Here is a 112,098-nt window from a genome sequence, read left to right as displayed (position 1 = left end):
CGCGATTTCGTCGATGACGCTGATGATGTTGCTGATCTCGCGCGACGAATTGGCGATCTGATCCATGGCGCCGATCGCCTTGCGGACGATGCTGCCGGAATGTCCGGCGCCAAGCTTCGTCTTTGCCACCAGGTCGCCAGCCTCACTGGCGCGCTTGGCGCTGTCGGCCACTGTCTGGGTGATCTGTTCAAGGGCGGCGGCTGTCTCTTCAACGGTTGCTGCCTGTCGCTCCGTCCGTCTGGATAATTCGCCGGCAGCGGTCGTCATTTCGCGGGAGCCGTGCGCGATGGCATCGGTGTTTTCAGCAACGGTGCGCATGGCGCCGCTCAGACGTTCGACGGCGCTGTTGAAATCGACGCGGACCTTGTCGAGAGCTGGAAGGAATGGTGTCTCAATGGCGCCGGTCAGGTCGCCGGCGGCAAGGCGCGTCAGTCCTTCGCCGAGCTCATCGACGGCCTGGACGCGGCTGGTGATATCGGTCGCAAACTTGACGACCTTGAAGACGCGACCGTTCATGTCGAAGATCGGGTTGTAGGACGCCTGGATCCAGACGACTTTACCGCCCTTGCCGACTCGCTTGAACTCTTCGGCAACGAACTGGCCGGCGGCAAGCTTGGTCCAGAATTCGCGGTAGGCAGGCGAGGCCGTATAGGCCGTTTCGCAGAACATGCTGTGATGCTTTCCGCGGATTTCCTCCAGGCTGTAGCCGAGGACGGAAAGGAAGTTGCCGTTTGCGGTCAAGATCTCGCCGGACGGGGTAAACTCGATGACGGCCTGTGCCCGGGAGATCGCTTCGATCTTACCGATGGCATTTGCCGAATCGAGCTTGGCCGCGGTCACGTCAGTTGCGAACTTGACGATCTTGTAAGGCTTGCCGTTGGAGAGCAGGGGATTGTAGGTCGCCTGAATCCAGACGTCCCGGCCGCCCTTGCCGATGCGGCGGTATTCGCCGGAATCGAACTGGCCCTTGCCGAGCTTGGCCCAGAAATCCTTATAGGCCGCGGACGCGACATAGTCAGGATCGCAGAATATGCGGTGGTGTTTGCCGGCGATCTCCGAAAGCTCGTAGCCGAGCGTCCGGCAAAAGTTTTCGTTGGCCGTCAGAATATTGCCCTGCAGGTCGAATTCGATCACGGCCTGCGATTTGTTGAGCGCCGAGAACATGGCCTTGGCGTCGGAACCTGAAATAACTGAAAATAGCGGCATCGTCGTCCCTCTAAGGACTGCAGCACTCCAAAGCGGTGCGGGGCGAGGGCGATTGCCAAAAACAGGCACACAGATCGCCGCGCCTGCGGCGCATTCGATGCGGCAGGTCAGATCTCAAATAAAGCTGAAAACCCGGACGCTGCCCCCACAATACGCCCGGGTGTTTCTGCTGAAATAATATGATTAGTTAGATTAAAAATGAGTAACTGACTGAATATACTGATGTATATTAGCGTTTAATGCGTGAGTTCACGCAAACATACTTCGTGTTGGTTGCGGCCTCCGAAGAGGCCGCTCACCTCAGGTAATTGTCTTCTCGATTTCGGAGACGGCCCATTCCACCTGGTCCTTGGTGATGACCAGCGGCGGAGCGAGGCGGATTGTGTGCTCGTGCGTATCCTTGGCGAGCAGACCGCGCTCCTTGAGACCGTAGCAATACTGGCGCGCGCCACCTGCTTCGGGCTCGAGCTCGATCGCCAGCATTAGACCGCGGCCACGTACGTCCTTGACGATGTTCGAGCGGATGGAACGCAGACCTTCGAGGAAATAGTTACCCATCTTCTCGGCATTCTCGATCATGCCTTCCTCAGTGAGCACCTTGAGCGCGGTGCGGGCAACGGCGCAGGCGAGCGGATTGCCGCCGAAGGTGGAGCCGTGCTGACCGGGCTTGAGGACGCCAAGAACCTCGGTGTTCGAAAGAACGGCAGACACCGGATAGAAACCGCCGGAGAGCGCCTTGCCGATCAGCGTCACGTCGGCTTCGATGCCTTCGTGCTCTTCCGCAAGCAGCTTTCCGGTGCGGCCGAGACCGGTCTGGATCTCGTCGAGGATCAGCGTGACGTTGTGCGTGGTGCAGAGCTCGCGGACGCGCTTGAAATAACCGGCCGGAGGAATGATGACGCCGGCCTCGCCTTGGATCGGCTCGATCAGCGCGCCGACGGTGTTTTCGTTGATCGCCGCAGCAAAGGCATCGGCATCGCCGAAGGCGATGGTGCGGAAGCCCGGCGTATAGGGTCCGAAGCCGGTGCGTGCATCCGGGTCGGTGGAGAAGCTGATGATGCTGAGCGTCCGGCCGTGGAAATTGTCGGAGCAGACGATGATCTCTGCCTTGCCCTCCGGTACGCCCTTCACCTCGTAGCCCCATTTGCGCACGGCCTTGATCGCCGTCTCGACGGCTTCAGCACCGGAATTCATCGGCAGGATCTTGTGCGATCCGGTCAGTGCCGCGAGCTCTTCATAGAGATGGGCCAGCTGGTCGTTGCGGAAGGCGCGGGAGGTGAGTGTCAGCTTGCCGGCCTGTTCGACCATTGCGGCCAGGATCTTCGGATGGCAATGGCCCTGGTTCACGGCGGAGTAGGCCGAGAGGCAATCGAGGTAACGGTTGCCGTCGGTATCCCAGACGTAGACGCCTTCGCCGCGGGTCAGCACGACATCGAGCGGCTTGTAGTTGTGGGCGCCAAGCCGCTGTTCGGTGGCGATCAGGTTTTCAGATGCGTTCATGGCTGGTTCCCTCGGATTAGGCGGCGCGGGTCGGACGATCGAAGATACGGCGGCCGAAAAGGCTGGCGGTCAGTTCGACAAGAACGCGGGCGCTCTTGCCGCGATCGTCCAGAAACGGATTGAGTTCGACGAGATCGAGCGACGATACGAGGCCGCTGTCGCAGAGCATCTCCATGACGAGGTGCGCTTCGCGGAATGTCGCTCCGCCCGGCACAGTCGTTCCGACGCCCGGGGCAATATCGGGATCGAGGAAATCGACGTCAAGGCTGACATGCAGGAGGCCGTTGGCTTCTTCCACCGCAGCAAGGATCTGTCGCATGATCGGCGCGATACCCTGTTCGTCGATCGAGCGCATGTCGAAGACGTTGACGCCGTGCTTCTTGATCAGCTCGCGTTCGGGCGCATCGACCGAGCGGATGCCGACCTGAAAGACGTTGCGCGGATCGACCAGCGGCCGGGCCTTCGGAAGAACTTCGGCGAGGTCAGCCTGACCGGTGAAGAACGCGACCGGCATGCCGTGAATATTGCCGGAGGGCGAGGTTTCCGGCGAGTTGAAATCCGAGTGGGCGTCAAGCCAGATGACAAACAGCGGGCGGCCCTGTTCGGCGGCATAGCGTGCCATGCCGGAGACGCTACCCATCGACAGGGCGTGATCGCCGCCAAGGATCAGCGGAAGGCGGCCGGCAGCGGCCGCTTCATAGGTGCTCGCTTCCAGCGCCCGGGTGAACGCGCCGATGATCCGCAGATTGTGGGCCTTCGGATGATTGGGCAGGTCTCGAGCCGGCACGATCTGCAGGTCGCCGTCGTCCTTGACGTCATGACCAAGCTCGATGAGCGTCTGGTCGATCCCTGCGATGCGAAGTGCTGCCGGGCCCATAGCGGCGCCCCTGCGGCCGGAGCCTTCTTCCAACGGAACGCCAATGAGGGTGACTGCGCGCGATTGAACGTCCATTCCAAGCTCCGGATTTCGAGTTTCGAGCTGCATATTCGGCTATCGCCGCGGCGACAAAAAGATGGAAAATTGCCAAAATAAAATCCACATTGTACAAATTGCTCACACCATTCGAGCAAAGTGAAAATCATGGACGACCTCGATCAGGAACTGCTCAGTGCTCTCAGACACAATGCAAGAACGCCGGTATCGTCACTGGCGGCGATGACGGGCGCCTCGCGGGCGACTGTCGCCGCGCGGATTGACCGGCTTGTTGCCAATGGCACGATCGCAGCCTTCACCATCCGGACGGGGCATGAAGTGCGCTCGGCGGGCGTCCGGGCCATCATTCTCATCGAGGTTCTCGGCAAACTGGCCGACAAGGTGGCCGACCAGCTGCGCGGGTTGCCTCAGGTGCGTGCCTTGCACAGCACCAATGGCAAATGGGATTTCATCGCCGAACTCGAAGACCGGGATCTCGTGTCCTTCGACGAGACGCTCCGGCGCATCCGTCTGGTCGACGGCATCAACGTGACGGAAACCAACATCCTGCTGAAAACCAGCAAGACCATCTTCTAGGGCGCGAGCGTCAATACTCGTGCTCGTAAACGACGCCCGCTTCACCCGAGCCATTTCCGCCCGCAGCACCGCGAAGCTTCACACCGCGGCCGACATCGAGATTGATGATCGCCTTGGCACCGGCCGCACCGCCTTGCTGCAGTTCGAAATAGGTGCGCTCGTTGAGATAGCGGCCGACGCTGACGCTGGTCTGGCCTTTTTCGTCGGTGCTGATGTCGAGATCATCGACGCCAAGCTGGTTGCGCAGGCCCTCGAAGAGCGAGGTCGACCGGCCACCGGCGAGCTGGCTGACTGCATCGGCAAGCTGAGCGATCTGCACCGGCGAAAGCTTTGACATCGACTGTCCGAAGATCAACTGCGCCAGGACTTCATCCTGCGGCAGAGCCGGTGACGACGAGAAGGTGATGGCCGGGTCGGTCGCCAGGCCACCGACATCGACCGTCAGCGTCGTCGTGCCCGAGGTCGAGCTTGCCTCCATATCCAGAGCAGGGGTCAGGTTGCCTGCGAACGTGATGCGGCTCTTGTCGGTGAAGTTCATGCGGCGGTTCAGAATCGTCAGGCGGCCACGCCGCATGGTGAAGCCGCCGGAGACGATCGGAGCTGCTGCCGTCCCCTTGATGGTCAGACTGCCGCCAAGCTCGGAATCGATACCGCGGCCACGAACGAAGATCTGCGACGGCGCATTGAGCTGAAGATCGAGCGTGATCGTCGAAGACTTTTCGCCGGGCTTCGCCGGGCTTTCGTCGCGCAGTTGCTTGAGCACCGCGGCGGGCGCGTGGATGTGCCTGATGTCGATTTCGCGCAGCGAGGTCGGCAGCTTTTCCGGCACCGTGACGGAGGCTTTTTCCAGATCGAGGCGTCCGCTCAAGGTCGGGTTGGACAGCAGCGGACCACGCAGGCCGACGGTGCCATCGACTGTCGCGACGACGAGTGTGCCGTCGACATAGACGGCCTTGTCCAGCTTGACGTCGATATTCACTGGATAGCCGCCATTCGGCTGGATGCCGATCGTTCCGGTAGCCGAGATCGCTCCGCCGCTCGCCAGATTGGCGCTGAAGCGCGAGATCGTCGCCTGCTGGCCGTTCATGGTGATGCTGGCCGTCAGGTTATTGAGAGCCAGGTTGCGGCGAACGTCGATCAGCTTGGCGCCGCTGGTGTTGACGCTGCCGTTGATAACTGGACCGCCGGCATTTCCGGTAATGCGAAGATCGATATCCGCCGCGCCTTCGGCAACGAAGCCTTGCTGGGCGAGCTGCGCGCCGAGAATGGCGAAGGGCAGGTTTCCGCGGAACTGCAGGTTCAGCGCTTTCTGCCCGGTGATACCGACACTGCCGCCGCCCTTCATCGACAGGCCGCCGTCGCCGGAAAGGCCGGTATCGATGGTCAGCGTGTTGCTGGCGAGCTTTCCATTGGCGGTGATGCCGAGTGGCGCAAGGCCAGCGCTCTTTGTCTGACTGGTCTGCGCATTCTTCCAGTTGAGCTTGAAATCGACATCGGGGATCGGAAGCTTGCCCGCGGCATTGGCGCTGCCCGAAATTGCCCCTTCGGCATCAAGATTGGGAACGAAGGCGTTGGCGATGCCGGCCGGCAGATTGTTGATGTCAGCGTCGGCGCGCAGCGAATTCGCCTGAGGGCCGGCAACCTCGAAGCTGCCCTTCGCCTTGACCGACAGGGAACCGCTGCCGTTGGCGTTGACGTTGAAATTCAGCGTATTACCAGAAAGTCGGCCATCGGCCGTGACGCCGAGACCGGTAACATTGGCCGCCTTTGTGTGACTGGTCGCGGCGTTCTTCCAAGCAAATTTGAAATCGGCCGCCGGATTGGGGAGCTTTCCGTAAGCTCTGGCGGTTCCGGAAATCAGTCCTTCGGCGCCAAGGCCCGGCACGAAGGGGTTTGCAAGGCCGGCTGGCACGTTGGTGATGTCGGCATCGACCGAAAGCGCGTTGGCATCGGGGCCGGAAACGGCGAAGTTGCCGGTTGCCTTCAGCGACAGGCTGTTCTTGCCGCTTGCCGCCGCGTCGAAATTGATGCGGTCGTCAGCGAACTTGCCCTTGGCGGTGACGTCGAAGCTGGCGAGCTTGGCTTTCTTCGTCTGATCCGTCGCGGCATCCGTCCATGTAAGGTCGAAGTCGGCATTCGGTCTCGGCAACTTGCCGGAGGCCTTGGCCGTTCCGGATATCAGACCCTCGGCGCCAAGGCCGGGAACGAAGGGATTTGCCAGCCCGGCCGGTACATTGCCGATCGTGGCATCCACGGAGAGGCTGTTTGCATCGGGACCGGCAACGGTGAAGCTGCCCGCTGCCTTCAGCGATAGACTGTTCTTACCGCTCGCTGCGGTATCGAAATCGAGCTTGCTGTCGGCAAACTTGCCCTTGGCGGAAACGTCGAAACTCGCAAGCCCCGCCTTCCTGGTTTGGCCCGTTGCGGCATCGGTCCAGGTCAGGTCGAATTCGGCGCTAGGGCGTGGCAGCCTGCCGGAAGCCTTGCCTGTCCCTGAAATCAGTCCTTCGGCGCCAAGGCCCGGAACGAAGGCATTTGCCAGCGAAGCCGGGGCGTTGCTCATATCGGCATCGACTGTCAACGTATTCGCTTCGAGCCCTGAAACGACGAAGTTGCCCTTGGCTTTCAGCGCCAGGTTCTTTGCGCCGGTGGCGTCGACGTCGAAGGCGAGCTTGTTGTCGGCAAAGGTGCCGGTTGCGCCGATAGCCAGTTTGGCAAGGCCGGCCTTCACAGTCTGGCTGGTTGCGGCGTCTTTCCATGACAGATCGAATTGCGCAGCGGGGTTGGGGAGCGTGCCGGAGGCTTTGGCGGTGCCGGATATGACGCCGGCGGCACCGAGATCGGGAACGAAGGCGTTGGCGAGCCCTGCTGGCACGTTGGCGATTTCGGCATCGACCGACAGGGCCTGGGCATTGGCACCGGCGACCATGTAGTTGCCGGAAGCCCCGAGGGACAGCCCTTTGTCGCCATCTGCGGTGGTTTCGAAATCCAGTCTGTTGTCAGCGAGCTTGCCGCCTGCGGCGATCGCGAAACCGGAGAGGCCGGCGGCCTTGGTCTGGCTTGTCGAAGCGTCCTTCCAGTCGAGCTTGAAGTTCGCGATGGGGGCCGCCGGGGTGCCGGTTACCGTGACCGTGCCGGAAATGCTGCCTGCTGCCTCCAGCTTCGGGACGAAGGTGTTGGCGAGGCTGGCAGGCAGGTCTTTGATCGTCGCATCGATATCGAGTGTTTCTCCGGCCGAGCCCGAAACGCTGACCGAACCCTCACCGGTGCGGATCGTCAGGCCATCCAGCTTTGCTGCTCCACCTGCGATCGTTACGGCGGTCGGCGCAGAAAGCTCGACGGCAATGTTGCGCGGCTTTGCCGACAGCCGGTCGAGCTCGACCTTCATGCTGCCGTCGTTGGTCTCGACGGCACCGGCGGCGACCAGCGGATTGGCGTCGTAGACGGAGGTCAGATCGAAATTGGTGCGGTTCTGCTGCTGCGTGAAATTGACCGCCAGGCCGCTGATGGTGTTAGCGCCCGAAGAAATCTCGTCGGCTTTGATGATCCCGTTCGCCGCGAAGGCCTTCAGATCGCTGACGGTGATATCGATGTCCGGCTTCACCAGCGACAGGCCGTCGCGCCTGACGCCGCTGCCGCTGGCCTTCGCCTTGATGGAGATTTTGCCACCGTCATTGGCGATGTCGAAGGCCCCCTTCAGATCGCCCTCGGCACGTTGTCCTGCCAAGGCTGCCAGCAGGCCGACATCCGGAAAATCGAAATTCAGCTTGCCGCTCGGCAGGAAGGATGGCGTCAGCTCGATATTGCCGGTTAGCTTGTTGCTGCCGGCATCGATGGAGATCGACGGGATGCGGGTCGTGCCGTCTTTCGACTGGACGTTGGCATTGATCGCCAGCGGCTGGCCGTCGATCGCACCTTTGGCGCTGACCGTCGCCTGCGGCGCATCGGGATCGGCGGTTCCGGAGAGAGCGACGTCTAGACCCGAGAGCGTACGGCCCGCGGTCTGAAGCGCCGCAGATTTCAGGTTCGCCTTGATGGCGAGCGCGGTGAGCGGGCCACTGATATTGGCCGTGTAGGCCAGTTCGCCGCCGGTATCCTGAACGAGCTTGCCGATATCGGGAAGCCGCCCGCTGAGATCGGCCGCTAGCGTGTCGCCGTCGAGTGTGACGTTGCCAGCGGTTTCCAGGCTGCCCGATTTCACCACGAGGTTCGACAGATTGATCTTCGAAGGGATCGTGCCTGCAACCTGTGTCTCGATCGAAATCGGCGTGTCGAAACGCGGTGCGATCGCCACCGGGAGGGCCGCCGGTTCGATCGTCAGCTTGGCATTGCCTGTGAGCGCCTGGCTCTCGAGTCTGTAGGTGCCGTTAACGCTGCCGCTGGCATTGGCGCTTTCGAATGTCGTGCCGTTGAAGCCAATGCTATCGGGCGCGATCTGAAGCGGGGCTGCCAGCGTGACCGGTCCCTGAACCGCCCGGTTGATGTCGGGATTGATGAAAGCCGTATCGCCGGCCACAAGACGGATCTGCACGCCGCCGCTTTTCTTGGCGATGTTGAAGGCATCGCTCTTGGCCGTCAGCTTGACGTTGCTTGCCGTGGCCTGAGGAACGGTGATCGCGTCCAGCGATGCGCTGGCGTTCAGCCGGGCAGCCTTGGCGTCGCCGGTCAGAGCGACATTGAGACCGCTGACGAGCAGGCGCGCTTCACCCTTTTCAAGCGGCCAGCGGAAATCGACCGGGCCGGATGTGCCGAGAACATTGGCATTCAGGCTGTTGTTGCCTGCCGGATCGAGCGTTCCGGAGGCGGCTATGACAACGCTTCCGGTGGCGATGTTGCCGGTCTGGATGTCGATCTTGCCCTTGTTGTCGAAGGTGGCCGCGAGGTCGATATTCGTCTGCCCTGCAAAGAGCGGGCGGAAGGGTGGGGGCAGGAGCGAGCTCAGATCGCCGCCGCCTTTCAGGTTGATCTGGTGAAGACCCTCCGGCGTCAGCACATGCTGGCCTTCGATCGAAGCGCGGGGCTGTCCATCGAGGGCCGCCAGCAGCTTGGCCTTCCAGTTCGAAATCGGCCCGTCGCCGTCGATCGACAGATTGACGGATGGATCGCCCGGCAGCGACAGCAACGTCGCCATCACGCCGCCCTTCGGTTCGGCAAGCTGAGCCTTGAGGCGAAGGTGGTTTTCCTCGGGCATGAAGGCAACGTCGGCGTTCAGCTTGGCGTCCGGCACCGACTGGCGATTGACGTTGAGAACCGCGTGGCCGCCGCTCTGATCGGCCTGCAGATTGCCGCCCGCGACCAGCGTGAAGGCGCGGCCCACAAGCTGCTCACTGAGATTGATCTGCGGCAGCGCGATGTTGTCGATATCGATCTTGATGGGCAGCTTGAAGCCGGCTTCTTCGCCGGTATCCGGCGGCGACGGCAATGTGCGCACCGGCTTGCGGACGACGGTGATCGACTGGATGCCGATCTGCTTGGCGTGGAACGTGCCGGTCAGCAGCGCCAAGGGATTCCAGTTGATAGAGATTCCTCTCGCTTCGGCGAAAACACCACGGGTGTCCGATATCGTGATCTGTGCAGCATCGAGGCCGCCTGTCAGCAGGCTGCCAGGCTCGCGGATCGAGACGTTCATGTCCCGGTTGGAGATGATCTCCGCGACTTTTTCGGTCACGATGCGTGAGCCGAAGGAGGTGAAGCCGAAAATGACGATCGCAATCGCGGCAACGACAAGCACGAGGCCAAGGCCATAGCCCAGCAGCCTTACAATCCAGTTCATGAGTTTCGTCAGTGCTTGCATGAAGGCGGACACTATCCCGTTCGCATGGCGGTGCAACGGGTTCATCCGCTGCGTTTTCCGCCGTTAGAATGATTGGCCTATGCCGGCGTAGATTCCATAGGCCGTGCCATTTTCGTACTTGTTCAGCGGTACGGCAAAATCAAGCCGCAGTGGACCGAAAGGCGTGGCGTAGCGAATACCGACGCCAGCGCCGGCGCGGAAATCGCCGAAATCGGGGAAGGTGTCTGCCGAGACCGTGCCGACGTCGATGAAGGGGACGATGCCGATCGTATCGGTGATCCTGACGCGTGCCTCCAGCGATGCGGTTACATAAGACTTGCCGCCGGTCGCCTCGTTGTCTGCGTCGTAGGGCGAGATTTCCTGATAGCCATAGCCACGCACCGAGCCACCGCCGCCGGCAAAGAAGCGGCGGGTGGCGGGAATGTCCTGCAGCTCGCCGCCGACCAGGAAACCTGCAGCCACCTTGCCGGCAAATACCACGTTGTCCTCCTGGCCGATCGCCTGATAGCCCGAGATCGAGCCCTCGAAGGAGGAGAAGATGGTGCCGTTGAAGGCTTCGTAGCTCGGCGTTGCCGCGAGTGTCGCGCGGTAGCCTTCCGTCGGATTGAACTTGTTGTCGCGGGCGTCGCGCTCGTAGGTGAGTGGCAGAGCGAAGGTCAGATACTCGTTGTTGCCAAAGGCGTCGTCGTCTTTTTCGTAGCTGATCTCGGCTGCGGCCGAGACGGTATCCTGATCGCTTAGTTCGTAGGAGTAACCGAGTGAGCCGGTGATCAGAGAGGCATTGTAGGCATCCGGATTTTCCGTCTTGGCAAGGATTGATGCCTTGAGCGTTCCTGCCGGGAAGAAGGCGCCAGGCTTGGTGAAGGAAATGCCGGTCGAATAGTCGAGATTGCTGATGTCGTTCTCGCCGAGCCGGCCGACTGTTCCTTCGATACGAAGCGATTCCGCCTCACCGAAAAGATTGCGATGGCCCCAGTAGCCCTGCAGGCCGAAGCCGTCGATCGTCGAATAGTTGGCGCCGAAGCCGAAGTAGCGCTGCTTGCCTTCCGACACCTCGATGGTCATTGGTAGTGTACCATCCGCAGCAAGCTCATTGGCTTCGTGAATGGTGACGCTCGAGAAGACGCCGAGTGCACGCAGACGGTCTCCGGCCTTCTTCAAAGCCTCTGGCGAATAGGCTTCGCCGCGGTTGAGCCGCGAATAGCGCTGGATGAAATCGGGTTTGACGGTCTTTTCACCGGTGACGCCAACGGTACCGACAGGGGCAACGGGGCCGCCATCCGTGGTGATGACGATATCGACGGTGCTTGTGCGATGATCGGCAACGACCTCGCGCTTCGTCAGCTTGGCAAGCGGCCGTCCTTCGCTCTTCAGCTGCTCGACGATCTTGTCGCCGGCCTTGATGATGACGAGGGAGCTCGCCTCTTCGCCGGGCGCCAGATCGTAATCTGCGGGATTGCGCATCGCTGCATCGCCGCCGAACTGGACGTCGCGTACGTGGAACACCGGCCCCGGATCGACATTGACGTTGACGGCGACCGGCTTCGATCGGTCGAAGACCGGATTGGGCGGCAGGCTGTCGATGTTCTTGCCATCGACGGTGATGGTCACCACGCCGCCATAACGGGCCTTTTCATACAGGGTGGCGATCAGCCGTTCGCGGTCGTCGCGCGCCTTGACGACCACGCCGAGATCGCCGGAGACGGGCTTGTCCTTGTCGCCGACCAGCCGCGAGCTGTTTTGCAGGGCCTCCGTGAGATCAGGATCGGCCGTGCCCGACGTCAGATCGACGTCGTAGCGCACCGGATCAGGAACCTGTTCCGCTTCGCTGTCGTCCTTGCCGAATATCGTTATGCCAAACAGCTTAAAGGCGTATGCCTCATCGACCAATGCAGGCGAAAACGCGGCCGTTGCCGCGATCACCATCATGGTGCCTGTCCGCCGATACGCGAAACCCGCTTTCGGTGTCGTCCCTCTGATCTGCATCCGCCGCTTTTAGTTACATGGAAAATGAAGCTTCGCGTTGCCCAGCCGCGGGCACCTTAGCGGCAAAAATGCGAAACGTGTACCAATTTAAGTTGTTGGCGGGCTAATTTAGTACAGAAAATGAAAAATCCCGGCGCTGGCCGGGATTTTTTAGTCGGTGAATTTAACGCTTAGTAGCCGCCGCGCGGGCAGTCGTCGATGTAGCGATTGCCGTTTCGATCACGATAATAGCACTGCCCGGGCTGCTCTGCGACACGGCCGATCAGTGCGCCGGCAACGCCGCCGATCGCTGCGCCAACTGCGGCACCGCGGACATTGCCTGTAGCAACACCACCGATCACAGCGCCGGAAGCGGCGCCGATGCCGGCACCCTGCTGTGTCGGCGTGCAACTCGCGATCGAGAGGCCGACGAGTACGAATGCGATAATCTTCTTCATTTCCATCTCCAAAAGGTTCGCTGCCCCCTGGCAGCAGCCGTCCCTCACGTGTTTTTGTTTTTGTCACGTAGGCTGCAAACTATGTCGTAAACAAAGCGTGTCCAGCAATCTCCGCAAAGTTTGCGGTCACGCTTCGTTTCATAACGTTTCAGGAGAGCCCTGTTCTATCGGACTTCGGCAGTGAAGCAAAATTGATACAACTCCCTAAAGTAGCGGTTGATCCTAAAGGGAAAAGGTCAAATGATGCCGCTTGTGCCTGGAGGAGGCACGAGGAGGACATCATGGCGAAAGTCAAACTGACGGTGAATGGCCGCGCGGTGAGCGGCGACTGTGAAGAAAGAACGCTTCTCGTCCATTTCATTCGCGAAAAGCTGGGGCTGACAGGCACCCATGTCGGCTGCGATACAACGCAATGCGGTGCCTGCGTCGTCCACATGGACGGCAAGTCGGTGAAGAGCTGCACGATCCTGGCCGTCCAGGCCTCCGGCTCTTCGGTGACGACCATCGAGGGGCTTGCCGCAAATGGCGAGCTGCATCCCGTTCAGGCGGCTTTCAAGGAACATCACGGCCTTCAATGCGGCTTCTGTACGCCCGGCATGGTGATGGCCTCGGTCGATATGATCAACCGCCACGGCGGCCATCTCGACGAGGAAACCGTCCGCCACGAGCTAGAAGGCAATATCTGTCGTTGCACCGGCTATCACAACATCGTCAAGGCCGTGCTCTCCGCCAATGCCGAAATGCATGGCGGCGCCAAGCAGGCTGCCGAATAGCATCCCCTGAATTCGTCTGGCAGCTGCCGAACACAATTCTCTTTGGCGGAATGCCAGGCCCGAAACCCCGTTGGAGGACATCATGGGTGTTGAAGGAATTGGTGCACGCGTCGCACGCAAGGAAGACAAGCGGTTTCTGACAGGTAAGGGCCGCTACACGGACGACATGGTCGTTCCGGGCATGAAATATGGCTACTTCATCCGCAGCCCGCATGCTCATGCAAAGATCGCCAATATCGACGTCTCGGCCGCGAAGGCGATGCCCGGCGTCATCGACGTGCTCGATGGTAAGCAGCTGCTGGCCGATGGCATCGGCAATCTGATCTGCGGCTGGATGATCCATTCGCGCGACGGCTCGCCGATGAAGATGGGTGCGTGGCGGCCGCTGGCGGTCGATACCGTCCGCTATGTCGGTGATGCCGTAGCGATCGTGGTTGCCGATTCGCTCGGCGAAGCGCGGGATGCGGCCGAAGCCGTCAGCATCGACTACGAGGAGCTTCCTGTCGTCACTGAAGCCGTCGACGCCTTGAAGCCGGGCGCGCCGCAAATCCATCCCGAATCCTCGGACAACCTGATCTTCGATTGGGTGATCGGCGATGAAGGCGCAACCGATCAGGCAATTGCGGCGGCAGCGCATGTCACCGAGATCGAATTGACCAACAACCGTCTGTCGCCCAATCCGATGGAGCCGCGGGCAGCGCTCGGCATCTATGATTCTGCCGAAGACCACTACACCTGCTACACGACGAGCCAGAACCCGCATGTCGCCCGTCTGGTGATGAGCGCCTTCTATAATGTGGCGCCGGAGAACAAGCTCAGGGTTATCGCGCCCGATGTCGGCGGTGGTTTCGGATCGAAAATCTATATCTATCCGGAAGAGATCGTCTGTCTCTGGGCCTCGAAGAAAACCGGCGTTCCGGTGAAGTGGAACTCGGACCGCACCGAGGCCTTCTTGACCGACGCTCATGGCCGCGACCACGTCTCCAAGGTGAAGATGGCCTTCGATAAGGATCATCGCATTATCGGTCTGAAGGTCGATACGATCGCCAATCTCGGCGCCTACATGTCGCTCTTCTCTTCGGCGGTGCCGACCTATCTCTATGCGACGCTGCTGTCAGGGCAGTATGCGATCCCCGCGATCCACGCCAATGTCCGCACCGTCTATACCAATACGGCGCCCGTCGATGCCTATCGCGGGGCCGGGCGGCCGGAGGCGACCTATCTGCTGGAGCGGACGATGGAAACCGCGGCACGCGAACTCGGTATTTCGCCGACCGAGCTTAGGCGGAAGAACTTCATCCGCTCCTTCCCGCATCAGACGCCTGTGATCATGATGTATGATGCGGGCGATTACGATGCCTCCCTAGACGCGGCGATGCAGGCTGCCGACTGGAGTGGCTTCGAAGGCCGTCGTGCGGAGGCCGCAAACCGCGGCATGAAGCGCGGGATCGGCATGAGTTGCTATATCGAAGCCTGCGGGATTGCGCCGTCTCAGGCGGTCGGTTCTCTCGGCGCTGGTGTTGGGCTGTGGGAATCGGCAGAGGTGCGCGTCAACGCCGTTGGCACGATCGAAGTGCTGACCGGCTCGCACAGCCATGGCCAGGGACACGAGACGACCTTTGCTCAGCTGGTGGCGGACCGTCTCGGTGTTCCTATCGACAGCGTATCCATCGTTCATGGCGATACCGACAAGGTGCAGATGGGTATGGGTACCTACGGCTCGCGCTCGGGTGCCGTCGGCATGTCGGCTGTCGTCAAGGCGCTCGACAAGGTCGAGGCCAAGGCGAAGAAGATTGCCGCACATCTGATGGAGGCCGACGAGAGCGACATCGTCATCGAAAACGGCGAGCTGAAGGTGGCCGGTACCGACAAGGTGCTGCCATGGTTCCAGGTGGCGCTCGCTTCCTACACCGCCCACAATCTGCCGGCGGGCATGGAGCCGGGGCTGAAGGAGACGGCTTTCTACGATCCGTCCAACTTCACCTTCCCGGCCGGATGCTACATCTGCGAAGTCGAGGTCGATCCGGAAACTGGTCACACCAAGATCGTGCAGTTCGTCGCTGCCGATGACTTCGGCAATATCATCAACCCGATGATCGTCGAGGGACAGGTGCATGGCGGCATTGCGCAGGGTATCGGCCAGGCGCTGCTGGAAGGCGTCTATTATGACGAGAACGGGCAGCTGCTGACGGCGAGTTACATGGATTATGCAATGCCGCGCGCCGATGACCTGCCGTCCTTCAAGTTGTCGCATCAGAACACGCCCTGCCCGAGCAACCCGCTCGGCATCAAGGGTTGCGGCGAGGCGGGGGCGATCGGGTCTCCGCCGGCACTGATGAATGCGATCACCGATGCCATCGGCAACAACATGCTGACCATGCCTGCCACACCGCAGAAGGTGTGGATGGCGGCACGTGCGACCAATTGAGGAGGAACGGCCATGTACGAATTGAACTATCACCGCGCCTCTTCGGTCGATGAGGCGGTCAAGCTGATCTCCGGCAAGCCGGAGGGCAAGTTCGTTTCCGGCGGTATGACGCTGATTGCCACCATGAAGCAGCGGCTGGCCGCGCCGAGCGACCTTGTCGATCTCCGGCATATCGATTCGATGAAGGGCATCAAGGTCGACGGCCGAAAGATCACCATCGGCGGCGCGACGACTCATGCGGAAGTTGCTTCATCTGCGGCGATTCGCAGTGTGCTTCCTGCCTTCTGCGAACTGGCGGGGCTGATCGGCGATCCGCATGTCCGGCATATGGGCACGATCGGCGGCTCGATCGCCAACAACGACCCGGCTGCCGACTATCCGGCGGCAATGCTGGCGCTCAACGCGACGATCGTGACAAGCAGGCGCCAGCTACCAGCGGATCAGTTCTTTACCGGGCTGTTCGAAACGGCGCTTGAGGACGGCGAGATCGTCACCGGTGTCAGCTTCGATGCCCCCGAGAAGGCCGGCTATGCCAAGTTCCGCAATCCGGCCTCGCGTTATGCGATCACGAGCGTGCTGGTGACCAGGTCAGGCGGCACTGTCCGGGTAGGCATCGCCGGGGCGGGCAGCAACGGTGCGTTCCGGCATGGCGGCTTGGAAGCGGCTCTCAGCGCCAACTGGTCGCCCGATGCCGCGATGGGCGTTCAGGTCGATGCCAACGGCCTGCTGTCCGATCTGCATGCCAGCGCCGAATATCGCGCCAATTTGATAAAAGTCATGACGAAGCGGGCCGTTGCTGCTGTAGGCTAGTCGCAACGAGCGGCCTTCCGGAAATGTCAACCCAGCCGCTTTATCGGCTGGGTTGAAGCTTTTTCGTCTGGAATGATTCAAAAATATGCGCCTTTTGCCGCAGTTGATGGTAAAGGAGGCGCCATGGGTTGACGCGCGGCGGTGTGCTTAGCAAAACGGTCGCGTGATACTGGAGCATATGCATGGATTTCGAAGCGTTTTTCAAAAGCGAGCTTGATGGTCTTCATTCTGAAGGCCGCTATCGCGTTTTTGCCGACCTTGAGCGCCACAGCGGACAGTTTCCGCGTGCGACGCGTCACACGGCCGACGGCCCGAAAGACGTAACGGTCTGGTGCTCCAACGACTATCTCGGCATGGGCCAGAATCCCAAGGTGATCGAGGCGATGAAAGCCGCCATCGACCACTGTGGCGCGGGTGCGGGAGGCACCCGGAATATCTCTGGCACCAACCACCACCACGTTCTGCTCGAGCGCGAACTTGCCGATCTGCACGGCAAGGAAGCAGCGCTGACCTTTACGTCGGGCTATGTCTCTAACTGGGCGGCGCTTGGCACGCTCGGCGGCAAGATCCCCGGCATGATCATTTTCTCCGATGCGCTGAATCACGCCTCGATGATCGAAGGCATTCGCTATGCCAAGTGCGAGAAGGTGATCTGGAAGCATAACGACATCCATGATCTCGAAGCCAAGCTGGCGGCCGCCGATCCCAAGGCGCCGAAGCTGATCGCTTTCGAGAGCGTCTATTCGATGGATGGCGACATCGCGCCGATCAAGGAAATCTGCGACCTCGCCGACAAGTACGGCGCCATGACCTATCTGGACGAAGTTCATGCCGTCGGCATGTACGGCCCGCGCGGCGGCGGCATTGCCGAGCGCGAAGGCCTGATGGACCGGATCACCGTGATCGAGGGCACGCTTGCCAAGGCCTTCGGCGTCATGGGCGGCTACATCGCGGCCTCGACGGCGCTTTGCGACTTCATCCGCTCCTTCGCCTCGGGCTTCATCTTCACGACCTCGCTGCCGCCGGCGCTCGCCGCCGGTGCGGTCGCTTCGATCCAGCATCTGAAGGCCAGCCCCTTCGAGCGTGCCCGCCATCAGGACCGGGTGCGCAAGCTGCGCCAGCTGCTCGACCAGCAGGGCATTCCGCATATGCCGAACCCGAGCCATATCGTGCCGGTGATGGTCGGGGATGCCGCGAAGTGCAAGTGGATCTCGGATCTGCTGCTCGACAATTTCGGCGTTTATGTTCAGCCGATCAATTATCCAACGGTGCCGAAGAAGACCGAGCGCCTGCGCATCACGCCGACGCCGCAGCATTCCGATGCCGATATCGAGCATCTGGTCGGCGCGCTGCATTCGCTCTGGTCGCGCTGTGCGCTTGCAAGGCACGTCGCCTAAGGAAAACAGAAATAACGTAATAAAAATGGCCGCTTAAGCGGCCATTTCCTTTTGAGCGATGATTTCGCCGGCGCGGTGCCGTGCCTCGTTATCGGCGGCGAAGACGTCTTCCATCGTCGTGGCGGCCTCGTGGCCGGTCATCATATCCATCACGCGCTCGGCAATATCGGCCATCTCAAGGAAGCCAATCCGGCCATCGCAGAAGGCGTGGAAGGCGATCTCTTCCGCAGCATTCATGACGGCGCCCTGCAGGCCGCCGCGTTCCAGCGCTGTGCGTGCCAGCCGTAGTGCCGGGAAGCGCACTTCATCCGGCGCCTCGAAATCCAGACGCGCCAGCTTGGCAAAGTCCAGCCGCTCGACATCGAGCTTCGAGCGGTTCGGATAGGTCAGCGCATAGCCGATCGCGGTGCGCATATCCGGGCAGCCGAGCTGCGCCAGCACCGATCCATCGACATAGCCGACCATCGAATGGATGACCGACTGCGGGTGGACGATCACCTCAACCTGATCAGGACGAACGTTGAAGAGGTGCTTAGCCTCGATCATCTCCAGCGCCTTGTTGAACATCGAAGCGCTGCCGATCGAAATCTTCAGACCCATCGACCAGTTCGGATGGGCGCGGGCGATATCGGCGGTGACGCCTGCCATCTGCTCGCGCGTCCAGGTGCGGAACGGACCGCCCGAAGCGGTCAGAACGATGCGCTCGACGGCATGATGCTGGTCATCTTCCAGCGACTGGAAGATGGCGCTGTGTTCGCTATCGACGGGGATCAGCCGTCCGCCGCCTTCGGAAACGGCCTTGACGAAAAGCTCGCCTGCTGAGACCAGGCATTCCTTGTTGGCAAGCGCGATGTCGGCGCCACGCTTTGCGGCCTCCAGCGTCGGCGCCAATCCCGCGGTACCGACGATTGCCGCCATCACCAGGCCGGCATTGCGCGTGCCCGCTTCGATCAGCGCATCACGGCCCGCGGCGACTTCGATACCGCTGCCTGCAAGCGCTTCCTTGAGGGCGCCGTAGCTTGTTTCGTCGGCAGTGACGGCGAGTTCGGCGCCGCAGGCAATCGCCTGCTCGGCGAGCAGCGCTACATTGGCATTGCCGGTGATTGCGACCACCTCGAAAGCATCACGGCCACCAAGCTGCTTGACCACATCGAGCGTGTTGACGCCGATCGAGCCTGTCGAACCAAAGATGCTGAGGCGCCGCGGCGCGGTGAGGCCGGTCTTCATGCGCGTGTCTTATCCAGAGCCGTCATTTGCCTTCGGCTCTACAGGGCTTTGGGTGGTGCGGCAAGTGTGCAACGCAGCAGTTTTCTCTCGCAACGGGGTTTACAGAGCGGCGTTGGGATGTGACTCTTGTAACACCTGTGGAGGATAACGGATGCGGCGGCCTGAACGGCCAGAGCCGCATTCGGGCGCTTGGGCGCACCCGGCAAATGGCACTGCGGTGCCCTGCCACTTCAAAAATTGGGAGGAATGAACGGACGCGTTTCGCGATGCTTCCGCATGTTCCTGCGTCTCGGCGCTCGAAAAGGCCGACTTTGATGACGATGCTGAAACTGACAATTCTATGCGCCGCCTGGCTTGCCCAAACATTGCCGGCGCGGGCCGACAATCTGTTGATCTGGAATCCGGTGCAGGTATCCGATCAGGCCTACAAGGCAACGATGGGATTTCGTCTGCCGTTCGAATGGGAAACCAGCGCCGGTGCCGATCTCGGCTTGTCGGCAACCGATGGCGATGCGATCCTCAAGGGATCGGGGCAGGCGACACTCTGGGGCAAGATCAGCAAGGTGAGGGCAACCCCGGCCGGACCGACGCAGCAATCTGCCGGTGTTCGCGTCGATACGCTGCGTGGAAGCGGCGCGCTGATGCTCAGCCGCTCGAAAAGCTTCATTCTCTCTGACTCGCTTGACCTCCAGACCAGCCGCTTCGTCAATGTCGGCTTTGATCCGGTGGCCGCGCGCCAGACTTCGGTCACCGCCAGCCAGGCGATGAAGCTGATCTATCCCTGGACGGGAACAGCGCTGACCGCCAACGGCAGCGTTACCGGCCTCGGTCAGGATTTTTCGAGCTTCGTCGGCGTCAGCCAGAATATCCTGCCGAATCTCAATCTGAACGCTGCCGTCAACGATCCACTGTCCTCAAGCCGCTCGGCAAATGTGAACATCAACTACCGGGCCACCTGGTAGGATCTGAACCAACCGCTGCCTCCGGCGTTTCTCTGCCATTGCAAAAGGAGGAAGGGTCATGGTTTTCAAGGAAGCCACTTTTCACGGCAAACAGCCGGAGATCGAAGCCGAGTTTGTCAATCACGCGACGCTGGAGATTGCGGCAGCCGAGGCGTTGGCCGTGGCCGGGAGCATCGATGCGTCCGATGTTCAGGTAACGGTCGAGAATGAAGAGATCGTATTGACGGGCACTGTCGGCACAGTCGAAGAGATCGAGCGGGCGACTGCGGTGGTCAGCTCGGTCAAAGGTGTCCACGGTGTCCGCAACCAGATTCTGCTCGGTTGACGCCCTGCGTTAACCATTAACAAAAGATTAACGTTCTGTAATTGGACGCTCCACGGGCAGCGGCATAGGTTAAAGCCAAATTTCCTGGTTTTACCGGAGGTGCCTATGCATCGCATGGAAGAGATCAACCGCAGAACATGGAGCAACCCCCTCGCCCGGCGTGATTACCGGTCGAGCACGGGCTTCATCAATGAGGGTGAACGTGTGGTTTTCGAGATCGCCCGCAATCGCGGCGCGGGCGCGCGAATCCTCGACATCGGTATAGGCGGCGGCCGCACCACTGGATTGTTTCAGCCGGTGGCCGCTGATTATGTCGGTATCGACTATACGCCCGAGATGGTGGCGCTAGCGCAGCGCAACTACCCTTCAGCCCAGCTGGAGCACATGGACGCCCGCGATCTTTCACGCTTTGCGAAGAGCAGCTTCGACATCGTGGTCTTCAGCTATAACGGCATCGATTCCGTCGATGCGGATGGGCGCAAGGCAATTCTTGGCGAAGTCTCCCGGGTGCTGAAGGCTGGCGGCACCTTCGTGTTCTCGACCTTCAACCGCAATTGGCATGGCTTCGGTGAAAAGCGGGCGCGCTCCTCGATCGTCTGGTCGAACGATCCGCTCAAGCTCGGCTTTCGTCTTGTGAAGCATGCCGTCGGGCTGGTGCGCGAGCGCCGGTTTGCGCCGCTGGAACAGCGCGATGGCGAACATGCCATTCTGCTGCACCGCGCCCACGATTTCGGTATCATGGTCTATGCAACGACGCCGGAGCAGCTTCGGTCGCAACTCGGCGAGAGCGGCTTTGACAGCGATCCGATGCTGTTTTCAGTCGATGGGCAGTTGCTGCGCGGCGAGACGTTGCCGGACGAGGAATATTTCCACGTCGTCGCCTACAAGCCGGCGCTCAGCTGATCAGCCGGCGAAGCGCTCCACCAGGAAATGCGAGCTGCTGGTCGCCCCGGCCAAGCGGTCGGTCTTCTGCGTTGTCGTGGTTCCGTGCGGCTGGTAGGCCAGGGCAACGATGACGGCGCTGATGGCGATATAGCCGATCGCAAGTAGCGTGAGTTTTTGACGCATGACGGGAACTCCTGTTCTGCCAGCTTAACGCCGCCCCAGCGGCAAAGTTCCAGCCCGGCAGAGCGCAAAGAAAAACCGGCCTCTGACGGCCGGTTCTCCAATCTTGAGAAATAAGTCTTAGCGGCAGACGCGGGTCTTCTTGACGACCCAGTGGCCGTGTTCGTGGAAGCGGGCCGTCTTCACGTAGCAATGCGTCGCCACGTGGTGCATCGGCTTGTGCCAGCGGTGTGCCGGTGCGCGCTCGGTGGTGGTAACGGTTACGTTTGCCGCCTGTGACGGTGCGGTGGTCGAAACAATGGCGGCTGCTGCAAGCATGGATGCAAGAATAAGAGATTTCATGGTTTTGGCCTTTCGATTAACCGGACGATCAACTCGCCAATCGCACGCCTGGTTCCAACCTTACGAAATATTTAGGTTTTTCGCCCTGGAGCGGCTATTCGCCGGCCTTACTCAATTTCTGCGTGGGGTGTGCGGAAAAGCAATTCCGGCATCGAGTGCGGCCAATAAGCAACGGTCCTGCCTTCGAATTGTCCCCTTTGCGATCAGAACGTTAAGAACGTTCTTCATTGCGCATGGAAACAATGAAGGCCGCTTGGATCGTTCTGCGATCCCATACGTTATTTGTGGCTGGGTTTGCTTGCCGGTGCGGTTTCGATCAGAAGCTGCCGGTGCCATTTGAGAAGGAGACCATGATGAAAAAGACCATTGCGATGGTAATTGCAGCAGCTTCGCTTACGCAGGCTTGCGTCACGGCGGCGAGCGCTGCCGATATGGTCCGGACCTACGAGGAACCGGATACGCGCGGCGGCGTCAAGATCGGCATGCTGACCTGCGATATCGGCGGCGGCCTCGGCTATGTTCTCGGCTCCGCGAAGGAAGCCGATTGCGTGTTCAGCTCGACGATCGGCAATGAAGTGACCGATCACTATACCGGCGATATCCGCAAGCTCGGCATCGACCTCGGCTTCACCACCCGCAGCCGCCTCGTCTGGGCCGTCTTCGCCCCGACCGCTGGCTATCACCGTGGCTCGCTCGGCGGCCTCTATGTCGGCGCCTCTGCCGAAGCCACAGTCGGCGCCGGCGTCGGCGCCAACGTGCTGATCGGCGGCACGTCGGGATCGATCCACCTGCAGGCGCTCAGCGTGACCGGCCAGCTCGGCCTGAACGTTGCTGCCGGTAGCGCGTCGATGACGCTGACCCCGGGCTGATCAAAGGCCATTTTCGCCCCTTCCGCGTGAGTGGGAGGGGCGTGGCATTTACTTACGTCAAGAGGCCGCGGGCATCTGTAGAATTGCCGCATAGCGACGCGAGGTGGAGGTGGTTGCTGGCTTGCCGCGGCACTTAGCCTAGTCCAACCCTATCATTGTGATCTTTAGGGCGCTTGCCGACGATATCGCCAACACATGCGCTATCTTGATTTGCGCTGCGCAGCGGTTTGATGCATCCTGTTTTAGGATGGGTCGTTGTGAGCGACCCATCCCGCAGCGGCTGTCGTCATGGACGCCAACCCGTACCAAGGCCGAGGCTGGACGTCTAAAGTGTTTGTGAGACACTGTCCGTGCCTCGGCCTTTTATGAATCAGCCCTGAAATTCGTTTGAGATCAACCAGCTTTTTTTTCGGATTGGCGCGGCTAATTCATTGACGCCAAAGGCCATTTCAGGGCGTCTGGTCAACGTCAAAAAAGAATCGCAGAAGAATCAATGAGATTCGAGAAGTGGGTAATTTCAACCCACCCCTAGAAAAAATTAAATAAAATGCGAACTGACACCAAAAGATTCGCGAATTTGTGCCCGCACAAGGCGCGATCATCTTAGTTTTATTGTTTCTATATGCGAATCGACCCCCTGGAGTCGGGAGCTGTTGAAGTTTTTTAAGTGGCCTAGTGGTGTAACTTGCGACCGGTCTAAAGGTGCGCACTTTAACCAAAGCTTACTGGACGCACCAATGTAGTTGGTGATTCCGACGCGATTCGAACGCGTGACCCTCAGATTAGGAATCTGATGCTCTATCCTGCTGAGCTACGGAACCACTTGGGGCTCATGCATACAAAAGGCTTGGCGCGAAGCCAAGCCTTTTTCAGTCCGGTTTCCAGTATAGATCAGGCGCCGAGGCGCTGTTCGGCAAGACGCACCCAGTAGGAGATGCCGTGGGTGATGACTTCGTCGTTGAAATCGTAGGCCGGGTTGTGGAGGCCTGCGGTGTCGCCGTTGCCGATGAAGATGAAGGCGCCCGGGCGGGCGTTCAGCATGTAGGAGAAATCCTCGCCTCCCATCATCGGGTCGATTTCCGGGTTGACGTTGGCCGCACCGGCGATGTCGGTTGCCGTTGCGATCGCGTGGCCGGTCTCGGCCGCATGGTTGACAGTCACCGGATAGTTGCGATGGAAGGCGATGTCGGCTTCGGCGCCGTGCGCTGCGGCAAGGCCGTTGATGACCTGCTTGAAGCGGCTTTCGGCGATGTCGCGCACTTCAGGGTCGAGCGTGCGGATCGTGCCGGCGATCTGGGCGTCGTTGGGAATGACGTTATGGGCGAAGCCGGCGTTGAATTTGGTGACGGAGACGACGACCGAGCGCAGCGGATCGACGGTGCGCGCGGCGATCATCTGCAGGTTGGCAACGATCTGGGCGCCGATGGCGATCGGGTCGATCGTGCGGTTCGGCTGGGCCGCATGGCCGCCGCGGCCCTTGATGGTGACGGTGAACTCGTCGGTGGCTGCCATGATCGGCCCCTTGCGGATGGCGAACTGGCCGACGGGCAAGCCCGGCAGATTGTGCATGCCATAGACTTCCTCGATGGAGAACCGCTCCATCATCCCGTCCTTGACCATCAGGTTGCCGCCGCCGCCGCCTTCTTCGGCGGGCTGGAAGATGACCGCGACGTTGCCGTTGAAATTGCGCGTCTCGGCCAGATACTTTGCGGCGCCGAGCAGCATGGCCGTGTGGCCGTCATGACCGCAGGCGTGCATCTTGCCCGGCGTGGTCGAGGCCCAGGGCTTGCCTGAAATTTCGGTCAGCGGCAGGGCGTCCATGTCGGCGCGCAGGCCGATGGTGCGGCTGCCTCCGCCATTTCCCTTGATCAGGCCGACGACGCCGGTGCGGCCGATGCCGGTGACGATTTCGTCAACGCCGAACTCTTTCAGCTTTTCGGCGACAAAGGCTGCCGTGTTCTCCACCGCGAAAAGAAGCTCCGGACGGGCGTGGATGTGACGGCGCCATTCGGTCACTTCGTCCTGCAATTCAGCGGCTCTGTTCAAAATCGGCATGCTCAAATTCCTGTACCGGTAACGGGCTATTCCGCGGCAGAGATAGCGGCTGCCGCGAAAAGAACTTATTCAATGGCCTTTGCCATGTCATGGCCATATACGTTAAATAGTGAAGGTTTCGAGATTTTCCGGACATCTTAAGGACTAGACGTGTCGACGCGCCAGAATCGTTTGTTTGCCGCCCTGCGGCCGGTCTCTTTCGCCGTCAGTGCCACTGCCGCACTGCTTTCTTCGGTTCCGCTTGCGCAAGCCAATCCGCATATTCTCGTCGATGTCCAGACCGGCCGCGTGCTGGAGCACGAAGAAGCCTTCCGCAAATGGTATCCGGCCTCGCTTACCAAGCTGATGACCGTCTATACAACATTCGATGCCATCCGCTCCGGCCAGATCAGCCTCGATACGCCGATCGTGATGAGCAAGCAGGCCGCAGCGCAGCCTGCCGCCAAGATGTATTACAAGCCGGGCCAGAAGCTGACGCTCGACAGCGCGCTGAAGATCCTGATGGTCAAGTCGGCCAATGATATCGCCGTTGCCGTCGCAGAAGCGGTGGCCGGAACGCAGGATGCCTTCGTGCTGCGCATGAATGCGGAAGCCCTGAAGCTCGGCATGACGGATTCGCATTTCGTCAATCCGAACGGACTTCCGGGCAAGGGCCAGTACACGACGGCGCGCGATCTCGCGGTTCTGACCGTCGCGCTGCGCCGCGATTTTCCGCAATATTCGGGCTATTTCGCGCTTGAAGGCTTTACCAACGGCAAGACCAATACGCCGAGCATCAATCTGCTGATCGGCCGTTTTGCCGGTGCCGACGGCATGAAGACCGGGTTCATCTGCGCTTCGGGTTTCAACCAGATCGGCTCTGCCACCCGCAACGGACGCACCGTGGTTTCGGTCGTGCTCGGTACGGACAGCCTTGCGGCGCGCGCTGATGCGACGGCCAACCTGCTGGAGAAGGGCTTTGCAACGCCCGCCGGATCAAGCGCAACGCTTGCCTCGCTGAAACCCTACGGCCCGGGGCAGGATGCCGTCAGCGATATCAGCGCCGAAATCTGCAGCGCGAAGGGCGCCAAGGTGCGCAGCGAAACGCGCGACGAGGTCGGCCGCATGAAGGTGCAGTCGCCTTACATCCACGAGATGGACCACGAGCCGAATTTCGTCTTCGCCGGCCTGATTCCCGGGCAGGATACCCAGCCTGACAAGGGTACCAAGGCAGATGCGATGGGTGATGCCGCCAATATCCCGGTCCCGCTGCCGCGTCCTACGTCGTTCTAAAGGCAAGACCCCATGAGCCTGCATGCAGACCGGATCCCGGTCACTATCCTCACCGGCTTTCTCGGTGCGGGAAAATCGACGCTCCTGAACCGGATCCTCAAGGATCCGGCGATGAAGGATGCGGCCGTCATCATCAACGAATTCGGCGATGTCGGCATCGACCACCTGCTGGTCGAGAGCTCCGGCGATGCGATCATCGAGCTTTCGGACGGCTGCCTGTGCTGCACGGTGCGCGGCGAGCTGGTCGATACGCTCGCCAATCTGATGGATGCGATCCAGACCGGCAAGGTGAAGGCAGTGAAGCGCATCGTCATCGAGACGACAGGGCTGGCCGATCCGGCGCCGGTCATGCAGGCGATCATGGGCAACCCAGTCATCGCCACGAATTTCCAGCTCGACGGCGTCGTGACCGTCGTCGATGCCGTCAACGGATTGCAGACGCTCGACAATCACGAGGAAGCCCGCAAGCAGGTGGCCGTTGCCGACCGGCTGATCGTCTCGAAGCGGGCGATGGCTGGTGGCGAAGGTCTTGGCGCGCTTGAAGCGCGGCTGCGCGATCTCAGTCCGCGGGCGGCTCTGATCGATGCCGATGACGAAGAGACCGGCACCGCCGGCGTGCTCGTCAATGGCCTCTACGATCCGGAGACGAAGATTGCCGATGTCGGCCGGTGGCTGCGCGATGAAAACGCGCATGATCACCATCACCACGATCATCATCACCATCATGGTCACGGCCATCACCACCATCATGACCATCACCACGATGGCCAGGATCCGCATGATGTGAATCGTCACGACGCCTCGATCCGGTCTTTCTCGATCATCGAAGACAAGCCAATCGATCCGATGGCGCTCGAAATGTTCATCGATCTCCTGCGCTCGGCGCATGGCGAGAAGCTGCTCAGGATGAAGGCGATCGTTGCGGTTTCTGACCGGCCGGACAAGCCGCTGGTGCTGCATGGCGTGCAGAACATCTTCCATCCGCCGGTACGCCTGTCCGCCTGGCCTGATGAAAACGACCGGCGCACGCGCATGGTGCTGATCACCAAGGATCTGCCCGAGGACTTCGTCAAGACGCTGTTCGATGCCTTCCTCGGCAAGCCGCGCATCGACACGCCCGACCGTGCAGCGTTGGAATCCAACCCGCTTGCCATTCCCGGCATGAAGATCTGAGACCTATTTCCGGCGGATCAGGAAGCGGTGGCCGCTCTCGGTCTTCACTGTTTCCAGCAGCTCATGGCCGTCTTCATTGCAGAAATGCGGGATATCGATGCCGGCCAGCGGGTCCGTCGTTTCGACCCGGATGAGCGCGCCGCTGGCCATGGAGGACATCTTGCGGCGCGTTTTCAGCACGGGCAGGGGACACTTCAGACCGCGAAGGTCATAGGCGACGGCGTCGGAACCGCTCAATTCTTGGACCAGAATTTCCAGAAAGGCTTCTTGGAAGCGTCGGCGGTTTCCTGTGGCGGCTCGGGCGCAAAGGCCAGCGGGTTCTGCTGCGGAACCGGAACGTTTGCAGGTGATGCCTCGGCAACAGCCGTGGCGGTCGGCTGAGCGGGTGCCGCGGCGGCCGGTGCTGCTGCAGCAGGCGCCGGAGTGGCTGCTGCGATCGCAGTTGCCGGAACCGTGGCAGGCACTGCCGGCTTCGACATCATGCCTTCGAGCTCGGCAACCTTGACCATGCGGCCGGCTTCGAGCGAGGTTCCGGTCGGCGCGTAAGCGAGATCGCGGCCCTTGCGGGTCTTGGCGACGACGGCCTTGCGTTCGGCTTCGGTCGGGTCATACCAGGCGAGGCCGTCGAACTTCTTCTCGGCCTTGGCATAATCCATGGCATAGGTCTTGTCGTAGGACGACAGCGCCGATGCGAGCGCCGGGGGCGTCGACATGGCCGGGCACTTGCCTGCCGGATTGAAGCCGCCGCCATCAGCCGTCTGCTGGTTGAAGACGTATTTCTTCTCGCAGACATTGACCTCCGGCGGACGCTTGGTGACTTCGAAATTGTCGTAGCCGACCTTCAGCATCTTCCAGAAGTCGTAGCTCGGGTCGAGCCGGTGCTTGTACATGTTTTCCGCGCTCATGCGGAACGGGAAGGCCTGCAGCTGAACCGAGGTCTGGCCGCCCTTGAAGGCGTCGCGCGCGAAGGCGTAGATCTCGAGAACCTGCTCGTCGGTCATCGAGTAGCAGCCCGAGGACGAGCAGGCGCCATGGATCATCAGGTCCGAACCGCTGCGGCCATTGACGGCGTCATATTTGTTCGGAAAGCCGGTATTGATCGCGAGATAATATTTCGAATTCGGGTTCAGATTGGCGCGGGTCAGGTTGTAGAAACCTTCCGGAGCCTGCCGGTCGCCGGTCTTCACCTTCGGGCCGAGACGGCCGGACCAGGCGCAGATCTTGTAGTCGGCGATCTTGTCGAAACGGTTGTCGGTCTTCGCCTTCCAGATCTCGAGCGCGCCTTCTTCCTTGAAGATGCGGATCAGGATCGGCGAATTGCGATCCATGCTCTTGGCGCTCATCTGTGCCAAGATGCGCGGCGGCAGCGGTTGCTCCACCTTGTTCTTGACGGTGGAGAGGTCGATCTTGCTTGCCGATTCCAGTGTGTCGTTGCAGCCCGCCAAGGCGAGTGCCATCAAGGAAACGTAGGCGAAATGACGAATGCGCATTCAGTTAGCCCAACTACCAGATTCAGCCCGCTCCACACCGCAGAATCCGGGCAATACCGAGAATCATAGGCGGCTTATACTTTACAAATCCTTACGAGGATATGACCGGCCCGCGGCGCCCCCGCAAGCGCGAAAACTGGTAGATAACATTATTGTGGCCAAGATTTGGCCCTAATCGGGCCAATTTTTCTGTGGCTGCCTTAGAGGTTACGGCCCATCGACAGGAACTTCTGACGCCGGTCGTTACGCAGCTGCTCGCCGGAACGCGGCGAAAGCTCGGCAAGCGAATTGGCAATCACGTCGCCTGCGGCGGCAATGACATGGTCCGGATCGCGATGGGCGCCGCCTAGCGGTTCCGGGATGATGCCGTCGATGATGCCGAGCGACTTCAGGTCTTCGGCGGTGATCTTCATGTTGGTCGCCGCTTCCTTGGCGCGGGTGGAATCGCGCCAGAGGATCGAGGCCGCACCTTCCGGCGAGATCACGCTGTAGATCGAATGTTCGAGCATGAAGACCTTGTTGCCGGTGGCAATCGCGATCGCGCCGCCCGAACCGCCTTCGCCGATAACAACGGAAACGATCGGAACCTTGACGCCAAGGCACATTTCCGTCGAACGGGCGATGGCTTCGGCCTGGCCGCGTTCTTCGGCGCCGACGCCCGGATAGGCACCTGCCGTATCGACCAGCGTGATCACAGGCAGGCCGAAACGGTCGGCCATTTCAAGCACGCGGATCGCCTTGCGGTAACCTTCGGGGCGGGCGCTGCCGAAATTATGCTTCAGGCGGCTCTTGGTATCGTTGCCCTTTTCCTGGCCGATGACGGCGACAGGCTGGCCGCGGAAGCGGGCGAGGCCCGCCTGGATGGCGGCATCCTCGGAAAACTTGCGGTCACCAGCGAGCGGCGTGAATTCCTGGAACAGAACCTTGGCATAATCGACGAAATGCGGACGCTGCGGATGGCGCGCGACCTGCGTCTTCTGCCAGGCATTGAGCTTGGAATAGATATCGACCATCGCTTCGCGAACGCGAACTTCGAGCCTGCCGACTTCATCCGACGTGTCGATGCTCTCGTCCTCGGACGCGAGCTTCTTCAGTTCGATGATCTTAGCTTCGAGGTCGGAGATCGGCTTTTCGAAGTCGAGATAATTGTGCATGAGGTGCGTTTCCGTTCCTTGTGCCCGGGGCAATTGCTGGCGTTGCCCCTTGTCGCCGGTCCTATTCGTGCTTTTTCGCCTGTTTTGCAAGAGGGTGATGCGTTTGCACCAGTTGTTGCAGGCGTTCTTCCAGGACGTGGGTGTAGATCTGCGTCGTCGAAATGTCCGAATGTCCGAGAAGTTCCTGGACAACACGCAGGTCCGCGCCGTTGGCCAGCAGGTGGCTGGCGAAGGCGTGGCGCATGACATGCGGCGAAATCATAGATGGGGTCAGCCCGGCGCGGATCGCAAGGTTCTTGAGGTCGCGGGCGAAGACCTGCCGTGGCAAATGCCCTTCTTTCGAGGCTGCCGGGAATAGCCAGGGGCTCTCGGTGGGCTCCTTGGCGCTGGCGTTTTCCACAGCCATCGCGCTACCGTAAGCCTTCAGCGCCGCGATCGCCGATTGCGAAAGCGGGACGAGACGTTCCTTGTTTCCCTTGCCGCGGATGATCAGGAAGCGGCCCTCCTGATCCAGGACCCGGGCTGGCAGCGATACAAGCTCGCTGACGCGCATGCCGGTGGCATACAATAATTCGAGAAGCGCCAGCATGCGCCGGCGGTTCAATTGACCGGCGGCGGGATCGCCGGCCTCGTGCTCGGCCTGTGTCAGCAGCCGGGTCACGTCTTCGACGCCCATGGTTTTCGGCAGCGGCCGGCCCTTCTTCGGGGAGTCGAGCACACCCGTCGGGTCGTCCGTCCGGAGACCTTCTGCATAGAGAAACTTGTAGAATTGCCGCATCGAGGCCAGCCGTCGGGCCTGCGACGAGGGCTTGAAGCCCTGGCCCGCAAGCGACGAGAGATAGGCGGTCAGGTCGGCGGAGGCCGCTTCCGTCAGGCGGACGCTGCGTCCGTTCAGAAAGGAGTGGAGGTCGTCGAGATCGCGCTCGTAGGATTGCAGCGTGTTCTCGGCCGCACCGCGTTCGGCGCTCATCATTTCCAGGAAGGATTCCACGTGAACGCGGCCGAGATCCCGCATCGGCCTACTTCTTCGCCGGGGCGATGGTGCCGGTCGCCGGCGGATTGATGCGCTCCGACGGAATGCGGATCGTCACGTCGCGGGGCTGCGGCTCGACGAAGGTCACCAGGGCCACCATGCCTCCGTAGATCGCCCCGGCGATAACCGCCAAGACAGCGAGGAAACGGAAGAGGGTCGGCATTTCTTGAACTCCATGAGCTTGGCCTCTTTTTAGGAAGAAGCGCGATTGCGTGCAAGAAGCCGCATTTGGAACATGTTTCCCTTGCCCGCGACTTGACGCTACACCTTCATTTGTCGATACCGTTTGCAAACAAAGTGTGAATGGACCGATGAGTGACCCAGTTCTGACAGTTGCAGACAGTCTGAAAGACAGAGCGCGCGCCGCGCTCGGGTCCCGCAATCTTATCCTCGTCGGCCTCATGGGGGCAGGAAAATCCTCCGTCGGGCGGCTTGTTGCCCAGCAGCTTGGAATTCCGTTCATCGATAGCGACGTCGAGATCGAGCGCGTTTCGCGCATGACGATCACCGAACTCTTCGCATCATACGGCGAAGAAGAGTTCAGGGCGCTCGAAACGCGGGTGATGAAGCGGCTTTTGAAGAACGGGCCTCGCGTGGTCTCGACCGGTGGCGGCGCTTTCATCAACGACCGCACCCGCAAGCATATCAAGAAGGGCGGCCTGTCGCTGTGGCTTAAGGCTGATCTGGATGTGCTCTGGGAACGCGTCAACAAGCGCGATACGCGGCCGCTTCTGAAGACCGAAAACCCGATGCAGACGCTCGAAAACCTGATGAACGCGCGATACCCGATCTATGCGCAGGCCGACGTCACCGTTTTGTCGCGCGATGTGCGCAAGGAACTGATGGCCGACGAAGTGCTGAAGGCCGTGGTGGAACACCAAAGTGAAAGTGCAGTGCCATGAATGCGATCGCTTCCGTTGCCGCCGAAAAGAAGGTGCATGTGCCGCTTGGCGATCGCGCCTACGATATTCTGATCGGGCCGGGGCTGATTGCGCGCGCCGGTGCCGAAATCACCGCCCGCCTCAAGGGCCGCAAGGCGGCTATTGTCACCGACGCGAATGTGGCGCCCATCTATCTCGATGCACTGGTCGCGAGCCTGGAAGCATCCGGCATTGCGTGTTCGACGCTGGTGTTGCCGGCCGGCGAGAAGACCAAGAGCTTCGAACATCTGATGACCGTCTGCGACAAGGTGCTGGAAGCGCGGGTGGAGCGGAACGATTATGTCGTGGCGCTCGGCGGTGGCGTGATCGGTGACCTTGCAGGCTTTGCCGCCGGTATCGTGCGCCGTGGCGTGCGCTTCGTGCAGGTGCCGACCTCGCTGCTGTCGCAGGTCGATTCATCCGTCGGCGGCAAGACCGGCATCAACAGCCGCCATGGCAAGAATCTTATCGGCGTCTTCCATCAGCCGGACCTGGTGCTTGCCGATACGGACGTGCTGAACACGCTGACGGAGCGCGAATTCCGGGCCGGTTATGCCGAAGTCGCCAAATACGGCCTGATCGACAAGCCTGACTTCTTTGTCTGGCTGGAGACGAACTGGCAGGCCGTGTTTGCCGGAGGCGATGCCCGCATCCAGGCGATCGCCACCAGCTGCCAGGCGAAATCCGACGTGGTGGTGGCCGACGAGCGGGAAAATGGCCCGCGCGCCCTGCTCAACCTCGGCCACACTTTCGGTCACGCGCTGGAAGCGGCCACTGCTTATGACAGCGCCCGGCTGGTGCATGGTGAAGGCGTTTCGATCGGCATGGTGCTGGCGCATGAGTTTTCGGCGCGCATGAACCTTGCGAGCCCCGATGACGCCAAGCGCGTCGAGACGCATCTGAAGACGGTTGGCCTGCCGACGCGCATGTCGGAGGTCCCGGGCGAGTTGCCGCCGGCCGAACGGCTGATGGAGGCGATGGCGCAGGACAAGAAGGTCAAAAACGGCAAGTTCACCTTCATCCTGACGCGCGGCATCGGGCAGTCCTTCATCGCCGACGACGTGCCGCAATCCGAAGTGTTGAACTTCCTCAAGGAAAAGCACCCGCAATGAGCATCGAAGGCACGCTGGCATTTCTTTCTGTCTACTGGCCAGAAATTGTCTCCATCGTGGCCCTCGTTCTCATGTCCGCTTTCTTCTCCGGATCGGAAACGGCGCTGACCGCCGTCTCGCGCAGCCGCATCCACACGCTCGAGGCCAATGGCGACGAACGCGCCGGCGTGGTGCGGGAGCTGATCGAGCGGCGCGACCGGCTGATCGGCGCGCTGCTGATCGGCAACAATCTCGCCAACATCCTGTCGTCGGCGCTGGCGACCAGTCTGTTTCTCGGATTGTTCGGTAATTCCGGTGTGGCGCTTGCAACGCTGGCGATGACCGTCATCCTGGTCATCTTCGCGGAAGTTCTGCCGAAGAGCTGGGCGATCTCGACGCCTGACCGTTTCGCTCTCACGGTTGCCTTTGCCGTCAAGCTTTTCGTCGCCATTGTCGGCCCGGTCTCGTCCTTCATCAATGCGATCGTGCGCAAGATCCTCGGCGTCTTCGGCATAACGCTGTCGCGGGAAACATCGATGCTGACGGCGCATGAAGAGCTGCGCGGTGCGGTCGATCTGCTTCACCGGGAAGGCTCGGTCGTCAAGGCAGATCGCGACCGCCTCGGCGGCGTGCTCGATCTCAGCCAGCTCGAATTGTCTGACATTATGGTGCATCGCATGGCGATGCGGGCCATCAATGCCGACGACGCGCCGGAAGCGATCGTCCGCACCATCCTCGAAAGTCCCTATACGCGCATGCCGCTGTGGCGCGGCACGACCGACAATATCATCGGCGTCGTGCATGCAAAGGACCTGCTGCGGGCACTGGCCGAGCCGAATGTCGAGCCTGAGAATCTCGACGTCGTCAGGATCGCGCAGAAGCCGTGGTTCGTGCCGGACAGCACCAATCTCGAAGATCAGCTGAACGCCTTCCTGCGCCGCAAGCAGCATTTCGCCGTCGTCGTCGACGAATATGGCGAGGTGCAGGGCATCGTCACGCTCGAGGATATTCTGGAAGAGATCGTCGGCGATATTTCCGACGAACACGACATAGAGATGCAGGGTGTCCGTCAGGAGGCCGACGGTTCCGTTGTCGTCGATGGCGGCGTTCCGATCCGTGACCTGAACCGGGCGCTCGACTGGCAGCTTCCCGACGAGGAGGCGACGACGATTGCCGGCCTCGTCATTCACGAGTCGATGACAATCCCGGAAGAGCGCCAGGCCTTCACTTTCTACGGCAAGCGCTTCATCGTCATGAAGCGGGAAAAGAACCGCATCACCAAGCTGCGCATTCGCCCTGCCGAAGAAGACGCGCCCAAGGCCGTCTAAGCGGCTTTTGCTGTTGGATTGCGCGCCGCGAAGACTTATATGAGGCCGGTATCCACTACCAGCGGGTCGCTTCTCCTGGTGCCGAGGGTTCGACGGCGAGGGCATGAAGCCCGGCATCGAGCTCTGGTTTCAAGAGTTCGGTAATGGCCCGGTGTCGGGCTAGCCTCGTCATTCCTGAAAATTTTTCAGAGACGATGCGAACACGCATATGTGTTTCGCCTGTCCCTGTTATGTCAGGCTGGTGGCCAGCGTGGAGGTGGCTTTCGTTGATGACGCTCAAACGTTCGGGCACGAAAGCCTCTGTCAGTTTTTCTTCTATGCGGGCCTGAAGGGTCACGTTTTCGTCCAGTTGCTGGTGAAAAAAGGGGTTCCCACCAAGCCAGCAACATTCCCATTTGTCAATTCTTGTTGTCGCGCCGCGGCAGCTTCATAATTAGCGCCGTCATGAGACTTGATTCCAAATATTTCGATCGCATCCGCACCCGCCGCAAACGCGAGCAGGAACCCGAACAGGCTCCCCCGACCTGTCAGTGGGACGGCTGTGACAAGAAAGGTGCGCATCGCGCTCCCGTCGGCCGCAATGCCGAGGGGCAGTTCTTTCTATTCTGCTTCGAGCACGTCAAGGAATACAACAAGGGCTATAACTACTTCTCGGGCCTGTCCGATGGAGAGATCGCCCGTTACCAGAAGGAAGCGATCACCGGTCATCGCCCCACCTGGACGGTCGGCGTCAACAAGGCCGCCAAGAACAGCCCGCTGCAATCGGACGTCCGCTCAGGCTCCTATAACCGGGTGCGCGATCCGTTCGGCTTCGTCAGTGGCAGCAAGGGCAGCGGCCCGCGCTTTCCAGAACAGCGCAAGCTGAAAAGCCTGGAAGCCAAGGCGTTTGATACGATGGGCCTTGCTGCCGATGCGACGTCGGCCGAGATCAAGACGCGCTACAAGGAGTTGGTGAAAAAGCACCACCCTGACGCCAATGGCGGCGACCGCGGATCCGAAGAGCGGTTCCGTGCCGTGATCCAGGCCTATCAATTGTTGAAGCAGAACGGTTTTTGTTAATTCCCGTCCTTGCTCTCCGTCTTCAATCGGGTATGGTCCAAATCGGCTAGGGCCGCAGGCAATCGCGGCATGCATTATTGCGTTTTGCTTCTGGCGCCTTTGCCTTCCTTCCGGACGCGGCGTTTCTTGTCCGGGACTTTGTTCTAGAATGCTCGGGGTCATCATCCCGCCGAGGTTTCATTTCAGTCCCGGAGAAGCATCGCCGACGTTCTCACCCTGGACGGCGTGGTAGAAAACTGCGGCGTCGCGGTTGCGAAATGGCCTGAGAGATATGGCCGGGCGCTATGCCCGCCTTGGAGACGTGATGAGCAAGATTGAGTTAGATATTCCCGCTCTGCCGGACACGACCGTTTCGGTCAGAGACGTTTTCGGCATCGATTCCGATATTCGCGTTCCCGCCTACAGCAAGGGCGACGCCTATGTTCCGGATCTCGATCCAGACTATCTTTTCGACCGCGAGACGACGCTCGCCATTCTTGCAGGCTTTGCGCATAACCGCCGCGTCATGATCTCCGGCTACCACGGTACCGGCAAGTCCTCGCATATCGAGCAGGTCGCCGCGCGCCTCAACTGGCCGTGCGTGCGTATCAACCTCGACAGCCATGTCAGCCGTATCGATCTGATCGGCAAGGATGCGATCGTCGTCAAGGACGGGCTGCAGGTCACCGAGTTCAAGGATGGCATCCTTCCCTGGGCCTACCAGCACAATGTCGCGCTCGTCTTCGACGAATACGATGCGGGCCGCCCGGACGTGATGTTCGTCATCCAGCGCGTGCTGGAATCCGCCGGCCGTCTGACGCTGCTCGACCAGAGTCGCGTTATCCGTCCGCACCCGGCTTTCCGCTTGTTCGCGACTGCCAATACGGTCGGTCTCGGCGATACTACCGGCCTTTATCACGGTACGCAGCAGATCAACCAGGCGCAGATGGACCGCTGGTCGATCGTCACGACGCTGAACTATCTGCCACACGAGCATGAAGTGAACATCATCGCTGCCAAGGTGAAGAGCTTCGGCAAGGACAAGGATGGCCGCGATACCGTCTCGAAGATGGTTCGCGTTGCCGATCTGACGCGCGCTTCGTTCATGAACGGCGACCTGTCGACCGTCATGAGCCCGCGTACCGTCATTACCTGGGCCGAGAATGCCGAGATCTTCGGTGATCTCGCCTTCGCCTTCCGCGTCACCTTCCTCAACAAGTGCGACGAGCTTGAACGTGCGCTGGTTGCCGAGCATTACCAGCGTGCCTTTGGCGTCGAGCTGAAGGAAAGCGCCGCCAACATCGTGCTGGAGGCCTAAGGCCGGTCGATCATGGCATCTCGTGGTGACAATTCGAAAGCCAAGCCCAACGGCCCCGTCGATATCGAGCCGTTGCGGCGCGCGATAACCGGCTGCGTCCGCGCAATCGCCGGTAACGACGAGGTCGAAGTGACCTTCGCCAACGAACGTCCGGGAATGACGGCGGAGCGTATCCGGCTGCCCGAGCTTTCCAAGCGGCCGACGGCGCATGAGCTGGCGGTGACCCGCGGCCTCGGCGATTCCATGGCGCTGCGGCTTGCCTGCCACGACGAGAAGGTCCACACGACCATGGCGCCGCAGGGTTCTGACGCCCGCGCAGTGTTTGACGCCGTCGAGCAGGCGCGTGTCGAGTCGATCGGCGCGCTGCGGATGGAAGGCATGGCTGCGAACCTGCGCTCCATGACCGACGAGAAATATGCAAAGGCGAATTTCAACGGTATCGAGCGCCAGGAAGACGCGCCGATCGGTGAAGCCGTGGCGATGATGGTGCGCGAGAAGCTCACCGGTCAGAAGCCGCCGGCCTCGGCAGGCAAGGTGCTCGACCTCTGGCGTCCTTTCATCGAGGACAAGGCCGGGGCCGAGCTCGATAATCTGTCCAACGTCATCAACGACCAGCAGGCCTTTTCCAAGGTCATCCGCAACATGCTGTCGGCCATGGAAATGGCCGAGGAGTATGGCGACGACGACAGCGAGCCGGAAACCGACGAGGATTCGGATCAGGACGACCAGCCGAGCGGCGACGAGCAGGATCAGGACGAGGTCGACGAAGACGCCGGTTCGGATGCTGCACCCGTCGAAGACAGCGAAGTCGCCGACGAGCAGATGGAGGACGGCGAGACCGAAGGCGCCGAAATCTCCGACGACGACATGATGGAAGAAGGCGAGGACGATTCCGAGACGCCGGGCGAGACCCGCCGTCCGAATACGCCTTTCGCCGATTTCAACGAGAAGGTCGATTACCGGGTCTTTACCGAAGAATTCGACGAGATCATCACTGCCGAGGAACTCTGTGACGCCACGGAGCTCGAGCGCCTGCGCGCCTTCCTCGACAAGCAGCTGGCGCATCTGCAGGGTGCCGTCGGCCGTCTGGCGAACCGCTTGCAGCGCCGCCTGATGGCGCAGCAGAACCGGTCCTGGGATTTCGACCTGGAAGAGGGCTATCTCGATCCGGCACGTCTGACGCGCATGATCATCGATCCGATGCAGGCGCTGTCCTTCAAGATGGAGCGCGACACGCAGTTCCGCGATACCGTCGTGACGCTGCTGATCGACAATTCCGGCTCGATGCGCGGACGCCCGATCACGGTTGCTGCCACCTGCGCCGATATTCTGGCGCGCACGCTGGAGCGTTGCGGCGTCAAGGTCGAGATCCTCGGTTTTACCACCAAGGCCTGGAAGGGTGGACAGGCGCGCGAGAGCTGGCTGGCCGGTGGTAAGCCGCAGACGCCGGGCCGCCTCAACGATCTCCGCCATATCATCTACAAGTCTGCAGACGCTCCCTGGCGCCGCGCCCGCAGCAATCTCGGGCTGATGATGCGCGAGGGACTGCTCAAGGAAAATATCGACGGTGAAGCGCTGATGTGGGCGCATAACCGGCTGATCGCGCGGCGCGAGCAGCGCAAGATCCTGATGATGATCTCGGATGGCGCGCCGGTCGACGACTCGACGCTGTCGGTCAATCCGGGCAACTATCTGGAGCGCCACCTGCGCGCCGTCATCGAGCAGATCGAGACGCGTTCGCCGGTCGAGCTGCTCGCCATCGGTATCGGTCACGACGTCACGCGCTACTATCGCCGCGCCGTCACCATCGTCGATGCCGACGAGCTTGCAGGGGCGATGACGGAACAGCTGGCCTCGCTCTTCGAGGATCAGGCTGCGCAGCCGCGTGGCGGCCGCACACGCCGCGCCAGCTGACCCATATGACCGCTTTTTCCCGCGTGGCCATGCTTGCCGCCTGCCTCGCGGGATTGCCATCTGCCGTGTTTGCCGAGAGCGCTCCGATCGAGAGTCGAGTCGTCACCACCTTCAAGATTGGTTCAAACGAAACCAGGTTCGGCCCGCTGGAATTCATCGGCGGCCTGGAAATGGTGTCGAGCAACCGGATCTTCGGCTCGTGGTCATCGATCAAGGTCGATCCGGATCGCAAGCATGTGGCGGGGGTGCTCGATACCGGCCATTGGCTGACCGGGACGCTGGTGCGCGATGCGCAGGGCCGTCTTTCCGGCCTTGCCGATGTCGATATCACTCCGATGAAGGACGCGACCGGCCGCAGCTTTGAAGGCAAAGGCCGCATGGATGCCGAAGGGCTGGCGCTCGACAAGAACAGGGCACTCGTTTCCTTCGAGGGTAACCATCGGGTCGATATCTATCCTCGTCAGGGTTTCGCGAATTCACCCGCATTGGGCACGCTGCCCATCCTGATCCCGCGCGATGAACTGCGCGGCAACCGCAGCCTTGAGACGGTGGCGATTGCACCCGCAGACAGCGCCCTGAAGGGCGCGGCGGTCATCGTCGCGGAAGAGAGCCTCGATGATGATGGAAACGTCTATGCGGCGATTCTGGAGGGGCCGCTGAAGGGCCGGTTCGCAGTCAGCCGCTCCGGCGACTTCGATCCAACCGACGGGGCCTTTCTGCCTGACGGTGATCTGCTGCTTCTGGAGCGGCGCTTCAATATGGCAGATGGTATCGGCATGCGCATCCGCCGGATCGCTGCCGCCGAGATCCGGCCTGGCGCTGTCGCAACCGGCACGGTGCTGATGACCGCCGATTTCGGCTATCAGATCGACAATATGGAAGGGCTCGATGCCTTCCAGGCCGAGGATGGCTCGACCCATGTCATCCTCGTTTCGGATGATAACCATTCGATCCTGCAGCGGAACATGATGCTCGAGTTCCGGCTCGCCGACTGAGTGCGTCGCCGAACAACTGTCACAACTCTCCGCTATCTGCTCTCTCCCTTCACCCAAATCGAGAGAGCCATGCTGAATATTCATGTCATGGGAGCGTCAGGCTCCGGCACCACCACGCTCGGTCAAGCCCTTGCCGGGAAGCTTGGGCTCCGGCACCTCGATACCGATCATTTCTTCTGGATGCCGACCGATCCGCCATTCACCACACAGCGGCCGGTCGAGGCGCGGGTGGCGATGCTGCATGAGGCAATCCAAGCCTCCGACGGCTGGGTTCTCTCTGGCTCAGCGCTGAAATGGGCGGCCGAGTTCGAGCCGCTCTACGATCTCATCGTCTTCCTCAGGATCGACCCCGCAATGCGCATGGCACGCATCCGGCGGCGCGAGGAGACCCGCTATGGCGACCGGATCAAGCCGGGTGGCGACATGGCGGAGAAGAGCCAGGAATTCCTGGAATGGGCCGAAAGCTACGATACGGCAGGGCCGGAGCGGCGAAGCGCCGCTTCGCATGAGGAATGGCTGAAGGGCAGAGCAACGCCGTTGCTCAGGCTCGATTCCTCAGAGCCGGTCGATAGCCTCGTCGCGGAAGTATTGCGCCATCCTGCCCTCAGAACGAAAGGGCCGCCGGCATAGCGCCAACGGCCTCATTTGCTTTTAGCGAGCGGCTGTTGCCTGCATCGGGCGCAGGGTGTTCATCAGGGCGCCGTAGGGCAGCAGCATGACGAGTCCAACCAGCATCTTCACGGTGAAGTCGCCGAGCGCCCAGGAGATCCAGCGCGGAGCCTCCATCGAGAGCACGCCGAGGATCGGCGCCGATTCCAGCGCGAAGGGTTCGTTCGCGCCGAAGAAGACGAAGAAGGCGGCAAAGGCGAAGGAGAAGAAGATGATCGTATCCAGCGCCGAGCCGATCAACGAGCCGACCAGCGGCGCGCGCCACCAGGCCTGACGGCGAAGGCGGTTGAAGACGGCGATGTCGAGCAGCTGTCCGGCAAGATAGGCCGAACCCGAGGCGATCGCGATGCGCGGAACGGCCGTGTAGAAGGACAGGCCGACGCCGACAACGAAGCCTGCAAAGACGACCTTGCGGGCGGTCTGCGGACCGAACTGGCGGTTCGTCAGATCGGTGATCAGGAAGGCGATCGGATAGGTGAAGGCGCCCCAGGTCAGGATGTCGGCAAGGTTGATGCCGGCGACCGTGGCGTTCAGCGGAAACTGAACGAGGAAGTTTGAGGCGACGACGACGAGCGTCATTAGCGCCACATAGATAAGCAGATAGCGTGTCTTCAGCATTTTTTTATCCTGGGTGATGCCACCAGTTGGAGTGAACAAATTTTGGCCGGTACCATACCGGCAAAGCAAAAGGCTTGTCCGGTTTCAACCGTGCAAGCCTTTTGAAACTTTCGAGAAGAAAGCGCGCCGATGCTTAGGCGGCAGCAGCAGCTTCTGCAGTCTTCTTGACGATCTGGCGGCGCAGCAGACGAGCGCGCATCGACAGTTCGTTTTCGCTTGCCTTGATCAGGAACGCGTCGAGACCACCGCGATGTTCGACCGAGCGCAGGGCGTGAGCCGAAACGCGCAGGCGGTAACGCTGGCCGAGAGCGTCGGAGATCAGGGTAACCTGGCACAGGTTCGGCAGGAACCGGCGCTTGGTCTTGTTGTTGGCATGGCTGACATTGTTGCCAACGAGGACGGCCTTGCCGGTCAATTCGCACACGCGAGACATTTGACACCTATTCTTGTTTTTCTCAGCCGCCGAATTACGACGCACCGGCAAAACCGGGCTTGCAATCCAAGGCCATGATTGGAAAGTTGCGGTTCTATAGTCAGAGCGGCTCGCCGCGTCAAGCCAAACCTTGGCCTTTCCCGCAATTCTGTCAAAAAGCTCGTGTTTGCTTCGACAAGCGGCCAGAGTATAGACCGCGCAACAGGGCAGCGTTCGCCCGTCAAACAAGGCTCGCTTCATGGCTCTTCTGGGCAGACGGATTTTGATCCCTGCAATCGTGGCATCGATGGCGATTCCGGCCGGCGCGGAGGAGATCCGCCACCGCACGGAATATCGCGTCGCCCTCGGTGTCTTGCCGATCGCGCGAGCCGCCTTCGTCACGCAGATTGAGGATGACAAGAGCTACACGGTATCCGGCGACATCAGCTCGGCTGGTCTTGCCGACCTGGTGACGACGATTTCGGCTAAGACCAGCGTCGACGGCGTCATTCGCGATGACCGGCTGCAGGCGCAGCGCTATTCGCTCTATTACAAGAGCGGCAAGCGGGCGCGGACCTACGAGGTTCGCTACAGCAACGGTAATATCGTTTCGACGACGGTGAAGCCGGAGCGCAAGCCGCCGAGCAACTGGATCAATGTATCGCCGGGCGACATGCGATCGGTTCTCGATCCGATTTCCGGCCTGATCTTTCCTGCTGACGTGAAGCTCTGCTCGCAGAAGCTGCCGATCTATGACGGCGAGATGCGCATGGATCTGGTGCTATCGCCGAAGGGCTCCGAAGATTTTGCGACGGATGGGTTCACCGGCAAGGCGACCGTCTGCAGCGTGCGCTTCGTTCCGCGGTCGGGCTACAAGAAGGGCCGCAAGGATATCGATTATCTGAGCAAGAGCGGGCGGATGGAAATCTGGTTTGCCAAGGCTGATGCGGCAAATGTATATGCTCCAGTCTACGTCAGCATTCCGACGCAATACGGAACGGTGACGATCAAGGCGGTAAAATACAGCGCCAGCTGACGGAGCCTGTCTCCGCAATCGGGGGGCATGATGAAGCTTCGGGCAACACTGATCGGGTTTACGGCCATTCTGATGTGGTCGTTTCTGGCGCTCTTCACCGCCGCTTCGGGCAAGATGCCGCCGTTTCAGCTGTCGGCGATCTGCTTTGCCATCGGCAGTATCCCCGGCATCGCCGTCCTCGTTCTCAACCCGTCGCGGCTGGCGCTCTTGAAGCAGCCGGCGAAGGTCTGGATCGTCGGCATCGCCGGTCTGTTCGGCTATCATTTTCTCTATTTCACGGCGCTCCGGAACGCTCCGGCGGTGGAGGCGGGGCTGATCGCCTATCTGTGGCCGCTGCTGATCGTCGTCGGCTCGGCGCTGCTGCCCGGCGAGAAGCTCCGCTGGTATCATATTGCCGGTGCCCTTGCCGGTCTCTGCGGCACGTTTCTGATCGTCGGACGCAACGGCATAAATTTCGATGGCGCCTATGCCGTCGGTTATGGCGCGGCGTTTCTCTGCGCGTTCACCTGGTCCGGCTATTCGCTGCTGACGCGCCGCTTCGATGCTGTTTCGACCGATGTCGTGACCGGTTTCTGCATCGCGACCTCTCTCCTGTCGCTCGTCTGCCATCTCGGATTGGAAACCACCGTCTGGCCTGAAACGGCATTCGAGTGGCTTGCCGTCGTCGGGCTCGGGCTCTTTCCTGTGGGGGCGGCCTTCTATGCCTGGGATCATGGCGTCAAGAACGGCGATATCCAGATTTTGGGCGCTGCAAGCTATGCTGCTCCGCTGCTCTCGACGCTCATTCTGACGCTGTTCGGCTTTGCCGAGCCGAGCTGGCGGATTGCTCTTGCCTGCCTGCTGGTAACCGGTGGTGCCATTCTGGCGGCGCAGGAAATGTTCCGGCGCAAGACGGCGCCGAAACAGACTGCTGCGGCTGAGTAGGTCAGCCGGCCGGTGCCCAGTCCGGTGGTGCCATCTCGAATTTCGAGAATTCGAAGCCAGGTGACACGGTGCAGCCGACAAGCGTGAAATCGCCGAGCGTTTCGGCCGATTGCCACCAGTTGGCGGGAATGATCGCTTGCGGGCGTTCGCCGCCCGCCAGGTCGGTGCCGAGCTTCAGCGTTTCGCTGCTCGTTCCATCTTCCGAGCGAAGCAGGGCGAGCGGTGCGCCGGCGTAGTAGTGCCAAATCTCGGCGGCGTCGTGGACGCGATGCCAATGCGACCGCTGCCCTGATTTCAGCAGATAGTAGATTGCCGTCGAATGGCCGCGCTCGCCGCCATTGGTGTCGCGGAAGGTCTGGACATAGAAGCCGCCTTCCGGATGCGGTTGCATCGAAAGTGCTTCGATGATCTCATCGGGCAACATCAGAAATTGTCCTTGCGCTTGCGGATTTCCGCAAAGACCTCTTCGTTCGTCTTGGTTTCCATCAGAAGATTGCGGCGGATCGCCGGATCGGCAGCGCGCAGGAAGGGGTTGGTTTCCTTCTCGAGCGCCAGCGTCGTCGGGATCGTGAAACGTCCCTCGGCGCGCAATGCCTCGATTTCGGCGGCGCGGGCCTTCAGCCGCTCATTTGTTGGATCGATGGTGACGGCGAAGCGGGCGTTGGACAGCGTGTATTCGTGGCCGAAATAGATGGCCGTCTCATCCGGTAGCACCGCGAGCTTCTGCAGCGAATGCCACATGTCGGCGGCGGGGCGCTCGAAAAGGCGGCCGCAGCCGAGTGCAAACAGCGTATCGGCGGCAAAGAGCAGCTTGTCGTCCACGAAGTGGTAGCAGATGTGACCGGCTGTGTGGCCGGGGGTCTCGATCACATTGACCGTATGATCGCCGAAGGTGAAGCTGTCGCCATCGGCCATCGTCTTGTCGAGGCCCGGGATGGCGACGGCCTCGTTCACCGGGCCGATGATCTCGCAGCCGAACTGCTCCTTCAGCGCCAGATTGCCTTCGACATGGTCAGTATGGTGATGGGTGGTGAAGATGTGGGAAATCGTCCAGCCGCGGCGCTTGGCAGCCGCTTCGACCGCAGCCGCATCCGGCGCGTCGATCGTTGCCGTCAGGCCGGTTTCCGGGTCATGCACGAGAACGCCAAAGTTATCGGAGCGGCAGAGAAAAACTTCTAATTCCAAAGGTTTCATAGTCTGAACGGCCTCTTTCCTACGGACATGTCCGGAATGTAGAGGCTCCGGCCTTGAAGTCCAACCGCCCACTGATAACATTTACTGCAATGCACGCGGATATTGTCGACCTACGCCAGTTTTATCATTCCGAGCTTGGCCGCCTGGCCGAGCAGTCGATCGCCATGGCGCTGTCATCGCTCTGGGTGCGGTTGCCGCAGGAGCGATTGGTCGGGCTCGGCTATGCCGTGCCGTTTCTCGATCGTTTCGGCGCCGATACCGAGCGCACCTTCGCCTTCATGCCGGCCGGCCAGGGTGCCGTGAACTGGCCGATGGGCTCGCTGTCCTCGACGGCGCTGATCTTCGACGAGGAGTTGCCGCTACCGGATTCATCCGTTGACCGTGTGCTGATGGTTCATTCGCTGGAATTTGCCGAAAGCCCGCGGGAGACGCTGAAGGAGCTCTGGCGGGTACTTGCGCCGGGCGGGCGTCTGGTGATCGTCGTGCCAAACCGGCGTGGCGTCTGGGCGCGGATGGAGCACACGCCCTTCGGCTCCGGCCGCCCCTATTCGCGTGGCCAGCTGACGCATTTGCTGCGCGAGACCAACTTTACCCCCGGAGCTTCCGCCGAGGCGCTGTTCTTCCCGCCGTCCAAGCTGCGCACTGTACTGAGCCTGCGGCGTGGCTTCGAGCGCATCGGACGGACGCTGTGGCCCGCCTTCTCCGGTGTCATCATCGTCGAGGCGCAGAAGCGTCTCTATCAGGGTCTGCCGGTAGCGGCACGCGCCTCGCGCCGCGTCTTCGTGCCGGTTCTTGCGCCGCATGGCGTTCCGACCACGCGCAACCGCTAAGTCACTCGACAAAAGCCGCTTTCCGTTTTATTGCCAAAGGGCAATTTAAGCCGGAATTCCCGGCATTTTTCCAAGGTTGATCCCATGAGCGTTGAGAAGAGCAAGCCCGTTCCACGTCCCGGTATTCTTGATATCGCAGCCTATGTGCCGGGCAAGGAACATGCGCCGGGCGTTGCCCGCGTCTACAAGCTCTCCTCCAACGAGACGCCGCTCGGCGCCAGCCCGAAGGCAATCGAAGCTTTCAAGAACGCTGCCGGCAATCTTGAGCGCTATCCTGACGGCCAGGCACATGAGCTGCGCGAGGCGATCGCTGCTGTTCACGGTCTGAATCCGGCTAACATCATGTGCGGCAACGGCTCGGACGAGCTGCTCGGCCTGCTCTGCCACGTCTATCTCGGCGCCGGCGACGAGGCGATCATCACCGAGCACGGCTTCCTCGTTTACAAGATCCAGATCATGGGCGCGGGTGCCACGCCCGTCACCGTCAAGGAGAAGGATCACGCGGTCGATGTCGATGCGATTCTCGCAGCCGTGACGCCGAAGACGAAGATGGTGTTCATCGCCAATCCGGGCAACCCGACAGGCACCTATGTGCCGGTCAGCGAAATCCGCCGTCTTCAGGCTGGGCTGCCGAAGGATGCCATGCTGGTGCTCGATGCCGCCTATGCGGAGTATGTTCGCCGCAACGATTATGAATCCGGTATCGAGATCGTCTCGTCCAACGCCAATGTCGTCATGACCCGCACCTTCTCAAAGGTCTATGGTCTGGCCGCGCTCCGCGTCGGCTGGATGTATGCGCCGGTCGAGATCATCGACGCCCTCAATCGCGTCCGTGGCCCGTTCAACATCAATGCGCCGGCAATTTCCGCAGGCGCTGCGGCTGTTCGCGATCAGTCACATGTGCAGGAGGCTGTTGCCTTCAATCTGATGTGGATCGAGAAGCTCAAGGGTGCCCTTGAGACAATTGGACTGACGGTGACGCCGTCGGTCACCAATTTCATTCTCATCCATTTTCCCGATGCCGATGGCAAGCGTGCTGCCGATGCCGACGAGTTCCTGACCAGCCGCGGCTACGTCCTGCGTGCGGTCAAGGGGTATGGCTTCCCGAACTCGCTGCGCATGAGCGTCGGCCCGGAAGAGGCGAACCGCGGTGTTATCGAGTCGCTCGGCGAGTTTATGGGACGCAAGGCATGACCATCCAGTTCGACCGCATCGCGCTTATCGGTATCGGCCTCATCGGCTCGTCGATTGCTCACGACGTCAAGCGGCTGGGGATCGCCAAGGAAGTGGTGATCTCGACCCGCAGCGCCGACACGCTGAAGCGGGCGGAAGAACTCGGTCTCGGTGACCGTTATCTCCAGTCTGCGGCTGAAGCCGTCAAGGGTGCGGATCTCGTCATCGTTTCGGTGCCGGTCGGTGCGTCTGGAAGTGTCGCCAAGGAAATCGCTGCAACGCTGATGCCGGGCGCGATTGTCACCGACGTGGGCTCGACCAAGGCCTCTGTTATCGCGCAGATGCAGCCGCATATTCCCGAAGGCGTTCACTTCATTCCGGGCCACCCGCTGGCTGGTACCGAAAAGTCCGGACCGGATGCTGGTTTCGCCGGACTGTTCGAACAGCGCTGGTGCATTTTCACGCCGGTGACCGGTACCGATCCGGCAGCGCTTGCCAAGCTTCGCCAGTTCTGGGAGGCGCTCGGCGCTCGGGTCGATGAGATGGATCCGCAGCACCACGACAAGGTGCTGGCCATCGTTTCGCATCTGCCCCACATCATCGCCTACAATATCGTCGGCACTGCCGACGATCTGGAGGCGGTGACCGAATCCGAGGTCATCAAGTATTCGGCTTCGGGTTTCCGCGACTTTACCCGTCTTGCGGCATCCGATCCGACCATGTGGCGCGACGTCTGCCTGCACAACAAGGATGCGATCCTCGAGATGCTGTCGCGTTTCTCGGAAGATCTCGCCTATCTGCAGCGGGCCATTCGCTGGGGCGAGGGCGACAAGCTTTTCGAGCTCTTCACCCGCACCCGCGCCATCCGACGCTCGATCATCCAGGCTGGTCAGGACGTCGATGCGCCGGACTTCGGCCGCCATCACGGCCAGGAACCGAAGAAGAGCTAACCGCGAGCGTTTCTCAGAAAACGCTTTAGATCGGCGGGATGGAGCCGAGCGGGATGAAGCCGCTGACGGTTGCCTCGCCGCGATTGACCACCAGATCCACCGACACGCGATCGCTGCCGGCTGCCAACGCTTTCAGAAGCTTGGCGGCGGTATCGACGGTCTTGGCGATCTGCGGGAAAGTCTGCTTGATGCTGTCGCGCCACGGGCCGAGCTGCTCGATCTCAAGCTTGAACTTACCCGAAAGAAAGCCCTGCTTATCGAAGGAGAAGGGGCCGGTCAGCGTCATGACCTTGCCGTCGCCGATATCGGCCACGACCTTGCGCAGCTCGCCACTGGCGCCGTAAAGCCCCTGTCTGTCGCTGCCATCGATCATTCCCGCCTTACCGACCAGCGTCACGTCGGCGCTCGCCGAGAATTTCGGGAAGACCTGCGGCCAATCCTTGATGACGGTGCTGGCATCCTGCAGCGAGATCGCGCCATCAAGATCGCCTTCATTCTGGCGGAGATGAATTTCCGTACGGGCGGCATCGACGTCGATCGTCTGACCGCTATAGGAGGAAACCGCGGTCGCCTTCAGTCCTTCGATAACGGTCGATGTCCGGTCGATGCCCTTGAACTTGGTGATCAGGCTGGACTGCAGGTTTGCCCATTGGGCCGAGAGGGTCAGGCCGTTTGCGGTGCGGATTTCGGCAGGCGAATCCAGTTCCCAGACGATATGGCCAGGCGCATAGACCTGTGCGGCGGAGCGCAGCTGGCCGAAGCTCGCCGACACGCCGTTCTTGTTGTCGTCGACATCGACTTTCGAGCAGAACAGGCCGATGCGGAAAGGATAGCCGCGGAAATCGATATCGGCGCATTCACCGCTGACACCGGCAGTGTTATGCGGCGCGATAACCTTCAGAACCGTGTCCTTGAGCTGTGAAGCGGCGTAGAACCAGCCGCCGGTATAGATTGCGACCACCAGTACGATGCCCAAGCCGAGCCACCAGAATTTTCTGCTGCTGCCGGATTGGCTTGACGCTGCCATGATGTTCTCCAATGGTGAATCGCGAATGGGAATCTCGGTCTGGCTTGCGATATGGACGAATTTTGGGTGTTTGGCTACGGATCCCTAATGTGGAACCCGGGCTTCGAGTTTGCTGAACGGTCGCAGGCTCTGATTTATGGCTATCGGCGTTCGCTCTGCGTCCGCTCCTGGGTTCATCGGGGAACGCGGGAAAATCCCGGTCTCGTGCTCGGTCTCGATCGCGGTGGCTCATGCCGCGGCATGGCTTTCTCCGTCGCGCCGGAAAATTGGGACGAGGTCATCGACTATCTGCGGGCTCGCGAACTGGTGACCAATGTCTATCTGGAAAAGCGCGTCTCGCTGCTGCTGGCCGATGGCCGCGCGGTGAAGGCAGTCGCCTATGTCGTGGACCGCAGCCATGTGCAATATGCGGGCGCCCTTGATACCGGCGAGGCCGCGCGCGTCGTCAATGAGGCCGAGGGCCAATCGGGTCCGAACGACGCTTATGTCTTCAACACCTTGTCTCATCTGAAGCAGATGGGGATCCGCGATCACTGGCTGGAGCAGGTGGTCGGCGAAGTCGAGCGGCTGCGCGCCGCCTGAACTCAGGCCGACGCGGTCTTCGGTTCGTTCAGAACGGCAAGCCGGTCGATGGCCGTCTGCGGCAGCGGGAGATGCGGATTGCGGGCGACGGTGTCGAGAAGCAGTTCGTCGCTGGCTCGCTCCGTAACTTCGACGAGATGCTCGAAAAAGGCATCCGGATCCATGCCCGGCATGATCGCGGGCAGTATGCGGACCTTGAAATGGCCGGGATAGCGCATGGTGCTGCGGCGTGGCCAGAACAGGCCTGGATGCATGGCGATCGGCACGACGGGGATGTTGAGATCCCGATACATGCGGGCAATGCCATATTTGTAGACTGGCTCGGCGCCTGGCGGGCGGCGGGTGCCTTCAGGATAGATGATCAGCTGGCGGCCGGTCGACAGCTCTTCCTTGGTCCGCTTCAGCACTTCGACCATCACCTTGCCGCGGGCGCCGCGGTCAACCGGGATCATCCGCTGCTTCTTGGCGTACCAGCCGAACAGCGGGATCCACATCAGCTCGCGCTTGAGGATATAGACCGGGTCCTTCAGCCAGGGCAGCAGCGCGTAGGTATCCCAGAAGGATTGATGCTTCGGCGCCAGGATGTAGCCGCCATCGGGCAGGTTCTCCATGCCCTCGATCTCGAAGGTCGTGCCGACGATCTTCTCCATCAACCAATGGTTCGAGAGCGCCCAGTTCTTCGGAATGCGATAGGCGGTCAGCCGGGGCACGACGAAATAATAGGGCGAAAGCACGATCATCCGCAGGATGAGGTTGGCGTAGAAGATCGTGTTGAAGAGAACGGAACGCAGGGCGAGCATAAGGTTTCCCGAAAAGCCTATATCCGCGGGCAGGGCGGTTGCGACCTGCCTACACGATTATCACCGCCAGAAAAAGACGCTTCGCTTCAGTCCTTGCCGTCGGCGGCAGCCGAACRCAGGCCGGGATGACGGCCGAAGCCGGTGATGTTGCGCGCACCGGCAAACAGCACCTTGCCATACTCGGCGAGCATGACACGCAGCGCATTCGGATCCATGAACCAGGCGCGCGTCTTCAGGTCGGAATTCACGACCGGATAGGGGATGAACTGGGTGTCGTCGTCGACATAGGCAAGTTCGGCGAGACTGCGGGGCATGTGATAGTTGTTGGTGACGACGAGCACGCTTCGGTAGCCCTTGGCATGGATCCAGTTCGATGCTTCCTCGGCATTGCCGATCGTGTCGATCGCGTCATAGCCGATATCGACACAGCAATCGAAGAGATCGGCCGACCCTGTCGTGGTCTTGCGAATCTGCGCCGGTGTGGTCGAGGGGTGGACGCCTGAAATCAGCAGCCGCTTGCCGGCGCCCTTCTGCAGGAGTTCGACCGCCTGGTCGATGCGCTGGTAGCCGCCTGTCAACACGACGATCGCGTCGGCCTTCGGTTCGGCTGGAGGCCTCATTGTGGTGACGGAATCGGCAAAGCGCAGGAAGCCGCCGAAAACCAGCGCCATTGCCAGAACGACGGCAAAGCCGCACCAGCGCAGCATGCGGCGCAGAGGCCCACGACGCGGCGTCTCGACCCGGTAGCTTGCCAGCGCCGGATCGGGGCGAATCGGATTGCGTCTCGTGTAGCCCATGGTCATGAGTCGTGCATATATCGGGATTGCGGCAGCGAACGGGCAAAGGCGGCGCTATGTGTGATCGCTATCATCAGCTCGCTATCCCGTCTGTTCGTGTCGGATCGGAGCGAAGTGTATCGATCTCGTATATCGTGCGGACGACCGTGACGCGCGCCGTCAGCGTCGTCAGCAGGGCGATGATGATCATCGTGGCGAAGATGCCGAAATAGCCGAGCACGCCGACAGAAAAGGTCCCGAAAAGCGCGGTGGCCTGATCGGTCTGCGGTGTCGCGATCGTACGGCTCTGCAGGAAGCCGGCGGCGGCAAAAAACAGCGCTGCCAGACCGCTGCCGATTGCCGAACCCTTGAGGCTGATCTTCAGGAAGTGTTTTTGGAATTCGGTTGCAACGAAGGAGCTTTCGGCTCCGACGAAATGAAGCACCTCGACGATATGGCGGTTGCCCGACAGAGCGCCGCGCGTGGCGAAGACGACGGTGAGCACCATAGCGGTGAAGACCAGAAGCAGAATACCCGTGCCTATCATCACTGTCGTATGCGCCATCGAGACCAGCCGGTCGACCCAGGTTCTGTGGTCGTCCAGCGTCGCCTGCGGGATACTGTCCTTGAGCAGTGAGCGCATTGCCTCGAAATCCGGCGGATTGTTTTCGTCGATCGTAACGATAACGAGCCGGGGAACCGGGAGTTCCTTGAGATCGAGGCCGCTGCCGAGCCAGGGCTCCAGCAGGCGGGCAGTCGCCGCCTCATCGACGATCTGGCCGCTCTTGGTGCCGACGAAGGTCATGGCGATATCGCGCGCCTGGTTCAGCGCCTTTTCCATGTCGAGGCCGTCGTCCGGCTTGATCTGAATGGTGATTTCGCGGGAGATCTGGCTTTCCCAGCTGGCGGCGGTCGAGCGCACCATGCTGACGCCGCCGAGTGTCAGACAGGCGAGGAAGGCCATGATGGCGATCACCACCATCAGCGCGTTGCCCTGGATGTTGGAGGGCGGCAGTATCGGCGCTGTCGGGCGAACGCGCATTTCAGGGCGCCGCTGCTGCTGGGTGGCCGCTTCCGCTACCTTCTTGCTGGGGGATCGCTCAGTCATAGACGTCGAGATGCCCCTCGGACAGAATCATCCGCCGCGCCTCGACCTGGTCCATCAGGGCCAGATCGTGGGTGGCGATGACGACGGCGGTGCCGAGCCGGTTAAGCTCGAGGAAGAGATTGAGAAGGCGGCGCGCCATCGGCGGATCGACGTTGCCGGTCGGTTCGTCGGCGAGCAGGACTTCCGGGCGGTCGATCAGGGCGCGGGCGATCGCGGCACGCTGCTTCTCACCGCCGGAGAGGACCGGCGGCAGCACGTTGATGCGCTCGCCGAGCCCGACCCATTTCAGCAGTTCCAGGACGTCGGTCTTGTAGGTGCTCTCGTCCTTGCCGCGCACGCGCAGCGGCAGCGCGACGTTCTCATAGGTCGTCAGGTGGTCGAGAAGGCGGAAGTCCTGGAAGACAATGCCGACGCGGCGGCGCAGCAGCGGCAGTTCCGGGCGCGGAATATCGGAAATATCGCGGCCGAACATGCGGATCAGACCGCGGGTCGGCTGCAGCGACATGAAGAGCAGGCGCAGCAGCGTGGTCTTGCCGGCGCCGGAGGGACCCGTCAGAAACTGGAAGGACTTTTTCGGAATGTCAAAGGTCAGGTCCCGGAGGATTTCCGGCCCCATGCCATAGCGCAAACCGACATTCTCGAAGTGGATCAACGGGCAACTCAGATTGTTCGAGGTTTCACACCATCGACTTGTTAACCAAGTGGATTAACAACGGGTAAATTTCGGCGGAAAGATGCCCTCTCGGCACCGGATTTAGCGAAGCATTAACCATTAAAATTTACGACTGAGCTGGATTCGTTTCAATGCCCGGTATCGTCCGTGCACCGAAACCATGTGAAGAGCTGAAAGGCCGTCATCATGGAAGCATCTTCGTTCAGCCGCCGCGCGCCGGGGCACGCCTATGATTTCCTGCCGCCGGACAAGGCGGCACGCCAGCCGCGGGCCGGAACGCGCCCGGCCGACATTTCCGATGCCGAGTTCGTCGTCATCAGCGGGCGAAGCTCATCGTCAGGCTTCAATGCGAAAAGTTTCAACGATAATCGCAAGCGGACGGCCACCGCGCCAAAGGCCGAGATACCGAAGGTAGTGACAGCCGTGGCGTCTGCCTACCACGCCCTGGAAGAACATCTGCAGCAGGCATCGTTCAAGAGTTTTGCGGCGCTTGTCCTTCTGCTTTTTCTTCTGGTCTTCGGGTTGTCCGGCGGTTTCTCCAGTCTTCAGGCGGACGACCAGTCTGCGATCGGATCGCCCCTGCATTTCACCCACGTGACGCTGACGCCGCGCGACGCCAACGGCATGCGCATCCTGATGGTCAACGGCATTCTCGAAAACGAGAGCGGCACCACGCAGACGGTTCGGCCCATTCGCGCCGATCTGGTGAGCGACGGCCGGTTGATGGCAAGCATCGTCATCAACCCGCCCATCGACGTCATCTATGGCGGCGAGAGCCGCGGATTTTCGGCGCGCGTTCAGCACTCTCGTGGAAAAATGCCGGAAGTCCGCCTGTCATTCATGCCCTAAGGGTGTTTCTCCGCGTCTAATGTGCTAACGGCTTACCCTTCATTTTCACGGAGCAAGCCGTATGCCTGTCGTGCGCGGAAAAAATATCGAGCCTCTTTTCACTGCCGAGCAGATTGCCGAGCGCAACGATGCGATGGCAAAGCAGATTGCCGAAAGTCCGACCAAGGACCTGCTGGTGATCGCTGTCCTGAAGGGGTCGTTCATTTTCGCGGCCGACCTGATCCGCGCCCTGCACAACAACGGCCTGGCGCCTGAAGTCGAGTTCATCACGCTGTCGAGCTACGGCACCGGAACGGTCTCGCAGGGCGTTCGTATCGTCAAGGATATCGATAGCGACGTGAAGGACCGCGATGTCCTGTTGATCGACGACATTTTGGAATCCGGCCGTACGCTGCTGTTTGCCAAGGAACTGCTGTTCGAACGCGGCGCCCGCAACGTGACGATCGCGGTGCTGCTCGACAAGAGCGTCAAGCGCAAGGAAAAGCTGGAGGCCGATTATGTCGGCTTCGAATGCCCCGACTATTTCGTCGTCGGCTACGGCATGGATGTCGCCTACGCTTTCCGCGAACTTCCCTTCGTCGGCGTCGTCACCGGCGACGCCTGAGCGCCTCTGGTACAGACGGGTTGTTAACCATCCCGTCCATCGCCCGCCGCCGTTTACCGATCGCAAAGGAACGGCATGCGATTTCCGTCTTGGGGCATGAAGACGGAGCGATGCATCGATGGCAAAAATTCTGATCACGGAAGACGAAGACTCCCTCCGTTCTTTCGTAGCCCGAGCACTGCGGCTCGACGGTCATGAGACCGAAGAAGCGGCTGATGGTGCCGAGGGACTGGAGAAGCTGAAGGACGGCGTCTACGACCTGCTGCTGTCGGATATCCGCATGCCCGTCATGGACGGCATCGAGCTGGCGCATCAGGCAAAGTCGGCGTTTCCGGCACTGAAAATCCTGCTGATGACCGGCTATGCCGAACAGCGCGAACGCGCTGACGATCTGGCTGAAAAGATCGTCGATGTGGTCTCCAAGCCGTTTGCGCTTCCCGATATCCGCAAGGCGGTCGCCCGCGCATTGGCTGCCTGATCAGGCAGCCTCATTCATCCGGGACGAACTTGCCTTCGTAGCGCACCCGGAAATTCCGCCTGTGGAAATCCTGCTCGAAGCAGACGAATACCAGCTCGATATCATTGTCGCTGTCACGCTTGCCGAGAAGGCTTAGCGTGATGACCACGACGCCGCTATAGCCGCGGGTGATGCGGAAGGCGGCGTTGCGGATTTCCGTTGCTTCGGGATCGCGGCGATCGTCACGGCGCTCGTAGATGATCCAGAAGCGGGCGGCGTCCCAGGTCTTTCTCAGGATCTCGCTGACCTCGGCCTTGAACTCCTCGGCATGCATGGCCGGTCCCCAGGACAATGCCGTTTCTCCGGCATCGCTGACGACATTGAGATAGCCGTCATACTGGTAGGCGCCCGAAAGAGCCTTTTCGATCATCTCGAATGCCGAGTTTTCGCTGATTGCAGTCTTGAAGAGAATTGCCATCGAATCGCTGTCGTTCGTCAACCGTCAAGATTGACATTACGAAGCTCACGCGAAAAGGCGAAGGATTTCAGCACTTCGTCACTGAATATCCAGCAGACGCTCCAGATAGCGCCGCTCCATCTCTTGCGGCGGGTTGTTGCCGAGCTTCTCACGGATGGCATCAAGAATCTCGCGGGCGCGCTGGACATCGATCTCATCGGGCACCTTCACGGTATCACCAAAGTCAGGCCCATCGGCGCGCCGCGGACGGCCAAGCGGGTCGCGGCCGTTCTGATCGCCCTGGCCGACCTGGCCGTTCGGGCCTTGCTGACCCTGCTGGCCCTGTTGCGCCTGCATCATCTGGTTCATCATGTCGCGGGCGCCCTGGCGAAGCGCTTCCAGCGCGCGGCCCTGACCCTGGACTGCGGTATCGCCACGGCCCTGGCCGAGTTCGCGTCCGGCGCCTTCCATCTCGCGCTGGGCCTGGCCGAAGCCCGGACCGGGCTTCATGCCCATGTCGCCCAGACCCTTCTGCAGTTCGCCGAGCTGCTTGCCAAGAGCGTCCTGCTGCTCGCGCAGTTTCTTCAGCGCGTCGCGGAGCTGCTGCTCGGTCATCTCGTTCGACTGCTGATCACCCTGCTGGCCGTTCTGACCCTGCTGTTGCTGCTGCTGGCCCTGATCCTGCTGTTCGCCATCCTGGCCGGGCATCATGTTGTCGAGCAGCGGGTCGTTCATGCCCATGTCGGGGTCGCCGCGCTGCATACGATCGCGAAGCTGCTGATCGAGCTTGAACGTCTGCTCCATCAGCTTCTGCTGGTCGCGCAGGATCTGGCCGAGCTTGTCCATCTGCTGGCGCATCTGGCTATTGTCGCCCTGCTGCTGCTGGCCCTGCTGCGGACGTCCCGCCTGCAGGTTGTTCATCATCCGCTGCAGTTCCGACAGCATCTGCTGTGCAGCATCGCGGTTGCCGGAGCGGGCAAGGTTTTCGATCTGGTCCATCATCCGCTCCAGATCCTGCTGCCGCAGCATCTGGGCATTCTGATTGGGCTGCATCGGCGCATTCTGCATACGCTGGGCGAGCTCCTTCATGTATTCGTTCATCGCCTTGCGAAGCTCGTCCATCAGCTTCTTGACTTCGGCATCCGGCGCGTTGCGCTGGAGCGCGTCGGCAAGGTTCTGCTGGGCGTTACGCAGATTGCGCTCGGCCTGCGAGAGATCGCCGTCCTCGATGCCAAGCGCGATGTCCCAGAGATAATCGGCGGTGTCCTTCAGCTGCTCGTCGGTCTTGGCAAGCTTCATACGCGCCAGCGCCGATTCGATCAGCAGGTAGTTGGTGAGTTTCGGGATCGTCTCTTCCGGGCGGATCGTCAGCGCTTCGTTGAGCGCGATCGCCTCGGGCATCTTGCGGGTGTCGAGCGCAAAGACCTGGCGTTCTTCGGCAACGGCCGCGGCGAGCGGTTCGTTGAACGGCCGCGCGGGGAGAACCATTTCGTGCGGCGGGCTGCGGCCGATCTGACCGGCCGCATCCTTGGCAACCAGCGTCACGCGGACGCGCTTGCCGGCCAGCGGATGCTCGGTCAGGTTCTTGCTGCTGACGCCCTTGGCATCGCGGGCGTTGCGGCGCGGGATATCGAGGCGGAAATCGGGAAGCGGGTAGAGAGGCTTGGCAGAAGGATCGGATTCGACGGGTAGAATTTCCGCGTGGGCTTCCTGGACGCCGTAATCGTCCTTGGCGGTGAACTTGATCTCGAGCGCACCATTCACGCTCGCCTTCGGCAGCCCGTCGAAAGCGATCTCCGGCGCCTTGTCGGGGATGACGTTGAAGCTCCAGCTGCGGCCGTTGACCTGCAGGGCGCCGTTTTCCTCAAGCTTCATCAGATGCGTCTGTGCCGTGGGCACCGGCGTTTCACCGGCCGCCGTCTGTTGCGGCTGTGCCGGCTGGTCTGGAACGCCTGTCGGCTGCTGACCTGCCTGCTTTTCGGCGGCAATCTCCCTGGCCTCGCCGTTCTCCTTCTTGAAGACGACCTTTTCATCCGCTTGTCCGCCACTGACGCGCACGGTCAGGCTGGAGAATTGCGGAACGTTGATCGGCGCCTGTTCCGTGCCTGTGGCCGTCAGATAGACGGGCGCGCGGCCGGTATAGGAGGGAGGCGTGACCCAGGCATCGATGCGAACGGCGGGATTTGTCTCGCCCTGCTCGACGGGAGGCTGGAAGGCGTCGGCGATCGAGCCGCCGTTGGTGGACAGCGAATAGCCAAAGCCCATGACGACAAGCAGCGCCGGAATGGCGCGCAAGGCGAAGCGGTCGTGCCGGGCGATATCCGGGCGTGGATAACCGGCGTCGAGCGCGGCGATCTTCTCGGCCATGCGTGTCTGGTGTTCGCGCCAGAGCGCGCGGGCAAAGGGCGTATCGAAGGCCGGTTCGTCTTCCTGCACGGTGACGGGTTGATGCGGCAGGCCGTTGCGCTCTTCGAGCAGCCGGTCGGCCTCGGCGTTGGTTGGCCATCGCAGTCGGCGGAACGGGATGAGCGATACAACGAAGGCGGCCGCAAACGCGACCAGCAGCAGGATGCGCAGGACATCGGGAACGCTGCGGAAGAGGCCAAACCAGGAGGCCGACAGATAAAGTGCGATGACCGAGAGAACGGGCACCAGCGGCGGCAATACTTGCTCGGAGAGAAGAACAACACGCGCAAACAGCCGCTTTACCGCAACCAGCCTCGCAAGAGATGGCCTGATGGCAAATGCACCATGTCCCTGCCTGCTCGGGCTCTTCTTCAATCCGGTCTCCGCCATGGCGTGTTAGAGTAACAGTGGGCGCTTCCGGCGATTGCTCAGCAATTCGCTCGCATCGGGAAAGGATAACACTCTTTGTGGCGAAGGCGAGGGCGACCGGCGGTTAATGCCGGTTTTTCACGGCCGGTCGCCAAAAAGTGATGCCTGGATCAGTCGAGCCATGCCGGGACGGAATCAAGGCCGATCAGTTCCTCGTAGGTCCGGCGCGGCCGGATGACGTGGAAATCGGAGCCCTTGACCAGCACTTCCGGAACCAGCAGGCGGCTGTTGTAGGTGCCTGCCTGCACGGCGCCATAGGCGCCACCGGACATGACGGCGAAGAGGTCACCCGGCCTCGGCATTGCCATCTCGCGGTCGAGCGCCAGGTAGTCGCCGGTCTCGCAGACCGGGCCGACGATATCAGCCTTGATGCGCGGCGCGTTGGCGGCAGAGATCACCACGGGCTTGATCTCGTGCCAGGCCTCGTAGAGCGTCGGGCGGATGAGATCGTTCATCGCGCCATCGACGATGACGAAGGTCTTCTCGCCGCCGTCCTTCACATAGATCACTTCGGTCACCAGGATACCGGCATTGCCGACGATGAGGCGGCCGGGCTCGGTGACGATCTTGCAGTTGAGGCTGCGCAGCTGGTTCTTGACGATCGCCGCATACGCGTCGGGCAGCGGCGGCGGGTTGTTGTCGTCCTTGTAGGGAATGCCGAGACCGCCGCCGATATCGACATGGTGAATGTCGTGGCCGTCGGCGCGTAGCGTGGCGACCAGATCGTGCAACAGCTTGAAGGCATCGTCGAAGGGCTGCAGCTCGGTGATCTGGCTGCCGATATGCATGTCGATGCCGGTCACCTCGATACCGGGAAGTGTCGCAGCGCGCGCATAGACGGCGCGGGCACGCTCCCAGGAGATTCCGAACTTGTTTTCCTTCTTGCCGGTCGAGATCTTCGAATGCGTCTTGGCATCGACATCGGGGTTGATGCGGAAGGAAACCGGCGCCTTCTTGCCGGCCTTGACGGCGCGGCTGTTGAGGATCTCGAGTTCGGGTTCGGACTCGACATTGAAGCAGTAGATGCCGGCTTCGAGCGCGAAATCCATCTCATGCGGCGTCTTGCCGACGCCGGAGAACATGATGCGGGATGCCGGGATGCCGGCGGCCAATGCGCGGCGCAGCTCGCCTTCTGAGACGACGTCGATGCCGGCGCCGAGCTTGCCGAGGGTCTTGAGGACTGCCTGGTTCGAGTTCGCCTTCATGGCATAGCAGACCATGGAGTCGACATCACTGAAGGCTTCGGCGAAGACGCGGTAATGGCGCTCCAGCGTTGCGGTGGAATAGCAATAGAAGGGGGTGCCAACGGCCTTGGCAATTTCGGGAACAGGAACGTTCTCGGCGTAAAGTATGCCGTCGCGATACTCGAAGTGGTTCACGGCTTCAGCCTATCAGAGCAGGGGATCGAGAAGGAAAGGCTTGTCGGCAACGCCCGGCTGTTTCGTCGGCTTGGAGGAATCGCCGCCCTTCGTTGCCTGCGCACTCGGCGGATCGAGATCGCCTTTGCGTCCACATCCGGCAACGGCAAGGCCGACGACGGCAAGAACGACCGTCAGGCGGATGAGGTGCGGCAAGCTGGTCTGCATGGGTATCCTCTTGGAGCGGCACTGGTGGACATCTTCATAGCGAAGTTTATCCAGCTTGTGCACCCTGATTGTTGCGCTGTTGCTGGCGGTCCGAACTCAGTTGCGGCCGCGCCAGTAGGCGATCTGCTTGCGCACTTCTGACGGGGCGGTCCCGCCGAAGCTCTTGCGGCTGGCAACCGAGGCTTCCACCGTCAAAACGCCGTAGACTGCGTCGGTGATCGCAGAATTGATCGCCTGCAGATCGGCGAGCGGCAGCTCGGCGAGATCGCAGCCCTTGCTTTCCGCCAGCGCCACGGCACGGCCGGTCACATGATGGGCATCACGGAAAGGAAGGCCCGCTTCGCGCACCAGCCAGTCGGCTAGATCGGTCGCGGTCGAGTAGCCGGAACCGGCCGCCGCCTTCATGCGTACGGTGTTGATGGTCATGTCGCGGACCATGCCGGTCATGGCGGCGATCGCCAGTTCCAGGCTTTCGGCAGCGTCGAAGACCTGTTCCTTGTCTTCCTGCATGTCCTTGGAATAGGCGAGTGGCAGGCCCTTCATGATGGTCAGCAGGGCCACCAGCGAGCCGTTGATGCGGCCGGTCTTGGCGCGCACCAGCTCGGCAGCGTCAGGGTTCTTCTTCTGCGGCATGATCGACGAGCCGGTGGAGAAGGCGTCGGAGAGGCGGACGAAGCCGAATTGCGGCGTCGACCAGATGACGATTTCTTCGGCGAGGCGCGACAGATGCATGCCGGCGATCGCGGCGATCGACAGGAATTCGATGGCGAAGTCGCGGTCGGAGACGGTGTCGATCGAATTGCGGGTCGGCTCACGGAAGCCGAGCGCCTTGGCCGTCATGTGACGGTCGATCGGGTAGCCGGTGCCTGCCAGTGCCGCGGCGCCGATCGGGCTCTCGTCGAGATGCTCGATGGCATGGCGCACGCGCGAGCGGTCGCGGCCGAACATTTCGACATAGGCCATGCAGTGGTGACCGAAGGTGACGGGCTGGGCAGTCTGCAAATGGGTGAAGCCGGGCATGACGCTGTCGGCATGTTCTTCGGCGCGGTCGAGGAAGGCTGCGATCAGGCCGGTCAGCATCGCCTCGGTCTTCTGCAGCTCTTCCTTGACCCAGAGGCGGAAGTCGAGCGCCACCTGGTCGTTGCGCGAGCGGGCGGTGTGCAGGCGCCCGGCGGCGGGGCCGATCAGCGTTGCCAGGCGGGCTTCGACATTCATGTGAATGTCTTCGAGCTGGCGCGAGAATTCGAAATTGCCGCTTTCGATTTCTGACAGGATCGTGTTTAGCCCGTGAACGATCTTGTCCTTATCGTCGGCTGATATGATGTCCTGATGGGCAAGCATCGTCGCGTGGGCGATCGATCCGCGGATATCCTGCGCGAATAGCTTCTTGTCGAAACCGATCGAGGCATTTATCTCCTCCATGATCGCATCGGGGCCGGAAGCGAAGCGTCCGCCCCACATCTGGTTGGAGGATTTGGTGTCCGTGTTGCCGTCGGCCATCGAAGCTGCCTGCCTTGAAAGATGCATGTCCTGGAGAATGAAATGACGACAAGAAAGCCGCTTGGGCTGCCATCCCTGAAATTGATCTCGATAGCTGCCGTCGCAGGCATAATTGCCGGTGCGGCAGCGGTTTACATTAAGGAGACGGGGTCTGGCAATGGCGGCGGCGAAACGGCGTCCGGCCAATGCGCCGCAGCAAAGGACCTAGCGCAGAAGATCACGCCGCTCGCCAAGGGGCAGGTCGCGGCAATGGTCGCTGCCAACGAGCCGCGCAAACTGACATCGGTCGCCTTCAACGATGCTGACAACAAGCCTGTCACGCTCGACAATTTTGCGGGAAAGACCGTGCTTCTCAATCTCTGGGCAACGTGGTGCGTGCCCTGCCGCGAGGAGATGCCGGCGCTGAATGCGCTCGAGAAAGAGATGGGCAGCGACAAGTTCCAGGTGGTCGCCGTCAACATCGACACCGGAGACGACGAGAAGCCGAAGGCCTTCCTCAGCGAGACCGGCGTCGATTCCCTGAAACTCTACCGCGACAATACGATCGGCGTGTTCAATGGCCTGAAAAAGGAAGGCCTTGCCTTCGGCCTGCCGGTCACGCTGCTGCTCGACGACAAGGGATGCCTGGTCTCGGCGATGAACGGCCCGGCTGCCTGGGACAGCGAGGATGCGAAGGCGCTGATCAGGGGTGCGATCGGCCTCTGACGCCGCTTAGCGGGTCGGGACCGGCACTTCGCCGCGGTAATCGTAGAAGCCGCGGCCAGACTTGCGGCCGAGCCAGCCTGCTTCGACATACTTCACCAGCAGCGGGCAGGGGCGGTATTTCGAATCCGCGAGACCGTCATGCAGGACCTGCATGATCGAAAGGCAGGTGTCGAGGCCGATGAAATCGGCAAGCTGCAGCGGACCCATCGGGTGGTTGGCGCCGAGCTTCATGGCGGTGTCGATGGCATCGACGGTGCCGACGCCTTCATAGAGCGTGTAGATCGCCTCGTTGATCATCGGCAGCAGGATGCGATTGACGATAAAGGCCGGGAAGTCTTCGGCGACCGTGACGGTCTTTTCCAGCGAGGCAACGAATGCCTTGGCGGTGGAGAAGGTCTTCTCGTCGGTCGCGATACCGCGCACCAGTTCGACGAGCTTCATCACCGGTACCGGGTTCATGAAGTGAATGCCCATGAAATGTTCAGGGCGGTCGGTGGCCGATGCCAGACGGGTGATGGAAAGCGACGAGGTGTTGGTGGCAAGAAGCGCTTCCGGCTTCAGGACCGGACAGACCTGGGCGTAGATCTTGCGCTTGACGGCTTCTTCTTCGGTCGCGGCCTCTATGACGAGATCGGATGGGGCCAGATCGTTGAGATTGGCGGAGCCGGTGATGAGCGAGAGGGCTGTCTTGCGCTCTTCCTCGGTCATCTTGCCGTTGGTCACCTGCTTTGCGAGGTTGCCGTTGATGGTGGCCAGGCCGGACTCGATGCGGTCCTGGCTGAGGTCATAGATATGGACCTTGTAGCCTGCAGCGGCCGAAACGTGCGCGATGCCGCAACCCATCTGGCCCGCACCGACAATACCGATCGTCTTCAACGCGCTCATATCCAAACCCCCGCGGCAGTCGCCCCCGCGAGCGCAGCCGTATTTTTTAATGAAATTGCCGGGCAAAATGATCGCCCGGCAGCAGTAGTAGTCCCATAAGAGATAATTTTCCAGTCATTCGCAAGTGCGAAAAGCTGGCATCGTGCCTGCTCAAAGAGCTTTCTGCAGCTCTGGGAGGGCTTCGAAGAGGTCGGCGACGAGGCCGTAGTCGGCAACCTGGAAGATCGGTGCTTCCTCGTCCTTGTTGATGGCGACGATCACCTTCGAGTCCTTCATGCCGGCCAGATGCTGGATGGCGCCGGAGATGCCGCAGGCGATGTAGAGCTGCGGGGCGACAACCTTGCCCGTTTGCCCGACCTGCCAGTCGTTCGGCGCATAGCCGGCATCGACGGCAGCGCGCGAGGCGCCGACGGCAGCGCCGAGCTTGTCGGCAACCGGCAGGATGACCTCCTGGAACTTCTCGGCAGAGCCAAGCGCACGGCCGCCGGAGATGATGATCTTGGCGGAGGTGAGTTCCGGACGATCGGAGGAGGAGAGTGCATCCTTGACGAAGGTCGAGAGACCGGAGCCGGAAGCTGCCGAGACCGTCTCGACGGATGCCGAGCCGCCGTCAGCCGCAGAGGTGAAGGATGCGGTGCGCACCGTGATCACCTTCTTGGCGTCAGCAGACTGCACCGTCTGAATGGCGTTGCCGGCATAGATCGGCCGCTTGAAGGTGTCGGCGGAGACGACTTCGATGATTTCCGAGATCTGCGCGACATCGAGCAGGGCGGCAACACGCGGCAGAACGTTCTTGCCGGTCGAGGTCGCAGCCGCGATGATCGTGTCGTAGCTGCCAGCGAGCGAGACGATCAGATCGGAGAGCGGCTCGGCCAGATTATGGGCGAGTTCGTCGCTTTCGGCGAGCAGAACCTTGGAAACGCCTGACAGTTTGGCAGCCGCATCGGCAGCCGCCTTGGCGCCCTTGCCGGCGACCAGCACATGCACGTCGCCGCCAATCTTGGAAGCGGCCGTCAGTGCCTTACCGGTCTGGTCGGAAAGGGTCGCATTGTCGTGGTCAGCCAGAAGAAGAATGGCCATGGATATATTCCTTTCTCGAACCTTAGAGGACGCCGGCTTCGGTCTTGAGCTTCTCGACGAGCTCGGCGACCGACTTCACCTTGACGCCTGCCTTGCGGCCGGAGGGCTCTTCGGTCTTCAGCACCTTGAGACGCGGCTCGGTGGAGACGCCGAAATCAGCCGGGCTCTTCTTGTCGAGCGGCTTCTTCTTTGCCTTCATGATGTTCGGAAGCGACGCATAGCGCGGCTCGTTGAGGCGAAGGTCGGTGGTAACGACAGCCGGAAGCTTGACGTCGATCGTCTGCAGGCCGCCGTCGACTTCACGGGTCACGGTTGCCTTGCCGTCACCGATCTCGATCTTCGAGGCGAAGGTCGCCTGGGCGGTGCCGAGCAGGGCTGCCAGCATCTGGCCGGTCTGGTTACTATCGTCATCGATTGCCTGCTTACCGACAATCACGAGACCCGGCTGTTCGGCATCGGCGACGCCCTTGAGGATCTTGGCAACGGTGAGCGGCTCGATGGCATCATCGGTCTCGACGAGAATGGCGCGGTCGGCACCCATGGCGAGCGCGGTGCGCAGTGTCTCTTCGGCCTTGGCGGGACCGATCGACACAACGACCACTTCCTCAGCCTTGCCGGCTTCCTTCAGCCGCAGCGCCTCTTCCACCGAGATCTCGTCGAACGGGTTCATCGACATCTTGACGTTGGCGAGTTCAACACCCGTGCCGTCAGGCTTGACGCGGATCTTCACGTTGTAATCAACCACCCGCTTCACAGGAACGAGAATCTTCATGGGGTCCTTCCTTCAAACTCTTTCGCCAGGAAAATGCGCGTTTCGGCGCTGCTCCGATTGTCGAATGGCGACATGGATACGCGTTTTTCCTCCAAATACAACGCTGGCCAGTCGCAGACAGACAAATTGGAGACCGGAAATATATTACGTTTACGTTCACGTCAATATTGTGGGCGTGCCGTCAGGAGTGGCTGTCTTCGGCTGCGACGGCACGGCGGATGGCAGGCGTGCTGCGCACCGCGCGCGGCGTGACGATCTCCCGGTCGAAGAGGGGCACATCGCGGCGCTTCAGGAGCAGGACGAGGATGGCGCCTGCGAGGATGCCGCCGACATGCGCGCCCCAGGAGACGTCGCTATCCGTACTGATGACCAGCATGAAGAACTGCTGGCCGACCCAGAGCAGCAAAGGAATGAAGGCGGGAAGCGGCAAGGGCACTCGGAAGAACACCAGCACCCAGACTTTGACGCGCGGATGCAGCACGAGATAGGCCGCCACGATGCCCGATATGGCCCCTGAAGCACCGATCAGTGGCGCCTGGGATTCAGTCGCCAGCAGGCCGTGGCAGAGCGCGCCGAATGCGGCGCAGGCCAGATAGAAGATAAGAAAGCGCAGATGCCCCATGGCATCTTCGACATTGTCGCCGAAGACCCAGAGGAAGATCATGTTTCCCGCCAGATGCCAGAAGCTGCCATGGAGGAAGGCGTAGCTGATATAGGTCAGCGGCTCGGGGATCAGTTCCAGCTCGGGCGGCAGGATGGCATGATCGAAGGCGACGGCCGGGATATAACCGAGGCCGACGGTTGCCGCCTTGGCGATATCAGGAGAGGCAAAGCCGGTGAACAGCCAGATCGCGACATTCGCGGTGATCAGGGCAAGCGTTACCCACTGCACCTTGATATGTTTCAGCGTATTGGCGTCGTGCAGCGGAATGAACATGAAAGCCTGCCCCCGGCGATCCTCGTTGCCGGGAACCTATCTGTTTTTTCCGGGAACCCAAAGCACATCCGCGCGGCCCTGGTCATTCGCATGACGGGCGGCAACGAAGAGGAAATCGGAGAGGCGGTTGACGTATTTCAGCGCCTCCTGGCCGACCGTCTCGCCTTCGGTTCGCGACAGCGCCACCATCAGCCGCTCGGCGCGCCGCGAGATGGTGCGCGCCAGATGCAGATGCGCGGCAGCCGGCGAGCCGGCCGGCAGCACGAAGGATTTCAAAGGGTCTAAATCGGCGTTCAGCCTGTCGATATCAGCTTCCAGACGGGTCACCTGGGCGGCGACAATGCGCAGCGGCTCATAATCGAGCGGCTTGCCGGTGTCGGGGGTCGCAAGATCGGCGCCGAGATCGAAGAGGTCGTTCTGGATGAGCATCAGCATCCGGTCGAGCTCTGGGTGATCGCCGGTGTGGAGCCTGACGACGCCGATCGCCGAATTCGTCTCGTCGATTGTGCCATAGGCTTCGATACGCAGATCGTGCTTCTGCCGCCGGGGGCCGGAGACCAGCGCGGTCGTGCCGTCATCACCGGTCTTGGTGTAGATCTTGTTGAGCTTGACCACTCGTTCCCCCAGTTCTCAATGCGTCAGGTCGGGCGGCCGCCGCCGGTCAGCCACAGTGTCAGCATGATCAGGATGACGGCGATCGCCTGCAACAGCACGCGCAGCTGCATCAGCTTGTTCGACAGGTTGGAATCGCCGCCCTTCATCATGTTGAAGAGGCCGCGGATCAGCACCAGCGCGACGAGGCCCATGACGATGATGGCGAGAATGTAAGTGGCCGTGGACATGGCATTCGGCTTTCTTGGTCAGTCGGTCCAGCGCATCAGGCGATAGAAGAGGTCTGCAGGCAGCAGTCTCTTGAGCATCATGCCCTGCTTTGCTGGAACCGTTACAGGATAATGTGGCTTCGGATTCTTCGAGTTCAATGCGTCCTTTAGCACCGCATAAACCGCATCCGGTTGAAGTTTATGTCGGCTGACCGGGCCGCTGCCGTCAAGCCGGGCAAGCTGGCGGCGATAATCTGCCGCATGCACGGAGCCTCTGATGTCAATGTGCTCGTTGATCTTGGCGAGCGCGTTGGCAGTAAAGCGCGAGGCGATCGGGCCGGGTTCGATCAGGCTGACATGGATGCCGCTGCCCTGCAGCTCCATGCGCAGCGTCACGCTCAGACCTTCGAGGGCGAATTTTGATGCGGTGTAGGCGCCGCGATAGCGGTAGGGCACGACGCCGAGGATCGAGGAGCACTGCACGATGCGGCCGCTGCCTCGCTTGCGCATCAGTGGCAGCACGCGGCGTGTCAGTTCATGCCAGCCGAAAAAGTTGCTCTCGAACTGTTCGCGCAGCACATCCGTCGTCAGATCCTCGACGGCGCCCGGCTGGCCATAAGCGCCATTGTTGAAGAGGGCGTCGATGCGGCCGCCGGAGACGGCTTCGATCTCGCGCATGAAATCGCCGATGGAATCGGTATGGGCATAATCCATGCGGAAGGCTTCTATGCCGTCCGCCTCAAGCGATCCGAGATCTTCCTGCTTGCGTACAGTGGCGAAGACACGCCAGCCGTCAGCCTTGAGAGCGCGTGCGCAATAGGCACCGATCCCGGATGAACATCCGGTAACGATGATGGTGCGCGGCTCTGCCATTCATTGATTCCTGTACAAACTGGGACTCGTTTCCCATATTCGCACCGAGGTTACAATCGCCAGCGCCGGAGATGGAATGCCGAAGATACTGCGTATGCTCTATGAGGTGGTCTATGACGCGATCTGCCATCTCATTGAGGACGACGGCTTCGCCATGGCGAGCCATGTGGCGCTTTCCACCCTGCTTGCCGTCTTTCCGTTCCTGATCTTTGGCACGGCGCTTGCGAACTTCCTCGGCGCCGATCAGTTTTCGATGACGGCGATTCACATCATCTTTGATACCTGGCCGGAAGCGATCGCCAAGCCGCTGGCCGATCAGGTTGTGCAGGTCCTAACTGTGCCGCGCGGCGGGCTGCTGACCATCTCGGTTCTCGCTGCCGCCTACTTCGCCTCGAATGGCGTGGAGGCGCTGCGCATCTCGCTCAACCGCGCTTACCGGGTTCAGGAAACGAGGCCCTGGTATTTCACCCGTCTCGCCAGCCTTGGATATGTGCTTGTCGCCGTCATCATTTTTGCGGCCATCAGCATCCTGCTTGTGGCGGTTCCCGTTGGTCTCGACTATGCCCGCGAATGGCTGCTCCACAACGACGCTTTCGAGTGGATACCGCCGACTGTTCGCCAGTGGCTGCCGGTTATCGTCGATACGCTGGAGGTGGTCTTCAGCTGGCGTATCTATGGCACGCTGGTGATGCTGACGCTCGGCTTGCTGGTCGTGCATCTCTGGCTTCCGTCCGGGCGACGCAAGGTGTTCGACGTCATACCGGGCGTGTTGCTGACGCTGCTTCTCTGGCTCGCGGGCGCGCTGATCTTCGCCTATTATCTGGCAACCTTCGCCAATTACAACGCGACCTATGCCGGTCTCGCCTCGGTGATGGTGGTGCTGATCTTCCTTTATATGGTTGGGGTGATCTTCATTATCGGCGCTGAACTGAACGCGGCGCTGCTGAAATTTCGGGTTCGGGCGATCTTCAAGCGCAATTTTCTCAGTGGCAATGGCCACAAGCGCTCAGAGGCCGACAAGCTGCCGGATGTCGGCGGCTGAAAGACCCTTGGCCCGTAGTTCGGCAATCCCGGTATCGCCCTCGCTTTTCGAGAGCTTGCGTCCGGATGCATCGGTCACGAGCCGGTGGTGATGATAGGCGGGCTCCGGTAGGCCGAGCAGAACCTGCAGCAGCCGGTGAACCGATGTTGCGTGGAAAAGATCGAGCCCTCGGACGACATGGGTCACGCCCTGGAGCGCGTCGTCGAGAACGACGGATAGATGATAGCTCGATGGCGCGTCGGAGCGGGAGAGAATGACATCGCCCCAGGCGGCCGGGTCGGCTTCAACGCTGCTGCGTTCGCCGTCTCCGGTGTCGGTCCAGCTCAGGTTTGAACCGGCGGCCTCCAGCGCGCGGCGCATGTCGAGCCGCCATGCATGTTTGAGGCCTGCGCTCAGCCTGTCCGCTCGCTCCACCTCGCTCAATTCGCGGTCGTCGGCGGGATAGAGCGGTGAACCGTCCGGATCGCGCGGCCATGGCACGCCTGCTGCCTCATGGGATGCGACCTTCGTTTTCACTTCGCCGCGGGTCATGAAGGACGGATAGACGAGGCCGCGGCCGATCAGCTGCTGGAGCGCTGCCTGATACTCGCCGAAATGCTCCGATTGCCGGCGCGCCGGCCTCTCCCATGAAATGCCCAGCCATTCCATGTCGCGGTAGATGCCATCTTCGAAATCGGGTGTGCAGCGCGTCAGATCGATGTCTTCTACGCGCAACAGCAACCGGCCAACGGCTGCATCGGCCATGTCCTGATTGATGAAGGCGGAAAGCGCATGGCCGAGATGCAGCGGCCCGTTGGGGCTGGGGGCAAAACGGAAAACGGGCTTTTGACGCTGAGTCGTGGTCATGCTTTCTTCTGCCACGGATTCGAAACCACCGCGAGGCGACGTGCAGATCATTCGAAACGAGGGCGATGTCGAGCAGGGGCTGGCTGAATTGCTGCGGCTCGATCCGCGTCTTTCAACTGTCGCCGCCGATGCCGGGCCGCTGCCCTTGCGGCTGCGCGAGCCGGGTTTTGCCGGTCTCGCGCATATCATCGTTTCGCAAATGGTCTCGCGGGCGAGCGCCGAAGCGATCTGGCGGCGAATGCTGCCTGCCGATGGAAAGCTGACAGCCGAAAGCTACGTGCTGCTGCATGATGCGGCTTGGCGGGAATTCGGCCTGTCGCGCGCCAAGGCCTCGACGCTGTCAGGGATCGCGACCGCGGTCGCAGCCGGACATCTTGATCTGACCGCACTTTCGGTGCTGCCGCCAGACGAGGCGCTGCATGCGTTGACGGCGCTGAAGGGCGTCGGTCCCTGGACGGCAGAGGTCTATCTGATGTTCTGCTGCGGCCATGCCGATATTTTTCCATCCGGCGACGTTGCGCTGCAAAATGCCGTCGCCGCGGCATTCGGTCTCGTCGAACGGCCGCAGGCCAAGGTGCTGGCGGCAATGGCGGCTGTCTGGACACCGTGGAGATCCGTGGCCGCAAGGCTTTTCTGGGCGTATTATGCGCAGAAACTCGGCCGCGGGCTCGTGCCGGTGGCTTGATCGGCAACACTCATCGAATTGCCGTTATTGACTGAATTTATTGGACTTCACAAGGCTGTCACAACCGGCCTAATATAAGGATGCAGATGCCGAATCGATCAGGAGAGTCCCTTGACGATTGCAGTCTCCCCCCAGGCCCTGCCGGCGCTCGTTCTGAACGCTGACTACAGGCCTTTGAGTTATTATCCCTTGTCGCTCTGGTCCTGGCAGGACGCGATCAAGGCGGTCTTCCTTGACCGTGTGAATATCATCGCAGAGTACGAACACTCGGTTTCTTCGCCGAGCTTTTCAATGCGTCTACCCAGCGTCGTTTGCCTCAAGACCTATGTTCAGCCATCGCGCAATCCCGCATTCACGCGCTTCAATGTGTTCCTCCGGGACAAGTTCGAGTGCCAGTATTGCGGCGATCACAACGACCTGACCTTCGATCATGTCATCCCGCGCGCCCATGGCGGCGAGACGACCTGGGAGAATGTCGTGGCGGCCTGCTCCCCCTGCAATCTCAGGAAGGGCAGCAAGCTACCGAAGCAGGCAGGCATGTTCCCGCATCAGAAGCCGTACCAGCCGACGGTGCAGGATCTGCACAATAACGGCCGGCTCTTCCCGCCGAACTATCTGCACGACAGCTGGCTCGATTATCTCTACTGGGATACCGAACTGCAGCCGTAACGGCAGACGCCTTTGTCAGGCCGACTTGCGGACGCCGATAAAGGCGAAGGCCGCGAGCACGAGGCTTGCAATCACGTTCCAGCCCGCAAAGGACAGGCCGAGCACGCGCAAAGCCGCGTCGGTGCAGGATGGTCCCTTGATGGTGTTGAGTTCGGTCAGCAGATCGCCGGCATTCTGCGTCATGCTGCCTGCCGTCGTCGAGCAGGTCGTGGGGCCGGCCCAGAAGTGCCATTCGACGCCCGAGTGATAGACGCCCATGCCGGCGCCGACGACCATCAGGGCGCCGGCTGCAAGGAGGAGCGCACGCGACATCCAGTTCGGGAGGCCGAAGAGCGAACCGACCACGCCAAGGAGCGCGATCGGAATGGCGTAATAATAGGGCTGGCGCTGCATCAGGCAGAGCGCGCAGGGGATGTAGCCGCCGATATACTGGAAGCCGAGCGCCGTGCCGACCACGACCGCCATGGCGACGGCGAGGACCAGCGAATAGATGAAGACCGGACGGCTGACGGATGGGGCAATGGCAGTCATGGCGGGGCTCCGCGGAGTTTCAGTGGGCAATGAGCTTGTAGGCAACGCCGAGGGCGATCAGCACCACAGCCGCGATGGCGGCGAGCTGGCCGAGACGCTTCTCGATGAAGTGCCGGATCGGCTCGCCGTATCGGCGCAGCAGCCAGGCGAGGAAGAAGAAGCGGGCGCCGCGGGCGACGATCGCCGAGATGACGAAGAAGCCGAGATTCATGTGGATGACGCCGGCGAGAATGGTGACGATCTTGATCGGCGGCAGGTGCGCCAGACCCGATGTCACCAGAAGCAGCAGCAGGATTTCCCACTCGTCATGGATATAGACCCTGAGCTGCTCGAAGGCTTCGAGCTTGCCGTAGAATTCCAGGACAGGACGGGCGAGCGCATCATAGGCGTAATAGCCGAGCGCCCAGCCGGCGATGCCGCCGAGGACTGAGGCGACCGTTGCCACCAACGCGTAGCGATAGGCGCGTTCCGGCTTGGCAAGCGCCATCGGAAGATAAAGGACATCGGCCGGAACGAGAAAGACGGAGCTTTCGACGAAGGCGATAACGGCGAGCCAGACTTCGGCCGACTTGCGGGCGGCGAGAGACATGGTCCAGTCGTAAAGTCTGCGGAGCATTCCATTCCTTTCGTGCTGCGGTGCAAGAGCATTAGGCGGCGGGTTAGGCGCTGTAAATGCTCACTGTGGCAATGATAGTGGCGCCGGCGGTGAAATTTTTCGTGATCCGGCGGCAGATGACCATGTTCAGGTTTCCGCCGAAGGCTCGCGCGGTTCGGGATGGGCGGCGCGTTTGGCGCGCATCACGTTCATTTCCGTGCGTTCGCGCGCCATATCGCTGACCGCTGCCCTCAAAGCCGGGTGGCGTGCCGTGAACATGTAAAATCGCGGCGTTCCAGAACCAGGAACTGGCAGAAGTCGATGGCGATGACATCGGCCGTGCGGCGCCCGCCCGAGAGCAGCGCCATCTCGCCGAAGAACGAGCCCGGCTCGAGCCGGACAGGCCCGCCATTGACGCGCACTTCGACGGCGCCCGAGGAGATGAAATACATGCCGTCGCCGCGATCGCCCTTGCGGACCACGCGTTCGCCGGGGAGCGCGGATTTCGGCCGGAAGAGGAGCAGCAATTCTTCCTGCGAATGCTCATCGACCTCCGCAAACATCGGGAAGGTCTCGACCAGCTTCTGCATTTCCAGCTGGTGCTCGCGCTCGCGCTCCTCGCCGAGCAGCCGGTTCTTCTCGAGCTCGCGCCCCAGCACATCAAGGCGCTTGCGGCCATAGCCGTCGTAGAGATGCGGCCACTTCTTGTGGACGCGCTTGTGCGCGACCTCGGCTGCGAGGCAGACCAGCGGATTGAGCGTGATCGACAGAATGGCGGCTGCGAGGATGAGATCTTGTCCCTCTTTCGGCATGAGGCCGAGCGAGACGCCGAGGCTTGCCAGGATGAAGGAGAATTCGCCGATCTGCGCCAGACCGCCCGCCACTGTCAGGCCCATGCCGACAGGGAAGCGCAACAGCATGACGATACCGAAGGAAATGATCCCCTTGCCGATGATGATCAGCGCCAGCGCACCGAAGACCGCCATCGGCTCCTGCAGCAGGATCGACGGATTGAAAAGCATGCCGACCGAAACGAAGAACAGCACCGAAAAGGCATTCTGCAGCGGCAGCGAATCCGCGGCGGCGCGGTGGCTGAGGTTGGACTCGCTCATGACGACGCCGGCGAAGAAGGCGCCGAGCGCGAAGGAAACGCCGAAGATCGCCGCCGAGCCGAAGGCGATGCCGAGCGCGATCGCCAGAACCGTCAGGGTGAAGAGCTCTCGCGAGCCGGTGCGGGCCACGAGGGTCAGAAGCCAGGGTACGACCTTGGGGCCGAGCACGACGGCCATGATGGCGAAGGCGGCGACTTTCACCAACGTCAGTGCGATCGTCAGCGGCAGGGGCAGGCCCGCGCCATGAGCGACTGCATCGCTCGCGTGGCCGCCCAGCAACTCGGCGAGCGCAGGAAGCAGGACGAGCGCCAGCACCATTGCCAGATCTTCGACGATCAGCCAGCCGATCGCGACGCGGCCGCTGGCCGTGTTGATGAGATTTCGCTCTTCCAGGGCTTTCAGAAGCACGACGGTACTGGCGACCGAGAGGCTGAGGCCGAAAACGATCCCGGCTCCCAGGCTCCAGCCCCAATAGGTGCAGAGCGCCACGCCAAGCAGTGTCGCAAGCAGGATCTGGATGATGGCGCCTGGAACCGCCACGCCGCGCACGGCCAGAAGGTCGCTCGCCGAAAAATGCAGGCCGACGCCGAACATCAGCAGGATGACGCCCATTTCTGCAAGCTGGCTTGCCAGTCCTGTGTCGGCGACGAAGCCGGGCGTGAATGGCCCCATCAGGATCCCGGCCATCAGATATCCGACCAGCGGCGGCAGCCGCAGCCGGTCGGCGACATAGCCGAGCACCGCCGCAAAGACGAAGCTTACGGCGACTGTTGCGATAAGGCCTGCTTCCTGATGCACGTCGTCCCCTTGCCGTTCGTTGCGGCGCCACTTTGAACGAAGGGCAAGCAAAATTAAACACTTGATTTGAACGGTAGCACGGCGGCTCGCAGGAATTTTGGCAGGAGATGTGCCTGCGCAGTATCTGGAATGAGACCTCGCGCAAGCATTCCGTCAAGGTTGCAACAGCCTGAAGCCAGTTTCGGCGCTCAATATGAGCTCGCACTAAAACAGTCGATGCCATCTCATTGGAGAATTCCATGCGAGAATTAGGAACTGTTGCGGCGGCCGCCAGCCACTACTGCGATGATACTGTCGAATTCGGCTATGTCAGGGAGGTCTTTCTCGAGGATGAGGCCTGCTGGGGCGTCTTCGACGCCGACGGCGATGTCATCTTCGTTGGTGATGATCTCGATGAATGCCGCTCCTTCGCTGCGAAGGAAGAGATACGGATACAGCTGATCCACTAGGAACGGCATTCGGCAGGGTCCTTGCCGCTGGCCTGTTATGAGGCGGTGGTAACCGAATTGCCGCGTAATTTTGCAAAAAATACGAATCCGGCCGCTTTTTTGAGGGTGTTCGCCAAATATGTGCTAAGGGCCCCTCAGAAACTTAAAACAGGCCTTTTACAATTATGATCGAACTTACCCCCGCCCTCATCTCTGCGCTGAAGCTTGCCAAGGACGGCGACCTTCATCCCCAGGCCACGAACAAGTGGACTCATGAGAACGCCACCGTGACCTACGCAAAGAACGACCGGTGGAAAGAGCGTCCGCAGAAGATCAAGTCCGTGACGCCCAAGTCGATCGAAGAACTGAGCGGATCCGGCCTCATCGAGCGCCGCAACCTCGACACCGACGCCGCCAAGGATGTCTACGGCATCACCATGGCCGGCAAGATGTGGCTGCTGAAGAACAAGTAGACGCAGACGGTTCGGCAGGCTTCGCAGGCACGCTAGGGGACGCAGCTCTAAGGGCTGCTTTTCCGGGAGGTGGTGCCCCATGCCGGAGTCGAACCAGCACTTCTTTCGAAACTCGATTTTGAGTCGAGCGCGTCTACCAATTCCGCCAATGGGGCAACGGATACCGACGGGCGGGTGTCTAACATGCGATTGCCCGCGCATGCAAGACGGCGGGCGGGGTTATCCGGCTGATTTGATATGGCTTCCGGCGCAAATGCGCCGGAAGCCATTTTCGTTAGTGGGCGACGGCGGATCCGGCGCTGCCAAGGCCCGGCTTCTTCAGTGTGATCGCCAGGATCGAGGCGAGCAGGCAGAAGGCGCCGGCGATGAAGAAGGCCGGAAGATAGCTCTGAAGCTCGGTGCGCGACAGGCCGGCGCCGTAGGCGGCGGTTGCTGCGCCCAGCTGATGGCCCGCGAAGACCCAGCCGAAGACCAGGCCGACCTTCTCCTTGCCGAAGCGATCGGCGGCTATCTTGACGGTCGGCGGCACCGTGGCGATCCAGTCGAGACCGTAGAAGACAGCGAAGATCGACAGGCCATAGAAGGTGAAGTTGCTGAAGGGCAGGAAGAGCAGCGAGAGGCCGCGCAGGCCATAATACCAGAAGAGCAGCCAACGATTATCGAAACGGTCGGAGAGCCAGCCGGAACCGATCGTGCCGAAGAAGTCGAAGATGCCCATGACAGCCAGAACGCTGGCGGCTGCGACCGGGAGGATGCCGAAATCGCCGCAAAGCGTGACGAAATGCGTCTGGATCAGGCCGTTGGTACTGAGGCCGCAGATGAAGAAAGTGGCAAACAGGATCCAGAAGGTCGAGGTTCCCGAAATCTCCTTGAGGACGACAAGCGGCATCTTCAGAGCGTCGATCAGCGTGCCGCGGGCGGGCGCCGCCGTCACGTGTGCCTCGCCGACCGATGGCAGGTTCAGATCCGATGGGCGGTCGCGCATGAAGAGAAGGACGACAAGGGCGGCGACCATGATCATGGCGCAGACAAAGAAGACCGTCGAGCGCCAGCCGAAGCGCTCGGTCAGTTCCGCCATCAGCGGCAGGAAGACGAGCTGGCCGGTGGCTGAGCTCGCCGAGAGCATGCCGACGACGAGGCCGCGATGCTTGGTGAACCAGCGGGCCGAGACGGTTGCGGCAAGGACCATGGCCGTCAGGCCGGTGCCGAAACCGACGACGATGCCCCAGAGCACCAGAAGTTGCCAGAGCGAGGTCATGAACAGCGAGCCGATAAAGCCTGCGCCGATCAGGCCGAGGGCAAAGACGATGACCTTGCGGACGCCGAAGTAATTCATGAAGGCGGCGGCGAACGGACCCATCAGGCCGAAGAGGATGAGGCGGATCGCCAGGGCAGAAGAAATCTGCGAGGTCTCCCAGCCGAATTCATCCTGTAACGGCTTGATGAGAACGCCGGGTGCGCCCATGGCGCCTGCCGTCACCAGCATGGTCAGGAAGGTAGCGGCGACGATGATCCATCCATAGTGAATGTTTCGCCGGGCGAGGGTAGAGGCTAGCGCTGTGGATACCATGGGGCGTGTTCCATTTATGGAGCTGATCAATACATCACCGATTTAGATGATGATCATCATATTTGTTGCGTATTGATGATCGGCATCATATAAATTGTCAAGCGACCAATTTCAGGAATTGTTTTGATGCGTGTCAGCCGCGAAAAATTTGCCGAAAACCGTGAGAAGATCATCCAGGCGGCGGGTGTGATGTTTCGCGAGAACGGCTTCGATGGCGTTGGTGTTGCCGACATCATGAAGGCCTGCGGGCTGACGCATGGCGGTTTCTACGGCCACTTTCAGTCGAAGGACGAATTGCAGATCGAGGTCAGCCGGGCGCTGGTCGCGCGGGTTGAAGTGCGCTGGAAGGAGCTGATCGCGCAGTCTCCTGATCGGCCGCTGGAGGCGCTTATCGAGCACTATGTCTCCTGGCGGGCCGTCGATGATCCCGGCAACAGCTGCGTCTTCGTCTCGCTGATGGACGAGGTCGGGCGAAGCACTGGCGCGGTACGCGAAATTTTCAACGATGGCTTCGAGAAGCTTGCGGCAATCCTGGCTGAAGTCGTCCCCGGCGACACGCCAGAAGAACGGCGCAAGAACGGCTTTACCACGCTGTCGTCGATGATGGGGGCGGTCAGCCTGGCGCGGGCCGTCCAGAGCCGCGAACTGGCGGCGCAATTCCTCTCGTCGATGCGTGAGAGGTTGGCGCCGAAATCGGCGCCGCTCAAGGTTTGAGACGGCGCCGGCCGTTTGCTTATTTGAAGCCTTCGACGCGGTGGGGAATGTAGGGTTCTTCGAGGGCTGCGATCTCCTCCGGCGTCAGTTTAACCGCCAACGCGGCGACGGCATCGCTCAGATGACCCGGCCGGGATGCGCCGATGATCGGTGCCGTGATTGCGCTCTTCTGCAGGATCCAGGCCGTTGCGATCTGCGCACGAGGCACGCCATGCTCCTTCGCCAGACGGCCAACGGCGTCGATGATCTTGCGGTCGGATTCTTCGGCCTGACGGTAGAGCGTCTTGCCGAATTCGTCGCTTTCGGTGCGGGCCGTCTGCTCGTCCCAGTCGCGCGTCAGGCGGCCGCGGGCAAGCGGGCTCCAGGGAATGACGGCGATCTTCTGGTCCTGGCAGAATGGCAGCATCTCGCGCTCTTCCTCGCGGTAGAGCAGATTGACGTGATCCTGCATGCTGACGAATTCGGTCCAGCCGTTGAGGCGCGAGGCATAGACCATCTTGGCAAATTGCCACGCATGCATCGAGGAGGCGCCGATATAGCGGGCCTTGCCCGATTTCACGACGTCATGCAGTGCCTCCAGCGTTTCCTCGATCGGCGTCGAATAGTCGAAGCGATGGATCTGGTAGAGGTCGACGTAATCGGTGCCGAGGCGGCGCAGGCTGTTGTCGATCTCATCGAAGATCGCCTTGCGCGACAGGCCGGCGCCGTTCGGGCCCGGGCGCATGCGGTTGAAGACCTTGGTGGCGAGCACGATGTCTTCGCGCTTGGAAAAGCTCTTGATGGCCCGGCCGACGATCTCTTCGGAAGAGCCGTCGGAATAGGTGTTGGCGGTGTCGAGGAAGTTGATGCCGAGATCGATCGCCTGCTTGAGGATGGTGCGGCTTTCCTCTTCGCCGAGCGTCCAGGCATGGTTGCCGCGACCGGGATCGCCGAAGGTCATGCATCCCAGGCATATTTTCGACACTTCGAGGCCGGTCTTGCCGAGTTTTACATAATCCATTGAAATGACTCCGTGATTGAATAAACGCCGCCGCCTGCCGAGTAATCTAGGGCCAATACGGGCGAAGTGTCAGCAGACTGTGGGCAGAAATTTGCAGCGCTCGGCCACCCGCTTGCGCTTCGGCGCTACAGGGTGTTAGCTGGTGCAGCATCGACTGGACCTGACCTATGAAATTGCCCGACTTCGATCGGTACGACGATCTCTACCGTGAATTTGCGTGGGACATTCCAGGTGATTTCAATATCGGCCGGGCGGTCAGCGACGATTGGGCTGCGAAAGAGCCTGGCAGGATCTGTCTCGAACATTTCAACCCTGACGGCCGCCATCAAGCGATGAGCTATGGCGAGCTTTCTCAGAGGTCTGCGTCACTCGCCAACGCGCTGGTTTCGCTCGGTATCCGGCGGGGCGATCGCGTGGCATTGCTGCTGCCGCAATCTTTCGAAACGGTCATTTCGCATGTCGCGATCTACAAGATGGGCGCCATTGCCCTGCCGCTCGCGCTGCTTTTCGGTGTCGAGGCGCTGGAATACCGGCTGAAGACGGCAGGTGCATCGGTTGTCATCACCAATGCCTTCGGGATGACACGGATCGCGGAAATCCGCGACCGGCTTCCCGAACTGAAGACGGTGGTTTCGATCGACGGCGGAGAAGCGCTTCATTTCGCGGATCTGGTCGCAGCGCATTCGCCTGTCTTCGAGGTTGCCGAGACCGGGCCCGATGATCCGGCGCTGATGATCTTCACCTCGGGCACGACGGGTCCGCCAAAGGGCGCCTTGCATGGCCATCGCGTGCTCGCGGGCCATATTCCGGGCATGCAGTTTGCCCATGAGGGGTTCCCGCAGGCGGGAGACAAGGTGTGGACGCCATCCGACTGGGCTTGGGCGGGCGGATTGCTGAATGCGCTGCTGCCAAGCCTGCTGCTCGGCGTGCCCGTGGTTTCATCGCCGGCCCAGAAATTCGATGCGGATACGGCCTACCGGATCATGGCGGAGATGCATGTGCGCAACGCCTTCATTCCGCCAACGGCGCTCAGGCTATTGAAGGCTGGCGGCGATCTGCACCGGAAATACCATCTTGATCTGCGGACGATCGGTTCGGCGGGCGAGTCTCTCGGTCGCGAGACCTATAACTGGGTGCGTGATGCGCTGGGAATGACCGTCAACGAATTCTACGGTCAGACTGAGTGCAATTTCGTCATCTCCTCGAGCGCCGCCGCCGGCGTTTCGAAGGCGGGGGCGATCGGGCGGCCAGCACCGGGGCATCGTGTTGCCGTCGTCGATAACAAGGGCAACGAGCTGCCGGTGGGGCAGACCGGGCAGATCGGTGTCAGGGCGCCGGATCCGGTGATGTTTCTCGGCTACTGGAACGATGATGACGCGACGGAGCGCAAGTTCGCCAACGGCTGGCTGCTGACAGGAGATCTGGCGCATCAGGATGAAGAAGGCTTCATCGCCTTCGAGGGCCGCGACGACGACGTCATCACCTCATCCGGATACCGGATCGGGCCGGCGGAGATCGAGGATTGTCTGTCCGGCCATCCCGCGGTGCAGCTGGCTGCAGCAGTCGGCAAGCCGGACCCGGTCCGCACCGAGATCGTTAAGGCCTATGTCGTGCTGTCACAGGGCTTTGCGCCAAGCGCGAAACTTGCCGCCGAAATCCGCGACTGGGTGAAGATGCGGCTCTCGATGCATGAGTATCCACGTGAAGTGGAATTCGTCGATGCGCTGCCTTTGACGACGACTGGCAAGGTGATCCGGCGAACGCTGCGGGAGCGCGCTGCCGCAGAGACCGCCTAGCCGCGTCCGGCCAGCGACATGATCTTGGCGCGCAGCATTTTCGCCATGTTGCGGGTGTTGCTGTACATGTGCAACTGGGTTGCTGCCTGACGCACATCCCGGTCGCCGTTCTGCGACAGGCCGATGACCAGCGTTCCCATCTCCTCGCGTTCCTTCCAGAAGCGGCTCATGATCGGGTGGCCGGGAATGGCGCAGGAATCGGATCTGATGATGTTGGCGTCGTCGAGATGCCATTCCGTCAGCTCGCCCATCAGCAGCTTTCCGGGCGAATAGCGGGCAAACTCCTCGTCATAGGCGGTTTTCCAGGTGTAGGCCTCGCCACCCATCATCAGCACGACGATGGCGGCAATCGCCTTGCCGTTGAAATCGATGGTGTGAATACGGACCGCGTCGATGGCTGCCAGATTGGAGACGGCTTCGCGGGCGAAGGCGGTGTGGTAGCGGTCGGTGGCGAGCGCGCTGCGCTTCTTGCCCTTCCATCCGCCGGCTTCCATGGCGAGAAACTGTTCGAAGCGCATATGCACGTCGCGCGGCTGGCGGGCGACGCTGTAGGTCACCGTGCCCTTGTCTTCGAGAAGCCGCCATTGCCGGCGCATCTCGCGCATGTGCGACGAGGATACGGAGCTTGTGAGATAGACGGCGGCGTCTTCCTCGCTCTGCAGCATCGGACGCTCGAAGGGGTTGGTCATGGTGATCGGCAGGTTGCGGCTCAGCGCGACGGCTTTGACGAGCCGGGCGAAAATGCCGTTCAGCCGCAAATCCGGCAGGACCAGAATGGGGGGCAGCCTGAGATCGCGGATCGTCAGGCCCTCGAAGAGATTGTCGAGCGTCTCGGCAGCATCCTCGGCATCGACAAGCGGCGTTCCAAGCGGCGCGAAGCTGTTCGACCAGGCACGGATGATCGATGGGCCGACGGCAAAGCCCGGCTTCTCGACGGAGAACGGCATCAGGAAACGCATACGGCTGCGGTTGCCGCCGGTATCGCGCATCAGAGCGAAGCTGACTTGCCGGTCGTCGAGGCGCGGCATGGCGGGCGCCAGAAAGCGGCCGGTGAAGAAAACGTTCGGTTCGATCGCCCTGTTCGACAGGAAGTCGAGTTCATCCTGCAGCTCGTAGCCGAGCTTGCCGGGATAGACGCAAAGCTCGCGCCCCGGGCGGCCGATCTCGACGCGGGCCTCGGCCTGCGGTCCCTCGAAATTCAGCGAGGCGAGCTCGTGAACCATCCGGTTGGTGGTAGCGTCGGTGGACTCGGTATTCGGAGGGGTGCGCACCATCAAGGGGCCTTCCTGTCTGCCTGCGCAGTCGCCGGGCGGCTGAATGCAAAAAGTACGATGCCAAGCGTGCGCCGCACAGCGATATGAAGAAGTGTTGCCTCGACGGCCATCGCCGATGCCGTGGCGATCGCGGTGCCGATGGTTCCGAGGTGGGGGATAAGGGTCAGGTTCAGCGTGATATTGGCCGTCAGCGCGCCGGCATAGAGGGCAGCGCAGAGGTTCTGCTTGCCTGCCATCATCAGCAGCATTTCGGCCGGGCCAACCAGCGCCTTGGCAAGAATACCGGCAAGCAGGATCGCCATCAGCACATAGCCGGCGGTGAAGGCTCCACCGAATAGCGATAGAAGCAAGTGGCCAGCGGCAAGGACCGCGAGGCCGACGCCAAGTGCCGGCCAGAACGTCCATCGCGCAGCGTCGGCGGCGGCAGAGGCGAGCTCGCCCCTCGTGCCGTCGGCGATTATGCTGGAGAAACGCGGGCCGGAGGCAGCCTTTACCGAAAACATGATGAACTGCACCAGCGCCATGGTTTTGGCTGCAGCGAAGTATATTGCGACATCATGCGGCTCAAGAAAGATACCGACGATGACGACATCGGAGTTGGTCAGCAGGAAGCTGGCACCCTCGATCAGAAAGATCGGGAAGGCGACGCTCAGCCAAACGATGAAATCAACCTTACGGTCTCCGGTGTCGTAGTGGTGGCGCAGGCGTAGCAGCGTCGCGGCATATTGGCCAAGCGCCGTTACGTAGGTAGCGGCGAGGGCGGCCTGCATCGCCGTGACCGCAGTATGATCGGCACCCATCGCGTTTGCGATGAGCATAAAGACGATAATCAGTACCGGCCGGATGATATAGATCGGGCTCAGGGCCATGACCGGCCAGTGATTGGCGCGCGAAGTGCCCTCCAGAACGTCGCCGAGCGCAATCATCGGCAGAGCGAGAAGGCCCAGGAAGCCGGGGATCAGATAGTAGGTCGCAATCCTGTCGCCAAAGAAATGCAGGCCTGCCATGCCAAACACCATCAGCAGCGAACCGGAAAGGATCGCGAAGATGCGGGCGCTGCCGGTCAGGCCGCGGATTTCCTCGAAAGCGCCCGATGCCTTGTATTGCGGCAGGAAGCGAACGATCGCGGTGTGAAAGCCGAGGCAGGAGAGGTCGCCGAAAAGAACGATCAGTACCCAGATGAAGACGTAGATGCCGTATTCCCACTCGCCCATCAGCCGCGCAAGGACGATCTGGGAAACGAAGACTAGGGCGGCGCTGAGGATGCGGATTGCGAAGGCCGTCAGCGCCATGCGCTGGGCGGTCGCCTTGCCATCCCGCTGGGTCAGCACGGCGGCCAGCATATGCAGAACCCGGCTGCCGGCGGGACGCAGGCTCGCGGGCAGCATTTTTTCCGCCGTCTCAATGACTGCCATAATGAACACGCACAACCCAGAACTCAGGCAAATCGTATCGTCAGTCTTGCCAGATCAGGGTTAAGAAACGGTTGTGGCGCGTCCGCGGCGCTTAATATCGCGGTTGTCTGTGCCGCAAATGAAAATGCCGCCCGGAGGCGGCATCTTCATTGTCTATCCAAGCTCTTACGCTTCGGCAAATGCGCCGTGGCAGTGCTTGAACTTCTTGCCCGAGCCGCAAGGGCAGGCTTCGTTACGGCCGACCTTGCCCCAGGTGGACGGGTCGTTCGGGTCGCGGTTCTCGGGAGCGACGATGACTTCCGAAGCCTGGTAGGCCGTCGCAAACTCGTTCTCGCCGGTCGCCGGGTCGAGGTGCTGTGCGTGCATGACCGGGAGTTCCGGTTCGGCCGGCGCCTGCTGGACCAGTTCGACGCGCATCAGCTGAGCCGTCACCGCCTGGCGAAGGTTGTTCAGCAGCGACTGAAAGAGCTCGAAAGCTTCCGACTTGTATTCCTGCAGCGGATCGCGCTGGGCATAGCCGCGGAAGCCGATGACCGAGCGGAGGTGATCGAGATTGACGATGTGTTCGCGCCAGAGATGGTCGAGCGTCTGCATGACGATCGAACGCTCGACATAGCGCATGATGTCATCACCGAAGCGTTCGGCCTTTTCCGTGAAGGCGGCGTTGGAGGCTTCGGTCAGGCGCTCGCGGATATCGTCTTCGCCGATACCTTCTTCCTTGACCCAGTCTTCGACGGGCAGATCGAGGTTCAGCAGGCTGACGACCTGTTCCTTCAGACCGGCAGCATCCCACTGTTCGGCATAGGCGCGCTCGGGGATGTGCTTGTCGACGAGATCTTCGATGACTTCGCGCCGCATGTCCGAAACGGTCTCGGCGATATTGGCCGATTCCATCAGCTCCAGGCGCTGGTCGAAGATGACCTTGCGCTGATCGTTCAGAACGTCGTCATACTTGAGCAGGTTTTTGCGGATGTCGAAGTTGCGGGCTTCGACCTTCTTCTGTGCGCGCTCGAGGGCCTTGTTGATCCAGGGATGGACGATCGCTTCGCCTTCCTTGAGGCCGAGCTTCGTCAGCATCGAATCCATGCGGTCGGAGCCGAAGATGCGCATCAGGTCGTCCTGAAGCGACAGGTAGAACTTCGAACGGCCCGGGTCGCCCTGGCGGCCGGAACGGCCACGCAGCTGGTTGTCGATACGGCGGCTTTCGTGACGCTCTGTCGCGATGACGTAGAGACCGCCTGCGGCAATCGCCTTTTCCTTGAGCTGCTTGATCTCTTCGCGGATCGCCTCGACCTTCGCGTCGTATTCCGGACCGGGCTCGACGCCATCGAGCTCGCGCTCGACACGCATGTCGAGGTTCCCGCCGAGCTGAATGTCGGTACCGCGGCCGGCCATGTTGGTGGCGATCGTGACGGCGCCGGGGACGCCGGCCTGTGCGACGATATAAGCTTCCTGCTCATGATAGCGAGCGTTGAGGACCTGGAAGTCCTTGAAGCCCTGCTTGCGCATCATGTCGGCCAGCAGTTCGGACTTCTCGATCGAGGTCGTGCCGACCAGCACCGGCTGGTTGCGCTTCTGCGCCTCGGCGATCTCGGCGATGATCGCCTTGAACTTCTCTTCGAAGGTCCGGTAGACCTCATCGTCTTCGTCGATACGCTGGATCGGCAGATTGGTCGGGACTTCGACGACTTCGAGGCCGTAGATGTTGCCGAATTCTTCCGCTTCCGTCTGCGCCGTACCGGTCATGCCGGCGAGCTTGCCGTACATGCGGAAGTAGTTCTGGAAGGTGATCTGCGCCAGCGTCTGGTTCTCAGGCTGGATCTTGACCTTTTCCTTGGCTTCGAGCGCCTGGTGCTGGCCTTCCGAATAACGGCGTCCCGGCATCATGCGGCCGGTGAATTCGTCGATGATAACGATCTCGTCGTTGCGGACGATATAGTCCTTGTCGCGCTGAAACAGCTTGTGCGCCTTCAGCGCGTTGTTGACGTGATGGACGATCGCGACGTTTTCGATGTCGTAGAGTGCGTTGCCCTTCAGCAGGCCGGCCTGTTTCAGCAGGTTTTCAAGCTTTTCGGTGCCTTCTTCGGAGAAGTTGGCAGAACGCTGCTTTTCGTCGATCTCATAGTCGCCGTCCGAGAGGAGCGGGATATAGGCATCGATCGTGTTGTAGAGATCGGAGCGGTCGTCCAGCGGACCGGAGATGATCAGCGGCGTGCGCGCTTCATCGACGAGGATCGAGTCCACTTCGTCGACGATCGCGAAGTTGTGGCCGCGCTGAACCATCTGGTTCTTCTCGTACTTCATGTTATCGCGCAGATAATCGAAGCCGAGCTCGTTGTTGGTCGCGTAGGTGATGTCGCAGCCATAGGCGGCGGCGCGTTCCTCGTCGGAAAGGCCGTGGACGATGACGCCCGTGGTCAGCCCGAGGAAGCCGTAGACCTTGCCCATGGTCGCCGCGTCGCGCTGCGCCAGGTAGTCGTTGACGGTGACGACGTGCACGCCCTTGCCGGAAAGCGCGTTCAGATAAACCGGCAGGGTTGCGACCAGTGTCTTACCTTCACCGGTCTTCATCTCTGCGATATCGCCGGAGTGAAGGATCATGCCGCCGACGAGCTGTACGTCAAAAGGTCGCATGCCGAGTACACGGCGCGAGGCCTCGCGGACGACCGCGAAGGCGGGCACCAGGATGTCGTCGAGCGTCTTGCCTTCGGCGAGGAGCTTGCGGAACTCGACCGTCTGAGCGGCGAGCTGTTCGTCGCTCAATGCCCGCGTCTTTTCTTCAATCGCATTGATGTCTGCGACTTTCGGCTGGAAAGACCGCACGCGGCGGTCATTGGCAGAGCCAAATATCTTGCGGGCAAGGCCGCCAAAGCTGACCATATGACTGGTCCTTTCTCAATATTCTTCCCCGGCTTTTCTTATACGAATGCCCAGCCGAAAATCAGGCACGCGTCTCGAAACGCCAGGAAACTTTTCTGGACGCGAGGTTGCGTGACAGATAAGAGGGGGGTCGAATGATGTCAACGGATTTGGCTGATATAGAAAGGCCACATTCCAGTGTTGAACGCTGTTTTGGGCTGGATTCACACATGATGCTGAAGCCGGCGGTGTAACTCTGAAAGGTTATTTGATGTTGAGCTACAACAAACTTGCCGTGATGGCGGTCGCGACCTTCGTTGCGTTCCATGCGCCGGTCTATGCTGAAGACAAGCCGGATGCCGTCATTGCCAAGGTTGGCACTCTGGAAATTCATCAGTCGGAACTGGATCTGGCGATCGCCAATCTCGATCCGCAGCTGGCCCAGCTGCCTGACGATCAGAAGAAGGTCGCAGCGCTGTCCGCCGCCATCGACGTAAAGCTGCTCGCCGGCGATGCCGCCACGGAAAAGCTCGATCAGACCGATGAGTTCAAGAAGCGCCTTCAGTATCTGACGGACCGCGAACTGCACAACGCCTACTTCAAGAAGCACGTCGTTGACACCGTCACCGACGACGAAGTAAAGGCGCGCTACGACAAGGAAGTCGCCGCTCTTCCGAAGCAGGAAGAAGTCCACGCCCGCCACATCCTGGTGAAGACCGAGGACGAAGCCAAGGACGTCATCAAGCAGCTCGACGCCGGCAAGGATTTCGCAGAGCTCGCCAAGGAAAAGTCCACCGACCCGAACAAGGCTGACGGCGGCGATCTCGGCTATTTCACCAAGGGCCGCATGGTCAAGGAATTCGAAGACGCAGCCTTCGCGCTCGACAAGGGAACCTACTCGAAGACCCCTGTGAAGACCGATTTCGGCTATCACGTCATCAAGGTCGAAGATAAGCGCGACGCACCTCCGCCGCCGTTCGACCAGGTCAAGGATCAGGTTCGTCAGCTCGTCATGCGCGACAAGTATCTTGCTCTTCTCGCTTCCGCGAAGGAAAAGTCCAAGGTCGACATCATGGACGAAACCCTGCGCAAGGGTTACGAGGATGCGAACAAGCAGCCGGCGCCGGGTCAAGAGCCTGTCGTTCAGCCGCAGCAGTAATCATCACTATTCGGGCCCGGTTCTTCCGGGCCCTTCACTATCAGGCAGGTCCATCACAATGTCCGGTTCCGTTTCTCCGCTCGCCCCGAAGACCTTCGCATCCATGCCTGCGCTACGCGGTGTGCGCATGGCGACCGCTTCCGCAGGCATCAAGTACAAGAACCGGACCGACGTGCTGATGATGGTCTTCGACAAGCCTGCCTCGGTCGCGGGCGTCTTCACGCGTTCGAAGTGCCCTTCGGCGCCTGTCGATTTCTGCCGCGCCAACCTGCCGCATGGCATTGCACGCGCCGTCGTCGTCAATTCCGGCAATGCCAACGCCTTTACTGGCCTCAAGGGTCGCGCTGCGACCGAGCTGACGGCAAAATCGGCTGCTGCTGCTGTCGGCTGCGGCGAGAACGAAATCTACCTGGCATCGACCGGCGTTATCGGCGAGCCGCTGGACGCGACCAAGTTCGCTGGTGTTCTGGATGCCATGCATCGCGATGCGAGTGGCGACTTCTGGTTCGAAGCTGCCAAGGCAATCATGACGACCGATACCTATCCGAAGGTTGCGACGCGCAGCGCCGAGATCGGTGGCGTGACCGTCACCATTAACGGCATCGCCAAGGGCGCCGGCATGATCGCGCCCGATATGGCGACGATGCTGTCTTTCGTGGTGACCGACGCCGATATCGCCCCGGCTGCCCTGCAGGCGATGCTGTCCGAGGGCGTTGGCCCGACCTTCAACTCGATGACCGTCGATAGCGACACGTCGACCTCCGATACGCTGATGCTGTTCGCCACGGGTGCTGCTGCGGCTGACGGTCAGGCCCGCGTCGAGCGCGCCGACGATGCCCGCCTCGCGACGTTCCGCGTCGCGCTCAACGAAGTGCTCAAGGATCTCGCCCTGCAGGTCTGCCGCGATGGCGAAGGCGCCACGAAGATGCTGGAGATCACCGTGACCGGCGCCGAGAGCGACGCTGCCGCAAAGCGCATCGCGCTTTCGATCGCCAATTCACCGCTGGTGAAGACGGCGGCTGCCGGCGAAGACGCCAATTGGGGGCGTATCGTCATGGCTGTCGGCAAGGCCGGCGAGATGGCGGACCGCGACAGGCTGGCGATCTGGTTCGGTGACGTGCGCGTTGCCGTCAACGGCGAGCGTGACCCCGGCTACTCCGAAGAGGCGGCCTCGAATGTCATGAAGGAGCAGGATATTCCTGTCAAAGTCGATATCGGCCTCGGGAATGGTCACGCAACGGTCTGGACCTGCGACCTCACTAAGGAGTATGTGGCGATCAACGGCGACTACCGGAGCTGATCGTTCATTGACTGAGACTTCTTCAAAAAGTGCAAATCTGCCGCTGGTGCGCAGGCTCGAGGCCGTCGGGTTCCGGGCCTGGCCGGCCTCGTCCGTGCAATATGACGGCAGCTGGCAGGTGCGTTTGACGGCCGGTCATCCGTCCAACCGTCTGAATTCGATCGTTCCGCTCGATCCGTCCGATCATCGCGACATCGAAATCCGCGTGGAGAAGGCGAGCCGCAAGTTCGAGGCCTATGGCCGCCCGGCGGTTTTGCGGCAAACGCCGCTCTGCTCACCGTTGCTGGTGGATCTGGTGGCAGCGCAGAACTGGACGCATTTCGACGAGACGATCGTCATGACCTGCGATCTGACACAGGCAGATCTTCCGGATACACTCGATCATCTCCCGACCCACGATATCGGCCGCTTCGTCGATGCCAATCTGGCGACCGATCAGGTGTCGGCGAAACTGAAGCCGGCGCTTGCCGAGATCATCAATGCGATCAAGCCGCCATCCGGCTTGTTCATGATCGAGGATCCGGAAACCGGTCCGCTGGCGACAGTGCTCTGCGTTCAGGACAACGATCTCGCGGGCATCATGTCGCTTTCGGTCGCGCGGGAGCGCCGCCGCGAGGGGCTGGGTCTCGAAATCCTGACGTCTGCGCTGCGCTGGGCGCGGATGCGCTCTGCGCGCTCCGCCTGGCTTCAGGTAAAGGCGGACAACGCGCCGGCGCTCGCTCTTTACGAGCGGATCGGCTTTCGCGAAGCCTATCGCTACAGCTACTGGCGCAAGGATCGCTGCGGATGAGCGAGGCCGGCAAGAAGATCCTTCTGGTCGTCGCCTGCGCGCTGATCGATTCAGATGGGCGCATTCTTCTGGCGCAGCGCCCGGAGGGAAAATCGCTTGCAGGGCTCTGGGAATTTCCGGGCGGCAAGCTGGAACCCGGCGAGACGCCGGAGGAAACGCTGGTGCGGGAGCTCGAGGAAGAGCTCGGCATCAAGACCAAGGTCGCCTGCCTGGCGCCGCTGACTTTCGCCAGCCACAGCTATGACACATTTCATCTGCTGATGCCGCTTTATGTGTGCCGCCGCTACGAAGGCGTCCCGCAGGGCCGGGAAGGCCAGGCGTTGAAATGGGTTAAGCCCATGGCATTGCGCGATTATCCGATGCCCCCGGCCGACGAGCCGCTGATACCAATGCTGCAGGATCTACTTTAGAGATTTCTCACGATTTACTTTCACGGATGGTTTTTGTCCGCGGATATTAATTGATCGTTTATCACCTTCTGCCAAAGATCGGCCTCAATCAAGCAACTGGCGTGTGTGTGTAAAGGCTTGACGGATGGACGACGATTTCTGGAAAGCAGTCAGAGAGAAACAGCAGAGCTCGAATGCCTCGCGCAGGACGGGTGCGCTTAATCTTGCCTTGCTGTTCGGCACAGCCGCGGTCGCCCTGACGTTGATCCTCACGCCGATGCTCGCCGATAAATCGAAGTCCAGCGTGTTTGCCAGCGTGCCGACGGAATTCGACAACATCACGACGGGCTCGATCCCCAAGACCGAGAACGGCAAGCGCTACACAATCCGCCGCAGTGTGCTCCAGGAAAGCCCTGGCTCCGTCTGCGTCGTCCAGGGGTACGGTTCGGGCGCCGGCTGCTGAGGGAAGACCGTCTGCCGGGGTGCAGAGGAAGAGGTCACCGCCATATGCGGGAAAGGTTGGGGGTAATGCGTTCTCTGAAGGCTTTGATCGCGGATATCCGCGGCGCCACCGCCGTTGAGTATGGCTTGCTAGCGGCTTTGATATCCGTCGGCATCATTGCCGGTGTCGGTACCTTCGGCAACAATCTCCAGAACGTACTGACGAATGTCAGCAACACGATCGCTGCGCATAACCCGTAAATCAGCGCTTCACTGCTTCAGCTTGTGCTCTTCGACGCGTAAAGCATCGGCAAGGCGTGCCTTTGCCGATCCCGGCTGAAGGGGCTTCTGCTGGCTCTCGTGAGGAGCCCATCCCGAGACGTAGATGATCGAGAACGTCGCGCGGATCCGGCCATCCGGATCGGAGTAGCGCTCGGCGTAGATTTCGGCTGCGCGCAGAAAGAAGGCGCGGGTCAGTGGCTTGCGGCTGCGCGCGGCGAGCGGGTTTGCCATCCCCATCGCCCGCAGATCCTTCATCAACTGAAAGATCGAATCGTAGCGCACGGTATAGGTTTCGGCATCGATGACAGGCAGCGAAAAGCCGGCGCGCTGCAACAATCCGCCGACATCGCGTACATCGGCAAAGGGAATGACGCGGGGGCTGGCGCCGCCGGTCATTTCGGCCTCGGTCGCCAGCAGAACGTCGCGCAGTTCCTGCAGCGTTCCAGCGCCGGGAATGGCTGCCAGGAACAGGCCGTCAGGCCGCAGTGCACGCTTGATCTGGATGAAGACGCCGGGGGTGTCGTTGGTCAAATGCAGGCTGAGCGGCGCGATGACGAGGTTGGCGGATTGCGGCTCGAGCGGAACGTCCTCCAGCGGCGCGACCTGAAGTTCGCCGGGAGCGCCGGAAACATCCTGCACTTCGATGCGCCTGAGATCGCCGATCTTGCCGGTTGCCAATGCGGCGCGCGCCGCCGCGCCCGTCGCGCCGTGCAGTTCGACGGCGTGCTCGAAGGTGCGCTCGACCACCGACAGTCTCTCGGCCAGCTCCTCGGCGGCGATATCGAGAAGGAACGCGGCCTTCGGATCGCCTGCCTGCAAGGCGCGGTGGCGGTGTGCGGCGATCGCCGCCCTGTCGAAAATAATATCCATGCGACGTGAATAGTCCCGTCATTCTCAAGCGGCAAGACGGATTTTCCTTTGCTGGAAAACCAGCTAGCTTTCGTCTATGGGGGCGATCGATTTCGGCAGGCTGAGAGAATCCGGACGGACGCTTGTCCTCCAGCCCTTTCGCATGCTTGCGGATCTGGTTTATCCGCCGGCCTGTTCGGCCTGCGGGGCGCTGACCGCTGGGCATCGAGGGCTCTGTGCCAAATGCTGGTCTGGCGTGCGCTTCATCGAGCGGCCCTATTGCGAGGTTCTCGGACTTCCCTTCTCGCACGATCTTGGCGCCGGAATTCTCTGTGCCGAAGCGATCGCAAACCCGCCGCCCTTCGACCGGCTGCGCTCTGCCGCCATCCATGACGAGGCCGTCCGCGATCTCGTTCATGGCCTCAAATATCGCGACCGTGTCGATCTGGCGCCGATGATGGCGGGCTGGATGCTGCGCGCAGCCGACGGCACAGTCGAGATTTGCGACGCAATCATTCCGGTGCCCTTGCATCGCTCGCGGCTGTTGTCGCGCAAGTTCAATCAGGCGGCCGAGCTGGCGCGGCATATTGCCAGTCTATCCGGCAAGCCGCTGCTTCCGGCAACGCTTTTGCGCGTCAAACGGACCGAGCAGCAGGTTGGTCTCGGCGCCCGTGCCCGCGAGGACAATGTCCGGGGAGCCTTCGCGCTGGCGCGCGGCCGCGAAAACGACGTCTTCGGCAAACGTGTCGTGCTCATCGACGACGTTTATACGACAGGGGCGACAGTGGCTGCGGCAACGCGGGCCTTGCGCAAGGCGGGAGCCGCCGACATCAGTGTTTTGACCTTTGCAAGGGTCCTTTCAGAACCTATATGACTAGTGAAAACAGGCACCCGTCTGGAGACAGAGATGACACCGGTAACGATCTATACGCGACAGGCTTGCGGCTATTGCGCACGTGCAAAATCCCTTCTCGAACAGAAGGGTGTCGATTATGTCGAGCATGACGCGACCTTCTCTCCCGATCTTCGTCAGGAGATGATCGGCAAGTCGAATGGCCGATCGACATTCCCGCAGATTTTCATCGGTGGCGAACATGTCGGCGGTTGCGACGACCTCTTCGCACTCGATCGGGCCGGCAAGCTCGACCCGATGCTCGCAGCCTGAGCCGAAACCATGGTCTTCAAGGCTGCTGCCGTTCAAATGTGTTCAGGTGTCGATCCGGCGCGAAACGCCGTGTCGATGGCGCGGCTGGTTCGTGAGGCCGCCGGACAGGGCGCGACCTATATCCAGACACCCGAGATGACGGGAATGCTGCAGCGGGATCGGGCAGCCGCCAAGGCGGTTCTGCGCGGCGAGGCTGACGATATCATCGTCAATACCGCATCGGAGCTTGCTGCCGAACTCGGCATCTACATGCATGTCGGCTCGACGGCGATTGCGCTCGACGACGGCAAGATGGCCAATCGTGGTTTCCTGTTCGGGCCCGATGGCAAGGTGATGAACCGCTACGACAAGATCCACATGTTCGATGTCGATCTCGATAATGGCGAGAGTTGGCGCGAAAGCGCGGCTTACAGGCCTGGTTCCGAGGCCCGCGTCGTTTCGTTGCCGTTTGCCGAAATGGGCTTCACCATCTGCTACGACGTCCGCTTTCCCGCGCTCTTCCGCGCTCAGGCGGTTGCGGGTGCCGAGGTCATGACCGTTCCGGCAGCCTTCACGCGGCAGACCGGCGAGGCGCATTGGGAGATTCTGCTGCGGGCGCGGGCCATTGAAAACGGCGTCTTCGTCATTGCGGCGGCGCAAGCCGGCGTTCACGAGGATGGACGCGAGACCTTCGGGCATTCGATGATCATCGACCCTTGGGGACGCGTGCTGGCTTCTGCAGGCGGAACCGGCGAGGCCGTCATCGTCGCCGATATCGATCCGGCCGCCGTCAAGGCGGCGCATGACAAGATCCCGAACCTGAAGAATGGCCGTGAGTTTTCGATCGAGAAAATACCGGCAGCAATGAGCGGGGGCGCGGCCGCTTGATCCGCTATTCCCTCAGTTGCGAGAATGCGCACGAATTTGAAGGCTGGTTCTCCGAGAGTGCTGATTTCGATCGTCAGCTCGCCTCCGGCTTTCTGACCTGTCCGGTCTGTCAGTCGGCAACGATCTCGAAGGTGCTGATGGCGCCTTCGGTTTCGACGGCGCGCAAGAAGGACGAAATCAAGACCGTCGCCATGGATGCGGTGCGCCGCGAAGCGTTCCAGAAGCTCAAGCAGGCGGTTGCCGAGGTCAAGGCTAACTCTGAGGACGTCGGCACCAAGTTTCCGGAAGAGGCGCGGAAGATTCACTACGGCGAGGCGGATGCACGCGGTATCATCGGTCAAGCGACCGCGCATGAGGCGCAAGAGTTGATCGACGAAGGCATCGAGATCGCGGCGCTGCCGGTTCTGCCCGATGACGTGAACTGACATGACGACGGAGCGCCTGGCCTTCTACAATTTTGGTCTCCACGTCGCTCCTCCGGAAAGTGAGATCATCCATGGGTTTGTCCTGCGCGAGCCGCTGAATTTCGAGGCGGCGACGCGTGCCAGCGGCTTCCTCGGCCGCTCGGGTTATCCGGGCGTGCCCGGCATCAGAAGCTGGGGTGCGCAAGTCTTTCCGCGCTATATCGAGGGCAGCGGCTTCACGTCCGCGCCATCATCGCTCTCACTCTAAGCTGATATCGAGTCGCTGATGGCGTTCAGCTACAATGGCGTGCATGCCGAGGCCCTGAAGAATGCCCGAAACTGGAACGTAAAGCCGTCATGGCCGCCGCTCGTGCTCTGGTGGGTTTCCACGACGCATCGGCCGGATTGGGCCGAGGGCGTCGCGCGGCTGGAGCATCTCGACGACCACGGGCCGAGCCCGCACGCATTCACGTTCAAGCAGCCTTTCGGGCCTGATGGTGCCGCGTTGTCGATCGATCGGGAGCGGGTCAAGGAGCTTGCAGCGCGCAACGCCGAACGTCAGCAGGATCTGCTCGAACGGGTCGGCAAGCTGAAGGTCTGAAGGCGTCTCTCTTACCGCGGGCGTTTCGCCAGCAGCATGTAATTGACGTCCATGTCTTTCGACAGGTTCCACTGATTGGAAAGCGGATTGAAGAACACGCCGGTGCGGTCGATGATTTCGAGGCCGTTTTCCGTCATCGGCTTTTCCAGCTCTTCCGGACGCACCAGCTTCTCATATTGATGTGTGCCGCGCGGCAGCCAGCGCAGGATGTTTTCGGCCGCAAAGATCGCCAATGCGGCGGCCTTTATTGTCCGATTAATCGTGGCGACGAACATCATGCCGCCGGGGCGGACCATCTTGGCGCAGGTCGTCATGAAAAATTCGACGTCGGCAACGTGCTCGACGACTTCCATGTTCAGGACGATATCGAAGGTCTCGCCGGCCTCCGCAAGCTGCTCGGCCGTGACAGCGCGGTAATCGACCGAAACACCCGATGCCTTGGCATGGGTGGAGGCGATACCGATGTTCTTCTCAGAGGGGTCGGCGCCGACGACTGTGGCGCCCATCCGAGCCACGGGCTCCGACAGCAGTCCGCCGCCGCAGCCGATATCGAGAACGCGCAGACCTTCGAGCGGCTTCGGGTTTTTCGGATCAAGCCCGAAGTTCTCCGCCGCCTTGTCACGGATATAGGTCAGCCGCACCGGATTGAACTTGTGCAGCGGCTTGAACTTGCCGGCCGGGCTCCACCACTCCGCCGCCATCGCCGAGAAGCGGTCAACTTCGCTCTGGTCGATCGTGCTCTTCGCGGCTTCGCTCATCGGTCTGCTCCTTGCATTCGTCAGCAGTGAAGTCGGACGATCGGAAGCATAAGTCAAGGGGCGGGCAGTCTCGGCACGGTAAGCCGGGCCTCGAGCCCCGCTGCCATCGAAAGCACGCTCTCATCCGCAAAGCGCCGCCCGACAATCTGCAGGCCGACAGGCAGGCCATTCGCGGCAAGGCCGACGGGCAGCGAGAGGGCGGGCAGCTGCGGCAGCATGTTGAAGGGACAGGTCATATCGAGACCTATGAAGCGTCCGTCAGGGCCGGTCGCGACATAATCGTCGTCGCATTCGGTGGTGAGCGGTGCGGTGACGGCGCAGGTCGGGCAGAGCAGCGCATCATAGGTCTGGAAGAGGGCGGCCATGTCCCGCCACATGCGGGTGCGCAGCAGCTCGACGCGCTTGTAGGCCGTGGCGTTCATCGCCAGTCCGCGTTCGATCATCGAGACGACGGCCGGATCCATCCTTTCGCGGTGGGTTTCGATCGTATCGCCGAAGAAGCCCGACATGAAGACGCACCAGATGTCGAACCACTCGTCATTGACGGCGCGGGTCCATTGCATCGGCACTTCATCGACAACGGCGCCTGCACGGCGAAGCTCTTCAGCGGCGCTGCGGACAAGGCGTTCGACTTCGGGTTCGATCTGGTAGTAGCCGAGATCGATCGAGAGTGCGAAGCGCTTGGCCTTGAGGCTGCCTGTTCTCGCCACATCAGAAGCGAAGCCAATCGGCAACGACGAGATGTCCTCGTCACTTGGACCGGAGGCCGCTTCCATGAACGAGACGGCGTCGGAGACGGTGCGGGCCAGCGGGCCGAAATGCGAAATGTTGTCGAAAACGCTGGGAAGAATGGTCATCGGGATGCGGCCGAGGCTGGGCTTCAGGCCGACGGCGCCGCTGAGTGCTGCCGGAATTCTGACCGAGCCGCCCATATCCGTGCCTTCGGCGAAGGGCACGACGCCGGTTGCGACAGCCACGGCCGAGCCGCCGGACGAACCGCCGGGCGTATGCTCGGAATTCCAGGGATTGCGGGTCACGCCCCAGCGCGGGCTGTGGGTGAAACTTGCATAGGCAAATTCGGGGGTGGCGGTCTTGCCCATCAGAATACCACCGGCCTCCTGCAAGCGGCGGACGACAAGTGCGGTTTCGCCGGGAACCCAATCCCCTCTCGTCCAGGAGCCGAGTGTTGTCAGATCGCCTTCTGTCGGTGTCAGGTCCTTCGCCGCGAAGGGTACGCCGTGAAGCGGCGCGGTGGCTTCGCCACGCGCTATCACGCGGTCGGCGGCGCGCGCGGCTTCCAGTGCCTGATCCTCGCGAATGACGGTGAAAGCATTCAGCTTCGCGGTTACCAGCCTGGCGCGGCGGATCGATTCCGAGACGATGGATTCGGAAGTGAACTGGCCTTCGCGAATACCGCGGGCGATCTCGGTTGCGGGAAGGTCCAGCGGGTGGGAAGCGGCGCTTTCTGCCGGTTGCGTCGTCATGTGAGCATGTTCCATCGGGGTCATTGCATTTCGCTTTGAAAGAGTGCTTGCTGCGTTTCAAGCCCTATGCGGCTTTTCGAGTGCCAGGACGATCCATGAATTCTGTTTCGAGACCAATTGCCCAGATGCCGGCCTTCGACGTCTGGAATGCTGCTCTCGCTCAGGCAGCCAATGCCATCGGTTCGCGGTCCTTTCCGGATGCGCTTGCCGCGGCGCTCCGGCTGCTTTCGCCGTTTCAGATGATGAATGGCTTCATCTACTCGCCCGATGCTCACGCCTTCGATCTCTATAACGAAAAGATCTTTGCCGAGCGGGCGCTGATCGTCGACCGGTATCTGGCCGGCGCCTTCGTGCTCGATCCCTTCTACGACGCGGTGCGTGCCGATAGCAGCGCGCGGATGATCGTGATGCGCGAGATCGCGCCTGACGATTTTGCGCAGACCGAGTATTTCCGCATTCATTACGCGACCACCGAGATCCTCGACGAGATCGGCTTCGTCCTGACGCTGGAGAATGGCTATATCGCCGTGCTTTCCCTGTCGCGGACCGGCAATGCGGCGCTGTTTTCGGAAGAGGACTTGCAGCGCTTGCGGTCGGCAGCGCCGCTGGTTTGCGCTCTGGCTGGCCGTCATTGGTTCCATGTCTCCGGCCTGTCGCTGGAGATCAAGAACGCGGCTCCTGCGGCGCGGATCGAGCATCCGCTGCTGACCAAGCGTGAACTCGAGATCGTGACGCTGATCCTCAAGGGGCATTCCAACCTCTCGCTTGCCGCCGTGCTGGAGCTTTCGCCCAATACCGTCAAGGTGCACCGCCGGCAGATCTACTCGAAACTCAATATTTCCAGCCAAGCCGAGCTATTCAGGCTGTTTCTGGCATAGCCCGGCCGTTGCCGGCCGGGCTGACGCTTGGCGGACGTTATTCTGCAAAATCCATTTCGGGAGGCGCGGACTGGAAGAAGCGCGTCAGGTAGGCGAGATAACCGATACCGATCACCAGCCAGATCAGGCCGAGAACCTTGGCATGCTCGTCGAGGTTCCAGAGCAGGAACAGGTCGCAGACGGCGGCCAGAGCCGGGATGACGAGGCCGACAAGTGCGCCGAGCGGCTTCACCTGCTGGTCACCCTTCATGTAGAGCGCGATGACCGAGATGTTGACGGCGGTGAAGGCCAGGAAGGCGCCGAAGTTGATGAAGGAGGTCGAGGTGGTGACATCCATGGTCAGCGCGAGCAGACCGACGATGCCGACGAGGATCAGGTTAATGATCGGCGTGTGCCACTTCGGATGCAGGCTGCCGAAAATCGATGAGGGCAGCACGTTGTCGCGGCCCATGGCAAACAGCAGGCGGCCGACGCTTGCCTGGGCGGCGAGACCCGAGGTGAACTGGGCGACGACCAGCGTTGCGAGGAAGATGGTGACGAAGACGTCGCCGCCGATCATCTTGGCGATTTCGCTGGCAGCGGCATCGACCGAGACGAAGTCCATGCCGGGATGGGCAAGCTGTGTGATGTAGGCAGCCACGACGAAGATGACGCCACCGGCAAGGGCGGTGATGAGGATGGCGCGCGGCATGGTGCGTTTGGCATCCTTGGTTTCCTCGGTCAGCGTCGAGACGGCGTCGAAGCCGAGGAAGGAATAGGCGGCGATCGCGGCGCCGGCGATCGATGCGGAGAAGGGCACGTCGGTCTTGAAGAACGGCGTTGCCGAGACGAGGCCTGCGGGACCGCTGGCGGCCATGACGTAACGGGCAGCCAGGAACACGAAGGCGATCAGAACGGTGAGCTGCACCAGCATCAGGATGAAATTGACGCGGTTTGCGAAGGCGATGCCGACAACATTGACCAGCGTTGTCAGCACGATGAATCCGATGATCCAGACATAGGCCGGGATCGTCGGGAATGCCGAGGTCAGATAGGCGGCGCCGATCAGCCAGATGACCATCGGCAGGAAGAAGTAATCGAGCAGAACCGCCCAGCCGACGAGGAAGCCGATGCTGGGGCTGATCGAGCGGCGCGCATAAGTGTACGCCGAGCCGGCAACCGGATAGACGCGGGCCATGACGCCGTAGCTGATCGCCGTCAGCAGAATGGCGGCGGCGGCAACGAGATAGGCCATCGCCGTCGTGCCCTGGCTTGCTGCTGCAAGTGCGCCGAAGGTGCCGAAGACGATCATCGGCGTCATATAGGCCAGGCCGAATAGCACAACGGACCAGAGGCCCAATGCGCGGTCGAGTTTTACTGTATTGTTCATGTTCCGCCTCCGCGAAGAGTTGTTGATTGATCTTCCCGGGAGCTGCGCAGTGCAATTCTTATAGCTGTTCCGCGCAGGTCACCGCCCGCATTTTTTATTTATGAAGAAAAGATGAACGAGCGGAACGGGATCGAACATAACCCCAAGGTGTTATGACGAACGGCTGTAAAAGATGCCTGCGGGCCTTTCCAAATGCCTGTCCGGCTCACGATCGAAAACTTTGAGCCACCGTACCGCCAATCGCCTGAAGGCGACCTTGCCACCCCCCTGCAAAGCCGCTAAGAGACGCCGCAACTTGAGCCCTTGGGCGCCAAGGCTTTAGAAGCGTTCCAGAACTCCCAATTCGAGCGCTCCGGCCTGCGGTCCGACTGGCTTTGGATGCCGGGTCTGGCGATCGTCTCTCCCGGTGGTTTGTCAATGGCGCGCGAGCTTCCGGAAAATCCCGATCCGGTATCAGGCGCTGGCTGTGGTAGAGGCTTATGGCACGCATCGTTATGAAATTCGGCGGAACATCCGTCGCCGATCTGGACCGCATCAAGAACGTTGCCCGCCATGTGAAACGCGAAGTCGACGCGGGCCACGAGGTCGCGGTTGTCGTTTCGGCGATGTCGGGCAAGACCAACGAGCTGGTCGGCTGGGTGCAGAACATGCCGAAGGTCGTCGGCGCCAACTCTCCGTTCTACGATGCGCGCGAATACGATGCCGTCGTTGCTTCGGGTGAACAGGTGACTGCCGGACTGCTGGCGATCGCGCTGCAGGCGATGGATATCAATGCCCGCTCCTGGCAGGGCTGGCAGATCGCCATCCGCACGGACAATGCCCACGGTGCTGCCCGCATACAGGAAATCGATGGTGCCGACATCGTCAAGCGCATGGGCGAGGGACAGGTTGCCGTCATTGCCGGCTTCCAGGGTATCGGCCCCGATAATCGCATCGCGACGCTCGGCCGCGGCGGTTCTGACACCTCTGCCGTTGCCGTTGCCGCGGCGTTGAAGGCTGACCGCTGCGATATCTATACCGACGTCGATGGCGTCTACACGACAGACCCGCGCATCGTGCCGCAGGCGCGCCGCCTGAAGAAGATCGCCTTCGAGGAAATGCTCGAAATGGCATCACTCGGCGCCAAGGTTTTGCAGGTTCGCTCGGTCGAGCTTGCCATGGTGCACAAGGTTCGTACCTTCGTGCGCTCCTCTTTCGAAGATCCCGATGCTCCGGGCATGGGTGACTTCTTGAATCCGCCCGGAACGCTGATTTGTGACGAGGATGAAATCGTGGAACAGGAAGTAGTCACCGGCATCGCCTATGCCAAGGATGAAGCTCAGATCTCGCTTCGCCGTCTTGCCGACCGGCCGGGCGTTTCCGCCGCGATCTTCGGACCGCTGGCCGAGAACCACATTAATGTCGACATGATCGTCCAGAATATTTCCGAGGACGGATCGAAGACCGACATGACCTTTACGGTTCCGTCGGGTGACGTCGACAAGGCGATCAAGGTCCTGTCGGACAACAAGCCGGCTATCGGCTACGACGTTGTCCAGCACGAATCCGGCCTTGTGAAGGTATCCGTCATCGGCATCGGCATGCGTTCGCACGCTGGCGTTGCCGCAACGGCCTTCCGCGCGCTTGCGGAAAAGGGTATCAACATCAAGGCGATCACCACGTCGGAGATCAAGATTTCTATCCTGATCGACGGTCCGTATGCGGAACTCGCTGTCAGAACTTTGCATTCCTGCTACGGTCTGGATAAGAATTGATTCCCAGCGGGCGGGCCGCCCCTTCGAGATGAAGAGATGCGGCCGGTTCTGCTGGCCGCATTAGGCGTTTGTTTCGGGGAGCTTGAGACGCAATGAGAGACCTGTCCGGTGGTCCGCGCGTACTGCTCAAGCGGTTGCGCGAGTTGATGGCGGAACCGCTGGAGCCGCAGGAGCGACTCGACCGGATCGTTCGCCAGATTGCCGGCAACATGGTTGCCGAGGTCTGCTCGGTCTACGTGCTGCGCGCCGACGGCGTGCTCGAACTCTATGCGACCGAAGGTCTGAACAAGGAAGCCGTTCACCTTTCGCAATTGAAGATGGGACAGGGTCTCGTCGGTACAATTGCCGCTTCCGCGCAGCCGCTCAATCTTTCCGATGCGCAGTCGCACCCGGCCTTCCGCTACCTGCCGGAAACCGGCGAAGAGATCTACCATTCCTTCCTCGGCGTGCCGATCCTGAGAACCGGGCGCTCGCTCGGGGTTCTCGTCGTGCAGAACAAGGCCAGCCGCAATTATCGCGACGAAGAGCTGGAAGCGCTGGAAACGACGGCGATGGTGCTCGCCGAGATGATCGCCACCGGCGAGCTCAAGAAGATTACCAAGCCGGGCCTCGAACTCGATCTGACGCGTGCCGTGACGATCGACGGCGATACCTATAATGAAGGCATCGGTCTCGGTTACGTCGTGCTGCACGAGCCGCGCATCGTCGTCACCAATCTGCTGAACGAGGATTCGGACAAGGAAATCCGTCGCCTCGCGGAGTCGATGGGCTCGCTCAGGCTGTCGATCGACGATATGCTGTCGCGCCGTGACGTCTCCATGGAGGGCGAGCACCGCGAGGTTCTCGAAACCTACCGGATGTTCGCGCATGACCAGGGCTGGGTGCGCAAGCTGGAAGAAGCGATCCGCAACGGCCTGACGGCGGAAGCGGCCGTTGAGAAGGTGCAATCGGACACCAAGGCGCGGATGATGCGCCTGACCGATCCCTACCTCCGCGAACGGATGCATGATTTTGAGGATCTGGCCAACCGCCTTCTCAGGCAGCTGACCGGCTATAGCGGCCGGACGACCGCTGACGGCTTCCCGAACGATGCGATCATTTTTGCCCGCGCCATGGGGGCTGCCGAACTACTCGACTATCCTCGGGCGAACGTTCGCGGTCTCGTGCTGGAAGAGGGCGCGGTGACGAGCCATGTGGTCATCGTTGCACGCGCCATGGGCATTGCTGTCATCGGCCAGGCAGCGGGCGTCGTTGCTTTGGCGGAAAATGGCGACGCGGCGATCGTCGATGGTGACGAAGGTCATGTTCACCTGCGCCCGATGCAGGACCTGCAGCGCTCTTACGAGGAGAAGGTGCGCTTCCGTGCCCGCAAGCAGGAGCAGTTCCGCGCCTTGCGCGCTGTCGAACCCGTTACCAAGGACGGCAAGCGCATCGCGCTGCAGATGAATGCCGGTCTGCTGGTGGATCTGCCGCAGCTGGCGGAATCCGGTGCCGAGGGCATCGGCCTGTTCCGCACCGAGCTGCAGTTCATGATCGCCTCGACGATGCCGAAGGCGGATGAGCAGGAAAGCTTTTACCGCAACGTGCTGAAGCAGGCGGCCGGGCGCCCGGTGACGTTCCGCACGCTGGATATCGGCGGCGATAAGGTCGTTCCCTATTTCCGTGGCCACGAGGAAGAAAACCCGGCACTCGGCTGGCGGGCGATCCGCCTGTCGCTCGACCGTCCGGGCCTTCTGCGCACCCAGCTTCGTGCGATGCTCAAGGCTGCCGCCGGAACCGAGCTGAAGATCATGGTGCCAATGGTCACCGAGGTTTCGGAGCTCAAGGCAGTCCGCGAGCTGTTGCAGAAGGAAGTGCAGCATCTTTCCCGCTTCGGCCACGGCCTGCCGCGCAAGCTGCAGTTCGGCGCGATGCTAGAGGTTCCGGCGCTGCTCTGGCAGCTGGACGAACTGATGGAAGCGGCGGATTTCGTTTCTGTCGGCTCCAATGACCTGTTCCAGTTCTCGATGGCTGTCGACCGCGGCAATGCGCGCGTTTCCGACCGTTTCGATACGCTCGGACGTCCGTTCCTGCGGATCCTGCGTGACATCACCCGCGCCGGCGAACGCAACAACACGACCGTGACGTTGTGCGGTGAGCTAGCCGGCAAGCCGATCTCGGCAATGGCTCTATTGGGGATCGGTTTCCGCTCGGTCTCGATGTCGCCGGCCTCGATCGGGCCGGTGAAGGCGATGCTGCTCGGGCTTGACGTTTCGGCGCTTTCGAAGCTGATGGACGAGGCCCTCGACGATACGCATGCCACGGAATCCGTGCGCGACATTCTTGTCCGTTTCGCCAGCAGCCACAATATTCCCCTTTAGACAACGATAAGAAGAATTGGAGTGAAGGGTGGCGAAGCTTCCCCTGGAAAAGATGCGCGAGTTGGAACGCCGCTTCGGCGAGATCGAAGCGCGCATGTCCGCCGGTCCTGCGGCCGACGTCTATGTAAAGCTCGCCTCTGAATACTCCGAGCTGCAGCCCGTGGTCGGCAAGATCCGCGCCTATCAGAAAGCCGTGGATGAATTTGCCGATCTGGAAGTGCTGCTGGAGGACAAGTCTGTCGATCGCGATATGCGCGAGCTGGCGGAGCTTGAATATCCCGATGTGAAGGAGCGGATCGAGGGGCTGGAGCAGGAAATCCAGATCCTGCTGCTGCCGAAAGATGCAGCCGACGAGAAGAGCGCGATCCTGGAAATCCGCGCCGGAACCGGTGGTTCCGAAGCCGCGCTTTTTGCCGGTGATCTGTTCCGGATGTACGAGCGTTTTGCGGCTGCCAATGGCTGGAAGGTCGAGGTCCTCTCGTCGAGCGACGGTGAAGCCGGCGGCTTCAAGGAAATCATTGCGACGATCACCGGCCGCGGCGTGTTCGCCAAGCTGAAGTTCGAATCCGGGGTACACCGTGTCCAGCGCGTGCCGGAGACGGAAGCGGGCGGGCGTATCCATACATCGGCCGCGACGGTGGCCGTTCTGCCGGAAGCCGAAGAAATCGATATCGAGATCCGGGCGGAAGATATCCGCATCGATACGATGCGCTCGTCCGGTGCCGGCGGCCAGCACGTCAACACGACGGACTCTGCGGTGCGCATCACGCACCTGCCGACCGGTATCGTCGTCACCAGCTCCGAGAAGTCGCAGCACCAGAACCGGGCGAAAGCGATGCAGGTTCTGCGGTCGCGTCTCTACGACGCGGAGCGCCAGAGGGCCGACAGCGAGCGTTCTGCCGACCGCAAGAGCCAGGTGGGCTCCGGCGATCGCTCCGAACGCATCCGAACCTATAATTTCCCGCAGGGCCGCATCACCGATCACCGCATCAACCTGACGCTCTACAAGCTCGACCGGATGATGGTCGGCGAGATCGATGAAGTCGTCGATGCGCTGCTGGCCGACTATCAGGCAAGCCAGCTCGCCAGCCTCGGCGAACAGCAATGACGGCAAGTGGGCGAACGGTTTCGGCGGTTCTTTCCGAAGCCCGCCGCCGGTTTTCGGAGGCAGGAATCGCCGATCCTGCAACGGATGCTCGTCTGCTCGTGGCCGGATTGCTCGGCCTGTCGGCGACGGAAATGCTGACGCGGGCGAACGCGGTTCCGGCGAACGACAGGATTGCGGCGATCGACGCGGCCATCGAGCGGCGGCTGCAACACGAACCCGTCCACCGCATTCTCGGCGAGCGTGAATTCTACGGCCTGCCGCTGTCGCTGTCGGCAGGCACGTTAGAGCCGCGGCCCGATACCGAAATCCTCGTCGACGTGATGCTTCCCTATTTAAGGAGCCTTGCAAGTTCGGGCGCCGATCTCCATATCCTTGATATCGGCACGGGAACGGGGGCGATATGCCTAGCGCTTTTGAGCGAATTCCCGCAAGCCAAGGGAATTGGCAGCGATATCTCTTCTGATGCACTGGCAACAGCGAAAGCAAACGCCGCAAGAAACGGGCTTCAGGGACGCTTCGAGGCTTTGCAATCCAGCTGGTTCGAGAACATCGATGGGCGCTTTCACGCGATCGTCTCAAATCCGCCCTATATTGCTTCCAAGGTCGTTCACGATCTCGCTCCCGAAGTGACGAAATTTGATCCTGTGGCCGCTTTGGATGGCGGTCCGGATGGGCTTGACGCCTACAGAGCGATAGCCAAGGATGCAGCGAGGTTCTTGCGGCCAGACGGTATCGTCGGACTGGAGATCGGATACGATCAGCGGGACGACGTCACTGCGGTTTTCGAAGCTGCAGGCTTCCAGCGTCTCGCGTCCATCAAAGATTACGGCCAGAATGACCGGGTGCTCGTGTTCGCACTTAATGTCTGAGCGACAAATTGCAGCATTAAACAGGACGATATTGCTATTGCGAAGAAAAGGCTTGGATTTCACCGGGAAGCAAGATAGGTTGCGCTCACGCGTTGGGCACCCAAGAAGGAACGAAGATTCGTTCGGTACTTGGTCAGCCTCGGGGGTCCACTCTTTTAAACGAGAGTTTCAAAGGTTGAACACGACCCAATGCGTGAATCAGTCAATATGACTTGAGAACAAGCGGCAGGTCGGCGCGAAGGCGCATCATGCTTGCGGCACGAAAGCTCTGACCGGTTTCCGGCATTGCGGTCGGTGCCTTAACTCCACACAAACAGAGAATTCAGGTGAACGATCGATGAGGCCAGGACAGCAGAACAAGCGCGGTCGAGGGCGTGGCAGCAACAACAATGGCGGCGGCGGAAGCAATAATAACAACAACTTCAACCGCAAGGGTGGCAATCCGCTGACACGGACCTACGACAGCTCGGGTCCGGACGTAAAGGTTCGCGGTACGGCCCAGAACATTGCTGAAAAATATGCTCAGCTCGCCCGTGATGCCCAGAGCTCCGGCGATCGCGTCATGGCCGAGAACTATCTTCAGCATGCCGAGCATTATAACCGCATCATCGCGAGTGCTCAGGCGCAGATGCAGGAGCGCTTCCAGCGCGACGAGCGCGGCGAATACCAGGACGGCGCCGAGAATGGCGACGATTCGGATGGCGATAGCGACGATGTCGTCGTTGTTCAGCCGCCCCGCGATCAGCAGCAGCCGCGCGAACAGCGCGAGCCCCGTGAACAACGCGAACCTCGTGAACCCCGCGAGCAGCGGGAGCCCCGGGAACCGCGCGCCGAACGTGAGCCACGCCGCGAAGCGCCGGCTCCGGCCGTCGCTGCCGAGGTTATCGACGGCACGGGTCCGCAGCCTGAGATCGAGGGCATTCCTGTCGAGGTTTCGATGGAAGAGGAAGGCGGCCAGTCGAGCGAGCGCCAGCCGCGCCGCCGCAGCACCGGCAGCCGCCCCCGTCGTCCGCGCCGCGCCAGCGGTGAGGGTGAAGGCGAGGCCGCAGCCGACGCTCCCGCACTGGCTGACGCCGCTTCGGAATAAGCATTTCTGCTAACGGAATAAGAAAGGCCGCCTTGAGGGCGGCCTTTTTCGTTGAGTCTTCCCGTTCTAGAAAGCGATCGAGGCATTGAGGAAGAATGTCCGCGGGTGGCTGACAAATTTGCCGCGGTTGTCGCATCAGTTCTTGCGCTCTACTTTTGCCCGCAAGCCTGCAAGCCGGCGCTTTGTCTCGATCGCACGAGGCTGATTCCTGACGGCAACGCCGTAGGCAAGCATGTCGCCGGTGACGATGGCGCCGAGGGTCCAGCTTGCGAGCTTGGACGGGGAACCGATGCAAGTCAGCAGCGCATCGACCTTGTCCTTGTAAAGCGCACGCAGCTGAACGCCGCAGACGAGGATGAGCTTGCAGCCGATCTCGCTCATCTGGCTGGCAACCATCGAAAATTCGGGTGTTTCATGCACCGCATTGAAAAGCACGACGACATCGCTTGCACGGAGATCGAGCAGATCGTTGGCAAGCGTGAAGCCCGATGCGCCGGACCATCTTGTTCTCAACCCGGCGCGGCTGAGTGCCATGGCGCAATGGCGGGCCTCGACCTCGGCGGTCCCCATTCCAAGACACCAGACGGTATCGGCGCCTTCCAGCAGCGACACGGCTGCGGACAGCATCTGCTCATCAAACTGCTCCTCGGTCGAGGTGAGAACCTCGCGGGCTGTCGCGAACATCTGTTGCGCGACTTTCGGTAGTTCGCTGCCGGTGCCGCGAAAGCGTTGTTCCAGGCGGTCGCTGGTCGGAATGGTCTTTGCCATCGTGCGGCTGCATACGCGTTTCAGCTCCGGCAGGCCACTGAAGCCGAGGCGGCGCGCCGTGCGGATGACGGTGGCGTCGCTGGTGCCCGCATCGGAGGCAATCTCTTCGGCGCTCTTGAAGATCAGCACGTCGATCGGCAGCGCAACCAGATATTCGGCAACGGCAAGCTCCGAGCGGCTCAGTTGCGTTCTATGCTGGTCGAAATGCTGCTTGAGCACGCCAGAGGCCCGGTCGCTTGTTTCCATCTGCTTCCCCTCATTGCGATCACGGAATCGCGAATATCCGAATTTTCTGCTGATAGATACGGAAAATCACCGGCTTAGCCATGGCGGGATGTCATCCCCGCACGGATCTGTGATTGCAAAGCTTGCGCTCGCGGCGCCCAGTTCATACCTTTATATCAGTGCGCTGTCCTGACAGCCCCGCTTTCGGCCAGCGCATCTGCGGTCAGGATAAAGAGATGAATACAGATCAGATTTTGCGGTCAATTGTGGCCGTTCGCTCCTCCATAGCCGAGGATGCCTTTACCGCTGCAACGCTCGGCACAGTCAGAGAGGGCAGCGGCGTCGTCATTCGCGAAAACGGCCTTGTGCTGACCATCGGCTACCTGATCACTGAAGCCGAAGAGGTCTGGCTGACGCGCCAGGATGGTCATGTTGTTGCCGGGCACGCGCTTGCCTATGATCAGGAAACCGGCTTCGGCCTGATCCAGGCGCTCGGTGCGCTCGACCTTCCTGCACTGCCGCTCGGCAATTCATCGGACGCCAAGGTCGGTGATCCCGTGATGCTGGCTGATGGTATTGGGCAGTTCGTCCGGGCCAATATCGTCGCCAAACAGGAGTTCGCAGGCTACTGGGAATATCTGCTCGACGAGGCGATTTTCACGGCGCCCGCTCATCCCTCTTGGGGCGGCGCTGCTCTTGTCGATGCCGAGGGCAAGCTGCTCGGCATCGGTTCGCTCCGGCTGCAGATGGCAAAGGATGGTGACGTCGCGGATATCAACATGACGGTGCCGATCGATCTTCTGCGCCCGATCCTCGACGACCTGCTCAATCGCGGCCAGATCAACAAGCCTGCGCGGCCTTGGCTCGGCGCTTTTTCGGCGGAGAACAACGGCGAGGTCATCGTCATGAGCGTGGCGCCGGATGGTCCTGCTGCCAAGGCGGGGCTGAAGCGGGGTGACGTTATCTCCGAAATCCGGGACGGCGAAGTGGAAGGACTTGCGGATTTCTATCGAAAGGTATGGGAAAGCGGTTCGGCCGGTGCCGAAATCCCGATGCGCGTGCTGCGCGACGGGCGCGAGGCCTGGTTGCGGATCAAGTCCGCCGACCGCAACAGCTTCCTCAAGAAGCCGCAGCTTCAATAGGTCTTCGGCGTTCTGCGCGATGCGTTTCGCGGCGCTTGAAAAATCCTGAGCGAGCGGCAGCAATCGCTGCCGCTTTTCAATGCAATCCCCCTTTAAACTGCTGCGATATCCCACCATATTCGTCTCCGATTGCTTCGCCGAAATCCCAAAGCGGTGGAGCCGGGCTTGCCTTTTCAGGGAGCTCAATCTCAATCATCGGCCTGTGCCTCTTCAGGGCAGGGCGATCCATGGAGGTACAGCATGAATATCGAAAAATACTCCGAGCGCGTTCGCGGCTTCGTCCAGTCCGCTCAGACCTACGCTTTGGCCCAAGGCCACCAGCAGTTTACGCCCGAGCACGTGCTGAAAGTGCTGCTCGACGACGATCAGGGCATGGCTGCCTCGCTGATCGAGCGTGCCGGCGGCGACGCCAAGGCCGCGCGTCTCGCCAATGATGCCGCTCTTGCCAAGCTTCCCAAGGTTTCGGGCGGCAGCGGCAACATCTATCTCGCGGCACCGCTTGCGAAGGTTTTCTCGACGGCCGAAGAGGCTGCGAAGAAGGCCGGCGACAGCTTTGTCACCGTCGAGCGGCTGCTGCAGGCGCTGGCGATCGAGTCTTCCGCTTCGACATCTGCGGCGCTGAAGAGTGCCGGCGTTTCGGCGCAGAGCCTCAACCAGGTCATCAACGAAATCCGCAAAGGCCGCACGGCAGACTCCGCCAATGCCGAACAGGGCTTCGATTCCCTGAAGAAATACGCACGCGATCTCACTGCCGAGGCCCGCGAAGGCAGGCTCGATCCGGTCATCGGCCGCGACGATGAAATCCGCCGCACCATCCAGGTTCTCTCCCGCCGCACCAAAAACAACCCGGTGCTGATCGGCGAACCCGGCGTTGGCAAGACGGCCATCGTCGAAGGTCTGGCGCTGCGCATCGTCAATGGCGACGTGCCCGAAAGCCTCAAGGACAAGAAGCTGATGGCGCTCGATATGGGCGCGCTGATTGCTGGTGCGAAGTTCCGCGGCGAGTTCGAGGAACGCCTGAAGGCGGTGCTGAACGAAGTTCAGTCGGAGAACGGCGAGATCATTCTCTTCATCGACGAAATGCACACCCTTGTCGGCGCCGGAAAGGCCGATGGCGCGATGGATGCGTCCAATCTCTTGAAGCCTGCTCTTGCCCGCGGCGAGCTGCATTGCGTCGGTGCGACCACGCTCGACGAATACCGCAAGCATGTCGAGAAGGATCCGGCTCTTGCCCGCCGCTTCCAGCCCGTTGTCGTCGATGAGCCGACGGTGGAGGATACGATCTCGATCCTGCGCGGCCTGAAGGAAAAATACGAGCAGCATCACAAGGTTCGTATCTCGGATTCGTCCCTAGTCGCGGCTGCGACGCTGTCGAACCGCTACATCACCGACCGGTTCCTGCCGGACAAGGCGATCGACCTCATGGACGAGGCGGCTGCCCGTCTGCGCATGCAGGTCGATTCCAAGCCGGAAGAACTCGACGAACTCGATCGCCGCATCATGCAGCTGAAGATCGAGCGTGAAGCGCTGAAGAAGGAAACCGACGTTGCCTCGGCCGACCGGCTGAAGCGGCTGGAGACAGAACTCACCGATCTCGAAGAGGAAGCCGATGCCCTGACCGCCCGCTGGCAGTCGGAAAAGCAGAAGCTCGGCCTTGCAGCCGATATCAAGAAGCAGCTCGACGAAGCCCGCAATGAGCTGGCGATCGCCCAGCGCAAGGGTGAATTCCAGCGCGCCGGCGAATTGACCTACGGGGTGATCCCGGAGCTCGAGAAGCAGCTTACCGATGCCGAAAAGCAGGATGGCGATCGCGGCGCGATGGTGCAGGAGGTCGTGACCCCCGACAATATTGCCCATATCGTTTCCCGCTGGACCGGGATCCCCGTCGACAAGATGCTGGAAGGCGAACGCGACAAGCTCTTGCGGATGGAAGACGAGCTGGCCAAGTCGGTGATCGGTCAGGGTGATGCGGTACAGGCCGTGTCGCGTGCCGTGCGCCGCGCCCGTGCCGGTCTTCAGGATCCGAACCGGCCGATTGGCTCGTTCATCTTCTTAGGCCCGACCGGCGTCGGCAAGACCGAGTTGACTAAGGCGCTCGCCCGCTTCCTGTTCGACGACGAGACTGCGATGGTGCGCATGGATATGTCGGAGTACATGGAGAAGCACTCCGTGGCCCGGCTGATCGGTGCCCCTCCCGGCTATGTCGGCTATGACGAAGGTGGTGCGCTGACGGAAGCCGTCCGCCGCCGGCCCTATCAGGTCGTGCTGTTCGACGAGATCGAGAAGGCGCATCCGGATGTCTTCAACATCCTGCTGCAGGTTCTCGATGATGGCCGCCTGACCGATGGTCAGGGCCGCACGGTCGATTTCCGCAACACGATGATCATCATGACCTCGAACCTGGGTGCAGACTATCTGACCCAGCTTTCCGAGGGTGAGGACAGCGAAAACGTTCGCGAACAGGTGATGGACGTCGTCAAGGCGCATTTCCGTCCGGAGTTCCTGAACCGTATCGACGAGATCATCCTGTTCCACCGCCTGAAGCGTGAGGAAATGGGCGCAATCGTCGATATCCAGCTGAAGCGGCTGGTGGCTCTGCTCTCCGAGCGCAAGATCATCATCGATCTTGACGAGGATGCGCGCAACTGGCTGGCCAACAAGGGCTATGATCCGGTTTATGGCGCCCGTCCGCTGAAGCGCGTGATCCAGAAATATGTTCAGGATCCGCTGGCCGAACAGATCCTGTCGGGTGAAGTGCCCGATGGTTCGACGGTCAAGGTGACGAATGGCTCCGACCGGCTGCTATTCCGGACCCGGCAGACCGTCAGCGAAGCGGCGTAAACCGCACGCGCTTGATGATGAGATGATGTGCCGTCCCGCGAGACATCCGGGGCGGCATTTTCATGCGCGCCGATCGGTCATTTTGCGGTCTTCCGACGTGTCAGGCCGTTTCGCCAGCCGCCTGAACGCCGCGCAGGCTTGCCGCTTCCATCAGGGAGCGGGCAATGGCATTGCGCAGCAGAAAGGCGTTGGATTTGGTTCGTTTCTTGTCCAGGGCCTGTGCCGCGTCCATCAGGAGAAATCCTTCTTTCGAAAGGATTTCATGCGCCTTGCATAATGCCCACGTTTCGAATGTATCGCTCGATTCCATGTCGCCCGCCAAATCATTTAGCTAAACCGATGCCGAATCACTTTCGAATATTCTACTTCAAACGGATTCTACTTGAATCGAAATTTTCACAGATGAGTTCTACTCGCCCGTGCCAGCATTGGCCTGGATGAAGACGGTTGACGCTACTTGCTGGCGACCTGATCGACCGGCTGGTTGTTGAGCAGCGTATCGATACGCTTGCGCTCGTCCTGGAACTTCGCCAGCGCCTCGCCATCCAGCGATTTTCCGCCGGGTAGGCGGATGCGCAGCGGATCGACCTTGGTGCCGTTGACGATCATCTCGTAGTGAAGATGCGGGCCGGTCGATTCACCTGTCGTGCCGACCCAGCCGATCACCTGACCCTGGCGGACCTTGGCGCCGGGAACGACGCCCTTGGCGATGGCGCTCTGGTGGTTATAGGAGGATTCATAGCCGTTGGCGTGGCGGACGATCGTCTGGTTCCCGTAGCCGCCGGAATCCCAGCCGGCCTTCTCGACGACGCCGTTGCCGGTGGCGATAATCGGCGTGCCGCGAGGGGCAGCCCAATCAACGCCGGTATGCATGCGGGCGAAGCCGAGGATCGGGTGACGGCGCATGCCGAAGCCGGATTTGAAAATACCGTTCGGAACCGGGTTGCGCAGCAGGAACTGGCGGATGCTCTTGCCGTCCTCGTCGAAGTAGTCGATGCTGCCATCATCGGCCTGGAAACGGTAGAAGCGGATCGCCGTGTCGCCGAAGCGGGCGTTGACATAGAGCAGTTCGGAATCGTCGGTGGCCTTGCCTGTCGAGTCGGCGACCGAGAAGAAGGCTTCGAGGAAATCGCTCGATTTCAGCTGTGCCTGGAAATCGACATTGGCGGCCAGAAGCTTGATGATCAGCGCCGTCATATCTTTGGTCATGCCGTAGGACAAAGCGGCCCGATAGATGCCGTCATAGACGCGCGGCAGATTCTGGCCCGTTGGTACGGAAAGCGTATCGTCGCTGAAGGCGGTCGCCACCGCGTCGAGATGCGGCGGTTCGCTGGCGACGACGAAACGGCCCTTGTCATCGAGCGCGATGGTGACCAGATGCCTTGCGCCACGATAGACGCTGGCGCGGATCAGCCTTGCCTGTTCGCCCTTCTGGATGATGCCGATGCGCAGCACGTCGCCTTTCGAGAGCTCTTCGCTGCCGAGCGGCTGAGAGAGGTAGCCCGACAGCATTGTGGCCTGCGGCTCGGGGTAGCCGGCATCGATCAGCGCCTTGGCGATCGGAACATCCTGGCGCGCCGGGATGATATCGTCGGCAAATTCTTCGGTTTGCGGGGTGATCGTTTCAGGCGCCGAGACCGTCATGTTCTGCTCGAGCACGCGGGCGGAAAGACCGGCGGTCAGATCGACATCGTTGTCTTCGTTGGAGAAGCGCTGCGGATCGACGTAGTAGAGCGCAGCCACCTGCGATGAGCCGTCCGTTAGAACGGAACCGTTGGAACGGACATTTTCTTCGACTTCTTCCAAAGACATGCCGGCGGCAACCTTGAGGTCGCTCTTGCCGGTCGGGAAGGGCACGGACTTAAGGGCGACTTCGGATTCGACATCGGAGCCATAGATGGCGCCGGTGCGTTGTGCTGGTGCCGGTAGCGGCTCGTCAGCGGAAAAAATCGAGAGTGCGTCGAAGTCGGGATAATCCTCGGTCGCGACATGGTTTGCGGCAAGGCGCATCTTCACATGCGAGAAAGGCTGGCGGCGCACCACTTCCTTGTCGCCATCATGAACGACTGTCGAGACCTCCATGATCGCCTTGTCGGAAGGCTTGGCGGCAATTGCAGGGGCAATCAGCCGTCCGCCGCGGGTTACCGCGGCATCGTCATGGGTGTCTGCATTGACATTGGCATAGGCTTCCGCCGGGATTGCCAGCTGCTGGCGGCCGTCAAGGGCGGCGAACAGGGCGACTCCCATCAGGATGCTCGAGGTGATACCCGTCAGAAAGGTGCCGGAAAGCCAGCGGAGCGAAACCTCGCGCTTGTCGGGCGCACGCCTGCCATCGGCGAGAAGCGGCGGCTCGTTACCCAACGAGCGGATCATCATCTTCTCCGTCATCATGGCAGCTGCGTCCGCGTCCTTTCATGGGCTTCTTCGGGGCCGTACCGGCTGGGCCTGAAGATGTGCATATTTTGCGCACGCGAGTCAAATCAGGTGCCTTATGACTGTAAGACCTGAAACTGGCTCGAATGCTGCGTCCTTATCCGTATCGATTGTGCTTCTGTCACGGCGGAATGATGGCGCCCCACAATTTTGAAGGGGTAAGCGGGCAAATACCGGGCGCTCTGGCTGCTTTTAGCACGTCCATCATCGTGCCCCGCGCCATCCATTTCGAATTATATTACAATTACAATAGCTTACGAGAAACATTGGAATTCTTTATTTGTTGCTGTTGACTGTTTGCGGGGGTTAGCCGTATAAGCCGCGTCACTGAACGAGGGCGGCGGCGCTGCAGGCGACGAAGTCTTTCGCTCTAGGATTTCTTGAAGGTTGGCCTTTGAGGCTGATTTATTCCCAGGCTTTCGG

The 112,098-nt window shown here is 61.1% G+C and carries 106 protein-coding genes, 2 tRNA genes and 2 pseudogenes (1 of these 110 only partly in view); 55 read left to right on the top strand and 55 right to left on the bottom strand.

Features of this window, described 5'->3' with window-relative positions:
• The 3 genes from AC1DJO_RS11005 to rocF form a co-directional block, all read right to left on the bottom strand.
• Positions 1-1,206 carry the 5' portion of a methyl-accepting chemotaxis protein gene (locus AC1DJO_RS11005; RefSeq protein WP_477970453.1) on the bottom strand. Its footprint begins 579 nt before the window's first position, so 1,206 of the gene's 1,785 nt are visible here — the first part of the coding sequence; its start codon is at positions 1,204-1,206; its stop codon lies beyond the left edge, outside the window.
• A 300-nt stretch (positions 1,207-1,506) separates the two neighbouring features.
• Positions 1,507-2,706: an ornithine--oxo-acid transaminase gene (gene rocD, locus AC1DJO_RS11000; protein WP_477970451.1), complete on the bottom strand. Its 1,200-nt coding sequence runs from the start codon at positions 2,704-2,706 to the stop codon at positions 1,507-1,509.
• A gap of 16 nt (positions 2,707-2,722) precedes the next feature.
• The gene (gene rocF / locus AC1DJO_RS10995) at positions 2,723-3,658 is read right to left on the bottom strand and encodes an arginase (protein ID WP_310296231.1); all 936 of its coding nucleotides are present in this window, start codon (positions 3,656-3,658) and stop codon (positions 2,723-2,725) included.
• A gap of 129 nt (positions 3,659-3,787) precedes the next feature.
• Between rocF and AC1DJO_RS10990 the strand changes: the two genes are divergently transcribed.
• A complete protein-coding gene (locus tag AC1DJO_RS10990; protein ID WP_112385740.1) occupies positions 3,788-4,216 on the top strand; it encodes an Lrp/AsnC family transcriptional regulator in 429 nt (142 codons plus the stop codon).
• A 10-nt stretch (positions 4,217-4,226) separates the two neighbouring features.
• On the opposite strand, the gene AC1DJO_RS10985 is transcribed toward AC1DJO_RS10990, so the two are convergent.
• The 3 genes from AC1DJO_RS10985 to AC1DJO_RS10975 all read right to left on the bottom strand — a co-directional run bounded on the left by AC1DJO_RS10985 (position 4,227) and on the right by AC1DJO_RS10975 (position 12,433).
• Positions 4,227-10,010 (bottom strand): translocation/assembly module TamB domain-containing protein, encoded by a 5,784-nt coding sequence (locus AC1DJO_RS10985; protein WP_477970449.1) that lies wholly within the window; start codon positions 10,008-10,010, stop codon positions 4,227-4,229.
• A 63-nt stretch (positions 10,011-10,073) separates the two neighbouring features.
• Positions 10,074-11,996, bottom strand: coding sequence for an autotransporter assembly complex protein TamA (locus AC1DJO_RS10980; protein WP_477970447.1), 1,923 nt, complete (start codon positions 11,994-11,996; stop codon positions 10,074-10,076).
• A gap of 170 nt (positions 11,997-12,166) precedes the next feature.
• Positions 12,167-12,433: a YMGG-like glycine zipper-containing protein gene (locus AC1DJO_RS10975; protein WP_112385738.1), complete on the bottom strand. Its 267-nt coding sequence runs from the start codon at positions 12,431-12,433 to the stop codon at positions 12,167-12,169.
• Positions 12,434-12,714: 281 nt separating this feature from the next.
• On the opposite strand from AC1DJO_RS10975, the gene AC1DJO_RS10970 reads away from it, so the two are divergent.
• From AC1DJO_RS10970 to hemA, 4 genes are all read left to right on the top strand, one after another.
• Positions 12,715-13,206 (top strand): (2Fe-2S)-binding protein, encoded by a 492-nt coding sequence (locus tag AC1DJO_RS10970; protein ID WP_112539064.1) that lies wholly within the window; start codon positions 12,715-12,717, stop codon positions 13,204-13,206.
• A gap of 82 nt (positions 13,207-13,288) precedes the next feature.
• Complete coding sequence (locus tag AC1DJO_RS10965) at positions 13,289-15,634, top strand: xanthine dehydrogenase family protein molybdopterin-binding subunit (protein ID WP_477970445.1); 2,346 nt, start codon at positions 13,289-13,291, stop codon at positions 15,632-15,634.
• 12 nt (positions 15,635-15,646) lie between these two features.
• On the top strand, positions 15,647-16,444 hold the full coding sequence (locus AC1DJO_RS10960; protein WP_477970443.1) for an FAD binding domain-containing protein: 798 nt from the start codon (positions 15,647-15,649) through the stop codon (positions 16,442-16,444).
• Between the two features lie 182 nt (positions 16,445-16,626).
• Entirely contained in the window at positions 16,627-17,841 is a 1,215-nt protein-coding gene (hemA, locus tag AC1DJO_RS10955) for a 5-aminolevulinate synthase (RefSeq protein WP_112444569.1), read from the top strand.
• A gap of 33 nt (positions 17,842-17,874) precedes the next feature.
• On the opposite strand, the gene dxr is transcribed toward hemA, so the two are convergent.
• Complete coding sequence (gene dxr, locus AC1DJO_RS10950) at positions 17,875-19,068, bottom strand: 1-deoxy-D-xylulose-5-phosphate reductoisomerase (RefSeq protein WP_477970441.1); 1,194 nt, start codon at positions 19,066-19,068, stop codon at positions 17,875-17,877.
• Between the two features lie 314 nt (positions 19,069-19,382).
• On the opposite strand from dxr, the gene AC1DJO_RS10945 reads away from it, so the two are divergent.
• The 3 genes from AC1DJO_RS10945 (at position 19,383) to AC1DJO_RS10935 (ending at position 21,258) form a co-directional block, all read left to right on the top strand.
• On the top strand, positions 19,383-20,030 hold the full coding sequence (locus tag AC1DJO_RS10945) for a hypothetical protein (protein WP_477970439.1): 648 nt from the start codon (positions 19,383-19,385) through the stop codon (positions 20,028-20,030).
• A gap of 58 nt (positions 20,031-20,088) precedes the next feature.
• Positions 20,089-20,355 carry a BON domain-containing protein gene (locus tag AC1DJO_RS10940; protein WP_477970437.1) on the top strand — a complete coding sequence of 89 codons (267 nt, stop codon included), beginning with the start codon at positions 20,089-20,091 and terminating at the stop codon, positions 20,353-20,355.
• Positions 20,356-20,460: 105 nt separating this feature from the next.
• On the top strand, positions 20,461-21,258 hold the full coding sequence (locus AC1DJO_RS10935; RefSeq protein WP_112386160.1) for a class I SAM-dependent methyltransferase: 798 nt from the start codon (positions 20,461-20,463) through the stop codon (positions 21,256-21,258).
• On the opposite strand, the gene AC1DJO_RS10930 is transcribed toward AC1DJO_RS10935, so the two are convergent.
• Together AC1DJO_RS10930 and AC1DJO_RS10925 are read right to left on the bottom strand one after the other, a co-directional pair.
• Positions 21,259-21,423, bottom strand: a complete 165-nt coding sequence (locus AC1DJO_RS10930; protein ID WP_477970435.1) for a hypothetical protein — start codon at positions 21,421-21,423, stop codon at positions 21,259-21,261. It abuts the gene before it with no gap.
• A 117-nt stretch (positions 21,424-21,540) separates the two neighbouring features.
• On the bottom strand, positions 21,541-21,762 hold the full coding sequence (locus tag AC1DJO_RS10925; RefSeq protein WP_112386159.1) for a hypothetical protein: 222 nt from the start codon (positions 21,760-21,762) through the stop codon (positions 21,541-21,543).
• Between the two features lie 353 nt (positions 21,763-22,115).
• Between AC1DJO_RS10925 and AC1DJO_RS10920 the strand changes: the two genes are divergently transcribed.
• On the top strand, positions 22,116-22,631 hold the full coding sequence (locus AC1DJO_RS10920) for a DUF992 domain-containing protein (protein ID WP_112386170.1): 516 nt from the start codon (positions 22,116-22,118) through the stop codon (positions 22,629-22,631).
• 744 nt (positions 22,632-23,375) lie between these two features.
• Here the strand turns inward: AC1DJO_RS10920 and AC1DJO_RS10915 are convergent.
• Both AC1DJO_RS10915 and AC1DJO_RS10910 read right to left on the bottom strand, forming a co-directional pair.
• Positions 23,376-23,452, bottom strand: a tRNA-Arg gene (locus AC1DJO_RS10915).
• 70 nt (positions 23,453-23,522) lie between these two features.
• Positions 23,523-24,686 (bottom strand): M20 aminoacylase family protein, encoded by a 1,164-nt coding sequence (locus AC1DJO_RS10910; RefSeq protein WP_112539058.1) that lies wholly within the window; start codon positions 24,684-24,686, stop codon positions 23,523-23,525.
• Between the two features lie 150 nt (positions 24,687-24,836).
• Here AC1DJO_RS10910 and AC1DJO_RS10905 point away from each other — a divergent pair, with 150 nt between their 5' ends.
• Together AC1DJO_RS10905 and AC1DJO_RS10900 are read left to right on the top strand one after the other, a co-directional pair.
• Entirely contained in the window at positions 24,837-25,958 is a 1,122-nt protein-coding gene (locus tag AC1DJO_RS10905) for a D-alanyl-D-alanine carboxypeptidase family protein (RefSeq protein WP_477970432.1), read from the top strand.
• A gap of 12 nt (positions 25,959-25,970) precedes the next feature.
• Positions 25,971-27,131: a CobW family GTP-binding protein gene (locus AC1DJO_RS10900; RefSeq protein WP_477970430.1), complete on the top strand. Its 1,161-nt coding sequence runs from the start codon at positions 25,971-25,973 to the stop codon at positions 27,129-27,131.
• Between the two features lie 3 nt (positions 27,132-27,134).
• On the opposite strand, the gene AC1DJO_RS10895 is transcribed toward AC1DJO_RS10900, so the two are convergent.
• The 5 genes from AC1DJO_RS10895 to AC1DJO_RS10875 form a co-directional block, all read right to left on the bottom strand.
• Positions 27,135-27,368, bottom strand: a complete 234-nt coding sequence (locus AC1DJO_RS10895) for a sulfurtransferase TusA family protein (protein WP_112386155.1) — start codon at positions 27,366-27,368, stop codon at positions 27,135-27,137.
• On the bottom strand, positions 27,365-28,621 hold the full coding sequence (locus AC1DJO_RS10890; RefSeq protein WP_477970428.1) for a L,D-transpeptidase family protein: 1,257 nt from the start codon (positions 28,619-28,621) through the stop codon (positions 27,365-27,367). The genes AC1DJO_RS10895 and AC1DJO_RS10890 overlap by 4 nt, the downstream gene beginning before the upstream one ends.
• A 200-nt stretch (positions 28,622-28,821) precedes the next feature.
• Complete coding sequence (locus tag AC1DJO_RS10885) at positions 28,822-29,775, bottom strand: acetyl-CoA carboxylase carboxyltransferase subunit alpha (RefSeq protein WP_112539054.1); 954 nt, start codon at positions 29,773-29,775, stop codon at positions 28,822-28,824.
• Positions 29,776-29,836: 61 nt separating this feature from the next.
• Positions 29,837-30,790, bottom strand: a complete 954-nt coding sequence (xerD, locus tag AC1DJO_RS10880; protein WP_477970426.1) for a site-specific tyrosine recombinase XerD — start codon at positions 30,788-30,790, stop codon at positions 29,837-29,839.
• 4 nt (positions 30,791-30,794) lie between these two features.
• On the bottom strand, positions 30,795-30,971 hold the full coding sequence (locus AC1DJO_RS10875; protein ID WP_310296189.1) for a hypothetical protein: 177 nt from the start codon (positions 30,969-30,971) through the stop codon (positions 30,795-30,797).
• A gap of 148 nt (positions 30,972-31,119) precedes the next feature.
• Here AC1DJO_RS10875 and AC1DJO_RS10870 point away from each other — a divergent pair, with 148 nt between their 5' ends.
• From AC1DJO_RS10870 to AC1DJO_RS10860, 3 genes are read left to right on the top strand one after another with little or no spacing between them, the layout of a single operon-like run.
• Positions 31,120-31,710, top strand: a complete 591-nt coding sequence (locus AC1DJO_RS10870) for a shikimate kinase (RefSeq protein WP_112386151.1) — start codon at positions 31,120-31,122, stop codon at positions 31,708-31,710.
• Positions 31,707-32,840, top strand: coding sequence for a 3-dehydroquinate synthase (gene aroB, locus AC1DJO_RS10865; protein WP_477970424.1), 1,134 nt, complete (start codon positions 31,707-31,709; stop codon positions 32,838-32,840). The genes AC1DJO_RS10870 and aroB overlap by 4 nt, the downstream gene beginning before the upstream one ends.
• Positions 32,837-34,147, top strand: a complete 1,311-nt coding sequence (locus AC1DJO_RS10860; RefSeq protein ID WP_112539051.1) for an HlyC/CorC family transporter — start codon at positions 32,837-32,839, stop codon at positions 34,145-34,147. Before aroB ends, AC1DJO_RS10860 begins: the two co-directional genes overlap by 4 nt.
• Positions 34,148-34,202: 55 nt before the next feature.
• Here AC1DJO_RS10860 and AC1DJO_RS10855 read toward each other — a convergent pair whose 3' ends face one another.
• Complete coding sequence (locus tag AC1DJO_RS10855; protein ID WP_112386148.1) at positions 34,203-34,484, bottom strand: BolA family protein; 282 nt, start codon at positions 34,482-34,484, stop codon at positions 34,203-34,205.
• Between the two features lie 107 nt (positions 34,485-34,591).
• On the opposite strand from AC1DJO_RS10855, the gene AC1DJO_RS10850 reads away from it, so the two are divergent.
• The 5 genes from AC1DJO_RS10850 (at position 34,592) to AC1DJO_RS10830 (ending at position 40,042) form a co-directional block, all read left to right on the top strand.
• Positions 34,592-35,206: a J domain-containing protein gene (locus tag AC1DJO_RS10850; protein WP_112386147.1), complete on the top strand. Its 615-nt coding sequence runs from the start codon at positions 34,592-34,594 to the stop codon at positions 35,204-35,206.
• Between the two features lie 304 nt (positions 35,207-35,510).
• Positions 35,511-36,503, top strand: coding sequence for a cobaltochelatase subunit CobS (gene cobS, locus AC1DJO_RS10845; RefSeq protein ID WP_112517950.1), 993 nt, complete (start codon positions 35,511-35,513; stop codon positions 36,501-36,503).
• A gap of 12 nt (positions 36,504-36,515) precedes the next feature.
• The gene (gene cobT / locus AC1DJO_RS10840; protein ID WP_477970422.1) at positions 36,516-38,417 is read left to right on the top strand and encodes a cobaltochelatase subunit CobT; all 1,902 of its coding nucleotides are present in this window, start codon (positions 36,516-36,518) and stop codon (positions 38,415-38,417) included.
• Positions 38,418-38,422: 5 nt separating this feature from the next.
• On the top strand, positions 38,423-39,412 hold the full coding sequence (locus tag AC1DJO_RS10835) for an esterase-like activity of phytase family protein (protein ID WP_477970420.1): 990 nt from the start codon (positions 38,423-38,425) through the stop codon (positions 39,410-39,412).
• Between the two features lie 69 nt (positions 39,413-39,481).
• Positions 39,482-40,042: an AAA family ATPase gene (locus tag AC1DJO_RS10830; RefSeq protein ID WP_477970418.1), complete on the top strand. Its 561-nt coding sequence runs from the start codon at positions 39,482-39,484 to the stop codon at positions 40,040-40,042.
• A gap of 21 nt (positions 40,043-40,063) precedes the next feature.
• On the opposite strand, the gene AC1DJO_RS10825 is transcribed toward AC1DJO_RS10830, so the two are convergent.
• On the bottom strand, positions 40,064-40,699 hold the full coding sequence (locus AC1DJO_RS10825; RefSeq protein ID WP_477970416.1) for a VUT family protein: 636 nt from the start codon (positions 40,697-40,699) through the stop codon (positions 40,064-40,066).
• A 133-nt stretch (positions 40,700-40,832) separates the two neighbouring features.
• Positions 40,833-41,132, bottom strand: a complete 300-nt coding sequence (gene rpmB, locus AC1DJO_RS10820; protein ID WP_112386143.1) for a 50S ribosomal protein L28 — start codon at positions 41,130-41,132, stop codon at positions 40,833-40,835.
• A 238-nt stretch (positions 41,133-41,370) separates the two neighbouring features.
• Here rpmB and AC1DJO_RS10815 point away from each other — a divergent pair, with 238 nt between their 5' ends.
• Both AC1DJO_RS10815 and yddG read left to right on the top strand, forming a co-directional pair.
• On the top strand, positions 41,371-42,147 hold the full coding sequence (locus tag AC1DJO_RS10815) for a DUF3108 domain-containing protein (protein ID WP_112386142.1): 777 nt from the start codon (positions 41,371-41,373) through the stop codon (positions 42,145-42,147).
• Between the two features lie 30 nt (positions 42,148-42,177).
• A complete protein-coding gene (gene yddG, locus AC1DJO_RS10810) occupies positions 42,178-43,071 on the top strand; it encodes an aromatic amino acid exporter YddG (protein WP_477970414.1) in 894 nt (297 codons plus the stop codon).
• A 1-nt stretch (position 43,072) separates the two neighbouring features.
• Here the strand turns inward: yddG and AC1DJO_RS10805 are convergent, their stop codons facing one another.
• The gene (locus tag AC1DJO_RS10805) at positions 43,073-43,495 is read right to left on the bottom strand and encodes a cupin domain-containing protein (RefSeq protein ID WP_477970412.1); all 423 of its coding nucleotides are present in this window, start codon (positions 43,493-43,495) and stop codon (positions 43,073-43,075) included.
• Positions 43,495-44,265: a hydroxyacylglutathione hydrolase gene (gene gloB / locus AC1DJO_RS10800; protein WP_112517699.1), complete on the bottom strand. Its 771-nt coding sequence runs from the start codon at positions 44,263-44,265 to the stop codon at positions 43,495-43,497. The genes AC1DJO_RS10805 and gloB overlap by 1 nt, the downstream gene beginning before the upstream one ends.
• A gap of 53 nt (positions 44,266-44,318) precedes the next feature.
• Between gloB and AC1DJO_RS10795 the strand changes: the two genes are divergently transcribed.
• The 3 genes from AC1DJO_RS10795 to AC1DJO_RS10785 all read left to right on the top strand — a co-directional run bounded on the left by AC1DJO_RS10795 (position 44,319) and on the right by AC1DJO_RS10785 (position 47,218).
• Positions 44,319-45,095, top strand: a complete 777-nt coding sequence (locus AC1DJO_RS10795; RefSeq protein WP_112386139.1) for a class I SAM-dependent methyltransferase — start codon at positions 44,319-44,321, stop codon at positions 45,093-45,095.
• A gap of 84 nt (positions 45,096-45,179) precedes the next feature.
• Positions 45,180-46,289 carry a histidinol-phosphate transaminase gene (gene hisC / locus AC1DJO_RS10790; protein ID WP_477970410.1) on the top strand — a complete coding sequence of 370 codons (1,110 nt, stop codon included), beginning with the start codon at positions 45,180-45,182 and terminating at the stop codon, positions 46,287-46,289.
• Entirely contained in the window at positions 46,286-47,218 is a 933-nt protein-coding gene (locus AC1DJO_RS10785; RefSeq protein WP_477970408.1) for a prephenate/arogenate dehydrogenase family protein, read from the top strand. The genes hisC and AC1DJO_RS10785 overlap by 4 nt, the downstream gene beginning before the upstream one ends.
• A 25-nt stretch (positions 47,219-47,243) precedes the next feature.
• On the opposite strand, the gene AC1DJO_RS10780 is transcribed toward AC1DJO_RS10785, so the two are convergent.
• Entirely contained in the window at positions 47,244-48,245 is a 1,002-nt protein-coding gene (locus AC1DJO_RS10780) for a DUF2125 domain-containing protein (RefSeq protein WP_477970406.1), read from the bottom strand.
• Positions 48,246-48,296: 51 nt separating this feature from the next.
• Between AC1DJO_RS10780 and AC1DJO_RS10775 the strand changes: the two genes are divergently transcribed.
• The gene (locus AC1DJO_RS10775; RefSeq protein WP_477970404.1) at positions 48,297-48,827 is read left to right on the top strand and encodes a gamma-glutamylcyclotransferase; all 531 of its coding nucleotides are present in this window, start codon (positions 48,297-48,299) and stop codon (positions 48,825-48,827) included.
• Between the two features lie 2 nt (positions 48,828-48,829).
• Here the strand turns inward: AC1DJO_RS10775 and AC1DJO_RS10770 are convergent, their stop codons facing one another.
• The 4 genes from AC1DJO_RS10770 to ftsE all read right to left on the bottom strand — a co-directional run bounded on the left by AC1DJO_RS10770 (position 48,830) and on the right by ftsE (position 52,163).
• Positions 48,830-49,627, bottom strand: a complete 798-nt coding sequence (locus tag AC1DJO_RS10770) for a lysophospholipid acyltransferase family protein (protein WP_112386134.1) — start codon at positions 49,625-49,627, stop codon at positions 48,830-48,832.
• Positions 49,628-49,713: 86 nt separating this feature from the next.
• On the bottom strand, positions 49,714-50,430 hold the full coding sequence (locus AC1DJO_RS10765; RefSeq protein ID WP_477970402.1) for a YdcF family protein: 717 nt from the start codon (positions 50,428-50,430) through the stop codon (positions 49,714-49,716).
• Between the two features lie 67 nt (positions 50,431-50,497).
• Positions 50,498-51,445, bottom strand: a complete 948-nt coding sequence (locus AC1DJO_RS10760) for a cell division protein FtsX (protein ID WP_405049624.1) — start codon at positions 51,443-51,445, stop codon at positions 50,498-50,500.
• Positions 51,446-51,503: 58 nt separating this feature from the next.
• Positions 51,504-52,163: a cell division ATP-binding protein FtsE gene (gene ftsE, locus AC1DJO_RS10755; protein ID WP_112386132.1), complete on the bottom strand. Its 660-nt coding sequence runs from the start codon at positions 52,161-52,163 to the stop codon at positions 51,504-51,506.
• 207 nt (positions 52,164-52,370) lie between these two features.
• Between ftsE and AC1DJO_RS10750 the strand changes: the two genes are divergently transcribed.
• The 3 genes from AC1DJO_RS10750 to AC1DJO_RS10740 all read left to right on the top strand — a co-directional run bounded on the left by AC1DJO_RS10750 (position 52,371) and on the right by AC1DJO_RS10740 (position 54,115).
• On the top strand, positions 52,371-53,033 hold the full coding sequence (locus AC1DJO_RS10750) for a hypothetical protein (RefSeq protein WP_477970400.1): 663 nt from the start codon (positions 52,371-52,373) through the stop codon (positions 53,031-53,033).
• A gap of 61 nt (positions 53,034-53,094) precedes the next feature.
• A complete protein-coding gene (gene hpt, locus AC1DJO_RS10745) occupies positions 53,095-53,637 on the top strand; it encodes a hypoxanthine phosphoribosyltransferase (RefSeq protein WP_477970398.1) in 543 nt (180 codons plus the stop codon).
• 118 nt (positions 53,638-53,755) lie between these two features.
• Positions 53,756-54,115 (top strand): response regulator, encoded by a 360-nt coding sequence (locus AC1DJO_RS10740; protein ID WP_130284240.1) that lies wholly within the window; start codon positions 53,756-53,758, stop codon positions 54,113-54,115.
• A 10-nt stretch (positions 54,116-54,125) separates the two neighbouring features.
• On the opposite strand, the gene AC1DJO_RS10735 is transcribed toward AC1DJO_RS10740, so the two are convergent.
• From AC1DJO_RS10735 to argH, 5 genes are all read right to left on the bottom strand, one after another.
• Complete coding sequence (locus tag AC1DJO_RS10735) at positions 54,126-54,572, bottom strand: hypothetical protein (RefSeq protein WP_112517946.1); 447 nt, start codon at positions 54,570-54,572, stop codon at positions 54,126-54,128.
• A 78-nt stretch (positions 54,573-54,650) separates the two neighbouring features.
• Positions 54,651-57,332, bottom strand: coding sequence for a TIGR02302 family protein (locus AC1DJO_RS10730; RefSeq protein ID WP_477970396.1), 2,682 nt, complete (start codon positions 57,330-57,332; stop codon positions 54,651-54,653).
• Between the two features lie 164 nt (positions 57,333-57,496).
• Entirely contained in the window at positions 57,497-58,765 is a 1,269-nt protein-coding gene (gene lysA / locus AC1DJO_RS10725) for a diaminopimelate decarboxylase (RefSeq protein ID WP_477970394.1), read from the bottom strand.
• A 12-nt stretch (positions 58,766-58,777) separates the two neighbouring features.
• Positions 58,778-58,972: an LPS translocon maturation chaperone LptM gene (lptM, locus tag AC1DJO_RS10720; RefSeq protein ID WP_112386127.1), complete on the bottom strand. Its 195-nt coding sequence runs from the start codon at positions 58,970-58,972 to the stop codon at positions 58,778-58,780.
• Positions 58,973-59,068: 96 nt separating this feature from the next.
• Complete coding sequence (argH, locus tag AC1DJO_RS10715; RefSeq protein WP_477970392.1) at positions 59,069-60,472, bottom strand: argininosuccinate lyase; 1,404 nt, start codon at positions 60,470-60,472, stop codon at positions 59,069-59,071.
• A 42-nt stretch (positions 60,473-60,514) separates the two neighbouring features.
• Here argH and tlpA point away from each other — a divergent pair, with 42 nt between their 5' ends.
• Entirely contained in the window at positions 60,515-61,177 is a 663-nt protein-coding gene (gene tlpA / locus AC1DJO_RS10710) for a thiol:disulfide interchange protein TlpA (RefSeq protein WP_477970390.1), read from the top strand.
• A gap of 6 nt (positions 61,178-61,183) precedes the next feature.
• Here the strand turns inward: tlpA and AC1DJO_RS10705 are convergent, their stop codons facing one another.
• The 7 genes from AC1DJO_RS10705 to AC1DJO_RS10675 all read right to left on the bottom strand — a co-directional run bounded on the left by AC1DJO_RS10705 (position 61,184) and on the right by AC1DJO_RS10675 (position 66,545).
• Positions 61,184-62,062 (bottom strand): 3-hydroxybutyryl-CoA dehydrogenase, encoded by an 879-nt coding sequence (locus tag AC1DJO_RS10705; protein ID WP_112386124.1) that lies wholly within the window; start codon positions 62,060-62,062, stop codon positions 61,184-61,186.
• Positions 62,063-62,212: 150 nt separating this feature from the next.
• The gene (locus AC1DJO_RS10700; RefSeq protein WP_112539032.1) at positions 62,213-63,142 is read right to left on the bottom strand and encodes an electron transfer flavoprotein subunit alpha/FixB family protein; all 930 of its coding nucleotides are present in this window, start codon (positions 63,140-63,142) and stop codon (positions 62,213-62,215) included.
• 22 nt (positions 63,143-63,164) lie between these two features.
• Positions 63,165-63,914 carry an electron transfer flavoprotein subunit beta/FixA family protein gene (locus AC1DJO_RS10695; protein WP_112539031.1) on the bottom strand — a complete coding sequence of 250 codons (750 nt, stop codon included), beginning with the start codon at positions 63,912-63,914 and terminating at the stop codon, positions 63,165-63,167.
• Between the two features lie 181 nt (positions 63,915-64,095).
• On the bottom strand, positions 64,096-64,851 hold the full coding sequence (locus AC1DJO_RS10690) for a rhomboid family intramembrane serine protease (protein ID WP_477970387.1): 756 nt from the start codon (positions 64,849-64,851) through the stop codon (positions 64,096-64,098).
• Between the two features lie 36 nt (positions 64,852-64,887).
• Entirely contained in the window at positions 64,888-65,466 is a 579-nt protein-coding gene (locus AC1DJO_RS10685; RefSeq protein WP_477970385.1) for a cob(I)yrinic acid a,c-diamide adenosyltransferase, read from the bottom strand.
• A gap of 23 nt (positions 65,467-65,489) precedes the next feature.
• Positions 65,490-65,693: a twin transmembrane helix small protein gene (locus AC1DJO_RS10680; RefSeq protein WP_112386119.1), complete on the bottom strand. Its 204-nt coding sequence runs from the start codon at positions 65,691-65,693 to the stop codon at positions 65,490-65,492.
• An 18-nt stretch (positions 65,694-65,711) separates the two neighbouring features.
• Positions 65,712-66,545, bottom strand: a complete 834-nt coding sequence (locus AC1DJO_RS10675; protein ID WP_477970383.1) for an SDR family oxidoreductase — start codon at positions 66,543-66,545, stop codon at positions 65,712-65,714.
• Positions 66,546-66,621: 76 nt separating this feature from the next.
• On the opposite strand from AC1DJO_RS10675, the gene AC1DJO_RS10670 reads away from it, so the two are divergent.
• The gene (locus tag AC1DJO_RS10670) at positions 66,622-67,587 is read left to right on the top strand and encodes a YihY/virulence factor BrkB family protein (RefSeq protein WP_310296139.1); all 966 of its coding nucleotides are present in this window, start codon (positions 66,622-66,624) and stop codon (positions 67,585-67,587) included.
• Here the strand turns inward: AC1DJO_RS10670 and gluQRS are convergent.
• Complete coding sequence (gene gluQRS, locus AC1DJO_RS10665) at positions 67,552-68,433, bottom strand: tRNA glutamyl-Q(34) synthetase GluQRS (RefSeq protein WP_477970381.1); 882 nt, start codon at positions 68,431-68,433, stop codon at positions 67,552-67,554. The two genes, AC1DJO_RS10670 and gluQRS, sit on opposite strands and share 36 nt — an antisense overlap.
• On the opposite strand from gluQRS, the gene AC1DJO_RS10660 reads away from it, so the two are divergent.
• Both AC1DJO_RS10660 and AC1DJO_RS10655 read left to right on the top strand, forming a co-directional pair.
• Complete coding sequence (locus AC1DJO_RS10660) at positions 68,432-69,118, top strand: DNA-3-methyladenine glycosylase family protein (RefSeq protein WP_477970379.1); 687 nt, start codon at positions 68,432-68,434, stop codon at positions 69,116-69,118. The two genes, gluQRS and AC1DJO_RS10660, sit on opposite strands and share 2 nt — an antisense overlap.
• 111 nt (positions 69,119-69,229) lie before the next feature.
• Positions 69,230-69,787 (top strand): HNH endonuclease, encoded by a 558-nt coding sequence (locus tag AC1DJO_RS10655; RefSeq protein ID WP_477941359.1) that lies wholly within the window; start codon positions 69,230-69,232, stop codon positions 69,785-69,787.
• 15 nt (positions 69,788-69,802) lie between these two features.
• Here the strand turns inward: AC1DJO_RS10655 and AC1DJO_RS10650 are convergent, their stop codons facing one another.
• From AC1DJO_RS10650 to AC1DJO_RS10640, 3 genes and pseudogenes are all read right to left on the bottom strand, one after another.
• Complete coding sequence (locus AC1DJO_RS10650) at positions 69,803-70,318, bottom strand: disulfide bond formation protein B (protein ID WP_477970377.1); 516 nt, start codon at positions 70,316-70,318, stop codon at positions 69,803-69,805.
• 19 nt (positions 70,319-70,337) lie between these two features.
• Positions 70,338-70,934, bottom strand: coding sequence for a YqaA family protein (locus AC1DJO_RS10645; RefSeq protein ID WP_477941360.1), 597 nt, complete (start codon positions 70,932-70,934; stop codon positions 70,338-70,340).
• 126 nt (positions 70,935-71,060) lie between these two features.
• Positions 71,061-72,823: pseudogene (locus AC1DJO_RS10640) on the bottom strand (cation:proton antiporter domain-containing protein).
• A gap of 239 nt (positions 72,824-73,062) precedes the next feature.
• On the opposite strand from AC1DJO_RS10640, the gene AC1DJO_RS10635 reads away from it, so the two are divergent.
• Both AC1DJO_RS10635 and AC1DJO_RS10630 read left to right on the top strand, forming a co-directional pair.
• Complete coding sequence (locus tag AC1DJO_RS10635; protein ID WP_112386110.1) at positions 73,063-73,272, top strand: hypothetical protein; 210 nt, start codon at positions 73,063-73,065, stop codon at positions 73,270-73,272.
• 164 nt (positions 73,273-73,436) lie between these two features.
• Positions 73,437-73,724 carry a hypothetical protein gene (locus tag AC1DJO_RS10630; protein WP_112386109.1) on the top strand — a complete coding sequence of 96 codons (288 nt, stop codon included), beginning with the start codon at positions 73,437-73,439 and terminating at the stop codon, positions 73,722-73,724.
• Positions 73,725-73,794: 70 nt separating this feature from the next.
• On the opposite strand, the gene AC1DJO_RS10625 is transcribed toward AC1DJO_RS10630, so the two are convergent.
• Positions 73,795-73,879 (bottom strand) — tRNA-Leu (locus tag AC1DJO_RS10625).
• Between the two features lie 119 nt (positions 73,880-73,998).
• Positions 73,999-75,294, bottom strand: a complete 1,296-nt coding sequence (locus tag AC1DJO_RS10620) for an MFS transporter (protein ID WP_112517680.1) — start codon at positions 75,292-75,294, stop codon at positions 73,999-74,001.
• A 126-nt stretch (positions 75,295-75,420) separates the two neighbouring features.
• Here AC1DJO_RS10620 and AC1DJO_RS10615 point away from each other — a divergent pair, with 126 nt between their 5' ends.
• Positions 75,421-76,008 (top strand): TetR/AcrR family transcriptional regulator, encoded by a 588-nt coding sequence (locus tag AC1DJO_RS10615; RefSeq protein ID WP_477941363.1) that lies wholly within the window; start codon positions 75,421-75,423, stop codon positions 76,006-76,008.
• 19 nt (positions 76,009-76,027) lie between these two features.
• Here AC1DJO_RS10615 and AC1DJO_RS10610 read toward each other — a convergent pair whose 3' ends face one another.
• Positions 76,028-77,008, bottom strand: a complete 981-nt coding sequence (locus AC1DJO_RS10610; RefSeq protein WP_477970375.1) for an aldo/keto reductase — start codon at positions 77,006-77,008, stop codon at positions 76,028-76,030.
• Between the two features lie 167 nt (positions 77,009-77,175).
• On the opposite strand from AC1DJO_RS10610, the gene AC1DJO_RS10605 reads away from it, so the two are divergent.
• On the top strand, positions 77,176-78,804 hold the full coding sequence (locus AC1DJO_RS10605; RefSeq protein ID WP_477970373.1) for an AMP-binding protein: 1,629 nt from the start codon (positions 77,176-77,178) through the stop codon (positions 78,802-78,804).
• Here AC1DJO_RS10605 and AC1DJO_RS10600 read toward each other — a convergent pair.
• The 3 genes from AC1DJO_RS10600 to secA all read right to left on the bottom strand — a co-directional run bounded on the left by AC1DJO_RS10600 (position 78,801) and on the right by secA (position 84,373).
• Positions 78,801-80,078 (bottom strand): GNAT family N-acetyltransferase, encoded by a 1,278-nt coding sequence (locus AC1DJO_RS10600; RefSeq protein WP_112386104.1) that lies wholly within the window; start codon positions 80,076-80,078, stop codon positions 78,801-78,803. The two genes, AC1DJO_RS10605 and AC1DJO_RS10600, sit on opposite strands and share 4 nt — an antisense overlap.
• On the bottom strand, positions 80,078-81,493 hold the full coding sequence (locus AC1DJO_RS10595; protein ID WP_477970371.1) for a lipopolysaccharide biosynthesis protein: 1,416 nt from the start codon (positions 81,491-81,493) through the stop codon (positions 80,078-80,080). The genes AC1DJO_RS10600 and AC1DJO_RS10595 overlap by 1 nt, the downstream gene beginning before the upstream one ends.
• A gap of 165 nt (positions 81,494-81,658) precedes the next feature.
• Complete coding sequence (gene secA, locus AC1DJO_RS10590; RefSeq protein ID WP_112517675.1) at positions 81,659-84,373, bottom strand: preprotein translocase subunit SecA; 2,715 nt, start codon at positions 84,371-84,373, stop codon at positions 81,659-81,661.
• A gap of 250 nt (positions 84,374-84,623) precedes the next feature.
• On the opposite strand from secA, the gene AC1DJO_RS10585 reads away from it, so the two are divergent.
• From AC1DJO_RS10585 to AC1DJO_RS10560, 6 genes are all read left to right on the top strand, one after another.
• Positions 84,624-85,511, top strand: a complete 888-nt coding sequence (locus AC1DJO_RS10585) for a peptidylprolyl isomerase (protein WP_112386101.1) — start codon at positions 84,624-84,626, stop codon at positions 85,509-85,511.
• 58 nt (positions 85,512-85,569) lie between these two features.
• Positions 85,570-86,811, top strand: coding sequence for a bifunctional glutamate N-acetyltransferase/amino-acid acetyltransferase ArgJ (argJ, locus tag AC1DJO_RS10580; protein ID WP_112539015.1), 1,242 nt, complete (start codon positions 85,570-85,572; stop codon positions 86,809-86,811).
• A complete protein-coding gene (locus tag AC1DJO_RS10575; protein WP_477970368.1) occupies positions 86,780-87,601 on the top strand; it encodes a GNAT family N-acetyltransferase in 822 nt (273 codons plus the stop codon). The genes argJ and AC1DJO_RS10575 overlap by 32 nt, the downstream gene beginning before the upstream one ends.
• Positions 87,598-88,011 (top strand): 8-oxo-dGTP diphosphatase MutT, encoded by a 414-nt coding sequence (gene mutT / locus AC1DJO_RS10570; protein ID WP_112539013.1) that lies wholly within the window; start codon positions 87,598-87,600, stop codon positions 88,009-88,011. The genes AC1DJO_RS10575 and mutT overlap by 4 nt, the downstream gene beginning before the upstream one ends.
• Positions 88,012-88,135: 124 nt before the next feature.
• Entirely contained in the window at positions 88,136-88,453 is a 318-nt protein-coding gene (locus AC1DJO_RS10565) for a hypothetical protein (protein WP_112386097.1), read from the top strand.
• Between the two features lie 65 nt (positions 88,454-88,518).
• Positions 88,519-88,692, top strand: a complete 174-nt coding sequence (locus tag AC1DJO_RS10560) for a Flp family type IVb pilin (protein ID WP_112517670.1) — start codon at positions 88,519-88,521, stop codon at positions 88,690-88,692.
• A 9-nt stretch (positions 88,693-88,701) separates the two neighbouring features.
• Here the strand turns inward: AC1DJO_RS10560 and AC1DJO_RS10555 are convergent, their stop codons facing one another.
• The gene (locus AC1DJO_RS10555) at positions 88,702-89,583 is read right to left on the bottom strand and encodes a class I SAM-dependent methyltransferase (RefSeq protein WP_112539012.1); all 882 of its coding nucleotides are present in this window, start codon (positions 89,581-89,583) and stop codon (positions 88,702-88,704) included.
• Positions 89,584-89,659: 76 nt separating this feature from the next.
• On the opposite strand from AC1DJO_RS10555, the gene AC1DJO_RS10550 reads away from it, so the two are divergent.
• From AC1DJO_RS10550 to AC1DJO_RS10530, 5 genes and pseudogenes are all read left to right on the top strand, one after another.
• Positions 89,660-90,436, top strand: a complete 777-nt coding sequence (locus tag AC1DJO_RS10550; RefSeq protein WP_477970366.1) for a ComF family protein — start codon at positions 89,660-89,662, stop codon at positions 90,434-90,436.
• Between the two features lie 33 nt (positions 90,437-90,469).
• Entirely contained in the window at positions 90,470-90,727 is a 258-nt protein-coding gene (gene grxC / locus AC1DJO_RS10545) for a glutaredoxin 3 (protein WP_112517668.1), read from the top strand.
• A gap of 9 nt (positions 90,728-90,736) precedes the next feature.
• Positions 90,737-91,594, top strand: coding sequence for a carbon-nitrogen hydrolase family protein (locus tag AC1DJO_RS10540; protein ID WP_477970363.1), 858 nt, complete (start codon positions 90,737-90,739; stop codon positions 91,592-91,594).
• Positions 91,591-92,019 carry a DUF1178 family protein gene (locus AC1DJO_RS10535; protein WP_477970361.1) on the top strand — a complete coding sequence of 143 codons (429 nt, stop codon included), beginning with the start codon at positions 91,591-91,593 and terminating at the stop codon, positions 92,017-92,019. The genes AC1DJO_RS10540 and AC1DJO_RS10535 overlap by 4 nt, the downstream gene beginning before the upstream one ends.
• A gap of 1 nt (position 92,020) precedes the next feature.
• Positions 92,021-92,599: pseudogene (locus tag AC1DJO_RS10530) on the top strand (DUF3291 domain-containing protein).
• A gap of 11 nt (positions 92,600-92,610) precedes the next feature.
• On the opposite strand, the gene ubiG reads toward AC1DJO_RS10530, so the two are convergent.
• Both ubiG and AC1DJO_RS10520 read right to left on the bottom strand, forming a co-directional pair.
• Positions 92,611-93,357 (bottom strand): bifunctional 2-polyprenyl-6-hydroxyphenol methylase/3-demethylubiquinol 3-O-methyltransferase UbiG, encoded by a 747-nt coding sequence (gene ubiG / locus AC1DJO_RS10525; protein ID WP_477970359.1) that lies wholly within the window; start codon positions 93,355-93,357, stop codon positions 92,611-92,613.
• A gap of 53 nt (positions 93,358-93,410) precedes the next feature.
• Positions 93,411-94,841 (bottom strand): amidase, encoded by a 1,431-nt coding sequence (locus AC1DJO_RS10520; RefSeq protein WP_477970357.1) that lies wholly within the window; start codon positions 94,839-94,841, stop codon positions 93,411-93,413.
• Between the two features lie 95 nt (positions 94,842-94,936).
• Here AC1DJO_RS10520 and AC1DJO_RS10515 point away from each other — a divergent pair, with 95 nt between their 5' ends.
• Positions 94,937-95,719 carry a helix-turn-helix transcriptional regulator gene (locus AC1DJO_RS10515; protein WP_477970355.1) on the top strand — a complete coding sequence of 261 codons (783 nt, stop codon included), beginning with the start codon at positions 94,937-94,939 and terminating at the stop codon, positions 95,717-95,719.
• A gap of 37 nt (positions 95,720-95,756) precedes the next feature.
• Here AC1DJO_RS10515 and AC1DJO_RS10510 read toward each other — a convergent pair whose 3' ends face one another.
• The gene (locus AC1DJO_RS10510) at positions 95,757-97,088 is read right to left on the bottom strand and encodes an APC family permease (protein WP_477970353.1); all 1,332 of its coding nucleotides are present in this window, start codon (positions 97,086-97,088) and stop codon (positions 95,757-95,759) included.
• A gap of 479 nt (positions 97,089-97,567) precedes the next feature.
• Here AC1DJO_RS10510 and AC1DJO_RS10505 point away from each other — a divergent pair, with 479 nt between their 5' ends.
• From AC1DJO_RS10505 to AC1DJO_RS10485, 5 genes are all read left to right on the top strand, one after another.
• Positions 97,568-98,842, top strand: coding sequence for an aspartate kinase (locus tag AC1DJO_RS10505; RefSeq protein ID WP_112386085.1), 1,275 nt, complete (start codon positions 97,568-97,570; stop codon positions 98,840-98,842).
• 92 nt (positions 98,843-98,934) lie between these two features.
• Positions 98,935-101,202: a phosphoenolpyruvate--protein phosphotransferase gene (ptsP, locus tag AC1DJO_RS10500; RefSeq protein WP_477970351.1), complete on the top strand. Its 2,268-nt coding sequence runs from the start codon at positions 98,935-98,937 to the stop codon at positions 101,200-101,202.
• A 28-nt stretch (positions 101,203-101,230) separates the two neighbouring features.
• Entirely contained in the window at positions 101,231-102,310 is a 1,080-nt protein-coding gene (prfA, locus tag AC1DJO_RS10495; protein WP_477970349.1) for a peptide chain release factor 1, read from the top strand.
• The gene (gene prmC, locus AC1DJO_RS10490; protein WP_477970347.1) at positions 102,307-103,179 is read left to right on the top strand and encodes a peptide chain release factor N(5)-glutamine methyltransferase; all 873 of its coding nucleotides are present in this window, start codon (positions 102,307-102,309) and stop codon (positions 103,177-103,179) included. Before prfA ends, prmC begins: the two co-directional genes overlap by 4 nt.
• A gap of 337 nt (positions 103,180-103,516) precedes the next feature.
• On the top strand, positions 103,517-104,266 hold the full coding sequence (locus tag AC1DJO_RS10485) for a DUF4167 domain-containing protein (RefSeq protein ID WP_477970345.1): 750 nt from the start codon (positions 103,517-103,519) through the stop codon (positions 104,264-104,266).
• Between the two features lie 135 nt (positions 104,267-104,401).
• Here the strand turns inward: AC1DJO_RS10485 and AC1DJO_RS10480 are convergent, their stop codons facing one another.
• Positions 104,402-105,280, bottom strand: a complete 879-nt coding sequence (locus AC1DJO_RS10480) for a MurR/RpiR family transcriptional regulator (protein WP_477970343.1) — start codon at positions 105,278-105,280, stop codon at positions 104,402-104,404.
• Between the two features lie 215 nt (positions 105,281-105,495).
• On the opposite strand from AC1DJO_RS10480, the gene AC1DJO_RS10475 reads away from it, so the two are divergent.
• Together AC1DJO_RS10475 and clpB are read left to right on the top strand one after the other, a co-directional pair.
• The gene (locus tag AC1DJO_RS10475; RefSeq protein ID WP_112386079.1) at positions 105,496-106,401 is read left to right on the top strand and encodes a S1C family serine protease; all 906 of its coding nucleotides are present in this window, start codon (positions 105,496-105,498) and stop codon (positions 106,399-106,401) included.
• Between the two features lie 240 nt (positions 106,402-106,641).
• Entirely contained in the window at positions 106,642-109,242 is a 2,601-nt protein-coding gene (gene clpB / locus AC1DJO_RS10470; protein ID WP_112517657.1) for an ATP-dependent chaperone ClpB, read from the top strand.
• A gap of 100 nt (positions 109,243-109,342) precedes the next feature.
• Here the strand turns inward: clpB and AC1DJO_RS10465 are convergent, their stop codons facing one another.
• Together AC1DJO_RS10465 and AC1DJO_RS10460 are read right to left on the bottom strand one after the other, a co-directional pair.
• A complete protein-coding gene (locus AC1DJO_RS10465; protein ID WP_310296048.1) occupies positions 109,343-109,474 on the bottom strand; it encodes a hypothetical protein in 132 nt (43 codons plus the stop codon).
• Positions 109,475-109,695: 221 nt separating this feature from the next.
• On the bottom strand, positions 109,696-111,633 hold the full coding sequence (locus AC1DJO_RS10460; protein ID WP_477970341.1) for a M23 family metallopeptidase: 1,938 nt from the start codon (positions 111,631-111,633) through the stop codon (positions 109,696-109,698).
• Positions 111,634-112,098 lie beyond the last annotated feature (465 nt).

It is taken from the genome of Rhizobium sp. 05N430, assembly GCF_056396985.1.
Note: the sequence above shows the minus strand (reverse complement) of the source record. Positions and strands in the feature narration are given on the sequence as shown.

Bases quoted from the DNA above. Each gene is read 5' to 3' on its own strand.
- rocD (WP_477970451.1), bottom strand. From the start codon at position 2,706: ATGAACGCATCTGAAAACCTGATCGCCACCGAACAGCGGCTTGGCGCC.
- rocF (WP_310296231.1), bottom strand. From the start codon at position 3,658: ATGGACGTTCAATCGCGCGCAGTCACCCTCATTGGCGTTCCGTTGGAA.
- AC1DJO_RS10990 (WP_112385740.1), top strand. From the start codon at position 3,788: ATGGACGACCTCGATCAGGAACTGCTCAGTGCTCTCAGACACAATGCA.
- AC1DJO_RS10985 (WP_477970449.1), bottom strand. From the start codon at position 10,010: ATGCAAGCACTGACGAAACTCATGAACTGGATTGTAAGGCTGCTGGGC.
- AC1DJO_RS10980 (WP_477970447.1), bottom strand. From the start codon at position 11,996: ATGCAGATCAGAGGGACGACACCGAAAGCGGGTTTCGCGTATCGGCGG.
- AC1DJO_RS10975 (WP_112385738.1), bottom strand. From the start codon at position 12,433: ATGAAGAAGATTATCGCATTCGTACTCGTCGGCCTCTCGATCGCGAGT.
- AC1DJO_RS10970 (WP_112539064.1), top strand. From the start codon at position 12,715: ATGGCGAAAGTCAAACTGACGGTGAATGGCCGCGCGGTGAGCGGCGAC.
- AC1DJO_RS10965 (WP_477970445.1), top strand. From the start codon at position 13,289: ATGGGTGTTGAAGGAATTGGTGCACGCGTCGCACGCAAGGAAGACAAG.
- AC1DJO_RS10960 (WP_477970443.1), top strand. From the start codon at position 15,647: ATGTACGAATTGAACTATCACCGCGCCTCTTCGGTCGATGAGGCGGTC.
- hemA (WP_112444569.1), top strand. From the start codon at position 16,627: ATGGATTTCGAAGCGTTTTTCAAAAGCGAGCTTGATGGTCTTCATTCT.
- dxr (WP_477970441.1), bottom strand. From the start codon at position 19,068: ATGAAGACCGGCCTCACCGCGCCGCGGCGCCTCAGCATCTTTGGTTCG.
- AC1DJO_RS10945 (WP_477970439.1), top strand. From the start codon at position 19,383: ATGACGATGCTGAAACTGACAATTCTATGCGCCGCCTGGCTTGCCCAA.
- AC1DJO_RS10940 (WP_477970437.1), top strand. From the start codon at position 20,089: ATGGTTTTCAAGGAAGCCACTTTTCACGGCAAACAGCCGGAGATCGAA.
- AC1DJO_RS10935 (WP_112386160.1), top strand. From the start codon at position 20,461: ATGCATCGCATGGAAGAGATCAACCGCAGAACATGGAGCAACCCCCTC.
- AC1DJO_RS10930 (WP_477970435.1), bottom strand. From the start codon at position 21,423: ATGCGTCAAAAACTCACGCTACTTGCGATCGGCTATATCGCCATCAGC.
- AC1DJO_RS10925 (WP_112386159.1), bottom strand. From the start codon at position 21,762: ATGAAATCTCTTATTCTTGCATCCATGCTTGCAGCAGCCGCCATTGTT.
- AC1DJO_RS10920 (WP_112386170.1), top strand. From the start codon at position 22,116: ATGAAAAAGACCATTGCGATGGTAATTGCAGCAGCTTCGCTTACGCAG.
- AC1DJO_RS10910 (WP_112539058.1), bottom strand. From the start codon at position 24,686: ATGCCGATTTTGAACAGAGCCGCTGAATTGCAGGACGAAGTGACCGAA.
- AC1DJO_RS10900 (WP_477970430.1), top strand. From the start codon at position 25,971: ATGAGCCTGCATGCAGACCGGATCCCGGTCACTATCCTCACCGGCTTT.
- AC1DJO_RS10890 (WP_477970428.1), bottom strand. From the start codon at position 28,621: ATGCGCATTCGTCATTTCGCCTACGTTTCCTTGATGGCACTCGCCTTG.
- AC1DJO_RS10885 (WP_112539054.1), bottom strand. From the start codon at position 29,775: ATGCACAATTATCTCGACTTCGAAAAGCCGATCTCCGACCTCGAAGCT.
- xerD (WP_477970426.1), bottom strand. From the start codon at position 30,790: ATGCGGGATCTCGGCCGCGTTCACGTGGAATCCTTCCTGGAAATGATG.
- AC1DJO_RS10875 (WP_310296189.1), bottom strand. From the start codon at position 30,971: ATGCCGACCCTCTTCCGTTTCCTCGCTGTCTTGGCGGTTATCGCCGGG.
- AC1DJO_RS10870 (WP_112386151.1), top strand. From the start codon at position 31,120: ATGAGTGACCCAGTTCTGACAGTTGCAGACAGTCTGAAAGACAGAGCG.
- aroB (WP_477970424.1), top strand. From the start codon at position 31,707: ATGAATGCGATCGCTTCCGTTGCCGCCGAAAAGAAGGTGCATGTGCCG.
- AC1DJO_RS10860 (WP_112539051.1), top strand. From the start codon at position 32,837: ATGAGCATCGAAGGCACGCTGGCATTTCTTTCTGTCTACTGGCCAGAA.
- AC1DJO_RS10850 (WP_112386147.1), top strand. From the start codon at position 34,592: ATGAGACTTGATTCCAAATATTTCGATCGCATCCGCACCCGCCGCAAA.
- cobS (WP_112517950.1), top strand. From the start codon at position 35,511: ATGAGCAAGATTGAGTTAGATATTCCCGCTCTGCCGGACACGACCGTT.
- cobT (WP_477970422.1), top strand. From the start codon at position 36,516: ATGGCATCTCGTGGTGACAATTCGAAAGCCAAGCCCAACGGCCCCGTC.
- AC1DJO_RS10835 (WP_477970420.1), top strand. From the start codon at position 38,423: ATGACCGCTTTTTCCCGCGTGGCCATGCTTGCCGCCTGCCTCGCGGGA.
- AC1DJO_RS10830 (WP_477970418.1), top strand. From the start codon at position 39,482: ATGCTGAATATTCATGTCATGGGAGCGTCAGGCTCCGGCACCACCACG.
- AC1DJO_RS10825 (WP_477970416.1), bottom strand. From the start codon at position 40,699: ATGCTGAAGACACGCTATCTGCTTATCTATGTGGCGCTAATGACGCTC.
- rpmB (WP_112386143.1), bottom strand. From the start codon at position 41,132: ATGTCTCGCGTGTGCGAATTGACCGGCAAGGCCGTCCTCGTTGGCAAC.
- AC1DJO_RS10815 (WP_112386142.1), top strand. From the start codon at position 41,371: ATGGCTCTTCTGGGCAGACGGATTTTGATCCCTGCAATCGTGGCATCG.
- yddG (WP_477970414.1), top strand. From the start codon at position 42,178: ATGAAGCTTCGGGCAACACTGATCGGGTTTACGGCCATTCTGATGTGG.
- AC1DJO_RS10805 (WP_477970412.1), bottom strand. From the start codon at position 43,495: ATGTTGCCCGATGAGATCATCGAAGCACTTTCGATGCAACCGCATCCG.
- gloB (WP_112517699.1), bottom strand. From the start codon at position 44,265: ATGAAACCTTTGGAATTAGAAGTTTTTCTCTGCCGCTCCGATAACTTT.
- hisC (WP_477970410.1), top strand. From the start codon at position 45,180: ATGAGCGTTGAGAAGAGCAAGCCCGTTCCACGTCCCGGTATTCTTGAT.
- AC1DJO_RS10785 (WP_477970408.1), top strand. From the start codon at position 46,286: ATGACCATCCAGTTCGACCGCATCGCGCTTATCGGTATCGGCCTCATC.
- AC1DJO_RS10780 (WP_477970406.1), bottom strand. From the start codon at position 48,245: ATGGCAGCGTCAAGCCAATCCGGCAGCAGCAGAAAATTCTGGTGGCTC.
- AC1DJO_RS10775 (WP_477970404.1), top strand. From the start codon at position 48,297: ATGGACGAATTTTGGGTGTTTGGCTACGGATCCCTAATGTGGAACCCG.
- AC1DJO_RS10770 (WP_112386134.1), bottom strand. From the start codon at position 49,627: ATGCTCGCCCTGCGTTCCGTTCTCTTCAACACGATCTTCTACGCCAAC.
- AC1DJO_RS10760 (WP_405049624.1), bottom strand. From the start codon at position 51,445: ATGCGCGTTCGCCCGACAGCGCCGATACTGCCGCCCTCCAACATCCAG.
- AC1DJO_RS10750 (WP_477970400.1), top strand. From the start codon at position 52,371: ATGGAAGCATCTTCGTTCAGCCGCCGCGCGCCGGGGCACGCCTATGAT.
- hpt (WP_477970398.1), top strand. From the start codon at position 53,095: ATGCCTGTCGTGCGCGGAAAAAATATCGAGCCTCTTTTCACTGCCGAG.
- AC1DJO_RS10740 (WP_130284240.1), top strand. From the start codon at position 53,756: ATGGCAAAAATTCTGATCACGGAAGACGAAGACTCCCTCCGTTCTTTC.
- AC1DJO_RS10735 (WP_112517946.1), bottom strand. From the start codon at position 54,572: ATGGCAATTCTCTTCAAGACTGCAATCAGCGAAAACTCGGCATTCGAG.
- lptM (WP_112386127.1), bottom strand. From the start codon at position 58,972: ATGCAGACCAGCTTGCCGCACCTCATCCGCCTGACGGTCGTTCTTGCC.
- argH (WP_477970392.1), bottom strand. From the start codon at position 60,472: ATGGCCGACGGCAACACGGACACCAAATCCTCCAACCAGATGTGGGGC.
- tlpA (WP_477970390.1), top strand. From the start codon at position 60,515: ATGACGACAAGAAAGCCGCTTGGGCTGCCATCCCTGAAATTGATCTCG.
- AC1DJO_RS10705 (WP_112386124.1), bottom strand. From the start codon at position 62,062: ATGAGCGCGTTGAAGACGATCGGTATTGTCGGTGCGGGCCAGATGGGT.
- AC1DJO_RS10700 (WP_112539032.1), bottom strand. From the start codon at position 63,142: ATGGCCATTCTTCTTCTGGCTGACCACGACAATGCGACCCTTTCCGAC.
- AC1DJO_RS10695 (WP_112539031.1), bottom strand. From the start codon at position 63,914: ATGAAGATTCTCGTTCCTGTGAAGCGGGTGGTTGATTACAACGTGAAG.
- AC1DJO_RS10690 (WP_477970387.1), bottom strand. From the start codon at position 64,851: ATGTTCATTCCGCTGCACGACGCCAATACGCTGAAACATATCAAGGTG.
- AC1DJO_RS10680 (WP_112386119.1), bottom strand. From the start codon at position 65,693: ATGTCCACGGCCACTTACATTCTCGCCATCATCGTCATGGGCCTCGTC.
- AC1DJO_RS10675 (WP_477970383.1), bottom strand. From the start codon at position 66,545: ATGGCAGAGCCGCGCACCATCATCGTTACCGGATGTTCATCCGGGATC.
- AC1DJO_RS10670 (WP_310296139.1), top strand. From the start codon at position 66,622: ATGCCGAAGATACTGCGTATGCTCTATGAGGTGGTCTATGACGCGATC.
- AC1DJO_RS10660 (WP_477970379.1), top strand. From the start codon at position 68,432: ATGCTTTCTTCTGCCACGGATTCGAAACCACCGCGAGGCGACGTGCAG.
- gluQRS (WP_477970381.1), bottom strand. From the start codon at position 68,433: ATGACCACGACTCAGCGTCAAAAGCCCGTTTTCCGTTTTGCCCCCAGC.
- AC1DJO_RS10650 (WP_477970377.1), bottom strand. From the start codon at position 70,318: ATGACTGCCATTGCCCCATCCGTCAGCCGTCCGGTCTTCATCTATTCG.
- AC1DJO_RS10645 (WP_477941360.1), bottom strand. From the start codon at position 70,934: ATGCTCCGCAGACTTTACGACTGGACCATGTCTCTCGCCGCCCGCAAG.
- AC1DJO_RS10635 (WP_112386110.1), top strand. From the start codon at position 73,063: ATGCGAGAATTAGGAACTGTTGCGGCGGCCGCCAGCCACTACTGCGAT.
- AC1DJO_RS10630 (WP_112386109.1), top strand. From the start codon at position 73,437: ATGATCGAACTTACCCCCGCCCTCATCTCTGCGCTGAAGCTTGCCAAG.
- AC1DJO_RS10620 (WP_112517680.1), bottom strand. From the start codon at position 75,294: ATGGTATCCACAGCGCTAGCCTCTACCCTCGCCCGGCGAAACATTCAC.
- AC1DJO_RS10615 (WP_477941363.1), top strand. From the start codon at position 75,421: ATGCGTGTCAGCCGCGAAAAATTTGCCGAAAACCGTGAGAAGATCATC.
- AC1DJO_RS10610 (WP_477970375.1), bottom strand. From the start codon at position 77,008: ATGGATTATGTAAAACTCGGCAAGACCGGCCTCGAAGTGTCGAAAATA.
- AC1DJO_RS10605 (WP_477970373.1), top strand. From the start codon at position 77,176: ATGAAATTGCCCGACTTCGATCGGTACGACGATCTCTACCGTGAATTT.
- AC1DJO_RS10600 (WP_112386104.1), bottom strand. From the start codon at position 80,078: ATGGTGCGCACCCCTCCGAATACCGAGTCCACCGACGCTACCACCAAC.
- AC1DJO_RS10595 (WP_477970371.1), bottom strand. From the start codon at position 81,493: ATGGCAGTCATTGAGACGGCGGAAAAAATGCTGCCCGCGAGCCTGCGT.
- secA (WP_112517675.1), bottom strand. From the start codon at position 84,373: ATGGTCAGCTTTGGCGGCCTTGCCCGCAAGATATTTGGCTCTGCCAAT.
- AC1DJO_RS10585 (WP_112386101.1), top strand. From the start codon at position 84,624: ATGTTGAGCTACAACAAACTTGCCGTGATGGCGGTCGCGACCTTCGTT.
- argJ (WP_112539015.1), top strand. From the start codon at position 85,570: ATGTCCGGTTCCGTTTCTCCGCTCGCCCCGAAGACCTTCGCATCCATG.
- AC1DJO_RS10575 (WP_477970368.1), top strand. From the start codon at position 86,780: ATGTGGCGATCAACGGCGACTACCGGAGCTGATCGTTCATTGACTGAG.
- mutT (WP_112539013.1), top strand. From the start codon at position 87,598: ATGAGCGAGGCCGGCAAGAAGATCCTTCTGGTCGTCGCCTGCGCGCTG.
- AC1DJO_RS10565 (WP_112386097.1), top strand. From the start codon at position 88,136: ATGGACGACGATTTCTGGAAAGCAGTCAGAGAGAAACAGCAGAGCTCG.
- AC1DJO_RS10560 (WP_112517670.1), top strand. From the start codon at position 88,519: ATGCGTTCTCTGAAGGCTTTGATCGCGGATATCCGCGGCGCCACCGCC.
- AC1DJO_RS10555 (WP_112539012.1), bottom strand. From the start codon at position 89,583: ATGGATATTATTTTCGACAGGGCGGCGATCGCCGCACACCGCCACCGC.
- AC1DJO_RS10550 (WP_477970366.1), top strand. From the start codon at position 89,660: ATGGGGGCGATCGATTTCGGCAGGCTGAGAGAATCCGGACGGACGCTT.
- grxC (WP_112517668.1), top strand. From the start codon at position 90,470: ATGACACCGGTAACGATCTATACGCGACAGGCTTGCGGCTATTGCGCA.
- AC1DJO_RS10540 (WP_477970363.1), top strand. From the start codon at position 90,737: ATGGTCTTCAAGGCTGCTGCCGTTCAAATGTGTTCAGGTGTCGATCCG.
- ubiG (WP_477970359.1), bottom strand. From the start codon at position 93,357: ATGAGCGAAGCCGCGAAGAGCACGATCGACCAGAGCGAAGTTGACCGC.
- AC1DJO_RS10520 (WP_477970357.1), bottom strand. From the start codon at position 94,841: ATGACGACGCAACCGGCAGAAAGCGCCGCTTCCCACCCGCTGGACCTT.
- AC1DJO_RS10515 (WP_477970355.1), top strand. From the start codon at position 94,937: ATGAATTCTGTTTCGAGACCAATTGCCCAGATGCCGGCCTTCGACGTC.
- AC1DJO_RS10510 (WP_477970353.1), bottom strand. From the start codon at position 97,088: ATGAACAATACAGTAAAACTCGACCGCGCATTGGGCCTCTGGTCCGTT.
- AC1DJO_RS10505 (WP_112386085.1), top strand. From the start codon at position 97,568: ATGGCACGCATCGTTATGAAATTCGGCGGAACATCCGTCGCCGATCTG.
- ptsP (WP_477970351.1), top strand. From the start codon at position 98,935: ATGAGAGACCTGTCCGGTGGTCCGCGCGTACTGCTCAAGCGGTTGCGC.
- prmC (WP_477970347.1), top strand. From the start codon at position 102,307: ATGACGGCAAGTGGGCGAACGGTTTCGGCGGTTCTTTCCGAAGCCCGC.
- AC1DJO_RS10485 (WP_477970345.1), top strand. From the start codon at position 103,517: ATGAGGCCAGGACAGCAGAACAAGCGCGGTCGAGGGCGTGGCAGCAAC.
- AC1DJO_RS10480 (WP_477970343.1), bottom strand. From the start codon at position 105,280: ATGGAAACAAGCGACCGGGCCTCTGGCGTGCTCAAGCAGCATTTCGAC.
- AC1DJO_RS10475 (WP_112386079.1), top strand. From the start codon at position 105,496: ATGAATACAGATCAGATTTTGCGGTCAATTGTGGCCGTTCGCTCCTCC.
- clpB (WP_112517657.1), top strand. From the start codon at position 106,642: ATGAATATCGAAAAATACTCCGAGCGCGTTCGCGGCTTCGTCCAGTCC.
- AC1DJO_RS10465 (WP_310296048.1), bottom strand. From the start codon at position 109,474: ATGGACGCGGCACAGGCCCTGGACAAGAAACGAACCAAATCCAACGCC.
- AC1DJO_RS10460 (WP_477970341.1), bottom strand. From the start codon at position 111,633: ATGATGACGGAGAAGATGATGATCCGCTCGTTGGGTAACGAGCCGCCG.